The organism is Streptomonospora wellingtoniae (assembly GCF_031845375.1).
GTDB lineage: Bacteria > Actinomycetota > Actinomycetes > Streptosporangiales > Streptosporangiaceae > Streptomonospora > Streptomonospora wellingtoniae.
In genome coordinates, this window is record NZ_JAVREK010000018.1 from 1 (window position 1) to 113,281 (window position 113,281).

Genomic DNA, 113,281 nt, shown 5'->3' on the forward strand with positions numbered 1-113,281 from the left:
CCCCGCCCGGCCGCCGCGGGCGTGCCCGCGGCGGCCGGGCTCAGCGACATCCACGTCGACATCCGCCCCGCCTTCGCCCGCGCCGGCCGGGTGCCTTCCCCGGGCATCCGGCCGGCGCGGGCGAAGGCGGGGCCCGCCCACCGGGGCGGGCCCTCGCCCAGGCCGCCGGCTACGCCTGGGCCAGCGCCTCCTGAACGGCGCGTTCCACCGGGGTAGGCACCGACGCGTCCAGGTCCAGGGGAGCGGTGGGCTCCAGCGGCGGCTGGGCGATGAAGCGCGGCGCCGTGCCGCGGTGGGGCTGGGCCGTGTGCACGAGGAAGGGGTGGCACAGGAACACGTCACCGGCCCGCCCCACGGCGTCCACGACCGGGCGGTGGGCGCTGGCCTCCACAGCCGCGCCGCACAGGTCGAACCACTCCCGCCCCGGCAGCTCCGAGAAGCCGTCCAGCAGCGGTGCGACGTCGCGGTGGGAGCCCGCGCGGATGCGCGTGGGCGCGTCGGCGGCGGCCACGTCGGTGAACAGGAACAGCATCAGCAGCGCCCGCCCGTGCGAGCGCAGCGTCACCCGGTAGCCGCCGCCCGCGTCGGAGCAGCCGGCGTCCAGGTGCCATCCGGCGTCGCCGGGGTCCTCGCTGCTGGGAAACCGCAGCGGGAAGGTGCCCAGCCCTTGCGGCGCCTGCCAGCGGCCCTCACCGGCGAGGCGGTCGTAGGCGGCGCGCAGCACGCCGGTGTTGGCGGCCTCGCGAAACGGCGCGCCGGACAGCCCCCCAACGCGCACCACCGGCCGGGTCCAGGTCGAGGGGTCCTCGGGGGCGCAGCCGCTGGCCTGCCACAGCTGTGCACGGCAGGCTTCAGTCACCGCCTCGGGCACGGCCCCGGGCAGCTGCAGAAAACCCTCGGCCACGAAGCGTTCGACGTCGGCGTCGCTGAACATTTCCCCCCTGTCGGCAGGTCGGCGCTGCGAGCGGAACAGCCCAAGCCCACCAGCGCCGCGCTCGCGCCCGCAACCGGTTTTCCCGCCACACGCGCCGGCGGTGCCCGGCCGGGCCGGTGTGGCCGGTGCGGCGCGCGGGCACAAGCCCTGCAGGCACCGCGGACCCGCCCGCCACGAGGAGGCGCCCATGTTGGTTCCCCGCCTGCTGGGGGCGGTGACGATCGCCTTCAGCGCCGCGATCATCGCCCGCCCGCGTCTGATGGCCCGCCCCAGCGGCCACGCCGGCCCCGACGGGCAGGTGCCGCACGACATCCGCCTGCTGATGTATGCCATCGGTGTGCGCGACATGGCGCTGGGCGCGCTGATGCTGTGCGCGCCCGGGCCCGCGGCCATGCGGGCGGCGGTGGCCGCGCGCATCGCCAGCGACCTCGGCGACGCCGTCGTCTTCGGCACCGGCCTGCCGCGCGCCGAGCAGCGGCTGAAGGTCGGCGCGGCCGCCGCCGGGTGGGCGGCGGTGTGCGCCTACGGCCTGGGCCACATCCCGTCCTCGGCGCCCGTGCGGCGCCGGCGCCCCTGACGGCGCCCCGGCCCCCCGGCGCTCGCCGGAGGGCCGGGGCTCAGCCGGCGTCGAACCGCTGCCGCAGCCGCACCGGTGCCTTGATCCGCCACGCCTCGGTCACCAGCTCGGCCAGTTCGCCGCGCTCGATCCGCTCCAGGTCCACCAGGATCGCGCCGTAGCCGTCGTAGTGCGCGGTGGTGAAGAACGCCGGATCGCCCGAGGCCAGCAGCGCCGCCTTCTCATCCAGCCCGCACATCACCACCAGGGCACCCTCGGCCTCGGTGCGCAGCCGCACGAACGACGCGCCGCGCACCTTCAGCGCCGGGGTGTTGTAGGAGGTCGACTCCTGCACCTGCGGAAGCGCGCTCCCCATCGCCACCACGTCGTCCCAGTCCGCCATCGCCCGTCCCTCCCGTTCCGCCCGCACTCGCCGCGGCCGCCCGCTGCACCCGGCCATGCCGGGCCCGTGCGGCCGTCCGCCCGCCGCCGCCCCGCCCCCGTTCGCTGCCAACCCCCTGGAATAGGCTGCTGCGGTGACCAACGACTTGTCCTCCTCTACCCCGGTGCGCTGGGGCATCCTCGGCACCGGCGGCATCGCCCACCGCTTCATGACCGGCCTGCGCGCCGTCGACGACGCCGAGGTCGTGGCGGTGGGATCACGCAGCGCCGCCACCGCCGACCGCTTCGCCCGCACCTGGGACATCCCCCGCTCCCACGCCACCTACGCCGAGCTGGCCGCCGACGAGGGCGTCGACGTCGTCTACGTCGCCACCCCGCACAACTTCCACCACGAGCCCACCGTCACGTGCCTGCGGGCCGGACGACACGTGCTGTGCGAGAAGCCGCTGGCCGTCAACGCCGGCCAGGCCGCCGCGATGACCGGCGCCGCCGCGAGCGCCGACCGGTTCCTCATGGAGGCCATGTGGACCCGGTTCGCCCCCGCCACCCGCAAGGTCCGCGACCTGCTGGCCGAGGGCGCCATCGGCGAGGTCCGCATGGTCCAGGCCGGAATCGGCGGCCGCATGGACTACGACCCGCAGGGTCGGCTGTTCTCCCCGGACCTGGCCGGCGGCGCGCTGCTGGACGTGGGCGTCTACCCCGTCGCCTTCGCCTCGATGGTGCTGGGCGATCTCACCTCGGTCCAGGCCCAGGCCCACAAGGCCCCCACCGGCGTCGACTCCCAGGTCGCGATGACGGTGACCGGAAGCGGCGGCACCCTGGGCGTGCTCAGCTGCTCGATCGAGGCGCCCATCCCGCGCCGCGCCGACATCGTCGGCACCCGCGGCAGCATCGCCCTGACCGACTGGTTCTGCCCGAGCGGGCTGGTACTGCACCGCGAGGGCGCCGACCCCGAGCGCTTCGACTACCCCCACACCGCCAACGGGTTCGAGTACGAGGTCATGGAGGTCCACCGGCGGCTGCGCGCGGGCGAGCGGCAGAGCCCGCTGATGAGCTGGCGCGAGAGCGTGCGCATCGCCGAGGCCCTCGACGCCGCGCGCGAGCGCATCGGCGTGGTCTACCCCGGCGAGCACGCCTGAGGCGCCTGCACCCGCCCGGCCGCGGCCGCGGCCGGGGCTCAGGGCCCGGCCGACGCCGCGCCGACGCGGTGCTGGGCCGGGCTGATGCCGTGCACCCGCTTGAACGCCGCGCTCAGCGCGAACGGGGTCGCATAGCCCACCCGCCTGGCCACCGCGGTGACGGTGGCCTCGGGGTCGCGCAGCAGCTGCGCCGCCAGCTCCAGGCGCCACCCCGTCAGATAGGCCATCGGCGGCTCGCCCACCGCCTCGGTGAAGCGGCGCGCCAGCGTCGCCCGCGACACCCCCGCGGCCGCGGCCAGATCAGCCACCGTCCAGGCCCGCTCGGGCGACTCGTGCAGCAGCCGCAGCGCCGGCCCGGCCACCGCATCGCTCTGGGCCCGGTACCAGCCCGGCACCGCGCGCTGCGGGTCGGCGAACCAGGACCGCAGCGCCGAGATCACCAGCAGGTCCAGCAGGCGGTCCAGGACGACGTCCTGGCCGGGCTCGTCGCGGTCCAGTTCGGCGTCGATGTCGCCCAGCAGCGGTGCGCTCCAGGCCCGCTCGTCCAGCACGGCCACCGGGGGCAGTGCGCTCAGCAGCCGGTGGCCGATCTGGGCGCCCATCCGGTAGGTGCCCACCAGCAGCCGCGCGTGGGCGTCGGCGCGGCTGCCCCACAGCCGCACCCCCAGCCCCAGCACATCCGAGAGCGGTTCGCCCCGGGGCGTGGTGCAGTGCTCTCCGGGCTCGATGAACACCTGCGGCGCGGTGCCCGGGGCGTCGGCGAAGGTGTAGGGGGCGGGCCCGCGCATCAGGGCCGCCCCGCCCACCGGGACCCGGCGCGGCTCGCCCTCGTCGGGCACCACCCAGGCCGCGCCGCGGCGCGGGGCCACCAGCGACAAGGGCGCACGGTCCCGCACGCGCACCGCCCAGGGCGGGTCCATGGCCACGCGGCACAGGAACGCCCCCCGCGCGCGGGGCCCGTCGAGCAGGCCGGCCAAAGCGTCCACACCGGAAGCCTAGACGGCGCGCGCCCGCTCAGCGACCGCCGGCTAACCGGACGGTCACCACCCGCGGGCACGTCCGAACCCCGCCGCTCGTGTCGCCATCGCAAACGGAGAACCGTTCTCCTTCACGAGGGCGACACGATCGGCTGCAGCGCCGGTCCATCCGCGCGGCTGCCCGGTCGCCCGGCACGCTCAGGGTGCCCGCAGCGGCAGCTCCAGCGCCGAGGGGTGCGCGCCCTCGTGCAGGATCCGCAGGTCGTTGGCGCGCATCGCGGTGCCCGACTGGTCGCCGGTGCCCAGGTTGCGCTCGTAGCGCGGGTGGGCGCCGCCGGTCACGAGCACACCCACGCGGTGGCCGCGGGCGAAGAGGTGGGCCGCGGGCCACAGCCGCACCCGCGCCCGGTACACCCGCCACGCGCCGCCCGCGCTGCCGGTGTCCGACTCCTCCTCCGCGCCGTCCCGGCCGGGGCCGCCGGGCTCCAGCCGCACGATGCCGTCGCACACGTGGTGCCACCGGCCCCGCGGGTCCACGTCGCACAGCCGCACGAACACGTCGCAGTGCTCCAGCGCCGAGGCGACGTAGACCTGCGCCGCAACCGGGCCCGCAGCCTCGACGGCCTCCTGCAGTTCGGGGCCGGTGAAGGCGGCGACGTCGGCGCGGCCCAGCAGCGGGCGGCTGTCCTTGGCGCCGCCGCCGAAGAGCACCGGACCGCCCACCGACGGCGTGGGATCGGCCGGATCGTAGCGCAGCGGGGTGGGCGCGCCCGCCTCGGGGCGCTGCCGGCCCAGCCGGCCGCCGGGGTGCAGGTACAGCGGCGTCGGCGCGCGGTCGGGCGGGGGCCAGGCGTCGAGGTCGCGCCAGTGCTCGGCGCCGCCCACCCAAACCCCCACGCCGCCGGCGGGCTCGCCGCCCCCGCGCAGGGCGTGCTCCAGCACGGCGAAGGCCTCGCTCATGTACGCCCGGGTGAACAGGCTCCACCCGTGCGTCCAGGGGCCGATGAGCAGCCGCACGCTGCGCCGCGCGCCGCTCTCGCCCGAGCGCAGCGCCGCGTAGCCGTCCAGCACCCCGGGCAGGAACGGGTCGTACCAGCCTCCGGCCAGGTGCACGACGGGCGGCAGGCGCTCGGCGTTGGCGGTGTGGTCCATGGCCTGCCACAGCTCATCGGGGCACCGGTGGGCGAGCCACTCCTGGAAGAAGTCGATCCTGCGCCCGGCCAGGACGCGGTCGGCATCGCTCACGGGCAGGCGGGCGTAGGCGCGCCGGCCCCGCAGCAGCGCCGGGATCAGGGCCGCGACCCCGCGCAGCAGGGAGGGGTCGCCGTCGGCGCGGCCCAGGGTGCTCATCTGCTGGGCCCACCGCAGCCAGTCGCCCAGCGCCAGGACGCCGCCGCGGTAGAGGAAGGTCGTATACACCTCCGGCGGTGCGTCCTGGATGAGGGCGGCGCGCCACTCGTCGACGGATTCGGTGCCCATCTGCCACTGGGTGTAGCCCAGGAAGCTGGCGCCCCAGGTGGCCATCGCACCGGGGAACCAGGACCGGGTGCGCAGCCAGTCCATGATGGCGCCCGGTTCGCCCGGGTCCAGCAGCCAGCCGCGGAAGCGGCCGCTGGAGCCTCCGGTGCCCGCGGTGCTGACGATCAGCACCTGGTAGCCGCGCTTGGCGATGAGCCGGGCCGTCCAGGCGCCGGAGCGGCGGCCGTAGGGGGTGCGCATCAGCACCAGGGGAGCGCGCTCGTCGTCGGCGGGGTGGTAGCGGTCGGCCAGCAGGCGGCCGCCGCCGGGAAGGGGGACCGCCAGTCCCCGGTGGGCGAGCACGCGCGAGCAGCGCACGGGCGGCAGGCCGGCCTTCCAGCCGGCGTCGCGGTCGGACCGGGGCACAGCGCCTCCTTCAAGCGGGGGGCGCCGTGCGGGGCGGCCCGGTGCGCGGTGCGCCCCGCACGGCGGCGATGACCGATGAAGTCTATCCGATTTTCAGGAATTTCTGAAGATTCAGAACTACGTGTGCGAAAGGTTGCGGACACCCCCGAACCGCGCCCGCCACGCCCGGGGCGAGCGCGCCCGGCCGCAGGCGCCGCCCGCCGATCCGCTGCGCTGAGGGCTCCGTGCGCCTGCACCGCAAGGTCCTGCCGCTCGGCCCGGGGCGCGACCCGGGCGGCGCAGGCCTGCCGGGGCATCCGGGCACAAACCCTCGCCGATCGGCACCCGCAGGGACGCGCCCGCGGCCCCTCGACCGGGTGCGGGCACCCGCGCCCGAGCAGAGGACCGGCGGTGCCCCGGCCCAAGCGGCCGACGCCGCCGCCCGCACCCCGCTCGGCTTTGGGACACCCTCGGTATCCGAAACGTCACCGGATCGGCGGCGCAATCGGCAATCACCCGCCCGGGCGCACCCGCCCCCGGTAGCTTCCTGCCATGCCCACCTCCGAGCACGAGATGCCGCTGGGGTTCCTGCGCAACCGCCCCGAACTGGCGGCACTGCTGCTGGAGCGCTCCTTCGGGATCTGCGTCCCCGACCACGACGAGACGCATCTGGCCTCAGGCGACTGCACCGACAACCAGCCCAAGGAGTACCGTCCCGACGGCGTGGTCGTGCTCAGAAACGCGGGAGTCGACCGGCTGGCGGTGGTGGCCGAGGTTCAGCGCCGACCCGATGAGCGCAAGCGCTACTCCTGGCCGGTCTACCTCGCCACGCTGCGCTCCCGCCTGGAGTGCCCCGCAGTACTGCTGGTGATGTGCCCCGAGCCCGCCACGGCCAAGTGGGCCGGCGAGCCCATCGACATGGGCCACCCGCACTGGCACCTCGTTCCGCTGGTCCTGGGCCAGGACCGGATGCCGGTGGTGACCTCCGTGGAGGAGGCCGTGGCCGTGCCCGAACTGGCCATCCTCTCGGCGCTGGCGCACGGCGGCGAGGACATGGGAACCATCGTGGCCTGCGCCGAAGCTCTGGATTCCGTGCCTGCGGAACTGTTCAAGCTCTACTATGACTTCGTGGCCACGGCGCTGTCCGGCGCGGCTCGACGGAATTGGGACGAACTCATGCGAACCACTGAGAGCTACCAGAGCGAATTCGCCCGCAAGTACGTGAGTATCGGCGAGGCCAGGGGCGAAGCGAAAGGCGAGGCCAAAGGCGAGGCCAAGGCCGTGCTGCGGGTGCTGGCCGCGCGCGGGGTCCCGATGCCGCAGGAGGCGCGCGAGCGCATCGCCTCCTGCACCGACCTCGACCGGCTCGACACCTGGCTGGACCGGGCCGTCCTCGTCGACTCCGTCGACGAGCTGTTTGGCTGAGGCTCTCCGAAAAGGCCGCCGCCGGGACCGACGCTCCCCCGGCCTGCGGCGGCCGCCTGCGGTCGGCGGCGCGCGCGGATCAGGCGCCGCCGACCGCCGGTGTGCGTGTGCCCTCACGCGCCCGGGGGCGGCGCCGCATCGTCGGCCGGACCCGGTGACGCGGCGCCGGCCCGCTCGCGGGGCGCGGCGCCCGCGGCCCGGCCGGAGCCGGCGGCCTCCTCGGGCTCGTGCATCATCCCGCGCTCGGTGCGGGCGATGATGCGGGTCCCCGTCAGGTCCCCGGTGACGTTGCACATGGTGCGGACCATGTCCAGGATCGCGTCGATGCCGGCCACCAGCGCCACCGGCGCGAACGGCAGCCCCGCCTGGGTCACCGCCAGCGAGAGCATGATCAGCCCCGCCCCCGGTACGCCGGCCGTGCCGATCGAGGCCAGAACGCCCACCAGCACCACCATCAGCAGCTGGCCCACGGTCAGCTCGGCTCCGGAGACGTTGGCGACGAAGACGGTGGCCGCGCCCACGTAGATCGCCGTACCGTCCATGTTGACGGTGGCGCCCAGCGGCAGCGTGAACCCGTAGACGCCTTCGTCGACGCCCATGCGCCGGGCGGCACGGGTGGAGACCGGAAGGGTGCCGCTGCTGGAGCGGGTCGCGAACGCCGTCACCATGGGCTCGCGCGCCGCACCGAAGAAACGCCGCAGACCGATCCCGAACAGCGCCATCAGCCCGACGTAGACGGCGATCTGCACCGCCACCCCGCCGTAGACCACGCCGGTGAGCTTGGCCAGCGGCAGCAGCGCATCGGTCCCGGTCTCGGCCATCACCACCGCGATCAGCGCGAACACGCCCACCGGGGCGTACTGCAGCACGCCGCGCACGATGAGGAACACCAGCTCCACGCCCGCGTCCACGCCGCGGCGCAGCAGCTCGCCCAGGCCGCGCACGCGCTCGTCGGTACTGGCGCGCATGAACGCCAGCGCGATCCCGGCGGCGATCGCGGCGAACATCACCGCCAGCACGTTGCCTTCGGCCAGGGCGGCGAAAGGGTTCTCGGGGATGACGCCGAGCAGGGTCTCGGTCACCGGCGGCGCCTTCTGCGGGCTCTGCTCGGCCTGGCCGGGCGCGGCCAGGCCCGCGCCGGGCGAGACCGCCAGCGCCAGCAGGATGCCGACGGTGATCGCCACGGTGGAGGTGGCCAGGTAGAACACCAGGGCTTTGAGGCCGATGCCGCCCAGCCGGGCCGGACTGATGGAGGAGACGCCGGCGATCAGGGTGAGCAGGACCAGCGGCATGACCAGCATCTGCAGCAGCCGCAGGAACACCTCGCCCAGCGGCGCCAGCGCGGCGGCGGGTTCGCCCACCGCCAGCCCGGTCACCGCGCCGGCGGCCAGGGCGATCGCCAGCTTGTAGATGAGCGGGAAGTCGAGGTAGCGCCGCCACAGGGATCGCCCCGGCGCTCTCGAAGTGTGCTCGGCCATGGAAACGTCGTCCTTTGCGCTCGTATACGCGGCGGCGGGGGTGTGCCGCCTCGCCGGGGTGACTTCCCGCGGGCGGGGTCCGGGCACCGCCGGCGCGCGTATCGCAACCGATGCTTTACATCCGGTAGCGGCCGGGCACGGGCGGGCTCAGCCGCGGCGGGTGCGGTAGGAGCGCATCTTGTGGCGGGCGCCGCAGATCTCCATGCTGCACCAGCTTCCGGAGTTGGCGGGGGAGCGGTCGTAGAAGACCCACCGGCACTCGGGTGCGGCGCAGACCTTCAGCCGGTCGCGCCGCCCGCCGATCTCGGCGGCGGCCACGGCGGCCAGTACCGCGGCGAGCAGCCCTTCCGCGCCGCCGGCGTCCTCGGCGGCGGCGCCGATCAGGCGCGGCGCCGGCTCCTGGGCCCGCCAGCGCGGCGGGCCCAGCAGGGTGTGCGACTCCGCGCTCAGGCGCCGGCGGGCCGGGCCCGCCTCGCGGCCCTGGAGGTGGTCGCGCACCGCTTCGCGCACCGTGCGCAGGCGCTGGGCCTCGCCCGGTTCCACGCCGCCGGCCGCGAAGCCCTGCCCGCCCAGCCAGGCGCGGGCGCCCTCCGGCTCGGCCAGCGCGTCGGTTCCGCGCAGGAACGCGGCGGTGTTGCAGAACGACTCGACCAGGGCGAGATCGCCCGGTGCGGGGGGACGCGTGTAGACCATCCCACGATGTTACCCCCTCGCATTGCGTACCGGTAACTGCTACCGTTACTCCCATAACCGACAAGCAAGTAACGAAAGGGGAGGGGTCATGACCGACACCCCCGCTACCGCACTCACCGAGACCTTCCAGGCACCCAACGGCCGCATCGCCTGGACCCGCATCGGAGAAGGCCCCGCCGTCGTCCTCATGCACGGCACCCCCTTCTCCTCCGCCGTCTGGCGCGACATCGCCACCGCCCTGGCTCCCCACCACACCGTCTACCTGTGGGACATGCCCGGCTACGGCCGCTCCCAGATGCACCCCGACCAGGACGTCAGCCTCGCCGCCCAACAGCAGGCCTTCACCCGGCTACTGCAGCACTGGGACCTCGACGCCCCCGCCGTGGTCGCCCACGACTTCGGCGGAGCCGTCGCCCTGCGCAGCGCCCTGCTCGACGGCGCCTCCTACAGCCGCCTGGCCCTGGTCGACGCCGTGAGCCTGCGCCCCTGGGGAAGCGACCTCTTCCGCCTCGTCGCCGACAACCCCGGCGTCTTCTCCGCCCTGCCCGCACCCATGCACCGCGCCCTGGTCGAGGCCTACATCGCCTCCGCCGCCCACCGCCCCCTGCGCGCCGCCGACGCCGCCGAACTCGCCGACCCCTGGCTCGGCGCGACGGGCCAGTCCGCCTTCTACCGCCAGATCGCCCAGGCCGACGAGCGCCACACCGCCCAAATCGAAGGCGACCTGCACCGCCTGCCCATGCCCGTCACCGTCCTATGGGGCCAGAACGACACCTGGCTGGCGCCCGCCACCGGCCACCGCCTTGCCCGCGCCATCGGCCACGCCCGCCTGCACACCGTGCCCGGCGCCGGCCACCTCATCCAGCACGACGCCCCCGCCCAGCTCACCGCCCTCATCACCGAATTCCTCCACCGCTGACCCGCCGCCGGTAGCGGGCGGAGAAAACCCGGTGCGCCGCGGCGCGGCGGCGACGAAGATGGCGCCCATGCACGCCCACACCGCCACCCGCCCGGTCGCGCTGGTCACCGGGGCCGGGCGCACCTCCAACATCGCCGCCGCCACCGCGCGCACCCTCGCCGCCCACGGCTGGGACGTCGCCTTCACCTACTACCGCCCCTACGACGCCCGCATGCCCTGGGGCGCCGAGGAGGGCGCCGCCCGCGCACTGCACGCCGCCATCACCGAATACGGCGCCCGCGCGCTGGGAGTGGAGGCCGACCTGGCCGACCCCCAGGCCCCCGCCCGCCTCATGGACACCGTCGCCGACCGCCTCGGCCCCGCCACCGCACTGGTCCTGGCCCACTGCGAATCGGTCGACTCCGGCCTGCTCGACACCACACCCGAGAGCTTCGACCGCCACTTCGCCGTCAACACCCGCGCCGCCTGGCTCCTCATCCGCGAATACGCCCTGCGCCTGAAAGCGCCCCACGGCGCCGGCCGCATCATCGCCCTCACCAGCGACCACACCGCACACAACCTGCCCTACGGCGCCAGCAAGGGCGCCCTGGACCGCATCACCCTGGCCGCGGCGACAGAACTGGCGCACCTGGGCGTCTCGGCCAACGCCCTCAACCCCGGCCCCGTCGACACCGGCTGGATGAGCGCCGAACACGCCCGACAGCTGCGCAGCGCCACCCCGCTCGGCCGGCTCGGCACCCCTCAGGACTGCGCCCATCTCATCGAGTTCCTCTGCTCAGCCCGCGGCGGCTGGGTCAACGGCCAGCTCATCACCAGCAACGGTGGACTCGCCTGAACCCCGCCCGCACTCGGCACCGGGTGCGCGCAGCAGCGGCTACCCCCGGCTCGTGGGCGCCGCCCCGCCCCGCCGCAGCCGGGCCCGCAGCGCCCGCTGCGCCAGCGGCCCCATCTCCTCCACCACGGCCGCCGCCAGCGCCAACTGCTCCAGCGACGCCAGCGCCCGCTCGGCGCCGGCGGAGTCGGCGCCCTCATACAGCTCCAGCCCCACGAACCCGGCCGCCATCGCCCGCGCCAGCCCGCCGACGTCCACCAGGCCGGCCATCGGCCCGCCCGAAAGGACCCGAGCCAGCACCTGCTCCAGCTCGGCGATCCACAGCTCCAGCCCCGCCGCGGTGGCCTCGGCCAGGCGCGGGTGGCTCTGGGCGCCCGCCAGCAGCTGGCCCAGCGTGGCCACGTGCCCGGCCGCCCGCTCCTCGGCGTGGACCACGCGCCCCAGCTCCACCAGCTCGTCCAGGCTCGCCACGGCCGCGAACCGGTCGCGGTAGCGCGCCACCCGCTGCCCGGACCCGTAGCGGCACGCCTCGGCCAGCAGGTTGTCCACACTGCCGAAGTGGTAGAAGACCAGGCCCTGGTTGACCCCGGCCGCCCCCGCGATGGTGCGCGCCGACGCGCCGGCGATGCCGTGCTCCACCAGGGTCTGCAGAGCCCCGGCGAGCAGCCGGGTGCGGGTCTCCTGGCTCATGGGCCGAACTATACGCGCTGCTCCTCGCGCACCGCCCGCAGAGCGGCGCACCGGCCCAGCGCGGCCGCGTCGGGGTAGTCGGCCTCGAACCACCCCTCATAGCCGAACAGCGGCCCCACGACCGGGTTGTCCACCGCCACCGCGACGCGAAAGCAGCCGGCCCCCTCGTCATAGGACTCGCGCACCCGCGCCCGCCCCGCCAGCGCCGCGGGCAGGCCCGCGTCGAGGGGGCCCTCGCGCAGCCGGTGGCGCCCCGACTCGATCAACAGCTCCCCGCCGGGGCCCGCCGCGACGTGCAGGTCGGTGGCCAGATGCTGGTGGGTGCCCAGGTAGTCGACGATGCAGCCGCGCTCGGGGCAGTAGACCATGTGGGCGTCGAAGCGCCGCCGGCGCCGGGCGAAGGCGAAGCTGCGCACGAACGTGAGGGCCTCGCGGCCGAAGGAGTCGCGGTAGGGCGCGTTGACGATGGTGAAGGGAACGTTCTCCTCGGCCTCGGGCACCAGGACGTGGCGCAGCGCGCCCAGCGCCAGCAGCGGCCGCACCGGCCACCGCCCGTGCCAGACGCGGTGCATCATGCCGCGGCCCACACAGGCACGTCCCGTGGACAGCCCCGCCGAGAAGCGGTACTGCAACCGGGGGTGCAGCCGGTGGAAGTCGGCGCCCAGCGCGCGCACGAACAGCGGGGGAGTAGCGGGGGCGCTCATCGCAGCACCCCTGCCTGCCGCGCGCGCGGGCGCGGCAGGGGAGCGGCGGCAGCGCCGCGCCGCGGGGACGCCGCGCGGCACCGGCAGCAGGATTGCCGCTGCAGCCAAGGCGGCCGCCGCCCAACCGGGCAGCGCCGGCGCCGCGGCCGCAGCCGCTCGGGGCCGGTGCCGTCCTCGCACCACAGCCGCAGGCGGTCGAAGGACCAGGCGGTGGCCCAGCCCATCAGCGGCCCCGCGACCCAGGCGTCGGCCGCCCGGCCGACCCGGCCCCACCGGGGGCGGTAGCGGTAGCCGGTGGCGAAGCCCACCCCGCCGGGGCGCGGCGTGTAGCGCCAGTGGCCGCCGCCGGCGGCGACCGGGCTCAGCGGGTGGTCGGAGGAGAACCGCAGCGCCGAGGTGCGGGTGCCGTCGGCGCGGGTGCGCTCGGCGGCGGTGCACCCGGTCCCGGTGATCACCACCCCGCCCGGCAGGCGCGTGGTGCAGGCGAAGCGCTGTGCGTGCTCGGCTTCTCCGTCCAGCCCGGCGATGGAGGAGAACCGCAGGTCCCAGCGCGGGCTGGGCGCGCTCGCGGGTACGGCGCCACACCGTCTCCATCGGGGCGGCGATGGTGGTCTCCACATACAGCAGCACGTCCGACCTCCCGGCACAGGCGTTTTGAGCGGTCGCTCAAACGGCAGCTTAAACCGATTTGAGCGACCGCTCAAGAGCAGGCGCCGGGCGCGACCGCCGCCGGGTCCCACTCAGAACCCGTGGGCGGCCAGCCACTGCGGATCGGCCTCCACCATCTGCAGCACCTCCACCACCACCCCCTCGGGCGCCCGGACCTGGAAGCGGCGCTGCCCCCACGGCTCGGTGACCGTCTCCAACGCGAAGTCCGCACCCGCGCCCCGCAGACGCCGGGCCTCGGCGTCCACGTCCTCGACCAGGAACGCCACCATCGCCCCCGCCACCGCCCGCCCACGCAGCCCCTCGGGCAGGGACTCGTGGTCGCACTGCACGAAGTCCAGGCTCACCGACGGCAGATCGGGCGAGGCCGTATTGACATACCAGCCGATGTCGATGTTCACGCCGAAACCGAAGTGCTCGGCGAACCACTGCGCACACCCGGCCGGATCCTGCACCGACAACGCGAATCCGACCAGATTCTTGGTCTGCATACGACTCCCTCCATCGACTACTGCACGCATAGTACTATGAGAAGAGTACTCCACATGAAGTGGTTTTCTGGCACGAGAACAAGGGAGCACCCGACATGGCCAGAACCAACCAGACCCGCCGCCGCGCACTCCTGGACGCCGCCATCGACGTCCTCGCCGCCCAGGGCGCCCGCGGCCTCACCTTCCGCGCCGTCGACACCGCCGCCGCCGTACCCCCCGGCACCGCCTCCAACTACTTCCCCGACCGCGACACCCTCCTCGCCCAAACCGGCGCCCACGTCCACATCCGCCTGGCCCCCACCCCCCACCGCATGGCCGAACTCACCGCACCCGCACCCACCCGCGAAACCGTCCGCACCGCCATGCACGACCTCTTCGACCGCATCACCCGCGACCCCGCCGGCTACATCGCCCTCCTCGAACTACGCCTGGAAGGCATCCGCCGACCCCACGTCCGCCACGCCCTCACCGCCGCCATCAGCACCAACATCACCGACAGCATCGCCTTCCACGTCGACGGCGGCTACCCCGGCGGCCGCCGCACCGCCGTCGCCCTCTACCTCGCCATGAGCGGCCTGATCGTCGAACGCCTCACCCTGCCCGACGCCTGGCAGGAGACCGGCTTCACCCGCATCATCGACGACCTCGTCGACACCGTCACCCCCACCCCCGACCCCTGACCCCAGCCCAGCGCCACCCGGGACGAAACACCCGCCCCGCCCACCCCCACAAGCACCACACCCCGGCCGAACACACCCGCCCCGGATGCTTCACTGGTCGCCATGGACACCACGCCCTACACCACCAGCACCGCCTTCCTCGAAGCCCTCACCGAAACCGGCGTCGACTACGTCTTCGCCAACCTCGGCAGCGACCACCCCGGCATCGTCGAGGCCTACGCCCACGCCCGCGCCGACGGCGACGACCACCGCTTCCCCCGCATGATCATCTGCCCCCACGAAAGCGTCGCCTTCTCCGCCGCCCAGGGCTACGCCCAAACCACCGGGCGCCCCCAAGCCGTCATCGTCCACGTCGAATGCGGCACCCAGAACATCGGCGGCATGCTCCACAACGCCGCCAAAGGCCGCACCCCCGTCCTCGTCTTCGCCGGCGCCTCACCCTTCACCCAGTACGGCGAACACACCGGCAGCCGCAACGAGTTCATCCAGTGGATCCAAGACGTCCACGACCAGCGCGGCATCGTCCGCGGCTACACCAAATACGACAACGAGATCCGCACCGGCGCCAACGTCAAACAACTCGTCCACCGCGCCATGCAGATCGCCACCAGCGAACCCGCCGGACCCGTCTACCTCGTCGGCGCCCGCGAGGTCATGGAGCAAAACCTCGACCCCGCCCACGCCGACGACCCCCGCTACCACCTCCAGCGCACACCCCCCGTCGCCCCCGCCGCACTCGACCCCCACACCACCGACACCGTCGCCCGCGCCCTCGCCCACGCCGACAACCCCCTCATCGTCACCTCCTACCTCGGCCGCGACCCCCGCGCCGTGCCCCAGCTCGTCCACCTGGCCGAACAACTGGCCATCCCCGTGCTGGAGTCGGTGCCCATGCGCCTCAACTTCCCCGCCGACCACCCCCTCCACGCCGGCTACCAGTGGAACACCCAGGAGCCCACCCCCGCCCTCGCCGAAGCCGACACCGTCCTGGCCCTGGACACCGACGTCCCGTGGATCCCCCTGAGCAACCCGCCCCGCCCCGACGCGCGCATCTTCGTCATCGACACCGACCCCCTCAAAGAGCAGATGCCCCTGTGGCACGTGCCCGCCGAGACCTTCTCCCGCGCCCAGGCCCGCACCGCACTGGACCAGCTCTCCACCCACATCGACCACACCGGTCTCGCCGACGGCGACGCCGTCGCCCACCGCCGCACCCGACTGCACCGCCGGCACGCCCGGCGCCGCGCCGACGCGGCCGAACGCGAGCAGCCCCGCCCCGACACCATCACCCCCCAGTCCCTGGTCGCCCACCTGCGCGACCTGCTCGCCGCCACCGAGCAGGACGCCATCGTGCTCACCGAGGCCATCTCCAACTACCAGACCGTCAACGAGCACCTGGGCGCCACCCGACCCGGCAGCCTCATCGGCTCCGGCGGAGGCTCCCTGGGCTGGCACGCCGGCGCCGCCATCGGCGCCAAACTCGCCCACCCCCGCAGCCTGGTGGTCAGCCTCGTCGGCGACGGCTCCTTCCTGTTCGGCGTGCCCTCCTCCACCTACTGGGTCGCCCGCCGCTACAACACCCCCACCCTCACCGTCGTCTTCGACAACCGCGGCTGGAAGTCGCCCAAGCTCTCCACCCTGGGCGTGCACCCCGACGGCGCCGCCGCGGCCAACGACGACTTCAACACCGGTTTCGACCCCGAAGCCGACCTGCCCGGCATCGCCGCGGCCGCCGGCGGCGCCTGGGGCCGCACCGTCGACCGCCCCGACCAGCTCGCCGGCGCCCTCGACGAGGCCGTCGCGGCAGTGCAGGGCGGCAGGTCGGCCGTGCTCAGCGTGCACGTGCCCAAGGTCTGACCGCCGCGCACCGCGGGGCGAGGGAGCCCGGGGGCCCGCAGCACCCGGCCGGCGCGGCCGCCGACGACGCCCGGCACTCTTCCGACCTGCGCGCCGCCGAACTGCGCGAAAGCGGCGTCGAGAGCCGCACCGCATGGTCGCCGACCCGACGCGCCGGCCCTGCCCACGCCCGAGCGGCCCGGGGGAGTGCGGCCGCTTTCGCCGGGCGAGCCCCACCGCCGCCGGCGCGACCGCGGCGCGCACCGCGGGGTGGGGGAGCGGCACCCCTCCGCACCTGCGCCGAGAGGGCAGAGTCAGGGCCGGCGGCCCAGGTAGGCGGCCAGCCTCGTGTAGACGTCGGCGTTGCGGGGAACCGATACGACCGGTCCGAACGGACCGTGTCCGCTGCGCGCCTCGGGCGGTGCGAACTTCGGGAACGCTTCGAGCGCCCGCACGGCCAGGTCCGGATCGAGCGCAGCGCGCCGTCCGGTGGCGTGGGCCAGATCCCAGGAGTGGACGGTGAACTCGTGGGTGTAGGCGTCCAGGGCGGCGTGGCCGGGCAGTGTCGCCCACGGCAGCGTGACCGGGTGATCCAGCGGCGCATCGCCCCAAACCCGCTCGGTCTCGGCGCGAGCCCCGGCGAACGCGCCGACCCAGCCGTCGTCGGCGACGCCCTCGACCACGTCGGGGAGGTCGCCGGCGTCGCCTCCGGTTCCGATGCGGGCGAGCTTGTGCAGCACCGCGACCATGTGCCCGAGCAGGGCGCGGACGTCGTAGTCGGCGCAGGGGGTGGGGGCGTCCAGCTCGCCGCCGGACAGGGCCGCGATCTGCTGCTGGGCTTGGTCCAGGGCTCGGGAGAAGACCGCACGCGGATCGTGGGGCGGCTGTGGTGTCATGCCGGCGAGCCTACGAGGAGGCACCGACAGGCAGCGTGCCGTCGTCGGGGCCCAAGGGATGTGCTGCGGCGCAGCGGCCCGACGCGGACCGGGGGTCCAGTGGGGCGCGCCCGACAACGGCCATACTTTACATAATGTACATTATCGGCGTATTGGGGATGAGCGTGAGAAGCGGTGCACATACGGCGTTTCGCGACCATGCGGACCCGTGTGGCCGGGCCTTCGGCGGCCGCGCACCGGCCACACGGGTCTGCGCCGCCGCCCGGCCTTCACCCGGATGCCGCCGAAACCCGCCGACCAGGACGGCCGTCCGCCTGCCGCCGGCCCGGGCGCCGCGGTTCGAACGCCCCGCAGTCGTCGCCGCGGTCCCGCCGGACGGCACCCGCGCGAGCCCTCGGGACGCTGATGCGGGCCGAACCCGCCTGCACAAGCCTGCTTCGCCCCCGTCCCACCCCCATTTTCGACCGATATGGCCAAGTTTCATGCATAAAATGTGTTATGCATCACTTGTGCATGTCTTCCGGTGCCGCAGGGCCCGCCTGCCGTTGCTGCGGGCCCTGCGGCACCGGAGCCGCCGCACCTTCGGTTGCGGCTACTCTCGGTGCTTCCCGCCGCCCGGTTCTCCGCCGGCTCAGGCAGGGCCCGGCGCGCCCCGCCTCCCCCGCGCACCGCGCCGGCCCCGCGGTCGCGCCCCAGACGCCCACTCCCCCGCACGCGTTGTCCCCGCGACCCCGATGGGCTCCCGATCGGCCACAACCGGTCACCGCGGATCGGAATCCCTGCAATCGGCCTCCGAACAGGCGATCCTCGTAGGGTGTCCAACAGCACCAGTACCTCTCCCCGCGGCGGGTCCGGCGACGGCGCCGACCCGTCTGCGGCGCCCCCTGCCACCGCGCCCGACGCCCGCGCGCCCGCGACACCCCCCGCTGCCGCCGCACCCCGGCCGCGCCTGGTGGGCGTGGACGTGGCCCGCGGCCTGGCGGTTCTGGGCATGTTCGTCATCCACGTCGGGCTGGGCTGGAGCCTGGGCGCCGACGGCGCCAACCACTTCACCGACCTGGTCTCCGGTCGTTCGGCCGCGTTGTTCGCGGTGCTGGCCGGCGTGTCCATCGCACTGCTGTCGGGCGGTTCGACGCCGGTGCAGGGGCGCGCCATGGGCGTGGCGCTGTGGCGGGTGGTGGTGCGCGGCCTGCTCGTCCTGCCCGTGGGAGTGGGCCTGACCATGCTGGGCACGCCCGTCGCGGTGATCCTGGCCTACTACGCCGCGTTCTTCGTGCTGGCCGTCCCGCTGATCGACGAGCGCTGGAAGGTCGTCGCCGGAACCGCGGCGATCCTGGCCGTGGCCGGGCCCGTGGCCTCCTTCTGGCTGCGCTCCCTGATCGCCGACGGCCCGCTCGCCCGCCCCGCCGCTCTGGTCGACGCCTACGACCCGCTGGTGGCGCTCTCCGGCAGCGGCCTGCTCGACCTGCTCGTCACCGGCTCCTACCCGGCGATGACCTGGCTGCCCTATGTGCTGGCCGGCCTGGCCGTAGGCCGGCTCGACCTCACCTCGCTGCGGGTGCGCGCCGGTCTGCTAGCCACCGGATCCGCCCTGGCCGCGCTGGGCTACGGGCTGTCGTGGGTGGCCATGAACCCCATGGGCGGGCGCGCCCGCCTGGAGGCCGGCTACAGCGCCGCCGCCATGGCCGACCACGGCGGCTACACCAGCACCGCTCAGGCCATGGCCGAGGGGTTCGCCGGCACGGTCCCGGTCAACGACTGGGTGTGGCTGCTGACCGCGCTGCCGCACAGCGGCACCCCGCTGGAACTGGCCGGAGCCGGCGGGATCGCGATCGCGGTGCTGGGGCTGTGCCTGCTGGCCGAGCCCGCGCTGCGGTGGGTGGGATACCCGCTGGCGGCGGTGGGCTCGCTCGCGCTGACCGTCTACGTCGGCCACGTGCTGCTGATCTGGGTGGCCGAGTACGGCCTGTGGCAGGGAACGCCGCTGGAGTGGGTCACCGACGACCTGGGGCTCACGCTGCTGGTGGCCGCGCTGGGCGGCGCGACCCTCTGGCGGCTGGCGGTGGGGCGCGGTCCGCTGGAGTGGCCGCTGCACGTGCTGTCGTCCGGGGCCGCCAAGCGCATCCCCTGACCCCGGGTCCCCGCAGCCGACCCCGGCTCCCGATCACCGGTGCCCACGGGCCGAACCCCCCGTTGATCGTGTCGCCATCGCGGATGGAAACCGTTCTCCTTCACGATGGCGAGACGATCGGCGGCGCTGTGCCGGACTGCCGCCGAAGACCTAGGGCTTCTCGGGCTCGCCCAGGCTCACGCCGGCGCCCGCGTCGAGGGCCTCGGCCGACTCCAGCAGCGGCGCCAGCATGCCGGGGAACCGGGTGTCGAGGTCCGCGCGGCGCAGCGCGACGTAGCAGCGGGTCCCCTCCTGGCGGGTGCGGGTGATGCCGGCGTCGCGGAGTACGCGCAGGTGGTGGCTGAGGGTGGACTTGGCCACCGGCGCGCGGAGCTGGCCCCAGCCGCGCTCGCGCCCGTCGGCCAGGAGCCGCACCAGCCCCAGGCGCACCGGGTCGCCCAGTGCCGAGAGGACCTCCACCAGCGAGAGGTCGCGGGTTTCGGGGTGGTGGGCGTCGCGCATGGCTCCATGCTAGCTTGTTCGATGTTCGTCAAACATCGAATAGATAGGTTGCGCCATGACCACCCCCACACCCCTCACCGACCGCGTCGCCCTCGTCACCGGCGCCTCCTCCGGCATCGGACGCGCCGCCGCCACCGCCCTCGCCGGCGCCGGAGCCCACGTCATCGCCCTCGCCCGCACACCCGGCGCACTCGCCGACACCGCCCGAACCCACCCCCGCATCACCCCCCACCCCGCCGACCTGCGCGACGCCGACACCCCCGCCCGCGCCGTCGACGCCGCCCTCACCACCCACGGACGCCTCGACATCCTCGTCAACAACGCCGGCGCCACCGCCCTGATGCCCCTCGCCGACACCCGCACCGACACACTCGACGACCTCTTCACCCTCAACGTCACCGCCCCCACCCGCCTCACCGCCGCCGCACTCGACCCCCTCACCCGCACCAGCGGCGCCATCGTCAACATCTCCTCCACCTACGGCCACCGCCCCATGCCAGGCGCCGCCCCCTACGCCGCCTCCAAAGCCGCCCTCGAATCCCTCACCCGCAGCTGGGCCCTCGAACTCGCACCCCACCGCATCCGCGCCAACGCCATCGCACCCGGCCCCACCCGCAGCAACGCCCTCACCGCCGCCGGACTCGACCCCGACACCGTCACCCGCATCCACCACGACGAAACCCAGCGCATCCCCCTCGGCCGCCGCGGCGAACCCCACGAGATCGCCACCTGGATCACCCACCTCGCCGACCCCGCCGCCACCTGGATCACCGGCCAGATCATCACCGTCGACGGCGGCCTCGAACTCACCTGACACCCCCGCGACACCCCGCCACCCCACGTGTGCACGCCCACGCCATAGGCAATCCTTCAACCATGGACAGCACCCGCCCCACCACCCCCCACACCCACACCATGACCGTCGACGACGCCATCACCGAATACCTCACCGCCCGCCAACCCCAGAAGCCCTCACCCCACACCCTCGCCGCCTACCGCCGCGACCTGCACACCCTCCTCCACCACCTCGCCGACGCCGAACGCCGCCGACCCGACCAACTCCGCCTCGCCGACCTCACCCCGCCCCTCCTCCGCCACGCCTTCGCCCGATTCGCCGCCGACCGCGCCCCCACCAGCGTCACCCGCGCCTGGTCCACCTGGAACGGCTTCTTCAGCTTCCTCGTCGCCCACAACCTCACCGACGGCAACCCCATGCCCGCCGTCTCCCGCCCCCGCGCCAAACCCCACCAGCCCAAACCCCTCATCGGCGAAGACACCCCCGAAAAACTCCTCACCGCCCTCGCCGCCGGATGCCGCCGCGCCCGCGACCCCTGGCCCCAACGCGACTTCGCCGTCCTCGCCCTCGCCCTACTCACCGGACTGCGCTCCGCCGAAATGCTCGACCTCACCCTCGACTCCCTCGGCGGCCGACCCGGCGAACGCCGCATCCGCGTCCACGGCAAAGGCAACACCACCCGCTCGCTGCCCATCGAACCCCCGCTCGAAGCCCTCATCGACGACTACCTCCACAGCCGCGCCGCCCGCTTCAACCGCACCCCCACCGGCAACGACGCCCTCCTCGTCGACACCCGCAACCAACCCCTGCGCCGCGGCGGCCTCCAATACCTCGTCCGCCAGTGCTACAAACACGCCGGCATCCACGACCGCGTCGCCCGCGGCACCCTCGTCCACGCCCTCCGCCACACCTTCGCCACCCGACTCGCCGAAGACGGCGCCTCCGTCACCGAGATCATGCACCTCCTCGGCCACGCCGCCATCACCTCCTCACAGACCTACATCGACACCACCGCCGCAGCCCAACGCGACGCCGCCCGCTCCAACCGCACCTACACCGCCCTCCGCGACCTCACCCCGCCCCCCACCACCGGATGAACCCCGCACCCGCCCCACCCGCCGATTGACTACGCTTGCCGACGTGCCCACGACGATCACCACCGTCAACGTCAACGGCCTGCGCGCCGCCGCACGCAAAGGCCTCCTGGACTGGCTCGACACCACCGACGCCGACATCGTCTGCCTCCAGGAGACCCGCGCACGCCCCGAGCAGCTCACCACCGCCCTCACCCGCCACCCCCGCTACCACCTGCTGCTCGCCCCCGCAGACGAACCCGGACGATCCGGCGTGGCCATCTACACCCGCACCCCGCCCCACACCCACCGGACCGGCTTCGACACCCCCGAGTTCGACAAAGCCGGCCGCTACCTCGAAGCCGACATCGGCGAGCTCACCGTCGCCAGCCTCTACCTCCCCTCAGGCGACGCCGGCACCCCCCGCCAACACGCCAAACACCGCTTCATGGACGCCTTCCTGCCCTACCTCACCCACCGCGCCCACGACATCACCGCCCGCGGCCGCCACCTCCTCCTCTGCGGCGACCTCAACATCGCCCACCACCCCGCCGACCTCAAAACCTGGCGCAACAACCGCAACCACTCCGGCTTCCTCGACCACGAACGCGCCTGGCTCACCCGCCTCCTCCACACCACCGGCTGCCGCGACGTCGTCCGCACCCTCCACCCCGACACCGCCGGCCCCTACACCTGGTGGTCCTACCGCGGCCGCGCCTTCGACAACGACGCCGGCTGGCGCATCGACTACCACCTCGCAACCCCCGCCCTCGCCCGCACCGCCCACCACGCCCGCGTCGAACGCGCCCCCACCCACGACCGCCGCTGGTCCGACCACGCACCCGTCACCGTCACCTACACCCCATGACACCGCCAACACCCACCGACCGCCCGGCGCCCACCCCCACGCGCCCCAGCCAGCAGAAGGACCGCCCATGAGCCTGCCGATCGTCCTGGTCCACGGCCTCCGCTTCTCCAGCAGCATGTGGCGGCCCCAACTCGACCAACTCACCGCCGCCGGCCGCACCGCCGTCGCCTGCGACCTCCCCGGACACGGCAACCGCCGCGGCGAACACTTCACCCTCACCGGCGCCGTCCAGACCGTCGCCGACACCATCGACACCCTCGGCGGCCGCGCCCTCGTCGTCGGCCTCAGCCTCGGCGGCTTCGTCTCCATCGCCACCGCCGCCGCCTACCCCCACAAGACCGCCGGCCTCGTCGCCGCCGGATGCACCGCCCGCCCCGCCCAAACCCTCGCGCAGGTCTACCGCATCCCCGCCGCCCTCCTCGACCGCCTCCCCGACAAGGGCCAAGCCGTCAACGAACGCTTCCACCGCCTCACCCTCGGCGACGGAGCCCAAGCCGCCCTCGACGGCGGACTCGCCATGGAAGTCGCCCGCGCCGTCATCGACGAAGTCGCCGACATGGACGTCCTCGGCGCCCTCACCGCCTACACCGGCCCCGTCTGGCTCATCAACGGGGCCCGCGACCACTTCCGCATCCACGAAAAGCGCTTCCTCGACGCCTGCTCCGACGGACGCCTCCTCAACGTCCCCCGCGCTGGCCACCTCGTCAGCCTCGACCAACCCGACAACTTCACCCGCATCGTCTCCGACGCCGCCGACGCCGCCTCCCTGCGCCCCGCCCCCGCCCGCCCCGCCAACCCCGGAACCACCCCCATGCTCGACGACCCCACCCGCCAAGACCCCGCCACCTGACCCCGCCCGGCCACCCCGCGCCGTGGCAGGTCCCACACCCGCCCCCGCGCCGCCCCCGCGCCGCGCTCCCTAGACTCGCCACCGTGATGATCACCGCACAGGCGCTCCTGTTCGACATGGACGGCACGCTCGTCGACTCCGGCCCCGCCATCGAAGCGTCCTGGGCCCAATGGGTCGAGGAGTACCGCATCGACCGCGACCGCTTCACCCGGATCGCCGGGCACGGCATCCCCGCCCGCCAGATCGCCGCCCGGCTCCTGCCCGCCGACCGCGTCGCCGAGGCCACCCGCCGCCTCGAACAACTGGAGATCGACCGCGCCCCCGAACTGCGCGTCCTCCCCGGCACCCGCGAACTCCTGGCCAGCCTGCCCGACGACGCCTGGGCGATCGTCACCTCCTGCACCCGCCCTCTCGCAATAGCGCGCGTCAAAGCCGTGGGCATCGACCCTCCGCTGATGATCACCGCCGACGACGTCACCGCGGGCAAACCCGACCCCGAGCCCTACCTGCTCGCCGCGCGCAGACTCGACGCCGACCCCGCCCGCTGCGTCGTATTCGAGGACGCACCCGCCGGACTCGCCTCGGCCCGTGCCGCCGGCGCCCGCACCGTGGCCGTGACCACCACCACCCCGGCCGACGAACTGCGCCCCTGCGCCGACACCGTCGTCGCCGACCTCGGCCGCGTCGACTGCGCCCCCGCCGTCCACCCGCCCGTCGAGATCGAGATCCACCCCTAGATCGCAGACCCCCGTCGATCTTGTAGCCATCGTGGAGGAAATCGATTTCCATTTGCGATAGCTACAAGATCATCGGGTGTCGGCCCCCGGCGGAATCTGAGAGTGCCGGACAATGGCGGGTCGACCGCCGCCCAGAGGAAACCCGCCTTTCAACGGGCGGCACCGATACGGCGATGTGCAGAGGAGGAATGCTCGCCCCTCGAATTCACGTCGCCGCTCCCCCAAATCAACCGCCGCTTCACCCGCCGCCAGCGGTTTCCCGACTACGCAAAAGCGAATCCGAACGTTCACTATCAGGTGGTTGGGGTTTCATACCCCTCATGTCGTCATAGAGCACGGTCCACCGCACCTCCTCCCCCTGGAGTGCGGCCGGCGAATCGACTGAGGAGACCGTGCATGCCCGACGCCCCCCGATTCCCCGCCCCCGAGAACACCCCCGACGACAGACCCCTGCCCTCCCCCGCCACCACGTCCCCCACGCGCCGCCGCGCGCTGACCGCCGGCGGAGCCGCCATCGGCGCACTCGCACTCGGCAACACCCCCGCCTGGGCGCAACCGGGCCACAGCGGCGCGGGCGGACGCGGCAGGATCACCCAGCCCTTCACCCTGGGAGTCGCCTCCGGCGACCCGCTGCCCGACGGGTTCGTGCTGTGGACCCGGCTGGCACCCGACCCCCTCGCCGAGGACGGCCACGGCGGCATGCCCGACCGCCGGGTGCGGGTGCGCTGGCAGGTCGCCACCGACGAGCGCTTCCGCCGCGTCGTCGCCTCGGGCGCGGAGTTCGCCCGGCCCGAGGAGGGCCACTCGGTACACGTCGAGGTGAACGGGCTGCGACCGGGCGCGGAGTACTACTACCGGTTCCGCGCGGGCCGAGAACTCAGCCCGGTGGGCCGCAGCAAGACCGCGCCCCGGCCCGGAGCACACCTGGACGGCTTCGCCTTCGCGTTCGCCAGCTGCCAGAACTACCCCGCCGGCTACTACACGGCCCACGCACACATGGCCCAGGAGGACCTCGATCTGGTCTGCTTCCTGGGCGACTACATCTACGAGGGCGACGCCCAAGGCGAGATCGGCCGCGGCCACCTGCCCGCCCGCGAAGTGTTCTCCGTCGCCGACTACCGCCTCCGCCACGCCCAGCACAAGACCGACCCCGACCTGCAGGCCGCCCACGCCGCCTTCCCCTGGGCGGTGGTCTTCGACGACCACGAGGTCGAGAACAACTGGGCCGGCGAGGTCTCCGAGCCCGACGACGAGCCCGACCAGGACCCGGAGGTCTTCCTCCGCCGACGCGCCCGCGCCTTCCAGGCCTACTACGAGCACATGCCGCTGCGCCGGGCGCAGCGGCCCGACGGCCCGGCGATGCAGCTCTACCGCCGGCTGACCTTCGGCGACCTGGTCGACGTCCACCTGCTCGACACCCGCCAGTACCGAAGTGACCAGGTCGGCGACGGCGGCCACGCCGACCCCGGCCGGACGCTGCTGGGCGCACAGCAGCGCGAGTGGCTGGAGGAAGGACTGAGCGGGCCGACCGCACGCTGGAACGTCCTGGCCCAGCAGGTGTTCTTCTCCCAGCGCGACTTCGACGAGGGCGAGAGCACCGACTTCTCCAACGACGCCTGGGACGGCTACCGCCACGAGCGCGACCGGCTGCGCGACCTCCTCGCCTCGGGCCCCTCCAACCCCGTGGTGATCACCGGCGACGTGCACGCCAACTACCTGTGCGACGTCAAGGCCGACTTCGACGACCCCGACTCGGCGACCGTGGCCACCGAGGTGGTGGGCACTTCGATCGCCAGCGGCGGGGACGGCGAGGACCAGCGCGACACCGACCTCGTGCAGCTGGCCGAGAACCCGCACATCAAACTGATCAACCGGCGGCGGGGCTACGTCCGCAACGAGATCTCCCACGGGCGGTGGCGCACCGACTACCGGGTCGTGGACTACGTGAGCCGGCGTGGTGCGCCGGTGCGCAATCTTGCGACGTTTGTGATTGAGGACGGCAGTCGCGGTGCTGAGCAGGTGTGAGGGCGAGTTTTTCGGTGTAGGAAACAGCTACCTTTACAACGTAGATTTATAATTGCGCACCCCGGCCCGGCGCCGCTCAGCGCGGCGCCGGGTTCTCTCCCGGGCGGATCAACCCCGAGTCGTAGGCCGCAACCACCGCCTGGGTCCGGTCGCGCACCGACAGCTTCGCCAGGATGCCGGAGACGTGCGTCTTGACCGTCTCCACCCCCACGAACAGCTCGGCGGCGGCCTCCGCGTTGGACATCCCCCGCGCCAGCAGGCGCAGCGTGGTCGCCTCCCGCTCGGTCAGCGACGCCACGGCCCGCGCCGCCGGAGTGTCGGCCGCACCCGCCGAGGCGGCCAGGCGGCGCACGGCCGCCGGGAACAGCAGCGAGTCGCCCCGCACCACCGTCCGCAGGGCGTCGAGGATCTGGTCCGGTCGGCTGCGCTTGAGCAGGAAGCCGCGGGCGCCGGCACGGAGCGCGCCGTAGACGTAGTCGTCGTTCTCGAACGTGGTCAGCACGACGACGGCGGGGGCCGCGTCCAGCGACCGCTCCAGCGCACGGGTCGCCTCGATACCGTCCAGGCGCGGCATGCGCACGTCCATCAGCACGACATCGGGGCGATGGCGGCGGGCCATGTCCACCACCCCGGTGCCGTCGCCCTCCTCGGCGACCACCGACAGGTCCGGCTCGGATTCGATGAGGGCCCGCAGGCCCGCGCGGATGAGGTTCTCGTCGTCGACGAGCGCCACCGTGATCACTGTGCGTCCCTCCAAGAGACGGCGGCGCGCAGCCGCCACTGGCCGTCTGCGGCCCCCGCCTGCAGGGTCCCGCCGAGCAGGCGCAGCCGCTCGTCCATCCCCCGCAGGCCGCGGCCGCCGCCGCGGTTGCCGTTGCGGCCGGCGCCGGCGGGCGCGGGGTGGGCGGTGGGGTTGGTGATCTCGACCTCCAACTCGTGGGCACCGACCCGCAGGCGCAGGGCGACGGGCACCGGCCCCGCGTGGCGCAGGACGTTGGTGAGCCCTTCCTGGCAGATCCGGTAGGTCTCGCGGGAGACGACGCCGGGGACGGCCGCCGGGTCGCCCTCGACGTCGGCGGTGACCTCGGCGCCGACGGCCCGGGTGGCCTCCACGAGCTGGTCCAGGTGCGCGAGGTCGCGCTGGGGTGCGGTGGAGGGGCGCTCGTCGCGCAGCAGCCCCAGGACGTGGTCGAGCTCGGCGGTGGCGGTGCGGGCCTGTTCCGCGATGGCCTCCAGCGCCGAGCGTGTGAAAGCGGGGTCGGTGTCGATGACGCGCGCGGCGGTGCCGGCTTGCAGGGTGACGGCGGACAGGGCGTGGCCGATGGAGTCGTGCAACTCGCGGGCGAGGCGGTTGCGCTCGGCGAGGGTCTCCACGCGCTGCTGGGCCGCCGCCAGGCGCTCGGCCGCCGAGGGCCCCAGCAGTACCGGCGCCAGCCGGGCCATGAGCGCGCCGGCGCCGGCCACGGTGTAGATCACCGCCAGCAGCAGGGCGGCTCCGGCGAAGGGCGCGGCGATGCGCTCGGCCGGGGCGGGCGGCTCCCCGCCCGCGGGGTAGAGGGAGCCCTCCATCAGGCCCGCCGGATCGGGGGCCACGGCGGTGGCCGCCAGCACGGCCGACTGGGTCAGCCCCAGCATGGTCGCCAGGCACACCGCGAAGCCCGCGCTCAGGTGGACGACCAGCCACAGGCCGGTGCGCATGCGACTGCGCCGGGTGCTGGCCTCGGCGACCTCCTCGGCGGCGAGCGCGCCCGTGACCAGTGCGCGCACTAGGTGGGCCGACATGGTGCGCACACCGGGCAGCCACGCGGTGGCCGCGACCAGCCCCAGCGCCGGCGCCAGTCCGACCACCAGCGCCGCGCCGGGCGAACCGGAGCCGGGTCCGCCGCCGCTGGCGAGGATCAGCGATGCGAGCACGGCGACGGCGATGAGGTAGGGCATGAACACCACGCCGCCCAGGATCAGGTGGACCCAGCGGGTGTAGGTCGCGATCTGCGTGAGCGGGCTCAGCAGGCGGCGGATGTGCGGCACAGGGTGATGATCGCACGCGGGATGCGCGGGCGCTTCCCTCGCCGGAGGGAGTGCCGCAACGGCGGCGCGGGGCGAGCGGAGGACGCCGGGCATTCGCGCACAACCGATACCCTCGGTGCCCGTGACCAGGCACAGCACTCCAACCACGCCCGCTTCCGGCACGTCGGGGCTGGCGCACTCGCTGCGGCGGCGGCACATGGCGATGATCGCCATCGGCGGGTCGGTGGGCGCCGGGCTGTTCATCGGCTCCGGCGCCGTGATCAGCACCGCCGGCCCGGCCGCCGTGCTCTCCTATGCGCTGGCGGGCGCGCTGGTGCTGCTGACGCTGCGGGCGCTCGGCGAGATGGTGGTGGCCCGCCCTTCGGCCGGGTCGTTCTCCGACTACGCGCGCATGGCGCTGGGCCCGCGTGCGGGGTTCTGCATCGGATGGCTGTACTGGTGGATGTACTGCGTGCTGGTGGCGGCGGAGTCGGTGGCGGGCGCGGCCACGCTCGAGGCGTGGGTGCCGCTGCCGGGGTGGCTGCTGTCGCTGGGGCTGCTGCTGGTGATGACCGGGGCGAATCTGGTCTCGGTGCGTATGTTCGGCGAGACCGAGACTCTGTTCTCGCTGGTCAAGGTCGCCACGATCGTGGCGTTCCTGGTTTTGGGCGGACTGTTCGCGGTTGGGTTGTGGCCGGGCGGCGGGGGCGCGACGGTCGACAACCTGTGGGCCCACGGCGGGTTCGCGCCCAACGGGTGGGGCGCTGTGCTGGCGGCGACGGTGGTCGTGCTGTTCTCGTTCGGCGGGGTGGAGATCGTCACCATCGCGGCGGGCGAGAGCGACGAGCCCGTGCGCGGGGTGGCGCGCGCGACCACCAACGTGCTCTGGCGCATCGGGCTGTTCTACGTCGCCTCGATCCTGGTGGTGGTGGCGGTGCTGCCGTGGGACACCGCCGAGCTGCTGCGCAGCCCGTTCGTCGCGGTGATGGAGCGGGTCGGGGTGCCCGCCGCGCCGCTGGTCATGGAGGTGGTGGTGTTCGTCGCCGTGCTGAGTGTGCTCAACGCGGCGCTGTACACCTCCTCGCGGATGCTGCACGTGCTGACCCGCCAGGGCGACGCGCCGCGGGCGCTGTCGGCCGTGGGGCGGCGCGGGGTGCCCACTCGGGCGATCCTGCTGGGCACCGCCGTGGGCTACGCGTCGGTGGTGGGCAACTACCTGTGGCCGGAGACGGTCTTCGCGTTCCTGGTGGCCTCGATCGGCGCGATCCTGCTCGTGCTGTTCCTCACGATCGTGGCCTCCCAGCTGGTGCTGGGGCGGCGGCTGCGCGGCGAAGACCCGGGCGCAATCCGCTTCAGGATGTGGGGTTTTCCGTACCTGAGCTGGGCGACGCTTGCGGGACTGCTGGCCGTCCTGGGTGCGATGGCCCTGCTGCCCGACCAGAGGCTGCCGCTGTGGGCGACGCTGGCCGCGGTGGCGGTGGTGCTGGCGGCCTACGAGCTGCGGCGGCGCTTCGGCCGTCGACCGGTGAGCCGGGCGCCGCTGGGGTCGGCGGCCGCGCCCGAACGGGGCGACGGGCCCGCGGGCGGTGCCGCCGCGCCGCGGTGAGTCGCCGGGGCGCGCCGCCCCCGGCTGCCGGGGTCCGGTAGGGCCGGTCCGTAGTCTGGCGGCGTGGTCGACGACTCCGAATACGCGTTCTTCGAGGGCCTGCCCCGCAGCCGGGGGGCGGCCGCCGCGCTGCTGAGCACCGCTGACGGGCGGCTGCTGCTGGTCAAGCCCACGTATAAGCCGGGGTGGTCGCTGCCCGGCGGGGTCATCGAGGAGGGTGAGTCGCCGCTGGCCGCCTGCCGGCGCGAGTGCGGCGAGGAACTGGGGTTCGTGCCGGTGCTCGACAGGCTCGTGTGCGTGGACTGGCAACCGCCGGAGCTGCAGCCCGACCGGCGGCCGGCGACGGTCTTCGTCTTCTCGGGGGCGCTGGAGGAGGCCGACTTCGCGCGGGTGCGGCTGCCCGCAGACGAGCTGAGCGACGCGGTGCTGGCCGCGCCCGGCGAGGAGTGGGAGCGACTCCTGGGAGAGGGAGCCCGCCGGCGGCGCGTCGCCGCCGCGGCCGGGGCCGCGGCGCGTGGGGGGACGGTGTATACGGAGCACGGCTGGGCGGTGCTGGAGGAGGGGTGAGGGCTGCCTGTCCGGTGTACGGAGTTCGGGGGTGAACCCTACGCTCGCCTTTACAACGTAGATTCATTGTGTCGGTTGAGGCGGCGGACGGCGATGCCGCCGCGCCCCTTCGGGCCCATCGGGCCGCCGCCTCCCGCCCGCGGTAGACCCGCGCGGCGGGACGCGCGAGCGCAGACGGCCCCGCGCTCCCCCGTGCCCGCGGTCAGGTCTGGTCGCCGGCGAACCGCTGCAGGTAGTGGTCCTTCTCGAACAGGCGGGCCGCGTCACGGGCCGAGGGGGTGCCGGCATCGGGGTCGGCACCGTGGTCGACCAGCACGTCGACCACCTCGTCCGCGCCCTTGAAGACCGCGCCGGCCAGCGGCGACTGGCCGCGGTCGTTGAGCCGGTCGGGGTCGGCGCCGTGCTCGCAGAGCAGGGCGGCGGTGCGGGCGTGGCCGTGGTAGGCGGCGAGCATGACGAGGGTGTCGCCCTTGTCGTTGGTGAGGTTCACCGGCAGCCCGGCGTCGAGGTAGGCCGCGAGGAGGTCGGTCTCGCCGCGGCGGGCGAGGTCGAAGACGCGGGTGGCCAGTTCGACGACCTCGGGGTCCGGCTCGGACTCGGAGGCGCCTGCGGGTTCTGAGTTGCTCACGGCCCCAGCCTAGGCGCGCGGGGCACGGCCGGGCGAGGTGACGCAGAGTGAGTTTGCCCGGTTTTCACAAGCCGATTCAGGGAAGGGTCGGCCGCCCTCAGCTGCACTGTGCCACCCTGCGGCGTACTGCGGTGACCGATCGCAGCGCAACGGTGTGTACCGACTATGCCCATTTGGCAACAAATGTCGCTATGGTGCATGCCCAACTCCCCGTAGTCCCCGTGGAGTCGCGTCGGGCGGCGCCGGGACGCGCGGTCCCCCGCGCGCGAACGCGCCGGCCGCGCACCGGAGGCCGGTGGTACGGCGCCGCCGCCCGCCGCCCCTACACAGCTGAGGAGAAGACTCGTGCGACATTTCGTGGGATTCATCGTGGGCCTGGCACTTGCACCGGTGCTCATGCTCGGGACCGGATGGGCGCTGCCGCGCTTCGTCGGCCTGGAGGAGCGGGGCCAGTCGATCGCCACCGTCGACGGCGCGGTCGCGCTGGGGGCCGCCGGGATCGTGGGGCTGCTGGTGGCGCTGGTCCTGGTGCCGCCGCGGCTGACCCCGCTGCTGCCCGGGATCGCGGGGCTGACGCTGATCGGGCTCACGGCCGTGCAGGTCCTGCGCCCCGCACTGGTGGAGCGGCTGCCCGCCCTTCCCGGCGTGGAGGGTGCGGTGACGCTGCTGTCGATCGGGGCCTACCTGCCGCTGGGCCTGGCGCTGTTCGTCCCGATGCTCGCCCCCTCCCGGTGGGCGGGCAGGGAGCGCGCCCGTGACGTGACCGAGGAAGAGTACTTCGACGGCCTCTACGACGAGGACTACGAGGACGGGCAGGCGGGCGGCGCGCACCGGCCCGCGGCCCGGGCGTGAGCGCGGCGCGTGCTGCCGGCTCCCCGTTCCCGGCAGACCGGACCGCTGCCGCCTGCACATCGGCCTTTACGTTGTAGATTCCTTCCAGGGGTCGCCGCGGCGCGACGCCGATCCCGGTCTCGCGGTGGACGCTCCGCCCGGCCGCCCGGGTCAGAGCCAGCGGGGGCCCCAGCCGGAGCTGTCGGAGACGCCCGGGGGCAGCGGGGGCAGCGGGGGCGCTGAGGGGGCGCGCCGGGAGCCCGGGGCGGAGACCGCGGGCGCGCCGCCGGGGTCCGCCGCGTCGTCGTCCGCCTCCCCACCGCAGGAGTCGTCGGAGTGGTCGCCGGACACCGCGGCACCCGCGGGCGCCTGCTCGGTCCCGTCCTGCTCGGTCCCGTTCCCCTCGGCGCCGGCCGCGGGCGGCGCGGGCGCACGTCCCCTCGCCGACTCCCCCGGAGCAGGCGCGGCGTCCTCGTCGCCGGTGTCCGCGGCGTCCTCGGCGGGACGGGATTCGCGCAGCCCGCGGCCGGCGTGCTCGTCGGGCTCGGCAGAGACCGCTGTCGCGGCGGACCGGCCGTCGGGGGTCGGCAGCGCGACAGGATCGGGCGCGGGCGGGTGCGAACCGTTCGCGGACCCGCCGCGCATCGCTGCCAAGCCGTCGGCGACGCCCTCCCCGAGCCGCGCGCCGCCACCGGCGAGCGGAGCGGGGGCCGAGGGGGCCTGGACCGCGGAGACGCGGCAGGCCTCGGCGGATTCGCCCGACGGCGGGGCGCCACTGGCGCCGGGATCCGCCCCCGGTCGGGGGGCCTCCTCCCCCACCGCCGGAGTCGCGAGGGCGCTGGAGGCGCCGACGGTCCCGGCATCCGCTCCCCCGCCCTCCGGTGCCGGCGGAGTCCCGGGGTCCGGGTCCGCCGCGGACCCGCCGCCGACGCCGGAATGCGGGACGCCGGGCTCCTGAGAGCGGGCCGGTGCGGGCGCCTCGGCGGGGGCGCCGCCTCCGGCCGCGGATCCGAGGGCTTCGGGCTCCAGCTCCGGCTCCGGATCCGGCTCGGCGTGGGGGCGTGTGGAGGCCGGCGCCGGGGCCGCGCGGCACCACCACTCCTCGGCCTCCTCGGCGGAGACCTCCTCCTCGACCTCCAGCCACCCGTTCACCACGGGGTGGCGGCGTCCAGCGTTCCACGAGCGCGGGTAGGGCTGGTCCTCGAGCACCAGCACGTGCTCACCGTCGAAACTGGGGATGTCGGCGGGCACGCCCTCGTTCCACACCCACGTGCCGTCCAGCGCCACGAGGTTCCACCAGCCCTCGACCACGCGGGCCCGGGCGTCGGGCCGGCCGTCGCGGAAGGCGGCGGTCCAGCGGGGGTCGGGCCGGCGGCCGGGCAGGCCGCGGCCCTCGGGGCCGATGAGCGCGTCGGCGAGCAGGGTGTGCAGCTGGAAGTTGTCGCCGATGCCGTCGAAGAGCACGCGGAAGGCGCGACCCGAGGCCCGGTCGAGCACGACGGCGGAGGTGGCCTCGGCCATCCGCAGCAGGGCGCGGATCTCGCCGAACTCGGGCAGCACGACGCTGAGCTGGTTGGAGATGGCGACGAGCTCGGCGCGCAGCTCGGGATCGGCGCGCACGGCGCTGCGGACGCCGGGCGCGGTGAGCATCGTCCTGGCCGCCAGGCCGTAGCGGCGGATGGTCCACCAGCAGACGGTGGCGGTGGCAGCGCTTTCGCCGAGGCGCTCGGCGACGCGCTCCTCGGCGGCGGCGGTGATCTCGTCGGGCTCGGGTGCCGGTCCGCCCCCGGTCTGCTCCCAGGCGTGCAGGAAGACGGCCGCGCCCTGGCCGATGCTGCGCAGCAGCCGCACGACCTCGGCGCCGGCGGGACCGGGGTCGGCACCCATCTCGACAAGGGCGCCGGCGATCAGGGAGAGGTCGGCCGCGATGCCGGGGGCGGTGTGGCCTCCTCCGAGGAAGGGGCCCAGTGCCTCCAGCGCCAGCTCGCGCTCGCTTGGCGGCACTTGGGAGGCCAGCTGGTGCACCGTGTGCACGGCCGGAGGAAAGCGCCCTGGGTCGGTTGAGACCGAGGCGTCGATCAGCTCCTGGAAGGCCGCACGAAACTCATCGATCACGCACGCATCTTGACATATTTCGGACTCGGGTTGATCACAGGCCCAACCGGGTCACGGCATTGTCCTCGAGCGGACTCGCGGTGCGGATGTAGCCGTGGACGGTGCGCGGGTTGCTCCAGCGCCCCTGGCGCATGATCTCGCGGTCGCTGGCGCCGCCCATCGCCGCCTGAGTGGCGAAGCCGGCGCGCAGCGAGTGGCCGGAGAACGCGTCGGCGTCCAAGCCGGCGCGGCGGGTGTAGCGCTTGACGAGGTCGGCCACCGCGCGGCCGGAGACGGCCCTGTCGCCGATGCGGCCGTGGCGGTCCACGGGGGGGAACAGGGGGCGGCCGGTGCCGTCGGCCAGGTCGGTGCCGGTGTAGGTGTGGCAGCGGTGGGCGCCCGGCCGGGTTTCGGGCGGGCGGGCCAGGTGCTCGGCCACAGCCGCGGCGCCGCCGTCGCGGCGGGCCTCGAGCAGGTCGGCCCAGTCGGCGAAGGCGCACACGGGGCAGGTTCGGGGGCGGCGGCCGCGGGGCAGGGCGATCTGCTGCTCGGTGCGGGCGGACTGGTCGGTCTTGGTGGCGCCGAGGCGGACGATGATCATGGGGTCGCCGCTGCGGTGGTCGGCGTCGAGGGCGACGTCGTCGAAGGACAGGGCGGCGAGTTCGCTCCGGCGCAGGGCTCCGGCGAAGCCGGCCAGCAGCAGCAGTGCGTCGCGGCGCCGGGCGATGCCGCCGATGGCGTCGTCGGCCTCGGGAAGCTCGGCCAGCAGCGTTTCGAGCGTGGGCAGCAGCAGCGGGCGCTTGCGGCGCGGCGCCGCGCGGCGGCGCCGCCGGATGCCGCGCAGGGTCATGCGCACGACCTCGGTGCGGGTGGGCGCGGCCAGGCCCTGGGCGCCGTGGACGGCGGCGATCGCGGCGGCCTTGCGCTCCAGGGTGGACGGGGCCAGTGCCCAGCGGTCCGGGTCGTCGGGGCGGACGGTATCGGCGGCCGCGGCGAGGTAGACGGCCACGTCGACGGGGTCGGCGGGCAGGGACCGGCGCCCCTCGTCCAGGCACCAGGCGGTGAAGGCGATCCAGTCGGAGCGGTAGGCGCGCAGGGTGTTGGCCGACTGGGCGGAGGCGAGGTAGCGGCCCAGGGCACCGGCCTGCTCGTCGTCGAAGCGTCGGCGGACCGCGTCCAGGGCGCCTTCGTCGACCAGCACGCTGCGGGTGCCGCGCACCAGGTGCTCGCGCACCTCGGCCGGGACGATCTCGGCGACGCCGTCGGCGCCGGTGTCGGGTGCGGTCCCGGAATCGGGGTCGCCGTGCGCGCTGTCGCGGATGCGGGGGGTGTCGTCGTTGGCCACGCAGGACATCATGGCCCATGGCGCCGGGCGCGTGCGCCCGGGGGCGCGGCGCGCCGCGGGTTGGGCCGGTGGGCGGGGCCTCAGCCCGAGGTGATTCCGTTGCCGATCGCCTCGGCGATGCCCGCCGGGGTGTCCAGGGAGAACAGTGCTCCCCCGGACAGCAGCAGGGCGGCGGCGAACAGGATCGCGGCGATCCTGCGGCGCAGCAGCGCGGCCCACACGGCTCCGGCCAGGGGTGCGGCGAGGGCGCACAGGACCAGTCCCAGCAGGTACCAGGCGGCGGTGCGCATGCCCGCGGAGGCGGCGCCGCCGTCCGTCTCGCCGAGCATGGCGAACCCCTCGGCCAGGAACAGCACGAAGAACGCCAGCGAGCCCAGGGTCCACACCGCCGTGAGGGCGGTCCACACCGCCACCGGCCAGCGGCGGCGGTCGTCGAGCACGACCGGGGTGCGGCTGACGCCGGATGCAGAGGCGGCGGCGCCCCTGCCCGGCTCCGTGGCGGTGCCGGTGGCCGCGCCTGCGGAGCCGGTGCGGGGCCCTCCGCCGCCAGCGGGGCGGCCGGGCTTCTTGGATCTCTTCTTCGGCGACACGGGTGCCTCTCGTCGCGTCGGTCGCGGGCTGGGCCGGGCGGGGCCCCGGCCCCAACGTAGCGTCCGCGGACACTGCGGTGTCCGGTTCAGGTCGCGAGCAGGACGTGGACAGCCGTCACATAGACCAGCGGCCAGCCCAGCAGGGCCAGCGACCACAGTGCGGCGCGGCGGTCGCCGGCGACCGTGGCGATCGCGGCGGCCAGCAGCGGCAGCCCCACCGACGCGCTGAAGCTCAGGGTGTACCACTCGGCCGCGGACCCCTCGCCCGCCGCGATGGCGCGCAGGTAGCCGATCGGGCCCAGTACCAGGCAGGCCGCGCCCAGCACGCCCGCGGTGATCCGGACTCCCAAGGGGTGGCGGGTGTTGCGGATCTGCCGGTCTCCGTTCTCTGCAGGCGTCAACGGGGGAACCTTCTCCCAACGATGCGGCCGCCGGGGGCGGCGTGGAGTGTGCGGGGGTCGGGGCACGCCGGCGCGGTGCCGGTCGGGCCCGGGGCCGCGGAGCGGCCGCGGCGGGGCGCAGCGGGCGCGAGGGGCGGTCGCGGCGTCCTGGAGACGATTCTCCGGTACCGCCGGAACGCTTCGGGCCGGGTCTCTGCCATAGGGGACATCCAACTCGGCCTGCGGCTGTTGATCAAGCCGGGAGCGCCCGCGGGCCCGGGTCAGCCTCTGCCGGCGGCGGAGGGAGCAGGAGAGCGCCGGGGTGCGGCGGCCTCGCGCAGGCCGGCGAAGCCGGCCAGGACGCGCAGCTCGGCGACCGAGCGCGGGGCCGAGGCGATCAGCTGCGGCGAGTAGACCAGCGCGGCCACGGTCTGGGCGCGTGAGAGGGCGACGTTGAGGCGGTTGCGGGAGAGCACGAAGTCGAGTCCGCGGGCGGCGTCGGCGGCGCTGGAGACGGTCATGGAGCAGATGACCGCGGGAGCCTCCTGGCCCTGGAAGCGGTCGACGGTACCCGCGCGCACGCCCGGCAGCCCGGCGGCGTCCAGGGCTTGGCGCAGGGCGCGGACCTGGAGGTTGAAGGGCGCGACGACGAGGACGTCCTCGCCGGTGACCTCGCGGTCGGCCACCGCGCCGGGTTCGCGGAAGGTCCGCCCGACCAGGTCGGCGGCGATGGCCACCACGGCCTCGACCTCCTCGGGGCTGTGGGTGGCGCGGCCGGTGTGGTCGATCTCGTAGCGGTAGAGGCCGGCGGGTAGGCCGCCCATCACGCGTTCGGCGGCGCTGGGGTGGGCGCGCAGCACACCCCGGTAGGACAGCTGGGAGACGGGGGCGCACACGTTCGGGTGCATGCGGCGGGTCTGGTCCAGGAAGTAGCCGAGGTCGGGGTCGATGATCTCGGCGCCGCCGACCAGGTGCTCCAGGGCCGAGGCTGCGGCTCCCTCGCCGTGGGCGCCCTGGACGACCTGGGGCAGCTGCTGGGGGTCGCCGAGCAGCACGAGGTCGCGCGCTGCGCTGGAGACGGCGAGGGTGTCGGCGAGGGCGAACTGCCCGGCCTCGTCGATGATGAGGACGTCGAGCGGATCGGCGCGCATCGCCTCGTTGGCGAGGTTCCAGGCGGTGCCGCCGACGAGGTGGCCGCCGGTGTGTTCGGCGCGCCAGGCGGCCAGGTCCTTGGGGCTCTTGGGCTGGTCCCAGGGCGCCCGGGGGTCGGCCTTGCCGGCGGGCGGCCGCTTGGCGACGGCAAGCGCGTGAGGCGCGGCGTCTCCGCTCGGGGCTGCGGGCCCGGTTCGGGCGGCGTGCGCGGCGGCGGAGAGGACGTTCTCCACGGCCTTGTGGCTGGTGGAGCACACCCCGACGGTGCGCCCGGAGGCCACGAGGTGGGTGATCAGGCGGGCGGCCAGGTAGGTCTTGCCGGCGCCGGGCGGGCCCTGCACGGCGAGGTAGGAGGAGTCGAGCCGGTCGACGGCGGCGATGACCGCGGACACCAGGTCGCCGCCGTGCTCGGCCGGGTCGGGCAGTCCTGCGCCGCCGCGGGTGCGCGGCGGGCGGCGGCAGAGGACGTCCAGGCCGGCGTGCGGGGGCAGCTCGGGAAGCGCCTCGACGGCTTCGGCGGCCAGGGACCACAGGGCGTCGTCCTTGGGCGCCGACCGCACGGGGGCTCCGGGCAGCACGGCCGCGGGGGCGCGGGCGTAGGTTTCGCCGGGCGAGGAGGTCTCGACGAGGGTGAGGCGCTCGGGCGAGGAGGTCTCGACGGCGGCGTTGACGGTGTCGGCCTCCTGGCCGGGCGCTCCGGCGTAGAGCAGCCGGACGGAGTCGCCCGCGGCGAAGGGGTGGGGGCGGGCGGGGTCGGCGCGCAGCTCGACCTCGCGGCGGGCCAGCTTCCGGCGTCCGGTGGGCTCCTGCCACTCCCCCATGCGGGCGCGCAGCGGCACCAGGCACTCGTTGTCGGCTTCCAGTTCCTCCATGGGCGCCGAGACGCGGCGGAAGTAGTCCCACCACGACGGGTTCTCCTCGCGGCGGTAGTAGCCGGCCAAGGAGGCCAGCAGCGCGCGGGCGTGCTGGTCGGGGGTGCGGGCGGCGGGGTCGTCGGGGACGCCGTCCAGCAGGGGGCCGGTCAGGGCGTGCAGGCGGGCTTCCTGCTCGTCGCGGCGCCGGCGCCGCTCGGCGGCCCGCTCGTCGGCGTCCTCGGCGACGAGCTCGCTCTGGCCGGCGGGGCGGGCGGTGATGCCGTTGCGGGTGCGCAGGTCCTCCAGCCAGTCGCGCAGGCGCGCCGTGGAGACGCAGTCGTCGCGGTTGTAGTCGGCGATGGAGCGGACGATCTTGCCGGCGCGCTCGGTCTCGCCGGCCTCGGCGGCGGCGAGGTAGTCGGCGTAGGCGTCGATGCTGGAGGCGGCGGTGGTGACCTCGCCGCCGCGGCTCTGCGGCAGGTAGAGGGGTTCGAGGTACTTGATGGAGTAGGAGCGCTGGGAGACGCGCAGGCTCTTCTTGACGGCGGTGTAGAGGTCGACGAGGCGGCGGTGGCGCAGCAGTTCGTCGACCTCGGCCTCGCGCGTGCCGAAGGCGGCGGCCAGGAGCTTGAGCCGGTCGGCCTCGTAGGAGGCGTAGTGGTAGACGTGGGCGCCGGGGTCGGCGTCGATGCGCTCGCACACGAAGTCGACGAAGTCCTCGAAGGCGCGTTTCTCCTGGGCGCGGTCGTGGGCCCAGAAGGCGTGGAACTCCTCGTCACCCTCGCCGCGGGCGGGGGTGACGGCGCCGAAGAGGTACTCCAGGCCGCGGCCGTCGGCGCCGTCGTAGTAGGGGTAGCCCTCCATGTCGAAGAAGACGTCTCCGGGGCCGGGTTCGGGCAGGGAGGCGAGGCCCTCGGACGAGTGGACCTCGGCGATGACGGTGCCCTGGGGGTCCTCGGCGGTGCGCGTGGCGTCCTGGCGCACCTGCAGGGCCGCCTGCTCGCGCAGCCGGGCGAAGGAGTGGCGGGGCATGGCGGGCGGGCGGGCGTCCTCGCTCGCGCCGGCGAGGGCGTCGATGGTGGAGATGCCGCAGTCGTCGAGGCGGCGGGCCTGGTCGGCGCGGAGCCCGGCGACCAGGGAGAGGTGGCGGGCGGCGGCGCGGCCTTCGGCGCACAGTGCGCTGTAGCCGCAGCCGTCGCAGGCGGGCCGGGGCGGCGCCCACAAGGGGTGGGGCAGGGCGGGCGGCTCGCCGAGGGCCTGCAGGAGGCGGCGGCGGACGCCCTCGAGGATGGGCAGGAACTCGGCGACGCGGTGGGTGTGCACGCCGCGGTCGCCGGTGATCAGGTGCATGTGCTCGCCGCGGCCGGTCTCGGTGCGTTCCAGGGCCGCGGCGTAGGCGGTGAGCTGGAGGATGGCCGAGGGGCCGGGGCGGCGGGCGAGCTTGGTGTCCCAGGGTTCGTAGCGCACCGGGGCGCCGGGGCGTGCGGCGCCGGTGGCGGGGTCCACGGCGGTGGAGATGAGGAAGTCGGCGCGGCCGTGGAAGGCGACCCCGGTCGTGACGGGGTCGTAGAAGCAGGCCTGGTAGACGACGGGGGCGCCGGCGCGCATCGCTTCGGCGGTGGCCTCTGCTGCGGCGCGCATGGCGGCGTCGGTGGGGGCGGGGTCGGCGATGGCGACCACGCCGTCGCCGAAGAGGCCGCGCAGCCTGTCGAGCTCGGCCTGTTCGTGGGCGGCTCCCTGCTGGGCGACGAGGGGGTCGAGGTCGGTGGGGGCGGGCGCGCCGGGGAGGTCCTCGGCCGCGGCGATGCGCAGCGCGCTGCGGTGTTCGCACTCCATGGTGTCGACCAGGTCGGTGGGCGAGATGACCTGGCGCGATTCGGTGCGGAACACCCGCCTCTCCCTTCCCTGCCGCCACACCTGTGCCGGTGTCTCGCCGCATTCTGCCACGTGGGGCGGGCGGGCGCGGGCTGTAGGCACGGTGGGGCGCGCTGGGGGCCGGAGCTCATATCACCGTTGATCTTGTAGCTATCGTCACTGGAAAACGCTTTCCTTCACGATAGCTACAAGATCACCGGGGTTTGGGCGCGCCCCGCGGACCCGGTGATCCCCCGCATACCCGAAAGCCTGTCAGGCGGCGGGGGTCAGCTCAGGGCCTGCCATTCGACGTCGACGACGCCGGCGTCGGCCGAGGCGATCTGCTCGAACGAGGCGGTGGACAGGTCCAGGCAGCGTCCGGCGACGTAGGGGCCGCGGTCGTTGATGCGCACGGTGACCGATGCGCCGGTGCCGGGGTTGGTGACCCGGACCATGGTGTCCATCGGCAGGGACTTGTGGGCGGCGGTCATGGCGCTGGGGTCGAACTGCTCGCCGCTGGCGGTGGGCTGGGGCTCGCTGTACATCGAGGCCTCGCACGCGCCGCCTTCGCCGGTGGGGCTCATGTCGGCGGCCTCGTCCGAGCCGCCGGATCCGCCGGAGTCCTGTTCAGGCTCGGGCTTCTGCTCCTGAGTGGCGGTGCCGGTGAAGGACTGGGTCGCGGCCTCCAGTGCCTGCTGGCGTTGCTCCTGGGCCTCTGCGTGGTCCTGGCCGGGGGAGTTGCGGGGGGCGGGGCGGCCGTCGGCGGTCGCGGCCTCCGGGAGTGCGGCCTTACCGGTGGCGGACTCGGGCGCGGCGGCCAGGCGGTCGACGGTGGCGGCGCCGGCGGTTCCGGCTGCGATGAGCGCGGCGCCGGTTGCGGTCACGACGACGATCGAGCGCTTCTCTTTGAGGAGGTCCCGCAGGGAGGAGCGGGAGGGCGCATGATTGCCCACGGCGGAATGCCCTTCGGACGGGGACTGCGGACGGCCGCGCCGGCGACCGCCGGGGGGCGGTCGCGGGGGTGCGCGGCGGAAGCCACCCAGGTCAGGGGGTGGGGGCGGCGGCCTCGTACGGCGACCCGCGGACGGGCTCGACGTGCGCCGCTTCGAGATTATTCATCACGGGACGGTAACGCGTCCAGGGGGCGACGATCTGCGGGATTGCTCGCTGAATCGGGGGTTTCTGGACTGGTGGCCGATTCTGTGAGATATGCGACGCTAGGTTCGCGTTCATTCACTTCATTGCGGTACGTGACGATTCCCCGGTCCGGCTACTGCCTGTGTCCACCCCCGGCGCGGTCAGCCGTCCCCGCCGGGCCGGCGGCCCCCGGCCCGGGGATGCGCCGGCGCCGGCGCCCGCGCCCGCTCAGGCCGCCGCGCGGACGGCGGCCCGCCGGTAGCGGGCGGCCACGGCCGCAGCGACCCCGGCGTCGGGGCACAGGGGTTCGGCGACGGTGTCGGCCCCGGCCGCGGCGAGGCGCTGATGGAACAGGCCCGGCGCCAGCAGCCACGAGGCAAGCGCCACCCGCCGGTGGCCGCGGGCGCGCAGCCGGCGCACCGCCTCGGCCGCGGACGGCGGGGCGGTGGCCACGTAGCCCACCTCCACCGGCGCGTCCAGCCGGCGCGAGAGCCGCCGCGCGGCGTGGGCCACCTGGGCGCGCGCGGCGGGGTCGGAGGAGCCGGCCGCGGCCAGCACCACGGCGTCGCCGCGCCGCCGCCCGGCCCCGCGCAGCCGGCGCACGGCCGCGTCCAGCAGCCTTTCGTCGGCCCCCAGAGCGCCGGTGAGCACCGCGTCGCCGCGGCCGGCGCGCTCCAGCTGGGCGGGGATGTCCACCCGGACGTGGTAGCCGGCGGCGAGGAACGCGGGCACCACCACGACGGGCCCCTCGACCGCGGCGGCGGCCTCGCCCACGTCGGGCGCGAGCACGTCGGCGAAGCCGAGCCGCACCGGCGCCCCGGTCAGCTCGGCGACGCGGCGGGCCAGGCGGCGGGCCTCGGCGACGCCTCGCGGGTCGCGGGTGCCGTGCACGGCCAGCAGCAGGGTGGCGGGCTCCATCAGTCTCCTCGGGACGCGCACTCTCCCGTGTCCAGCGCGAGCCGGTAGCCGCGCTTGACCACGGTCTGGATGATCCTGGCGTCGCCCAGCGCGCTGCGCAGCCGGGCTACCGCGGTCTCGACCGCATGGGCGTCGCCGTCGCCGCCCAGCGAGGCCAGCAGGTCGGCGCGGTCGCGGACCTGGCCGGGGCGGCGGGCGAGCTCGCGCAGCACCCGCATCAGCGCGGGCGAGACCGGGCAGACCGCGCCGTCGACCAGCGCGGCGTGCCCGCGCAGCCGCAGCCGGTGCCCGGCCACGGGCAGGGCCGGGAAGCGTTCGGGCAGCTCCTCGGCCAGCCGCTTGACCATGGCGCCGATGCGGGCGCGGGCGGGCCACACGGTGGGCACGTCCTCTGCCATGAGCGGGCGGGCGGTGACCGGACCCACGCACATGGCCATGACGTCGCCGCGCAGCCGCTCGACGAGGGGGCGGTGCAGGCCTTGGCGGCGGGCTCGGTCCAGCAGGGCGGCGGCCGCGGGCGCGCTGGTGAAGGTGACGGCGTCGACCCCGCCCGAGGCCGCGTCCTCGATCAGCCGGTCCAGGGGCGCGGTGTCCTCGGGCTCCATCCACCGGTAGACGGGCACCTCCACCACCTCGGCGCCGGCCATGCGCAGCGCGGCGCAGAAGTCGGGCAGCGGCTCGCCGTGCAGCTGCACGGCCACGCGCAGCCCTTCCACACCGGACTCCAGCAGGTAGTCCAGCACCTCGGCCGAGGACTCCGAGGGCGGGGACCACTCCTCGCGCAGCCCGGCGGCGCGGATGGCGCCCTTGGCCTTGGGCCCGCGCGCGAGCACCCGTGCGCAGCCCATGGACCGCACCAGCCGCTCGGCGCTGCCCCAGGTGTCGCAGGCCTCCACCCAGCCGCGGAAGCCGATCCCGGTGGTGGCCACGATCACGTCGGCGGGACGGCGGATCAGCTCTCGCGACGCCGTGGCCAGGCGCTGGTCGTCGCTGAGCGGCACGATGCGCAGCGCCGGGGCGCTGACCACCTCGGCGCCCTTGCGGCGCAGCAGCGCGGCCAGCTCGTCGGCGCGGCGGGCGGCGGTGACGGCGACGGTGAACCCGGCCAGCGGCGCCACGGTGGCGGCGCCGGATGGGGACCGGTCGTCGGCGGGGTCGTCGGGCGCCTCGCGTGCGGCGGGCGCGGTCGGCGGCGTCGATGTCATGTGGATGCCTCGTCCGGTCGGGTGCAGACGTGGACCACGCCCTCGCGCGGCTCCACGGCGTAGATGGGCAGGCCCACGCCGGGATCGTCGAGGCAGCGACCTGTGCGCAGGGAGAACACCTGCTTGAGCATGGGCGAGGCGACGGTGGGCTCGCCCGCCCGGTCGCCGACGATCCCGCGGGCCATCACCGCGGCGCCGCTGAACGGGTCGATGTTGCCCACGGCGTAGAGCACGTCGTCGTACGTGCGGAAGACGGCGACCTGTCCTCCGTCGGGCAGCAGGACGGCGGCGCCGCGTTCGGGAATGAGCCTATCGGAGCCGCAGGCGGCGACCCACGACCGGTCGGGGATCGCGGGAAGGGTGGGCGTGCTCATCGTCGATCCTTTCAGGTGGGCTCGGTCGCCCGGACGCTGACGTGCCGGGGCGGATCGGATCGGCGCGGCGCTCAGCCGAGCGCTCCGGCGGGTTCTGCGGCGCCGGCGGGCACGGCCGGCATCCCCAGCGGGACGGGCCCGGCGGGGACGGGCTGGTCGCGCTCGACGTCGAAGGCGATGGTGGGGTCGGGGGCCTCCGGAGCGTTGGCAAAGGAGACGAAGCGGGCCAGCTTCTCGGGATCCTCCAGCACTCCCCGCCACTCGTCGGCGTAGCCCGCGGTGTGGCGCGCCATGGCCTGTTCGAGGTCGGCGGCGATGCCGAGGCCGTCCTCGACCACGACCGCGTGCAGGTGGTCCAGGCCGCCGTCGAGCTGCTCGATCCAGGCGGCGGTTCGCTGCAGCCGGTCGGCGGTGCGGATGTAGAACATCAGGAACCGGTCGATGTAGCGGACGAGCGTCTCGTCGTCGAGGTCGCCGGCCAGCAGTTCGGCGTGGCGGGGGGTGAACCCGCCGTTGCCGCCGACGTAGAGGTTCCAGCCGCGCTCGGTGGCGATGACGCCGAAGTCCTTGCCGCGGGCCTCGGCGCACTCGCGCGCGCAGCCCGAGACCGCGGACTTGAGCTTGTGCGGTGAGCGCAGGCCCCGGTAGCGCAGCTCCAGCCGGATCGCCATTGCCACCGAGTCCTGCACCCCGTAGCGGCACCAGGTGCTGCCCACGCACGACTTCACCGTGCGCAGCGCCTTGCCGTAGGCGTGGCCCGACTCGAAGCCGGCGTCGACGAGCCGGGCCCACACGGCCGGGAGCTGCTCGACGCGGGCGCCGAGCAGGTCGATGCGCTGAGCGCCGGTGATCTTGGTGTAGAGGCCGAACTCGCGGGCGACCTCGCCAATGGCGATGAGCCGGTCCGGGGTGATCTCGCCGCCGGGCACGCGCGGCACGACCGAGTAGGTGCCGTTGCGCTGGATGTTGGCCAGGAAGTGGTCGTTGGTGTCCTGCAGGGCGGCCTGCTCGCCCTCCAGGATGTGGCCGCCGCCCAGCGAGGCGAGGATGGAGGCCACGGCGGGCTTGCAGACGTCGCAGCCGCGGCCCCGACCGTGGCGGGCGATGAGCTCGGAGAAGGTGGCGACGCCGGTGGCGGTGACGATCTCGACGAGTGCGGCGCGGGAGTGGTCGAAGTGCTCGCACAGGGCGCTGGACTGCTCGATGCCGGAGTCGGCGAGCAGGCTCTTCAGCATCGGCACGCAGGAGCCGCAGCTGGTGCCGGCCCGGGTGCAGGCCTTGACGGCGGGGATGTCGGTGCTGCCCTCGGCGATGGCCGTGCGGATCGCGCTCTTGGTGACGGCGTTGCAGGAGCAGACCTGGGCGTCGTCGGGCAGGGCTGCCACGCCGGCGCCGCCTCCGGAGCCGCCGCGGTCGGGGGCGATGAGGCCGAGGGGGTCGCCGGGCAGATCGCGGCCGACCAGGGGGCGCAGTCCGGCGTAGGCCGAGGCGTCGCCGACGAGGACGCCGCCGAGCAGGGTTGTGGCGTCGTCGGAGACCACGAGCTTGGCGTAGCGGCCGCCGGGCGCGTCGTTGAGCACGACTTCCAGGGCACCGTCGGTGTCGCCCTGGGCGTCGCCGAAGCTGGCCACGTCCACGCCCAGCAGCTTGAGCTTGGTGGAGGTGTCGCCGCCGGAGAACACGGCCGTGCCTCCGGCGATGTTCTCGGCGGCGACCTCGGCCATGGCGTTGCCGGGGGCGATGAGGCCGTAGACGGTGCCTTGGGCGCTGGCGCACTCGCCCACGGCGTAGATGTGCGGGTCGCCGGTGCGGCAGGCGGAGTCGACGGCGACGCCGCCGCGGGGACCGGTCTCCAGGCCGGCGGCGCGGGCGAGCTCGTCGCGGGGGCGCACGCCTACGGAGAAGACGACGATGCCGGCGTCGACGCTGCGCCGGTCGGGCCCCGGCTCGCCCAGCAGTACGCGCAGGCCGCCGCCGTGCGGGGCGGGTTCGATGCCGGTGAGAGCGGCGGCGGTGTGGCAGGCGACGCCGGTGTCGGCGACGAGGCGGCCCAGGACCGCTCCCCCGCCCTCGTCGACTTGGCGGGGCATCAGCCACGGCGCCATCTCGACCACGTGGGGCTGCATGCCCAGCAGCTTGAGCGCGTTGGCGGCCTCCAGGCCGAGCAGACCGCCGCCGATGACGACGCCCGCCGCGTCCGCGCGTCCGGTGGCGGCCTGCGCGGTGGCGGTGATGTGCTCCAGGTCCTCGATGGTGCGGTAGACGTGGCAGCCGGGCAGGTCGCGGCCGGGTACCGGCGGCACGAACGCCGACGAGCCGGTGGCTAGCACCAGCGCGTCGTAGCCCAGCACCCGGCCGGCCGCGGTGGTCACGGTTCGCCCGGCGCGGTCGATCGCGGTGGCGGGCTCGCCCAGCAGCAGCTCGACGCCGGGGTGGCGCCGGAGGTCGGCAAGGCGCAGCTCCTCCTCGCCGGCTCCGTCGAAGTAGGAGGACAGGGCGACGCGGTCGTAGGCGGGCCGGGGCTCCTCGCCCAGGACCGTGATGTGCCAGGGGGTGCCGGCGTCGCGGCTGAGGACGGCCTCGACGAGGCGGTGTCCGACCATGCCGTTTCCGATGACCACGAGCTGTCTCATGCCGGGTTCTTCTCCTCGCTGGTGGGCGGGGCGCCGAGCGCGGAAGGTCGCTGCTCTGTGCCTTTCAGGCAACCCGGGGCGTGTTTCGCGACCGTCAGCCGTCCGTGAAGGAGGTGTTTCGTTTCCCTGTCATCGCAGGTGGCGCGCTGGTGAACGCCGTGACCGTTCGCGGCCGCGTGGGAGCGCGGGCGCGGCGCGGCGCGCCGGGCCGGGCCGCGGCCGGGGAGCCGCGGTCAGGGGGCGGGGACGGGGCGGGCGTCGTTCCAGCCGGCGAGCAGGGCGTCGACGTCGCGGGTGCAGCCGCCGCAGCCGGTGGTGGCGCGGGTGGCGGCGGCGATGTCGGGGCGGGTGCGGGCGCCGTCGAGCCAGGCGGCCTCCACGCCGGCGCGGGTGACGGCGTTGCACCGGCATACGAGGGGGTCGGCGGCGCCGGCGCCGGTCTCCTCGGTTTCGGGTGCGGGGCGGCCGGTGAGCAGGGCGAGGCGGTCGGCGGGCACCGGGGCGCCGTCGTCGTACATCCGGGCGATCTCGGCGGCGGGGTCGGCGAAGCCGAGCAGCACGGCGCCGACGATCCGCTCCCCCCGCACCGAGAGCTTGGCGTAGCGGCCGCCGTGGGCGTCGGCGATGGTGACGGTCTCGGCGGTGTCGTCGGCCTCGGCCTCGCCCATGCTGGTGAGCTCGATGCCTTCGGCCTTGAGGCGGGTGACGGGGCGCGCGCCGGTGTAGCGGGCCTCGGGGCGGGTGCCGGTGAGGCGGTCGGCGAGTACGGCGGCCTGCTCCCAGCCGGGCTGGACGAGTCCGGCGCCGCCGCCGGGGTGCTGGGCGCAGTCGCCGATGGCGTGCACCCGGGGGTCGTCGGTGGCCAGGGTGTCGTCGACGAGGACGCCGTGCTCGGCCTCGATCCCGGCGCGAGCGGCGAGCCCGGTGTTGGCCTTGACCCCGGCGGTGACCACGAGGGCGTCGCCGGCCAGGACACGGCCGTCGTCGAGCTCCAGCCCGGTGCCGGGCAGCCAGCGGGCGGCCACGCGCCAGGAGTGCACGGCCACGCCGAGGACGCCGTACTGCTCGGCGAGGATCCGGGCGGCGGGCCGGTCGATCTGGCGGCGCATGATCCAGGGCGAGGACTCCACGAGCGAGACGCGCATGCCGCGCTCGGCCAGCGCTCGGGCGGCCTCCAGGCCGAGCACGCCGCCGCCGAGTACGACGACGGGCCCGCCCGGACGGGCCAGAGCGGACAGGCGGCGGCAGTCGGCGAGGTCGCGCAGGGCGGTGACACCCTGTTCGGGGGCGCCGTCGGCGGCGGCCAAACCGGGGATGGGAGGGAACGCGGCCCGGGCTCCGGTGGCCAGTACGAGGTCGTCGTAGTCCAGGCCGGTGCCGTCGTCCAGGGCCACCCGGCGCCGGGCGGGCTCCAGCGCGACGGCGGCGGTTCCGGTGCGCACCGCCATCGAGGGGGCTTCTGGCACGGGCAGGCGGATGTCCTCGGGCGCGTAGCGACCGGCGAGGACTCCGGGCAGAAGGACGCGGTTGTAGGCGGCCTCGTCCTCGGCGCCCACGACGGTGACGCCGACGCGCTCGCCGACGGGATCGCGCCGGGCGACCTCCTCGGCGAAGCGGGCGCCGACCATGCCGTTGCCGATCACCACGATGCGGCGCGCGGTGTGTTGGACCATGGCGTGTCGGTGCCGGCCGCGGCGAGCGGTGCGCCGCGCGGGCACCGGCCTCCTTTCCTATGGGACCTTTGCTTCGGGGTGCCGGGCTCGCGGGCACCGGCTCCCGGTCTCTCCTCGGCTCAGGGGCGGCAGGGTCTCAGCCGCCGGCGGGGCGGGCCGGGCCGCGTCGCCCGGCTCCGGCGCCCGCGGCCGGGGCGGCGGCGCCTGCGTTCTGGGAGGAGGCGGCGCGTGCGTCCTGCGGAGGGTCGGAGCGCTCCAGCCGAACGGCGCTGACCTTGAACTCCGGCATCCGGCTCACCGGATCCAGCACCGGGTTGGTCAGATTGTTGGCCGCCTGCTCCCCGCCGTAATGGAACGGCAGGAACACCGTGTCGGTCCGCGCGCCGGCCCGGTAGCGCACCCGCGCCAGCGTCGCCCCGCGCCGCGACACCACCCGCGCCCAGCCCCCGTCGTCCAGCCCCGCACGGGCACCGGTGTCAGGATGGACCTCCACACAGGCCTCCGGCTCGGCCTCAGCCAACTCGCCGATACGCCGCGTCTGGGCCCCCGACTGGTAATGGCCCATCAACCGGCCCGTCGTCGCGATCAGCGGGAACTGCGCGTCGGCCTCCTCAGCGGCGCCCCGGTGGCCCACCGCCGCGAACCGCGCCCGCCCGTCCGCATGGGCGAAACCCTCCAAAAACATCCGCGGTGTGCCGGCCCCCGGCCCGGGCACCGGCCAGAACAGCTCCTCGCCCGCCTCCAGCCGCTGCGGGCTCACCCCCGCGTAGTCCGCCCCGCCCCCGGCCGAGGCCCGGCCCAGCTCGGCCAGAACCGCGTCCGCCCCGGCCGGAAAGCGCTGATCGGGCTGGCCCAACCGCCGCGCCAGGCCGCTGATGACCTCCAGGTCGGTGCGCACCCCGGGCGGCGGGTCGAGCACGGCACGGCGCCGCAGGAGGCGCCCCTCCAGGTTGGTCATCGTTCCGGTCTCCTCGGCCCACTGGGCCACCGGCAGCACCACATCGGCCATCGCCGCGGTTTCCGACATCACGAAGTCGCAGGTCACCAACAGATCCAAGGCGGACAACCGGTCTCGGACACGCCCTGCCTCCGGCGCCGAAACCGCGGGATTGGACCCCATCAGCAGCAGGGCCTTGGGCCCGGCCGCGGTGCCCAGCGAATCCAGCAGCTCGAACGCGCTGGGACCCGGACCGGGCAGCTCGCCGGCATCGACCCCCCACACGCCCGCCACGTGCGCGCGGGCGGCCGGGTCGTCGATCCTGCGGTAGCCCGGCAGCTGGTCGGCCTTCTGCCCGTGCTCGCGCCCGCCCTGCCCGTTGCCCTGGCCCGTGATGCAGCCGTAGCCCGACCCCGCACGCCCGCACAAACCCAGCGCCAGCGCCAGGTTGATCCAGGCCGAGACGGTGTCGGTGCCCGTGGCGTGCTGCTCGGCGCCGCGCCCGGTCAGCACATAGGCCCCCCGGGCGGTGCCCAGCGCTCGGGCGGCCGCGCGCACCAGATGCGCCGGAACCCCGGTGACCTGCTCGGTCCGCTCGGGCCAGAACGCGGCCGCGTACTTCCACGCCTCGTCGAAGCCGCTGGTGCGCGCACCGATGTAGTCGCCGTCCAGCAGGTCCTGGGCGCGGGCCGAATGCAGCAGCCCCAGTGCCAGCGCCAGGTCCGTGCCCGGGCGCGGCGCCAGGTGCAGCCCTCCGCGTTCCCGAGCGAATTCGGCCGTGGCCGAGCGCCGCGGGTCGACCACGATCAGCCGCGGCCCCGAGAGGTGGCCCATCATCGGCGGCATGGTCTCGGCCGGGTTCGCCCCGGCCAGGAGCACCACCTCGGCGGAGGCCACATCGGGCAGCGGGAACCCCAGCCCCCGGTCCAGGCCGAAGGCCCGGATGCCCGCCGCGGCGGCCGAGGACATGCAGAACCGGCCGTTGTAGTCGATCCGGGAGGTGCCCAGCGCCAGGCGCGCGAACTTGCCCAGCAGGTAGGACTTCTCGTTGGTCAGTCCGCCGCTGCCGAAGACCGCCACCGCGTCCGGGCCGTGCTGCTCGCGCACCCCCGCCATGCGGCCGGCCACGAAGTCCAGCGCCTCGTCCCAGCCGGTCTCGGCGAACTCCCCCGTGCCGCCGGTGCGCACCAGCGGCCGCACCAGGCGCTGGGGCGAGTGCAGCAGCTGGGCCGCACTCCAGCCCTTGCGGCACAGCCCGCCCCGGTTGGTGGGGAAGTCCGCGGGCCGCACCGCCGGTTGCCCGTCCGGGCCCGCCTCCACATGCATCGCACACTGCAGCGCGCAGTAGGGGCAGTGGGTGGCCGTGCTCATCGCCCCGCACCGCCGGTCTCGGCCCGAGGGGGTTCGGCCGGGGCCGGAGCGGGCGGGGCGCCGGCGCCGCCCCGGGGGCGGCGCACATAGACCCGGTAGACCACACCCAGGCAGACCAGGTAGAAGACGAGGAAGGCCCCGTAGGCGGGGATCGCGTCGCCGAAGCTCAGGAACGACTGGCGGAAGGCCAGGTTGATGGCCACGCCGCCCAGGGCGCCGGACGCCCCGACCAGGCCCAGCACCGCGCCGGAGATGCGCTTGTTCTCGGCGTGGGCCTGCTGCGCGGGCACCCCGGCGGCGATCTCGTTCTCGGCCCGGGCGGCGTAGACGGCCGGGATCATCTTGTAGGTCGAGCCGTTGCCGATGCCGGTGAGCAGGAACAGGACGATGAACCCGGCGGTGAACAGTGCCAGCGACTCCTGCAGCGAGGCACTCACGATCACAGCGGTGCCCGCCGCCATCGCGCCGAAGTTCACAAGACTCACCCGCGCCCCGCCGAACCGGTCGGCGAGCCGCCCGCCGAGTGGGCGGATCAGCGAGCCCAGCAGCGGGCCGAGGAAGGTCACGGTGGCGGCCTCCAGCGGGGTGCGGCCGAACTGGTTCTGCAGCAGCAGCCCGAAGGCGAAGGAGAACCCGATGAACGAGCCGAAGGTGCCGACGTAGAGGAAGGACATGATCCAGAAGTGGCGGTCCTTGGCGGCGGCGATCTGGGCGCCCGCGTCGGCACGGGCGCCGGTGAGGTTGTCCATGCGCGTCCAGGCCACGGCCGCGGCCACCAGCAGCAGGGGGATGTAGAGCGCGGCCAGCAGGTGGCCCTGGGCGGCGCCGAAGGCGGCGATGACGCCCAGCCCGGCGAGCTGGACGGTGGCCACGCCGACGTTGCCGCCGCCGGCGTTGAGCCCCAGCGCCCAGCCCTTGCTGCGCTCGGGGAAGAAGGAGTTGATGTTGGCCATCGACGAGGAGAAGTTCCCCCCGCCCAGCCCGGCGGTGGCCGCCAGCACCAGAAACAGCCAGAAGGGGGTGTCGGGCCGCTGGATGAGCACCACCGCCAGCGCGGTGGGCACCAGCAGCGCACCCGCCGAGACCAGCGTCCAGTTGCGCCCGCCGAACCTGGGAACGGCCAGGGTGTAGGGCACCCGCAGGATCGCGCCGACCAGGGAGACGACCGAGACCAGCAGGAACTTCTGCGCCGGGGTGTAGTCGAACCCGGTCTCGGGGGTCATGAACAGGGTCAGCACCGACCACAGGCTCCACACCGAGAACCCGATGTGCTCAGCGAGGATCGAGGCCCACAGGTTGCGGTTGGCCACCCGCCGCCCCGTCGTGTTCCAGAACGCGGTGTCCTCGGGCGCCCAGTGGTCGATCCAGCGCCCGCCGGCGCTGTTCCGGGTCGTCGTGCTCTGTGCGGTCACGGCCTGGCCTTCCTCGGTCGACACCTGGCTTCGCCTGATGCGACCGAAGGTATGCAGCCGGGGTTGCCGGGGCGTGTCCTGCCGTAACACTCGCGAAACGGAGCGCTCACCGTCGCCGGCGGGCCGCGGTGAGATCGACTGGGAGCCGCGGCGGGCGCGCGCCGCCGCGGCTCCCCTGGTCAGCCCGTGCGGACCGGAGTGCGGCGCAGCCGGCGGGCGAGGACGCCGTGTCGGGGCGCGAACAGGTAGGCCAGCACGAACCCGCACGCCTGGGCCACCACGATGGCGCCGCCGGTGGCGATGTCGGCGTGGAAGCTGGCGTAGGTGCCCAGGACCGAGGCGGTCGCCGAGACCGCCGCGGCGATGGCGAGCATGCGCTCGAACCGGTCGGTGAGCAGGTAGGCGGTCGCGCCGGGGATCACGACCATCGCCACGACCAGGATGATGCCGACCGCCTGCAGCGCGACGACCACGGTCACCGAGAGCAGCGCCAGCAGGAGCGCCTCCAGGCGGCGCGGGCTCAGGCCGATGGCGTGGGCGTGGACCGGGTCGAAGGCGTAGAGGGTGAGGTCGCGGTGCTTGGCCAGTACCACGGCGAGCGTCAGCGCCGCCATGGCCAGGATCTGCACGATCTCGGAGTCGGATACGCCCAGGACGTTGCCGAAGAGGATGTGCATCAGGTCGGTCTGGGAGGGGATGCGGGAGATCAGCACCACGCCGATGCCGAACATGGCGGTGAACACGATGCCGATCGCCGCGTCCTCCTTGATGCGGGAGGTGCGGTTGACCGCGCCGATCAGGGCGACCGAGCCCGCGCCGAAGACGAGCGCGCCCACGGCGAAGGGCAGTCCGAGCAGGTAGGAGAGCACGACTCCGGGCAGCACGGCGTGGGAGACCGCGTCGCCCAGCAGCGACCACCCGGTCAGCGTCATCCAGCAGGACAGCAGGGCGCAGACGACTCCGGCCACGACACTGACCAGCAGCGCCCGCTGCATGAAGTCGAACTGCAGCGGAACGGCGAAGAACTCGGCGAGCAGGTTCACGCGGCACTGCCTTCGGCGTGCGCCGCGATGCCGAAGGCCTCCAGCAGCCGCTGGGGCGTGAGCACGTCGGTGGGCGGCCCGTGGGCGAGGAGGCGGTGCTGCAGCAGCACGGCCTCGTCGCACAGGTCGGGCACCCCGGCCAGGTCGTGGGTGGAGACGAGCAGGGTGTGGCCCTCGTCGCGCATGCCCGACAGCACCTCGGTGATGGTGGCCTCGGAGCGCTTGTCGACGCCGGCGAAGGGTTCGTCGAGCAGGAACACGCGGGCGCCCTGGGCGATGCCGCGGGCCACGAACGCGCGCTTGCGCTGCCCGCCGGAGAGGGCGCCGATCTGACGGTGGGCCAGGTCGGACAGCCCGGTGCGCTCCAGGGCCTGCGCGACGGCGGCGCGGTCGGCGCGGCGCGGCCGCCGGGCCGGGCCCATGCGGCCGTAGCGGCCCATCATCACCACGTCGGACACGCGAACCGGGAAGGCCCAGTCGACCTGCTCGGACTGGGGCACGTAGCCGACCAGCCCGCGCTTGCGGGCGGCGGCGGGGTCGGCGCCCAGGATGCGCACGCTGCCGGACTCGGCCGCGGTCAGACCCATGATCGCGGTGAACAGGGTGGACTTGCCCGAGCCGTTCGCGCCGAGCAGGCCGCAGATGCGGCCCCGGCCCACGCTCAGTGTGACGTCCTCCAGGGCGAGGACCTCGCCGTAGCGCACGGTCACGCCGTCGGTGCGGACGGCGGGCGGTGCGGAGGGCCCGGGCGCCTGCCGGGCCGCCCCGGCCGCCTCGGGCTCGGTTGCGTTCACGCGTCCTCCTGGCGGGTGAGTCCGGAGGCGATGGCCTCGGTGTCGTAGCGCAGCAGGTCCAGGTAGGTGGGAACGGGGCCGCCGGGCTTGGACAGGGAGTCGACGTAGAGGGCGGGCCCGAGCTCGGCGCCGCTCTCATCGGCCACCTGGCGCTGGGAGCCGGCGTTGACGGTGGTCTCGCAGAAGACGGTGGGCACGTCGTTGTCGCGGACGAACTCCACGACGGAGGCGACCTGGCGCGGGGTGGCCTGGGTGTCGGCGTTGACGGCCCACAGGTAGCGCTCGCTCAAGCCGGCGTCGCGCGCCAGGTAGGAGAAGGCGCCCTCGCAGGTGACCAGGGCGCGCTGGGACGGGGGGACGCGGGACAGGTCGCCGGCGAGCTCCTCGCCGATCCGCCCGATGCTGCGCTTGTAGTCCTCGGCATCGGCGGTGTAGTCCTCGGCGCGGGCGGGGTCGAGTTCGCTGAGCGCGTCGGCGATGTTGTCGACGTAGACCCCGGCGTTGTCCGGGGACATCCAGGCGTGCGGGTTGGGTTCGCCTTGGTAGCCCCCGGCGGTGATGGGGATCGTCTCGACGCCTTCGGAGGCGGTTGCGGTGGGGGCGTCGATGCGTTCGGTGAACTGGGCGAACCAGCCTTCCAGCCCGAGGCCGTTGTGCACGACGAGGTCGGCGCCGGCGCCGCGCACGAGGTCGTCGGGGGTGGGCTCGTAGGCGTGGATCTCGGACCCGGGGCGGGTGATCGAGACGACCTCGACCCGGTCGCCGGCGACGTTGCGGACCATGTCGGCCAGCACGGTGAAGGTGGTCACCACGGTGAGTCCGCCGTCCTCGGCGGCCGGCTCCGACAGGGCGCAGGCGGTGGTCGCCGCCAGCACCGCCGCCGCGGCGGCCGCGGCCGCTGCGGCGGAGCGGATTGAGCCGTGGCGATCTTCGATGTTCGGCACGCCTAACTAATACCATAGGCGGGCCTGTTCGGGCAGGCGAACGGCCCCCGCGAGAAGCGGGCGCCCCCGCCGCGGGCCGCATCGGCGGATGCGGTCGCAGAGGGGGCGCCCTTCTGCGGTGCCGGGGGCATGCCCCAACGGGCCGTTCGCGTCAGGCGGAGGCGTCGGCCCCGCCCTCGGCGGCCTTGCCGAGGTCCTCGACGAAACCGTCCATCACCCAGGGGATGGTCAGCGGGTTGGGAGTGGAGATCGCCATCGACTTGGCCGGGTCCACGTAGCCGACGTAGGCGTCGTCCTGGACCGCGTCGATCTTCTGGAAGACGGGGTTGTCCTCCATCTTCTTGCGCTCCTGGTCGCTGTTGAACCACATGACGAGCACGTCGGCGTCGACCTTGTCGGAGTTCTCCTGGCTGAGCGTCCCGTAGAACTGGCCGTCGGCCACGGACAGGTCGTCGGTGAAGCCGGCCGGCTGGAGACCGAGCTGGTTCATGATGACGACGCGGGCGTCCTTCTCGACGTAGAAGCCGAACTCGCCGGTGGAGGGGATGAGCGTGCCCACGGCGTAGCTCGTGCCCTCGAACTCGGGGTGCTTCTCGGACAGCCCGTCGATGTAGGAGGCGGTCTCGTCCGCGATCTCGCGGGCCTCCTCCTCCTTGCCGACGGCCTTGCCGATGGTGACCGTCTGCTCCTGCCAGCCGGTCATCCAGGGCTCCTCGAGGTAGGGGATGGTGGGGGCGACCTCGGAGAGCTGCTTGTACTCCTTCTGCGTCATCCCCGACTGCACGCCCAGCACCAGGTCGGGGGCGAGGTTGGCGACCTGCTCGGCGGAGATGCCGTCGTCGGTGTTGACCAGCTCGGGCTTTTCCGCGCCCATCTCCTCGATCTTCGCGAGGTCCCAGGGCAGGTAGCCCTCCTCGTCGCCGGCGTAGGTGGAGGCGTTCATACCCACCGGGACGATGCCCAGCTCCAGCAGGGTGGCCTCGTCGGACCAGCCCACGGTGACGATGCGCTCGGGCTTCTGCTCGATCGTGGTGGAGCCGTGGGCGTGCTCGATGGTCACCGGCGACCAGTCGCCCCCGGAGCCGCCGGAGTCGTTGTCGGATCCGGAGGGGGCTCCGCAGCCGGCGGCGGCCAGGGCCGCGGCCGCGACCAGGGCGATTCGGGCAAGGGGGGCCGGAGCCCTCGTCAGCGAAGGCATGGGTGGGGCCTTTCTCAGGTCAGGGACACAACTATCGCCTCAACAGCAAGGTGAGGCTACCCTAAACCACGATTCACCCGGTTTGTCACCCGGGGGCGCCGCACACATGCCGAAGGCGCCGGCCACGGCCGCCCCAGCACCCCGGCACACCGGACCCGCCGGTCCTACCGGCCCCACAAGGAGCCCGTACACCCCACCGCACTCCGACCTCGCGGCACCGCGGCGGACACCCGCGGACCGGTGGCCGCATACGGACACCGGGCACCCCCCGACACCGTTCCAGCACGCCACTACGGTTGCTTTCCTCTTCCCTTATTAACCCCAAATCGGGATGAACTTCCCCCTCAGGACGTCCCTCATGATCGAACACTTCACCTACGGGTGGACGACGCCCGCCATCGCCTACGCCGTCTCCTTCATCGGCTCCTTCATCGGCCTGCAGACGGCGGCGCGCGCACGGAGCAGCACCGGCGGCGTCCGCGCAGGGTGGCTCGTCTTGGCCTCGGTCTCCCTGGGCGCCGCCGGGATCTGGGCGATGCACTTCATCGCGATGATGGGCTCCTCGGTGCAGTCGCTCACGCTGCGCTACGACGTGGTGCTGACCGTGCTCAGCGGGCTGCTCGCCGTCGCCGCCGTGTCCGCCGCCCTGTTCTGGACCACCGTCCGCCCCGGCCGGCTCGCGATACCGGGCGGCGGGGCGGTCATGGGTCTGGGCGTGGTGGCGATGCACTACACCGGCATGGCCTCCATCCGGATGCAGGCCGACGCGGTCCACGACCCGTTCTACACGGCCGCCGCCGCGGTCGTCGCCTTGGCCGCCTCCGCCCTGGTCCTGCTGTTCTCTCTGCGGCTACAGGGGCCGGCGGCGACGCTGCTGGGCTCGCTGGTCATGGCGGCAGCCGTCTCGGCCGTGCACTACACCGCGATGTTCGGCATGAGCGTCACCGCGCTCCCCCAGACCCCGTTCGACGCCGAGCCCTCGGGCGCCGCCATGATGGACTTCTTCCTGCCGGTGTTCGTGGGCCTGGGCTTGCTGCTGATGGTCATCTCCCTGATACTGCTGCTCTCACCCGCCGAGGACGACGACGCTCGGCGGCCGAGCCGCTCTCCGGTGCCGCCGGTCCGCGACTCGGTGTTCGACCGGAGGCACTGACCATCGACCCCGCCCTGCGCGCGGCGCTGGCCGACGCCGGCGCCGTCAACGCCTTCTTCGCCGTCGAGACCGGTCCGGCGGCAGCGGGCGCGCGGCACCCGCTGCCCGCGCTGTGGGAGCGCGGCCGGCTGCTGGAGGGCGAGGTGGCGGCCGTGCGCGCCGGGCTGGCCGCGGCGATCGGGCGCCCGATCGCCGCGGTCGAGCAGCGCACCGCGGCTTCCCTTGCCTACCAGGGGCTGGCCTCACGGCTGCTCTCGCCCCAAGTGGCCGCCGTGCTGTGTCACGGCGTCCTCGCACCGGCCGCGGCACTGCGCTGGTATGCGGCCGACGGACGGCTGCGCCTCGCGCTCGGCGAGGGCGCCGGCGCCGCCGCGGCCGGGGACCGCCCGCGCGCCGAGGAGGCCGCCGACCTGGTGGCCGAACACGTCGTCGGCGCCGTGCTGACGCCCCTCGCCGACGCGGTGCGCGCACACGCGCGGCTGGCGCCGCGCCTGCTCTACGGCAATGCGGCCTCGGCGCTGGCGGGAGCGGCAGCGACGCTTGCGGAGGCCCGGCCCGAACACGCCGCCGACGCCTACGCGCTGGCCCGCCTCCTGCTGGGGCGGCCGCCGTTGCGCGGGCTGGGCGGCTTCGCCCACGCTGCGCCGGGCCCCGGGGCGTTCACCCGCACCACCTGCTGCCTGTACTACCGGGCCGCCGCCGGCGCGGTCTGCGGCGACTGCCCCATCGCCGCGCGCGGCGCACGGCGCGCGGCACACGGCGTCAGGAGCCGCGGTTCTCGCCCAACTCCTCCTCGATGGGGTTGACCGGCCCGGTCTCCTTGGCGCGCTCGGAAACGCCGGGCTTGGTGTGGTGCCTGCGCTGCTGAGCGCGGTCGGACTCGTCGCGCTTCTGCCCGCCGAGCTCGTCCTGGGGCACGGCGCGCAGCACCTCGTTCGGCTCGTTGAAGTCCGCCCTCGGCATGGCCTGCAGGGCGCTGAGGAGGAACCGGTCGGCGCCCTGCTCCTGGGCGTACTCCACGATCCGGTCCTTGCCCACGGGAAAGTCCAGACCGGACAGGATGCGCTTCAGCCCTTCGATGTCGTGCAGAACCGCCATCGGGGTCTCCTTTCGCTCGGTCGCCGCCCCGGTGGCCGCACACTCCGGCGCTGCACGCAGGACCGGATCAGGGCACCGGGCGTTCACCCGCCGACTACCCGCCGCCCCCGCCGGCATTCGCGGCGCACCGGCGCCGCCCGGTGATCCGGGTGATCCGGCATGCGATCGGTGCAACCATGCCCTTGATATCGATGATAACGTATCACCGTTAGCCAATATCGGATATCGACGTTAGGACCGTCATGGCGACCATGGAGACGCGCCGACTGGGCAGCACCGGACCGCAGGTCTCGGCCCTGGGCCTGGGGATGATGGGCATGTCCGACCTCTACGGCCCGGCCGACCGCGACGAGGCGGTGGCCACCGTGCACGACGCGCTGGACGCCGGTGTCACCCTGCTCGACACCGGCGACTTCTACGGCATGGGCGACAACGAGATGCTGCTGAGGGACGCGCTGCGGGAGCGCGACCGCGGCAACGCCGTCATCAGCGTGAAGTTCGGTGCCCTGCGCGGCCCTGACGGCGCCTGGTCGGGCAGCGACGCCCGGCCCGAGGCGGTGCGCAACTTCCTCGCCTACTCACTGCGCCGCCTGGGCACCGACCACATCGACGTCTACCGCCCCGCCCGCCTCGACCCCGCGGTACCGGTGGAGGAGACGGTGGGGGCCATCGCCGAGATGGTCGAGGCAGGCTACGTGCGCCACATCGGGCTGTCGGAGGTCGGCGCGCAGACGCTGCGGCGCGCCGCAGCCGTCCACCCCATCTCCGACCTGCAAATCGAGTACTCGCTCCTGTCGCGCGGCGTCGAGGACGAGATCCTGCCCACCGCCCGCGAGCTGGGCGTCAGCGTGACCGCCTACGGCGTCCTCTCCCGCGGACTGCTCTCGGGCCACTGGAGCAGCGGGCGCGACCTGGGGCCCGGCGACTTCCGCGCCGCCAGCCCGCGGTTCCGCGACGGGAACGTGCAGCACAACCTGGAGCTGGTCGAGGCGCTGCGCTCCGCCGCCGAGGCCAAGGGCCTCACCCCCGCCCAGGCGGCCATCGCCTGGGTCGCCGCGCGCGGCGACGACATCGTGCCGCTGGTGGGCGCGCGCCGGCGCGAGCGCCTCGCCGAGTCCCTGAGCGCGGCGGCGTCCGGGCTGACCGCCGAGGAGGCCGCGGAGATCGAGAAGGCGGTGCCGCGCGGCGCCGCGGCGGGCGAGCGCTACCCTGAGGCGCAGATGCCGCACGTGCCCGCGTGAGGCCGGCGGCCGGGGGATGCGCGGGGCGGCCGTCAGGACCGCGGGCGCGACGGGCCCCGCTCTCCCTCGCCGGAGCCGCCGCCGGTGTGGCCGTGCTCGTGCGCGGGCGCGACCCACACCGCTTCGGCGGCGACCAGTCCCAGTGCCTGCTCGCGCTGCTCGCCGGGGGCGCCGGTGCGCACGATCAGCGGCCCGCCGAAGGGCCGGCGCTCCACCAGCTCGACGCGCATGCCGATGCCGATGTCCTGCTCGGCGAGATGGCGCAGCAGGTCGGGATCGGAGTCGTTGACCCGCACGATGACGCCGGTGGTGCCCTCGTCCGCGGCCGAGAGCAACTGGGTCTCGCGCTCGGGCACGCTTCCCTCGCGGGTGGGGATGGGGTCGCCGTGCGGGTCGACGGCCGGGTCGCCCAGGTAGGCGGCGATGCGGTCGACGAACCGGTCGGAGACGACGTGCTCGAGGATCTCGGCCTCGTCGTGGACCTCGTCCCAGGAGTAGCCCAGCGCCTCGACCAGGTAGGTCTCCAGCAGCCGGTGGCGGCGCAGGACGGCCAGGGCCGCCTTGTCGCCGGTCTCGGTGAGGCGCACGTCGCCGTAGCGGCGGTGGGACACCAGCCCCAGCTCGCCGAGTTTGCGCAGCATGCCCGAAACCGAGGAGTTGGACACCGAGAGCCGCTCGGCCATCGCCGATATCGTCACCGGGCCGGAACCGCGCTCCTGCAGGTCGTAGATGACCTTCACGTAGTCCTCGACCGAGGTGGACGGCCGCTCGGATGCGTTCTCCATGGTCGCCACGGTATCGCGCCCGGCCCCGCCGGCGCGTCCGCGGCCGGACCGCCGGGCGCGGCCGCTCACTGCCGCGGGGGCCCCTGCTCCAGCAGCTCCTCGATCCGCCGCAGCCGCTCGTGCAGGGCGGCGACGTCGGCGCTCGTGGCCGGGCGCCGGTCGGGGCGCATCTCCACCAGCACGGCGCCGCCGGGTTCGAGGACGACGCTCGTGGTGTCGGCGACGCTGCGCGCCCCCTGCCGCTTGATCAGCACGTCGACGTCGGAGCGGCGCACGGCCAAGCGCCGCAGGGCCGAGCCGACGTAGCGCCCGTCGCGCGCCAGCACCGTGGGGGTCCCGTTGAGCACACTCCAGGTCCACGAGCGGGCCGTGGCTGCGCGCACCACCAGGGCGTCCACCACGAGCAGGACGACCGCGCCGAGCACGCCGCCAACCAGGGAGTAGTCCTGGCCGATGATGGCATTCTGCACCACGTTGGCCAGCAGGAGCATCACGGCCAGGTCCATGGTGTTGATCTGGGCGGTGTCGCGCTTGCCCAGGACGCGCAGCAGCACCGCCAGCGCCGCGTAGATCGCGACCGTGCGGATCACCTTCTCCACCGGCGGCACGCCGATGACCACCAGGTCGCTCCAGATTCCGCTCCACATGGCCGGCCGTCTCCGTCTCGGGTAAGGGTGGGCTGGCTCTCCCGGGTTCGGGGCGCGGCGCCGGTTCCGCCGCGCGGACGGCGGGTGTGGCGCGCGCCACCATCGTGGCGCCGCGGGAGACCCGAACCCCCGCCGCCACGCCGCATCCGGGGCGCCCGCAGCACGGACCGCGGCCGTGATTTGCCTGCTCATGGTTTTATCCATGATCATCTGTGCGCTATTGTTCGTACACGAGTTCGATTTCGGCCTGTCTTCCCCGGGCGCGGCGCCGACTGCCCCGCTCCGGCCGAGCCGACAGGGGGAGCCATGGCCGCAGTACTCGCCACCACCGCGGCGCGCCCGGAGGGCCGCCGCTGATGGCCGACGCCTTCGCGCACCTGCACACCGCCTCCTCGGCCTCGATGCGCCACGGCACCGCGCCGCCGCACGAGCTGGCCGAGCGCGCGGCCGAACTGGGCATGGACATGCTCGCACTGACCGACCGCGACGGCCTCTACGGCGCGGTCAAGCACGTGCGCGCCTGCGAGCGGGTCGGGATCAGCCCCGTTCTGGGGGCCGACCTGGCCGTGGCCGCGCCCGAGGGCGGACGGGTGGTCGTGCTGGCCCGCGGCCGGCGCGGCTGGGCCTCCCTGTGCCGGCTGGTCACCGCCGCACACGCCGCCGGAACACGCGGTGTGCCCGCCGTATCCCACGCGATGGTGGCCGAGCACTCCGACGGGCTGGTCGTGCTCGCCGGCCCGGAGTCCGACGTGGGCCTGGCGGCGGCCGAGCACCGCATGGAGCGCGCCCGCCGGTGCCTGCAGGCCTGGCGCGAGGCCGCCGAGACCGCCGTCGAGCTGGTCGACCACTACGGGCCCGCTCAGCGCCGCCGAGCGACCGCGATGCTGCGGCTGGCCGAGGAGACCCGCACCCTGGCGGTGCTGGGCAACGCCGTGCGCTACCCCCGCCGCTCCGGCGCCGAGGTCGCCCGCGTCCTGGACGAGGCGCGGCGCTGGCTGCCCGGCGGCGGGGCGCCGTCCGAGTCCGGCGGGTCCCAGGCCTACCTGAAGAGCACCGCCGAGATGACCGCGGTCGCCGAGCGGATCTGCGGGCCCGACCGCACCGCCGTGCGCCGGCTGCTGGCCCACACCCGCGCCCTGGCCGCCTCCTGCCGCCTGGACCCCGGCGCCGACCTGGGCATGGACCGCCACCACCTGCCCGACATCCCCGCCGCCCGCGACCGGTTGTGGCTGACCTGCCGGGAGGGGATGGCCCGGCTGGGGCTGGAGGGCGACCGGCGCGCACGCTCGCGACTCGCCCACGAACTGGCGATCATCGAACGCAAGGGGTTCTCCGCCTACTTCCTGACCGTCGCCGACATCGCCCACCGCATCCGCGAGGAGGGCATCCGCTGCTCCATCCGCGGCTCGGGCGCCGGAAGCCTGGTCAACCGCCTCATCGGCATCTCGGCCGTGGACCCCCTGGCACACGGGCTGCTGATGGAGCGCTTCCTCACCGACAGCCGCACCGGCCTGCCCGACATCGACCTGGACGTGGAGTCGGCCCGCCGGCTGGACGCCTACCAGGTGATCCTGGACGCCTACCCCGACGCCGCCTGCGTGTCGATGATGGAGACCTACCGCGCGCGCAGCGCCATCCGCGACGTGGGCTCGGTGATGGGCATCCCGCCGCACGAGATCGACGTGCTGGCCAAGGCGTTCCCCCACATCCGCGCCCGCCAGATCCGGGCGGCCTGCGCCGACCTGCCCGAGCTGCGCTCCGGCGGCCTGGCCGACTACCCGGTGGAGACGCTGTTCAGGCTGGCCGAGCGCCTGGACGGGCTGCCCCGCCACATCGCCCTGCACCCCTGCGGGATCGTCGTCTCCGACGCCTCCCTGGGCGACCGGGCGCCGCTGGAGCCCAGCCGGATCGGCTACGACATGGTCCAGTACGACAAGGACGACGTCGAGGAGATGGGTCTGATCAAACTCGACGTCATCGGGGTGCGCATGCAGTCGGCCATGACGCACGCGCTCTCGGAGGTCGAGCGCACCGGGGGCCGGCGCATCGACCTCGACGCGCTGCCCGACGACGACCCCGCGACCTATGCGATGATCCGCTCCTCGGCCACCCTGGGCTGCTTCCAGATCGAGTCGCCCGGCCAGCGCGAGCTGGTCAGCCGGCTGCGCCCGGGCAGCATGGACGACCTCGTCGCCGACATCTCGCTGTTCCGCCCGGGCCCGGTCAACAGCGACATGATCACCCCCTTCATCGCCGCGCGCGACGGCGAGCGCGAACCCGAGGCCCCCAGCCCGGTGCTGTCGCGGGTGCTGGCCTCGACCGGCGGGGTGGTCGTCTTCCACGAGCAGGTCGTGGGCGTGCTGCACGCCATGACCGGCTGCGGGCTGGACCAGGCCGAGGCGATGCGCCGACAGCTGGGCACCGACGAGGGCAAGGAGAAGGTGCGCCTGCGCTTCGCGGCCATGGCCCGCGACTGCGGCCACAGCGAGCCGGTGGTCGAGGAGGTCTGGCGGATCCTCTCCTCCTTCGGCGCCTTCGGGTTCTGCAAGGCCCACGCCGCGGCGTTCGCGCTGCCCACCTACCAGTCGGCGTGGCTGAAGCGGCACCACCCGGCGGCCTTCTACGCCGGGGTCCTCACCCACGACCCGGGCATGTACCCGCGCCGCGCCATCGTCGACGACGCCCGCCGCTTCGGCGTCGCGGTGCTGGGCGTGGACGTCAACCGCTCCGGGCGCGAGTGGCGCGTGGAGGCCACGCCGCAGGGCAGGCCGGGCATCCGCGCCGCGCTGGCCGACGTCAAGGGCATCACCGACGCCGAGATCGACGCGCTGGCGGCCGGGCGCCCCTACGCCTCGCTGAACGACACCGCCAACCGCGCCCGCCTCTCCCGCGGCGTGCTGGAAGGGCTGGTGCGAGTGGGCGCCTTCGACTCCCTCTACGGCATCGGCGAGGGCTCCCCGCGCCCGGGGGGGCCGAGCCGGCGCGACCTGCTGCTGCGGGTGAGCGCGCTGGACCGCGCCGCCCGCCGGTCGCTGGGCGGCGGTCAGCTGCCCATCGCCCTGGAGGCCGCCGCCGAGGAGCCCTGCGACCGAGGGCTGCCCCCGATGACGCCGGTGGACGCGGTCCAGGCCGAGCTGGAGGTGCTGGGCTACGACGCCTCCCGGCACCTGCTGGACTGCTACGCGGAGCTGACCGCCGCGCTGGGCGCACTGTGCGGCGCGGTGCGCGCCCGCGACCTGGCCGCGGTCCCGGCCGGCTCGGAGGTGCTGGTGCTGGGGGTGAAGGTGGCCACCCAGACCCCGGCGGTGCGCTCGGGCCAGCGCATCATCTTCACCACGCTGGACGACGCCACCGGCCTGGTGGACCTGACGTTCTTCGAGTCGGTGCAGGAGCGCTGCGCCGCCACCGTCTTCGGATCCTGGCTGCTGGCGGTGCGCGGCAGGGTGCGCCGGGTCGGATCGGGGATGGCGACGGTCAACGCCACCCACGCCTACGACCTGGAGGAGCTGGCGCGGGTCTGGCACGAGGGCGGCGAGGACGCGGCGGCGGCGCTGCGCGAGCGGCTGGGCCGGGAGGCCGGGAGCGTGCCGGTCAGCGGCGTCGGAGGGCGGCGGATCCGCTACGCCAACGGCTACGAGCTGTCGACCTACGCCGACATCGCGCCGGCGGGCGCCGATACGGCGCCGCGCAAGCTCTGGCACGCCAGCCCGGGAAGCGCGGGCCGGTGAGCGCGGGCAGCGGCACCGGTGCCGACGGCACCGCTTCGCGCGGGAAACGGCCGCGCCCCGCGGCTAGAGTTCGGTCCCGGGCCGCACGGCGCCGGCCCGTCCCACGGCCGATACACGCGAAGGACGCACCTTGATCACCCTGGCCCACATCAGCGACCTGCACATCGACGGCGGCGCCCGCTCCCGTGAACGGGTCGAGCAGGTGATGGCCTACCTCGACGGGATAGCCGACTCGCTGGACGCCCTGGTGGTCACCGGCGACCTGACTGAGCACGGCGCGGTCGGCGAACTGGAGGAGGCCCGCGCGCTGATGTCGGGGCGGCTCCCGGTGGTGAGCTGCCCCGGCAACCACGACGTCGTCGAGGGCCGGGCGCCCTTCCGCCGGGTGGTGCTGGGCGAGGAGGCCGCCGGCGAGGCGCCGGTCAACGCGGTCTGCCGCACCGGCGGCGGCGCCGTCGTACTGTGCGACTCCACAGTGCCCGGCGAGGCCGGCGGCCTGCTCTCCGAGGAGACGCTGGAGTGGCTGGAGGAGACCCTCACCGGGCTGCGCAGCACCCCGGTGGTGCTGGGGTTCCACCACCCCCCGGTCCCCCTGCACGTGCCCTGCGTCGACGGGATCGCCATGCAGGGGCCCGACCGGCTGGCGGTGCTGCTGTCGCGCCACCCGCAGGTGGCAGGCCTGCTGTGCGGCCACGCCCACACGCCGGCGGCCACCGCGTTCGCCCAGCGTCCGCTACTGGTCGCGCCCGGCACGGTCGGGACGTCGCCGCTGCCGTGGGAGGACGCCCACACCGCTTACGAGACCCACCCGCCGGCGGTGGCCTTCCACGTCCTCGACGACGCGGGCCGGATGACCACCCATTACCGCACGGCGCCGGGCAAGGGGGTCTGAGATCGCAGATGGGGGGTCTTGACGCGTCGCCTGTGCGGCGTCGGGCCCGCGGGGAGGAGCCTCCGGCGGCGAGCGGGCGAACCCCGCCGATCTTGTAGCCATCGTGCAGGAAAACGTTTCTCGGGTTTCGTGGTTTGGGGTGGGATGTCTGCTTCGGTGGGGTGCTGCTCACGCGGCGATGGCGAGCCAGTCGTGGACGATCTCGCGGATTAATCGCACGACCCGCAGGTCATCGACCCTGGCTGATATTCGATGATCGATGATCTCGCGTCGCAGGGCCGCGAGCATGTCCGCGAAGGCCGGGGCGGTCTTGGAGCCGTACCAGGGGTGGGCGCAGCGGCGCGCGTCGACATCGGCGGCCGCGTTGCCGTGGTGGTGGTACCAGAGCACGACGAGGCTGTAAGTCAGCAGCTGCAGGGGCACGGTGCGCTCGACCGCGGCGCGGGTGCGGTTGCGGGCCTGCTCCAGTCCCAGGTGCGCGCGGGCGTCTTGGAAGCAGGTCTCGATGGGCCACCGGTCGGCGTAGCGCTCCACGACCTGTTCGGCGGGGCTGGTGGTGTCGGTGGTCAGCAGCGCCAGGTCGTAGGGCCGGGTGCCGGCGTCCTGGCGCACCAGCACCAGCCGCACCGGGGTGCGGCCCAGCGAGCGCGCCCACCGGCACTCGATCGCGGCGATGCTGCGCCCGGGCACCCGGGTGGGGGTGAAGGCGGCCCGGCGGGCGATCCGGTCGGGGGTTCCCAGCCGGGCCCCGCTGATGGCCGGCCGCCCCGGGCGTGTGGGGGTTCCCGGCCGGGCCGGCGGGGCGGGGGCGCTGAGGACCGCGGAGGACATCAGCCGGAAGGTCCAGGTCATGTTGGGTGGCAGGGCGCGCAGGGCGGGGCTGTGGTAGGCGGCGTCGGCCACCACGTGGATCATGCGGTCGCCGAACAGGCGGGCCTGGCGGGCCCCCAGCGCGATCGCGGTCTCGGTCTTGGTGGGGTGCGGGGTTCCGGCCCCGGCGGGTTCCAGCACCTGCTCCAGCGCGGTGTCGTGGTCGGCGCGGGCGCGGGCGAGTGCGTGTTGGCTCTCGGTCAGGCGCCGGTGCAGGGCGGGTTTGGGGTCGGTGCCCGGCAGGCGGTGGCCCCGGGGCAGGGCGGCTTCGGCCTCCAGGCGCATGCGCAGGCCGCGGTGGGCCTGGTCGTGGCGGTGCCGGGCGTGTTCGAGGGCGCAGGCGGTGCGGGCGCAGGCCGAGAGTCGCGGGGCCGGGGCGGGTGCGGGCCGCCAGCAGCGGGCCAGGGTGGGCAGTGCCAGGGCGCGGTCCCGGCCCCTCACGCGCACGGCCAGGGCGGTGACCACGAAGCACACTCCCCAGCCCAGCTTGGCGGGGCCGGGTGCGGCTCCGTCGTGCTGGCGGGAGCGTGCAAAGACCGTGCTCCCGCTGCGTTTGACGAGGGTGTCGTCGACCGCGAGGGTCAGCGCCTCGCCGGGGGCGGTGCAGGTCTGGACCACGAGCCGGGCCGCTGTCTGGCCCAGGCGGTCCGGGTTCCACCGGCGCTGGGCGAAGAAGGCGTGGGCGCGGTCGTGGGGCCAGGCCCGGGCCAGGCCGGCGCCGGTGAGCATGCCGCAGACCGTGCGGGTGCCGGTGTGGGCGATGAGGCCGGTGACCAGTGCGGCGAACACGGTGAACGTGGGGCGGGTGAAGCAGGGCCAGAAGTGGTTGAGCAGCCGCAGCAGCGTTGGGGGTACTGTCGGGTTCGGGAGCATCAGCGAGCCTTTAGTCGGGACTGGTTGATGCTCCCCTTTTCTATGCCCCCCGGGGGGCGTCGGCGTCCGGGATTCGCTCACTCGGGGACACAGCGGGACAGATCCCCGAAAACCACGAAACCCGAGAACGTTTTCCAGTGACGATGGCTACAAGATCGGCGGTGCTGTGGCGGGCGCGGGCGCCCGGACGGACGCCGGGCGCTCACCGCTGAGCGGCGATGCGGGCGTTGACGGCCTCGGGCGCCAGGACGCGCTCCAGGACGGCGGCCGCGGCGCCCCGCAGGCCCGCCTGCTCGCCGCTGCGGTTGCCGACGACGCGCAACTGGCGGGTGGCCAGCGGGATGGAGCGCTGGAAGACGACTTCGCGCACCCCGGCCACCAGGTGGTCGTGGGCCCGGGCCAGCAGCCCGCCCAGCACGATCACCTCGGGGTTGAGCAGGTTGACCGCCCCGGCGAGCACCTCGCCCAGCCGGCGTCCGGCCTGACGCACCAGCCGCACGGCGTCGGGGTCGCCCTCTTGGGCCAGGTCGGCGAGCTCGGCCACGCCCGCGACCGGGCGCCCCTCCTCGGCCATGCGCTCCAGCAGCGCCGGGCCGGCCGCCACCGCTTCCAGGCAGTCGGTGTTGCCGCAGCGGCAGGGCGTGCCGCCGCCGTCGCGCACGGGGATGTGCCCGATCTCCCCGGCCGCGCCAAGCGAGCCGCGCAGCAGGGCGCCGCCGGCGACGACTCCCGCGCCGATGCCGGTGGAGACCTTGACGAACAGCAGGTCGCCCACGCCGGGGTGCACGGCGCGGTGCTCGCCCAGTGCCATGGCGTTGACGTCGTTGTCGACCACCACGGGGGCCGCGAACCGCTCGGCCACCAGGGGCGCGATGTCCACACCGCCCCAGCTGGCCAGCACGGGCGGGGTCTCGGACCGCCCGGTGGCGAACTCGACGGTGCCGGGCACGCCGATGCCGCTCCCGCGCACGTCCGCGGCGCTTCGCCCGCACTCCTCCAGCAGCCGCAGCCAGGTGTCCAGCAACCAGGGGAGGGCGGCGTGCGGGCCGTGCTCGACCTCGGGCGAGCCGTCGGCACCGGCCAGCAGGCCGCCGCCCAGGTCGTAGACCGCGGCCTGGCTTCGGGAGACTCCCAGTACAGCGGAGAGGACGACGCCGCCGGCCGCATTGAACTCCAGGCGAGCGGGCGGGCGGCCCCCGCTGGAGGGCGCGGCCGCGCCCTCGGTGACCAGCCCGTGGTGCAGCAGCTCGGTGACGCGCAGCGCCACGGCGGGCCGCGACAGTCCGGTCAGGAGGCCGATCTCGGTGCGGGTGGCGGCCTCGCCGGTGCGGACGAGCTCCAGCACGTGTCCGCTGGAGGCGGGGGCGGCGGATGCGGCCTTGCTGCGAGACATGCCCCATTGAATCACGCTTCCGCACGGAAACAACGTGAACATGTGCACTTTTGTAAACAGATGTTCAAAAGTGAGCTTGTCCCGTAACGGAAGCGGCGGCTATGTTCAGGGAGCCCGATACCGCCATTGGGCGTCGCCCGCCCTGGGGCCCCGCCTCCCCCGCCGCCTGCCCTTGGAGTGCCGACATGCCCCCTGCCCCGGCACAGGGCACGCACCGGCCTGCGGACGGCCGCGCCCTCGCCGCGCTCCCCGGCGCCCGCGCCCGGGTGCCCGGCGCAGCCGCGCCCGGCCGAGCACGCCCACCCAGCCACGGAACGGAGTCCGCACGATGACGCCCCACCCCCGGATAACCGAGGTCACCCAGCGCATCGCCGAACGCAGCTTCGACACCAGGAGCGCCTACCTGGAGCGGATGCGCGCGGCGGCCGCCGAGGGCCCGGCCCGATCCGGCTTGGGCTGCACCAACCTCGCCCACGGGTTCGCCGCCTGCTCGCCGGGCGACAAGCTTGCGCTGGGCCACTCGGCCAAGCCCAACATCGCGATCGTCTCGGCCTACAACGACATGCTCTCGGCCCACCAGCCGCTCGCCGACTACCCGGCGCAGCTGAAGGAGGCCGTCGGCGAGGCCGGCGGCGTCGCCCAGTTCGCCGGGGGCGTGCCCGCCATGTGCGACGGCATCACCCAGGGCCGCGCGGGCATGGAGCTGTCCCTGTTCAGCCGCGACGTGATCGCGATGGCGACCGCCGTCGCGCTCTCCCACGACATGTTCGACGGCGCGCTGATGCTGGGCGTGTGCGACAAGATCGTGCCCGGACTGCTCATCGGCTCCTTGTCCTTCGGCCACCTGCCGGTCGCGTTCGTGCCCGCCGGCCCCATGCCCTCGGGCCTGCCCAACAACGAGAAGGCCCAGATCCGCCAGCGCTTCGCCGAGGGCAAGGCCGACCGCGCCGAGCTGCTGCAGGCCGAGTCCGCCGCCTACCACGCGCCGGGCACCTGTACCTTCTACGGCACCGCCAACTCCAACCAGATGCTGATGGAGGTCATGGGCCTGCACCTGCCCGGCGCCAGCTTCGAGCAGCCCGGCAGCGGGCTGCGCACCGCGCTGACAGCCGAGGCCGGGAGGGCGGTGACGGGGCTGACGGCGCTGGGCGGGAGCTACACCCCCGTCAGCCGGGTCGTCGACGAGCGGGCCGTCGTCAACGCGGTCGTGGCGCTGCTGGCCACGGGCGGCTCGACCAACCACACACTGCACCTGGTGGCGATCGCCCAGGCCGCCGGAATCGAGCTGACCTGGGACGACTTCGCAGCGCTGTCGGAGGTCGTGCCGCTGCTGGCCCGGATGTACCCCAACGGCGCCGCCGACGTGAACCGCTTCCACGAGGCCGGCGGCATGGCGTACCTGATCGGCCGGCTGCTGGACAGCGGGCTGCTGCACGAGGACGTCGCCACCGTCGCCGGCGCCGGGCTGGACCGCTACCGCCGGCGCCCCGCCCTCGGCGCCGAGGGCCTGGTCTGGGCCGACGAGCCCGACCAGAGCGGCGACACCGCGGTGCTGCGCGGAACCGACGACCCCTTCAGCGCCGACGGCGGCCTGCGCATGGTCCGCGGCAACCTCGGCCGGGCGGTCGTCAAGGTCTCGGCGGTGGAGCCGGAGCGCCACGTCGTCGAGGCGCCCGCGCGCGTCTTCGACACCCAGGCCCAGCTGCAGGAGGCCTTCTCGGCCGGCGAGCTGGACGGCGACGTGGTGGCCGTCGTGCGCTTCCAGGGCCCGCGCGCCAACGGCATGCCCGAGCTGCACAAGCTGACGCCGCCGCTGGGGGTTCTGCAGGACCGCGGCCACAAGGTCGCGCTCGTCACCGACGGCCGCATGTCCGGCGCCTCGGGCAAGGTGCCCGCCGCCATCCACGTCTCTCCCGAAGCCGCGGCGGGCGGACCGCTGGCGCGGGTGCGCGACGGCGACCTCGTCCGCCTGGACGCCTCCGCCGGCGTGCTGGAGGTGCGGGGCGCCGACGACCTGGACGAGCGGCCGGCCGCCGAACCGACCGCGGACTCGGCCGCCGGCACCGGCCGCGAGCTGTTCGCCGCCTTCCGCCGCGCTGTGGGCCCGGCCGAGCGCGGTGCCGCCGTCTTCGGGGCGCTGCGGTGAGCCGGCCCCAGCCGCCGTCCGGACACCGTCCCTGGCTGGTCGCCGACATCGGCGGCACCAACGCCCGGTTCGGGCTGGTGGAGGCGCCGGGCACCCGCCCGGTGCGGGTGCGCCGTCTGGAGGGCGCCGAGCACGCCGACCTGGGCGCGGCGGCCGCGGCCTATCTGGAGCAGGTGGGCGCCTCCGCGCGGCCCGGTGCGGCGTGCGTGGCGGTGGCCGGGCCCGTGGGCGGCGACCGCATCCGGCTGACCAACTCCCACTGGGACTTCTCCGCCTCCGCCACCCGCGACCGGCTGGGCCTGGACCACCTGGAGGTCGTCAACGACTTCGCCGCCCTGGCGCTGTCGCTGCCGCGGCTGGGCGACGGCGACGCGCTGCCGCTGGGCGGGCCCCCGGTGCTGCCCCGGCGGCCCATGGCGGTCCTGGGTCCGGGCACCGGGCTGGGTGTCGCCGGCCTGGTACCCGTGCCCGGCGGCTGGGCTCCGGTGCCGGGCGAGGGCGGGCACGTCGACGTGCCCGCGGTCGAGGACCGCGAACTGGAAGTGGTGCGCTTCCTGCGCGCCCGCCAGGGAGGCGCGGTCACCGCCGAGTGCCTGCTGTGCGGTCCCGGGCTCGTCAAGCTGCACGACGCGCTCGCCGAGGTGCGCGGGGTCCGTGCTCCGCGGAGCACGGCCGCCGACATCTGCGCCGCGGCGCCGCGGGACCCGCTCTGCGCCGAGGCGCTGGACGTGTTCTGCTGCCTGCTGGGCGGTTTCGCGGGCAACGTGGCGCTGACGCTGGGCGCGACCGGAGGCGTCTTCCTGGGCGGCGGGATCCTGCCGCGTATCATCCCGGTCGTGCAGTCCAGCGGCTTCCGGCGCCGCTTCGAGGACAAGCACCGCATGGCCGGCTATCTGCAGAGCGTCGCCACGATGTTGATCGTGGCGCAGGAACCGGCGCTACTGGGCGCGGCCGCCCGGCTCGACCAGTGCCTCGACCCCGTTCAAGGAGGTGCGGATGAACCCGCGCAGCAGTGAGGACCTGTTCCGGCTGGCGCCGGTGGTGCCGGTGGTGGTGCTCTCCGACGCCGCGGACGCGGTGCCGCTGGCCCGCGCGCTCGTGGCGGGCGGCCTGCCGGCCGTGGAGGTGACCCTGCGCACCGGGGCGGCGCTGGAGGCCGTCGAGCGGATCGCCGCGGAGGTGCCCCAGGCCGTGGTGGGCGCCGGCACGGTGACCACGCCCGAGCAGGCCGAGCAGGCGGCCGCGGCCGGGGCCGCCTTCCTCGTCTCGCCCGGATGCACCCCAGCTCTGTACGAGGCGATGGCCGGCACCGGTCTGCCCGCGCTGCCGGGTGTCGCAACGGCTTCGGAAGCCCTGGCGCTGCTGGAGCGCGGCGCTACGGCGATGAAGTTCTTCCCGGCCGAGGCGGCGGGCGGGCGCCCGTACCTGAAGTCGCTGTCGGGCCCGCTGCCGCAGGTGCGGTTCTGTCCCACCGGGGGCATCACGGCCGCCTCGGCGCCCGAGTACCTGGCGCTGCCCAACGTGGGCTGTGTCGGCGGCACCTGGCTCACGCCGGAGGACGCCGTGGCGGCCGGCGACTGGGAGCGTGTGGCGGCGCTGGCCCGCGAGGCCGCCGACCTGCGCGCGGCGTAGCCGCTCAGAGACCGTTGATCTTGTAGCTATCGCAAATGGAAATCGATTGCCATCACGATAGCTACAAGATCAACGGGGATCGAGCCTCGCGGACCGGTGACCACCCGCATACCCAGCAGTCTGTCAGGCGGCCACGACGCGGGTCCGCGCGGCGCGGTCGGGAAGCGACCTGCCGGCCGCCTCGTCGGCGGCGACCAGGATTCCGCTGACGAGGTGGCCGAGCAGGCACGGCAGTACGAGCAGCCCGGTCACCGCGGCGCGCCCCGCGGCCTGCCCGCGCGACGGCGGCAGACCGGTGGCGGCCGCGACCACGCGGATGCCGGCGATCCGCTTGCCCGGGGTCTGGCCGCGGCGCGCGACGGGCAGCCAGTGGTAGCACAGCGTCGCAGCCAGGGCGACGGCGCAGGCGAGCACCATGCCCACGGTCAGCGAGACCTGGTTGTCGGGCAGTTGCAGCAGGGTGACCGCCGCCAGGTTGGCGAGCATCACCAGGATGAAGCCGGCATAGAGGATCAGCACGGAAAGCACCAGGTCGACACAGGCCGCGGCCAGGCGCCGCGTCTGATCGGCCGCTGCCGACGGCGGCGCTCCGGCACCGGGCCGCGATTCGGGCGGCACCCCCGTCGGGCCGGGCCCCGGGGCTGCAGGGGCGAAACCGGGGCGGGGCGGTTCCTGCGGGGGGCGACCGCCGGAGCCGTCGAAGGGGCCCGGGTCGAAGGGCTGGGTCATGCGCCGTCCTCGCGTGTGCTCGTGTGCGGACGACGCGTATTGTCGCACCGCCCGCGCGCGTCCGGGAGCGGCGCGGGCCGCCCGCCGCTCAGCGGAACGGCGGCCTTGAGCAGCATTTCCGCGTACTCCTCGGCGGGCACCGAGTCCAGCACGATCGCCCCGCCCGCCCCGATGGCCAGATCCGGCCCCCGGCGCACCGCCGTGCGGATGACGATGCTGAGGTCTGCGGTGCCCTGGTGGGAGAGGTAGCCCAGCGCCCCGGAGTAGACGCCGCGCGCCGAGCCCTCCAGCCGGTCGACGATCTCCATCGTGCGCAGCTTGGGCGCACCGGTCATCGAGCCGCCGGGAAAGCACGCGCGCACCGCGTCGACGGGGTGCACGTCCTCGCGCAGCCGCCCCCGCACGGTGGAGACCAGCTGGTGGACGGTGCTGTAGGACTCGGTGAACATGAACCGCGGCACCTGCACGCTGCCCACCTCGCAGACCCGCCCCAGGTCGTTGCGCAGCAGGTCCACGATCATCAGGTTCTCGGCGCGGGTCTTGGCGCCGGTGCGCAGCTCCTCGGCGATGCGCGCGTCGGCCGCCGGGTCGCCGCCGCGCGGTGCGGTGCCCTTGACGGGGCGGCTCTCGGCCGCCCCCGAGGGGTCGACTCGCAGAAACCGCTCGGGCGAGGCGCTGTGCACGGTGGTGCCGCCCAACCGCAGCAGAGCGGCGTAGGGGGCGGGGGCGGCGCGGCGCAGCCGGCGGTAGAAGTCCAGGTCGTCGGCTGGAGCGGCGGTGTGCAGCCGATTGGTCAGGCAGATCTCGTAGCTCTCGCCCTCCTCCAGCCGGCGCAGGCACTCCTTGATGTCAGTGAGGTAGCCCTCCCTGCTGCGCTCCAGCAGCGGCTCCAGGTCGCCGCCGGGCGGAACCGGCGCCGGCGCGGGCGGCGGGGCGGGGCCGAGCCCGGCCAGGACGGCGGCGGTCTCCTCGGCCCAGGCGGCGGCCCCCGGGCCGCGAGCGACGAGGTAGGTGCGCTCCCCCTCGTGGTCGACGGCGACCAGGCGGTCGCAGCGCAGCCAGACGGCGTCGGGTGCCTGCGAGCGGTGGGCGGCCGCGCCGCCGCAGTCGGCCTTGAGCTCGTAGCCGAAGTAGCCCACGTAGCCGCCGGTGAAGTCGAAGGGCAGTCCGTCGGTCGGCGCGGGCCGGGCGGGGGTGCGCCGGCGCAGGGCGTCGAATATCGTGCCGGCCTCGCGGTGCGGCGGCCCGTCAGCGGGGGCGACCGAGACCGCGCCCTCGCCGGCGCGGTAGGTCAGCACCTCGCCGCCGGGCGCGCCGGCGTCGCCGAGGAAGGAGAAGCGGGCGGCGCCGCCGGTGCGGCTGCTGTCCAGCCAGAAGGCGTGGCTGCGTGCGGCGTAGAGGCGGGCGAAGGCCGCCTCCGCGTCCACGGCGTGCTCGAGGGTGCGCACGTGCGGCGCCGCCGGGGGCGCGGGGGCGGCGGCCCGGGAGTCCGGCTCGCCGGATGCGCCTCGGCGGCCGGCGGCTTCCGGGCGGACCGGGCGGACCGCGGTCCGGGTGTGCTCGGCGGCCAGGCGCAGGAAGTTGGCGACGAGGTCGGCACCGTGGTCGGCGGATACGGACTCGGGGTGGAACTGCACGCCCCACCGCGGCAGGGAGCGGTGCCGCACGGCCATGACGACGCCGTCCTCGGCGAAGGCCGTGGCCTCTAGTTTCTCCGGTAGCGGCGGGCGGGCGGCCAGCGAGTGGTAGCGCACGGCGGTGAACTCCTGCGGAATCCCGGCGAAGAGGTCGCGCCCGGCGTGGCGGATGCGGCTGAGGTGGCCGTGGCGCGGGGCGGGGGCGGCGGCGACCTCTCCCCCGGCCAAGTGGACCAGTGCCTGGTGCCCCAGGCACACGCCGAGCACGGGGACATCGGGCGCGCGGGTCAGCGCGGCGCCGAGCAGTCCCAGGTCGCGAGCGCGCTCGGGACGGCCGGGGCCGGGCGAGACCACCGCCGCGTCGTAGCCGGCGGGGCCGCCGGGGCCTGCGTCGCGCAGGCGCGCGTCGTCGTTGGCCCACACGTCGGGCTCGGTTCCCGCGATCCGGGCCATCAGCTGGAACAGGTTGAAGGTGTAGGAGTCGTGGTTGTCCACGAGCAGTAGGCGCATGCGGCTCCCGTGGCTCGGCGGCGGTGCCCCCAGCTTACGGTTCGCGGTCCCGCGCCCCTCGGCCGGGCGCTGCGGCTCCCTGCCGGGCGCGGCTTCGCGTCGCGCGCCCGTCATCGCGGCCGCCTTCGGGCGTCGCCCGGGTGGAGGCTGTTTGCCCGCGGGACCATCGGCGACCCCGTGTCCTGCAGTTCCATATTCCGGACGATAGACAATTCGACTTGCGTGCTTTCCGATACCCGCATTTCGCCGGTGGACTGAGACACTGGCCGCGACGCCCCGTGACCCCGGAAGGACCAATGCACGCTCCCTCCACGCTCTTCGGCCACCTCGTGGCCCTGATGCACGCCACGGCCGACGCGGTCATCGCCGTGTCGGCCGAGGGCACCGCGCGCGTCTGCCCGCGCTCCGAGGTCGGCGCCGCCGAGCGCGAGGCCTACTCCCGCGACCTTCTGCTCGCCGAGGGGGTCGTGCCCACGCCCGCCGCCCTGCAGGGTGTGATGGCGCGCATCGCCGCCGAACTGCGCGGCGAGGGCTGGGACCTGGTCGCCTGAGCGCCGCCCGCCCGAGCCGCTGGCGCGCGGACGCCCGATTGCCGCCCCGGTTCGCCGGGTAGAGACCTCGATCGCCCATGCCACAGTCCGAGAGGGAAGCACGATGACCGACCTGCTGGAGTTGCACGGCCGCGCCATGGCGGAGTTCGACCGCAGGGTCCGCGCCATCCGGGTGACGCAGTGGGCCGACCCCACTCCCTGCACCGACTGGGACGTGCACGATCTGCTCAACCACCTCACCGGCGAGCAGCTGTGGGTGCCGTTCCTGCTCGCCGGGGGCGGCATCGAGGAGGCCGGCGACCGCTACGAGGGCGACGTGCTCGGCGAGGAGCCCGTGGCCACATGGGAGGTCGCCTCCCGCGAGGCGCGGTCGGCCTGGCTGCAGCCGGGCGCTCTAGAGCGGACCGTGCACCTGTCCTTCGGCGACGCCGAGGGCGAGGCCTACCTCTGGCAGATGACCTTCGACCTCGGCGTGCACGCCTGGGACCTCGCCCGCGCCATCGGCGACGACGAGAAGCTCGACCCCGGCCTGGTCGAGGCGCTGCTGGACTGGCTGGGCGGGCGCAGCCCGGGCGCGGGCGCCCTGTTCGCCCCACAGGTGCCGGTCGGCGACGACGCCGACCCCCAGACCCGCCTCCTGGCCCTGACCGGGCGCCGCGCCTGACGCCGGGCCTGCCGTTCGGCCGCCCCTCGTGCACGGATGCCCGGACCGGCCATCCGTACGGGGGGACCCGCACAAATCCGGGCGCCCGAACTTTGGCCGGTTCGACCGATGGCCCGCCGCACCCCGGCGGACCAGGATCGAGGCCATGGCCCGACCCGAACACCGGCCCACCGCGGCCGGACTCGCCCAGGCGGCCCTGCGCCGCGAACGCCCGTCCCCCGCAGACCTGCTCGGCGTCCTGTCCTGGCCCGACGACGGGCTGCTGGAGCTGGTCGCAGCCGTCGGCCGGGTGCGCCGCCGGTTCTTCGGCGACCGCGTCAAACTCAACTACCTGGTCAACCTCAAGAGCGGGCTCTGCCCTGAGGACTGCACCTACTGCTCCCAGCGGCTGGGCTCCACCGCCGACATCGTCACCTACACCTGGCTGAGCCCCGAGCAGACCCGCGCGGCGGCCGCCTGCGGCGTCGAGGGCGGCGCGGCGCGGGTCTGCCTGGTGGCCAGCGGACGCGGCCCCACCGACCGCGACGTCGCCCGCCTGGCCCCCGCCGTCGCCCGCATCAAGGAGGAGAGCCCCGGCGTGGAGGTGTGCGCCTGCCTCGGGCTGCTCTCCCCCGGCCAGGCAGATCGGCTGCGCGAGGCCGGCGTCGACGCCTACAACCACAACCTCAACACCTCGGGTGAGCGCTACGCCGAGATCTGCTCCACACACGGCTTCGCCGACCGCGTCGACACGGTGCGGCAGGCCCGGCGGGCCGGCCTCTCCTCCTGCTCCGGGCTGATCGCGGGCATGGGCGAGAGCGACGAGGACCTCGTCGACGCCCTCGGGGACCTGCGCGGCCTCGACCCCGACTCCGTCCCGGTCAACTTCCTCATCCCCTTCGACGGCACACCCCTGGCCGGACGCTGGGAGCTGACCCCCCAGCGGTGCCTGCGCATCCTCGCAGCCGCCCGGCTGGTCTTCCCCGACTCCGAGGTGCGCCTGGCCGGCGGGCGCGAGATACACCTGCGCGGCCTCCAGCCGCTCGCGCTGCACCTGGCCAACTCGATCTTCCTGGGCGACTACCTGACCAGCGAGGGCGTGCCGGGCGCCGAGGACCTGCAGATGGTGCGCGACGCGGGCTTTCGGGTGCAGGGCGCCGACGAGGCGGGCGCGCCCCCGCACCGGCCGGACCCGGTGCGCCCCCGCCGCCGGGGCGCGGGCACCGACCTGCCGCCCAACGCCTGAGTCCGCGGACCGCCCGGCCGGCGCGCGGAGGCGCCGCGGGCCGACCGGGCGGGCGCCGATAGTCTGCCGCAATGGACGACGACGTGCGGCTGCGCACTGCCCGTCTGCTGCTGCGCGGCTGGCGGGCCGCCGACCGGGAGCCCTTCGCCCGGCTCAACGCCGACCCCGCGGTGATGGAGCACTTTCCGCAGGTGCTGACCCGCCGCGAGTCCGACGCCGCAGCCGACCGCATCGCGGCGCACCTGGCCGAGCACGGCTTCGGCCTGTGGGCGGTGGAGGTCGCCGCCACAGGCGGGTTCGTCGGCTTCACCGGGCTGCAGCGGGCCGTCTTCCCCGCGCACTTCACCCCGGCCGTGGAAGTGGGATGGCGGCTGGCCCGCCACGCCTGGGGCCGCGGCTATGCCACCGAGGCCGCCAGGGCCGCAGCCGCGTTCGGGTTCGACGACTGCGGGCTGGCCGAGATCGTCTCATTCACCGTCCCCGCCAACGTCCGCTCGCGTGCGGTGATGCGGCGGCTGGGCATGCGCCACTCCTCCACCGACGACTTCGACCACCCGTCCCTGCCGGAGGGCCACCCGCTGAAGCGGCACGTCCTCTACCGGCTCGGCGCCGACGACCGGTGAGGCCGAACGCACCCGGCGCGGCTATCCTGGTCCACCGTGCGTATCGAGATCATCGAGATGGCCTGGGACGACCCCGCCGGCGTCCGGTTGCGCCGCGACCAGGAGGCCGAGACGGTCGAACGCTACGGAGGGGACCTCGAACAGGGTGAGAAGCCCTCGGCCGCAAACACCGAGGTGTTCCTGGCCGCCGCCGAGTCCGTGGGCGGCGAGGTGGTGGGCTGCGGCGGGCTGCGCCGCCTCGACGAGCACACCTTCGAGCTGAAGCGGATGTATGTGGTGCCCGCCTGGCGGGGCCGCCGGATCGGCGCGGCGCTGCTGCACGCGCTGGAGGACGCCGCCCGCGAGCGCGGCGCGGTCCGGATACGCCTGGAGACCGGGGGGCGGCAGCCGGAGGCGATGCGGCTCTACGAGCGCTGCGGCTACCGCAGGATCCCGCGGTACGGCCCGTATGCGGCCTGCCCGGAGAGCGTGTGCTACGAGCGCGCCCTGGAGACCGCGCCCCGACCCGCGTCGGCGCCCGCCGAGATCTGAAACCGTCGCGGGCGGACCGGCGATCCGGCCCCGGAGCGCGTGCCCGAGGCCGCCGTCCCAGGAGCGCTGTCGCGGGCCGGCGGCTCAGTGGACGTCGGTCCTGAACGGGTCGTGCTCCGCGAGCAGCTTGTCCAGGCGGGCCTGGTCGACCCTTCCGGAGACGGTGGTCTCCTCTTGGCGGTCGCGCACGCACTTGGCGAGGGCGAACGCCGAGGTGATGACGTAGAGCAGGCCGAGCGCGAGGAACGCACGCATCCACGGGTCGACGGGGAGGAAGGCGATCCCCGTGCACACGGCGGCGGCCGAGACTCCGAAGGACAGTGCGGACTGCAGGTAGAACGCCGAGGTCGTATTGGGTCGTACCGGTGTAGTGCTCATACCGACGATGGTGGCGGCGGCCGGGCGGCGGCGCCCGAGTACCGCTACTCAGATCCGGGCGGCGCAGGCTGCGGCGCCGGGCGCCGACGCCGCGGACCGGGCGCCTTCAGCGGTCGCCGACCGCCTCCTGCACCGCGGCCTGCAGGTCCGGGGCCAGCAACCGGGAGTAGGTGGCGGTGATGTGGTGGCTGTCGCGGTAGACCAGCACGTTGCCGATCACCGGAGGGCAGCTGCCGCCGGTGCAGAACTCGTCGCTGAGGTCGACGACGGCGACGTCGGCGTCGGTTTCGCGAGCCGCGATCAGCTGGGGGTCCTCCGCCGCGAAGGCCTCGTCCCGGGTGCGTCCGCACCGCTCCGGCTCCTCCGGGTACCGGGAGACGCACTCGGAGGGGCGGATCCGGGTCGTGGGCGTGTCGCGGATGGCCACAACGTCGCTACCGGCCGCGTCGAGCGGCTCCCACAGCCGGATCATGCCCGCGGCGATCCCGGCGCGGTCCCCGGCCTCGGAGGAGGCGCCGTCCTTGGTCGCCAGCGCGCTGGAGCTGGTGAAGACGAGGGCGGGGCGCAGGTCGCCGGTGAGCTCGTCGAGGACGGCCCGGTTGTAGCGCTCGCACTCGTCGTAGGGGCGTCCGGCACCGGGCAGCTCCAGTCTCGCCGAGGTGAACCCGCAGGAGGCCTTGGTGTAGACGTGCACCCGCCAGTCGCGCTCCTGAGCGACCCTGCGCAGGGCCGGCACCCAGTGGGTGGCGTGGGAGTCGCCGACGACGGCGACCGCGGTGTCGGCGTCGTCGGAGCCGTAGACGCAGGGGGCGAGCCCGGTCTCGTCCTTGGCCGCCTGGCATTCGTCGCGGTAGACCTCGGGCAGGTCGTCATCGGCCGCCACCGGCGAGGGATAGACGGGCGCGCCGGAGGAGGCGGTGGGCTCTGGGGTGCCCAGAGCCCGCGGGCCGACGTGGACCGCGGGGTCGAACCGCACGCTGCGCAGCCACTCGTAGCGCGCGTACAACCCACCGCCCACCGACGCCACCACCAGCGCCGCCACCACGGCGAACACCCCCGCCCGCCGCCCCGACCGCAGCCACCCCCGCCGCTGCACCGGATCCTCCACCACCGCCTTCGTCAACCACGCCAGCACCACCGAGGCCGCCCCCGCCAGCACCGCCCACATTGGCGACAGCGCCTCGCCGCCCGTCAGCGCCAGCGTGAAGACCACCACCGGCCAGTGCCAGAGATACAGCGCATAGGAGACGTCGCCGCCCCACCGCGCCGCCGCATTGGACAGCAGCCCGAACGACGACCACCGGCCCCCGTTCTCCCCCGCCGCGATCACCGCGACCGCGCCCGCCACCGGCACCACCGCCGCCACCCCCGGAAACGGCGTTTCATCGCTGTAGGACAGCGCCGCCCACCCGATCGCGCCCAGACCCGCCCAGCCCAGACACCACCGCGCCGCCGGCGGCCCCACCCACCGGCCCGACGCCGACGCCAGCACACCGCCGGCCGCCAGCTCCCACACCCGCGTCTGCGGCAGGAAATAGGCCGGGGCCGGATCCGTGAACGTCGCCGCCACGGAGCAGGTCAGCGACACCGCCAGCACCCCCGCCATCGCCGCGCCGAGAACCCGCAGCCGCACCCACCGCGCCCCCAGGGCCGCACACGCCGCGAACAGCAGCGGCCACACCAGGTAGAACTGCTCCTCCACCGCCAGCGACCAGAAGTGCTGCACCGGGCTCGGCGCACTTTCGGCCGCCAGGTAGTCCACCGACCGGTCCGCCAGCGCCAGGTTCTCCACATACAGGCCCGCGGCCGCCAGCTCCCGCGCGGTCTCGGCCAGCCGGGGCTCCGGCAGCAGCCACAGCGCCCCCGCCCCCGTCGCCACGAGCACCGCCGAGGCCGCCGGAAGGATCCGCCGGATCCGTCGCACGTAGAAGCCCGCCAGCGACACCCGCCCGTAGCGGCGCGCCTCGCGCAGCAGCAGCGAGGTGATCAGGAACCCCGAGATCACGAAGAACACGTCCACGCCCACATAACCGCCGGGCAGCAGGTCGTGGTCGAGGTGGTAGACGAGCACCAGCCCCACCGCCACGGCGCGCAGCCCCTGCACCTCCGGCAGGAACCGGCGTTGCGACGGGGTGCCCGCCGGGTTGAGGGTGCGGTCGGGTGCGTCGTTTCGCGTCTGTGTGGCCAAGGGGGGTGCGATTTTCGTGACGGGGGCTCTGGTCCGGGGGCCGGCGGTGCCCGAAACCTCCGCAGGAGACCGAAACGGCATCGTCGCGTCGTTATTGTTTCGTTGCCATCGAGATGCCGGAACGATAATCCTGTGAAAACTCTCAGCCGGACACCCTATGCTTATCACGTCGGCACGCATCGAATCCAGCCGGGCACAGCGGGCCACGGCGCCACCTTCTCCCTCGCATTCCGGCGGCGGCGACCGCGTAACACCGCAGCGCACCGCCCCCTGCCACCCCGGCGCGCCGGGGTGGGCGCTGTCGCCGTCCACGGCCATCCGCCCGCCGCCGGAAGTCGGGCGCGGGCGCACACCTGGCGTCCGAATCATGAGAACTGAATTTCGTACAATGAGACGACGCGATAGGTTTCCGCCATGGCAGTACAGCGATGGGACCCCCTCCTCTACGACGACCGCCATTCCTTCGTCGCCCGCCACGGGGGCGACCTCATCGGAGAACTGGCCCCCCGCCCCGGCGAGCGGATTCTCGACGCCGGATGCGGCACGGGCGACCTCGCGGCGGCCCTGGCCGACGCCGGGGCCGATGTCGTCGGTGTCGACTCCAGCCCGGAGATGATCGACCGCGCCCGCGAGCGCTTCCCCCACCTCGACCTGCGCGTTGCCGACCTGCGCAGCCTGGACCTGGAGCCCGGGTTCGACGCCGTGCTCAGCAACGCCGTGCTGCACTGGATCCCCGACGCCGGCGCCGCGGCCGCCGGGATCGCCCGCGCGCTGCGCCCCGGCGGCCGCCTGGTCGCCGAACTGGGGGGCGCCGGCAACGTCGGCGCGATCCGGGGCGCCGCCCGCGCGCTGCGCGCCGAACAGGGCCTGCCCGAGGCCGACGGCGGCTGGTACTTCCCCGGTATCGACGAGTACTCGGCCGTGCTGGACGAGGCGGGGCTGAAGGTCACCGGCGCCTGGCTGTTCGACCGCCCCACCCGCCTGGAGGGCGAGGACGGCCTGGCCGGCTGGCTGCGCATGTTCGGCGGCCCGCTGCTGTCCGGCGCACCCGACCCCGACTCCTTCATCGACCGCCTCACCGATCGGCTGAGCCCGGTGCTGCGCCACAGCGGCGGCTGGTGGGCCGACTACGTGCGCCTGCGCGTCACCGCGGCCAAACCGGCCGGCTGAGGCAGGCACGGGCTGCGCGGGGCAGGCCCGGCGGGCTCCCCCGCGGGGCGGCTTGGGCCCTCCCCCGCACGCCCGGAACGGTTTACGCGCGGGCGTGGCCGCTGCCGGTCACGTTCCGTAGCCGGGTTCCCCTGCGGCCGCCGCCCCGCGCCCCTAGGGTGAACCCATGGTGTGGCAACGCGAAGTCGATCTGGTCGTCCCCCTCTGGCAGGGCGGCGACGACGTGCGTGTGGCCGCCGGGGCCGGCGCCCTGGCCCGCCTGGTGCCCACCCACGCCGGGCGGCTGCACATCGCCGTCTCCGAAGGCCCCCGCACCGCCCGCGACGGCGTCCGCAACCTCGACACCCTCGCCCAGACCACCCAGCGCATGCGCGAGCGCCTCGCCCGCCGCGATCCAGCGCGCATCCTCACCCTGGGCGGCGACTGCGCCTGCGACACCGCCGCCGCCCAGCACCTCGCCCGCCGCCACCCCGGCATGACCGTCTACTGGGTCGACGCCCACGCCGACCTCAACTCGCCTGCCCAGTCCCCCAGCGGCCTGGCCCACGGCATGGCGCTGCGAACCCTGCTGGGCGAGGGCCACCCCGACCTGATGGGCCGGGAGGCCCCCGCGCTCTCCCCCGAGCAGATCGTGCTCGCCGGCGTCCGCGACCTCGACCCGCCCGAGCGCGCCTACATCGCCCACAACGCCGTCACCGCGCTGGGCCCGACCGAACTCGCCGCCGACCCCCGCGGCCTCACCGCCGGCCGCCGCGCCGGTTCCCCCGCCTACGTGCACCTGGACATGGACGTATGCGACCCCCTGGAGATGCCCGCCGTCTCCGTGCCGGCGCCCGGCGGTCCCGGTGTCGCCGCCGTCGCCCGCGCGCTCGCCGCCGTGGCCGCCCACCACAGCGTCGTCGGCGTCGCCGTCACCGAATACGCCCCGGTGGTCGAGCACGACGAGGAGCGCCTCGCCGCCCTGCTGTCCGGCCTAGACCTGGTGGAGGGCGCCGCCGGCTGACCGCAGGGGCGACACGGGCCTATGCTGCGGGGATGGACCTCATGATCGTCTGCCAGGCCTGCCAGGGCAGCGGGCTGCGCGTCTCCGTCGTCGGCTACTCCGGCAGCGACATCACCGGGGAGATGGTGGTCCCCCGCCGCTGCCGGGAGTGCTCCGGCGCCGGCCGGGTCGGCACCGCCGGATGGAGCTCCGGAGCCGACCCGGACGACGGCCCGGGCGCCGCAGACTAGCGGCGCGCCGGGGCGGCCGCTCCACCGGGGGAGCCTAGAGGCGCAGCCAACCCGTACGCACCCTCCAGTGGCGGCCCGCCCGCAGGTGCTCGACCGCGGCCCTCTCCAGCCGGCTCCGCCGCGGGGCGCGGTCCACGTCGACGGCGGGCATGCCGAAGACGAACCGGAACACGTCCTCGTCCCCGGGCGCGTCCTCCTCCACCAGCGTGAACCGCCGCTGGAAGGCGAGGATGTTGGACGCCTCCGGCAGGTACGCCGCCAGCTGCGGATCCAGCAGCCACGACGAGCACGAGGCGATCGGGTAGTCGGCACCGAAGCAGTCGGCGAAGAAGCCCCGCGCCCGCGCCAGCGACGCGTCCACCCGTTCCGGGGCCAGCGGCCCGTCGGCGGGGATGTGCAGCCGCAGGACCGGCGCACCGCGGGCCAGCTCCGGCTCCAGCGTCTCCTGCGGCGCGTACCAGCGCACCGCGGCGTCGGTGCGCACCCGGTTGGGCTCGTACTGCAGCCGCCCCAGCTCGTACAGGCCGCACCGGAAGTGCAGTGCCGCCCATGCCGCCGTCTCCAGGCCCACCCGCCCGAACATGGCGCGGGTCTGGGCCAGGTGGCGCCCGACGTCGGCCAGGGTCGCCGCGCTCACCGAGGCCGGCACGCCCCAGCGGGCGTGCTCTGCGAGCACCAGCGGAACCGCGGCCGTCAGCGCGACCGGCATCGCGCAGCGCACCCGCGCGTCGGCGGAGTGCACCAGCACCGGCCAGTCGCGCCACTGGGGCCGGTCCTCAGCCAGGTCGCCGGCAAGACGCGCGTACATGCGCCCGACCACCCACATCAGTTCCTCGGGCCAGGAGCCGTCGGGCCACAGCGCCGCGATCGCGTCCTCGTCGGCCCGCGCGGGCCCCAGCGGTGCCAGCGCCTCCCGGGCTCGGGAAGGCGGCGCCACCTCCGGCCCGCCGCCGGGCGCCTCCACGGCGGCGGCCTCGTCGAGCCAGGCCTGCGCCCGCTCGTCCAGGCCCAGCCTCCGGCCGGCTTCCTCCGCGTCTGCGTTCATCTCCGACACCCTCGTTTCACCGAACGGCGGGCACCACCGGCGTTCCGGCCGCCCGTCCCTGGGATGCACATCACAGGAAGGGACATAGTCTGATACGGGATAGGCCCGAAACCCAACCCACCACCGGACAAGGGGACGACCACCGATGCCCGACCCGGCGCAGCAGGTACGCGACTGGCTCGCCACCTACGACACCCCCACCGCATCGGTGGCCGACCTCCTCTGCGACCGCCACCCCCGCGACCGCGTCGCCCTCACCGAGATCGGGGCCGACCTCGACGCGCGCGACGTCACCTACGGCGAGCTGGCCGACCGCTCCGCGGCGCTGGCCGCGGGCATGGCCGCAGAAGGCGTGCGCTCCGGCGACGACGTGGCCACCATGGTGGCCCGGGGCTCCGACCTCGCCGTGGCGGCGCTCGCGATATGGCGGCTCGGCGCGGTCCACGTGCCCCTGCTGACCACCTTCGCCCCCTCGGCGATCGCGCACCGCCTCACGCCCGGCACCGCGCTGGTCGTCGCCGACGACGACCAGCGCGCCAAGCTCGACCCCGGGCCCGACCTGCCCGAGGGGTCGGTCGCCCGGGTCGCCACCACGGGCGCCGCCCCGCTGCGCGAGGGCGACCGCACCCTCGCCGGGCTCGCGGCGGCGGGCGCGGGCGCGGCGGCCCCCGCCGCGGCGGTGGGCGGCGGCTCCCCCTTCGTGCTGATGCACACCGTGGGCAGCGCCGGGCCGGCCAAGGGGATACCGGTCCCCGTGCGCGCCCTGGCCGCCTTCCACGCCTACCACCGCTTCGGGCTGGATGTCACCGGGGACGACGTCTACTGGAACACCGCCGACCCCAGCGGTGCCTACGGCCTCTACCACGGTCTGATCTCACCGCTGCTGGCCGGGCACCGCACCCTGCACCTGAACGCCGGCTTCGACCCCGAGCTGGTGCTGGACGTCCTGGCCGTCCACGGGGTCACCAACCTGGCCGCAGCGCCCACGGTGTACCGCTCGCTGCGGGCGATCCTGAAGACGCTGCCGCCCGAGATCGCCGTGCGCCGCCTCTCCAGCGCCGGCGAACCGCTGGGCGCCGACGTGCTGGAGTGGGCCCGCGACGTGTTCGGAGTGCCCGTGCGCGACCACTACGGCCAGACCGAGCTGGGCATGTGCGCGGGCCGCGCCAACGATCCGACCGCGGCCGCCGATGGCGCCGAGCCCGGCCCCGACTCGCTGGGCACCGCGCTGCCGGGGTGGCGCGCCGGCGTACTCGAAGCCGTCGCCGACGAGGAGGCTCCGCCCGGCGCGCTCGGCCGCATCGGCGTGGACGCCGAGGCCAGCCCGCTCATGTGGTTCACCGGCTACCGCGACGCGCCCGCGGCCACCGCGGCCCGCTTCACGCCCGAGGGCCGGTGGTACCTGACCGGCGACGCAGGCACGCGCGACCGCGCGGGCAACCTGTACTTCGCCTCGCGCGACGACGACGCCATCCTCACGTCGGGCTACCGGATCGGCCCCTTCGACGTGGAGTCGGCGCTGCTGGAGCACCCCGCGGTCGAGGAGGCGGCGGTCTACGGCGAGCCCGACGAGGTGCACGGCCAGCTGGTGGCGGCGACGGTGGTGCTGTACGGCGGGGCCGCAGGCGACGACGACCTGGCCGAGGACCTGCGCGAGATCGTGCGCACCCGGTTCGCCTCGCACGCCTACCCGCGCCACATCACGTTCGCCGACGAGCTGCCGCGCAGCCCTTCGGGCAAGATCCGCCGTTCGCGGCTGGGGGCGCGGCGGGGTTGACCCGCCGGTCCGTCGGTGCGGCAGGTCCCGGGCCTGCCGCGGCCGCCCGCGACCGCCCGCGGTCGGCTCAGGCGTGCGACAGGGCGGCGGAGACGAGCTCGTCGATACGCGCGGCCAGCTGCATGTCGGCAGCGGTCAGACCGCCGGCGGCGTGCGTGGTCTGGTGGAAGGTGATCCGGTTGTAGCGGATGTCCACGTCGGGATGGTGCCCGGCCTCCTCGGCGGCGTGGGCGACCGAGGTGACCAGGTGGATTCCGCTCATGAAGTCGGGCATGCGCACGGTGCGCCGGATCGCGTCGGCGCCGTCGTCGCGCTCCCAGCCGTCGAGCCGCCGCAGGCCGTCGCTGATCTGGTCTTCGGTGAGCAGTTCCATGGATGGAGTTCCTCCGGGCCGATGGTCGGTGGCGTGCGGTGGTGTCCTACCTCGTTCGCGGGCAGGGCAATCCTGGTGGCCGGTCACACACAGCCACCTTTACGATGTAGATTCCAATTGTCCCGCTAATCTATTCCCAAAACAGCGGAGCTAGCACCTCTGACCTGGGCAAACGCACTCCATTGCGAGACGCCCACGAAATCCCGTTATCGTTCCGTGACATTCTCTGAAGTGGGTCTGGAGCGGGCCGGTTCACCCTCGTTTTGTTCCTCCGGTACGGCCGACCAGAGGGAGGCCCCACACAGCTTGTAGCTATCGCAAATGGAAATCGTTTTCCTTCACGATGGCTACAAGATCGACGGCGGACCACCGGCTAGGCCTGGTCCTCGGGCTCGGCGGGGACCTCGCCCGCCGGGTAGTCGTCCTCGTCCACGTCCACGCTGGGAACGTCGCCACTGGGCGAGGAGGCCGGGGTCGGCTCCTGCGGCGGGGGCTGCGGCGGCCCGTCGGAGCCGCCGCTGGGCCCCGCCGACGGCGACCCCTGCCCCGAGGACGGCTGCGGCGGCGGCTGGCTGGCCTGGACCGACATATTCTGCAGCAGCAGGAAGACCGCCACGACCACCACGGCGATCAGCAGCAGCGCCACCAGCAGCGCGACGACCACGGGCCACCCGGGACGCGCCGGTGAGCCCGCCCCGCGCCGGTGCCCCACCGAGGCCCACGACCACGCGGCCGCGGCCGGGCCGGGGTTCCCGCCCGCAGACCAGTACGGCGCGTAGGAGGGCGCCGCCTCGGCGCCGGCCGAGGCGCCCGCCGCCACCGCCACGGGCTCAAGGAAGGCCTCGGCACCGCGCGGTCCCCCGCCGCGCACGGCCACCCATGACGCGGCGGGACTCGCGAGGCTGGAGGCGAGCACCTTCGGAGGGTCGGCGACGCCCTTGCCACCGCGCACCGCCGCGGCGAAGCGGTCGCGCGCAGCCGGGTCGGCGGCCGCGCCGGAGCTGAGCATCGCCACGCTCACCCGCCGCCCGCGGGAGTCGCGGCCGCTGTAGACGACGCCTTCGGCGCTGGCGCCGACCCGGTCGCTGAGCCGGAACGGTCCCAGCTGGCGCGGGTCCGCCTCGTGCAGGGGCACCGGGGCCTCCTCTCGCCTGCCACGGCCCAGATCGCGTCGGCACCGGGCTGCCGGTTCCCCGCCTGCGTTGCGGGTAGCATCGCCGGTGCGTGACCATCAACGTACCCGGCGGCGGGCAGCGGTGACCGCGCCGCACTGGAAAGGCTGGTGACATGGCCGAATCCGATCTCCCGGGCGGGCACGGCGAGGACTCCGGACCGCGTCCGCGGGGCGGCTCCACCGGCGAGCCCACGCGCCTGCTGCGCGCGGCCCTGCAGGAGGTCTCGACCGTCATCGTCGGCCAGGACCAGATGGTCGAGCGCGGCATGGTCGCGCTCATCGCGCGCGGGCACTGCCTGCTGGAAGGCGTGCCCGGCATCGCCAAGACCCTGGCGGTCTCCACCCTGGCCAAGGTCACCGGGGGCTCGTTCGCGCGCGTGCAGTTCACGCCCGACCTGGTGCCCTCCGACATCGTGGGCACGCGCATCTACCACCCCTCGACCGAGCAGTTCGACGTGGAGCTGGGCCCGGTATTCGCCAACTTCGTGCTCGCCGACGAGATCAACCGCGCGCCCGCCAAGGTGCAGTCGTCGCTGCTGGAGGTCATGGCCGAGAAGCAGGTCTCGCTGGGCGGCGCCACCCATCCGCTGCCCGACCCCTTCATCGTCATCGCCACGCAGAACCCGGTGGAGTCCGAGGGTGTCTACCCGCTGCCCGAGGCCCAGCGCGACCGGTTCCTGATGAAGGTCGTCGTGGACCACCCGCGCGCCCACGAGGAGATGGAGATCCTGCGGCGGATGAGCGCCCGCCCGCCCGAGCCCCACCAGATCCTCGACCCGGTCACGCTGAAGGAGCTGCAGGAGGACGCCGAGCGGGTGCACGTCCACCAACTCATCGCCGACTACGTCGTGCGCCTGGTGATGGCCACCCGCGAGCCCGAGAGCTACGGCGTGCCCGAACTGCGCCGGGTGCTGGAGGTCGGCGCCAGCCCGCGCGCCAGCCTGGGCCTGGTCGCCGCCGCACGCGCGCTGGCGCTCATCCGCGGCCGCGACTACGTCCTGCCCGAGGACGTGCGCGTTCTGGCCCGCGACGTCATGGCGCACCGGCTCGTACTGACCTTCGACGCGCTGGCCGACGGCGTCTCCACCACCCAGGTCGTCGACCGGGTGCTGGCCGCGGTGCCGCCGCCCCGCGTCATCTGGGACGACCCGCCCAGCGGCGAGCAGGCCGCCGCGGCGGTGCGCTAGGCGGCCGCGATGTCCCAGCGCCCCATCGCCCCCGGGCTCGACCCGCGGATGCACGAGGCCCTGCACCGGCTGGACCTGCGCATCGTCCGCCGGCTGGAGGGCCTGCTGCACGGCGAGCACCTGGGACTGCGGTCCGGCCCCGGCAGCGAGCCCGCCGAGGCCAGGATGTACCAGCCCGGCGAGGACGACGTGCGGCTGATGGACTGGTCGGTGACCGCGCGCACCACCGTGCCCCACGTCCGCGACCTGGTCGCCGACCGCGAGCTGGAGAGCTGGACGCTGCTGGACCTCTCGGCCAGCATGGACTTCGGCACTGTGGACTCCCAGAAGCGCGAGGTCGCGGTCGGCGCCATGGCCGCGGTCACCGTGCTCACCCAGCGGGTGGGCGACCGCTTCGGCGCGCACTTCCTGCACCGCGGCCGCATCCGCCGCTGGCCGGCACGCTCGGGCAAGGCCGCGCTGATGTCGCTGCTGTCGACCGTGGCGGCCGCACCCGAGGGCGACACCTCCGACGCCGAGGGCGCCGGCCTCGCCGACGCGCTGGAGGACCTGGCGCGCACCCGGTCGCGCCGCGGCCTGCGGGTGGTCGTCTCCGACTTCCTGGACACCCCGCCCGAGGCGGTCTCGGCGCAGGCGCCCGCCGACTGGGAGCGGCCGCTGCGCAGCCTGGCCGCCCGGCACCAGGTGCTGGCGGTGGAGGTGGTCGATCCCCGCGAGCTGGACCTGCCCGACATAGGATTGGTCGCTATGCAGGATCCCGAGTCCGGGCGCACGCGCGAGGTCCGCCTCAGCCCCCGCGTCCGGCGCGACTACCGCCAGGCCGCCCAGGACCAGCGCGCCGCCGTCCGTGCGGCACTGCGGCGCTGCGGGGTCCCGCAGCTGACCCTGCGCACCGATCGCGACTGGATCGCGGACATGGCGCGGTTCGTGATCGAGCAGCGCCGCACCGCCCACCGGTTGTCCCGGCACACGCCGGCCATCCCCCGCTGAGCCCCAGGCGGCCGCCGAACGTGCGCAAGGCAGCGCCCGCGCCGGCCGAGCAAGAGCGCCTCCGGGCGCGCCCAGGCAGGCACGCAGAAAGGACGACCGGGTGACATTCCTATCGCCAGCGTGGCTCTGGCTGCTGCTCGCCCTCGCCACGCTCGTCGCCGCCTACGTCCTGCTGCAGTACCGCCGCCGCGAGAACACGCTCAGGTTCACCAACCTCGCGCTGCTGGACCGCGTGGCGCCCCGGCGCTCCGGTTGGCAGCGCCACGTCGGCGCCGCCCTGTACTTCCTGGCCGTGGCCGTGCTGATCGCCTCGGTGGCCCGGCCCGCGATGCCCGTCGAGGTGCCCCGCGAGCGCGCCACGATCATGGTCGCGATCGACGTGTCGCCCTCCATGGCGGCCAACGACGTCGACCCCAACCGGCTGATCGCCGCCAAGGAGTCCGCGCGCGGGTTCGTCGACTCGCTGCCCGACCGCTTCAACGTCGGGCTGGTCGCCTTCTCCTCGACCGCCAGCGTCATCTCCTCGCCCACCCACGACCACCAGGCCGTGACCGACTCCATCGAGACGCTGCAGATGTCGCCGGGTACGGCCATCGGCGAAGGGGTCTTCACCTCACTGGAGTCCATCCGCTCCTTCGACGAGGAGGCGGGGCGGAACCCGCCGCCGTCGGCCGTCGTGCTGCTCTCCGACGGCGAGAACACCAGTGGGCGCCCCATCACCGCCGCCAGCAGGGAGGCGGCCGACATCGGCGTCCCGGTCTCCACGATCGCCTTCGGCACCGGCGCCGCCATCATCGAGATCAACGGGGAACCGGTCGAGGCCGACATCGACAAGGGCGCCCTGGAGCGGCTGGCCGCCGACACCGACGGCCACTTCTACGAGGCCGAGTCCGAGGCCGAACTGAGCGACGTCTACGACGACATCGGCTCGTCCCTGGGCAGCGAGACCGTCGACCGCGAGATCGTCACCCGGTTCGTGCTCGTGGGCCTGCTCCTAGCCGCGGCGGCGGCCGTCGCGTCGATGGCGTGGAATCAGCGCGTGCCCTGAGCGCGGTGACCGAATCCGGCCAGAGGGGATCCGGCAGGGGGCGCGGCCGGTCCCATCGGCGCCGGTCCGACGCGGCCGCAGGGCCGCCCGGACCCGGCCCACCGCCGCGTTTGCGCAGTTCGCCCGGTACCGTGGCAGTGTTTGAGGTTGCCCTCAACCAGGGACGACGGAAAAGGAACGATGCCCCCAACAGCCCCCGCACCCGAGGCGATCTTCTTCGACCTCGACGACACCCTGCTCGACGACCGGGCCGCCAGCTCGGCGGGACTGCGCACGATCATGGAGCGCCTCGGGCACCCGGAGTTCTCCGCCGCCCGCCGGTTGTGGGACGTCCAGACCGACATCTCGTTCGGCGCCTACATCGCCGGCCGCCTCAGCCTGCAGGAGCAGCGCCGCGAGCGCGTGCGCGCCCTGGCGATCCAGGCGGGCCACGCCCGCATCGCCGACGAGCACTGCGACGAGCTCTACCAGATCTACCTTTCGGAGCACCGCTCGGCGTGGGCGCCCTTCCGCGACGTGGTCCCCGTGCTCGGCGAGCTCGCCCGCGGCGGCCTGCGGCTGGCCGTGGTCACCAACGGCATCGAGCAGCTGCAGCGCGAGAAGCTGGCCGCGCTCGACCTCGGGGGATACTTCCCGACGGTGGCCTGCGCCGACACCGTGGGAGCGGGCAAGCCCGACCCGCGCATCTTCCACGCCGCCTGCCGGAGCGTCCAGGTGCCGCCCGAGCGCGCCTGGCACGTCGGCGACCAACTGCACGCCGACGCGCTCGGCGCCGTGGCCGCGGGCCTGCACCCCGTGCTGGTCGACCGGCACGAGCGCAACGAGGGCGCCGACCACGACGTCCAGACCGTGCCCGGACTCGACGACCTGCTGCGGATGGTGCACGCCTCGCGCGCCCCCGCACCGCCCCACCCCGAGGTCGGCCGCACCGCCGACGCGGGGCTGTGAGCGCTCCGGACGCCGCGGGCTCCCCGCGGCGCGCGCGCCGGGCCACGGCCCACCTCGCTCTTGTCGGAGCCGACGGCCGGGCGGTGCTGGACGCGGGCGGGGCGCCCGGCGGGGAGCGCCTGGCAGGGGCACGGGTCCGCTTCGGCGACGACCCCGCCGAGGTAGCCCGCGGCGCCGCCGGGCTCCCGGCCGGCGTCCCGTTGGCGCCCTGCGACGTGCGCACCGAGCTCGCCGAAGCGCGCCGCGCCGACGGCGGCACGGTGGAGCTGCACGTTGACCGGATCTACTACACCGCCCCCGTCGACCGGGCCCCGGACGCCCCCGGCGGGCGCAGCGTCCCCCTGCGCGCGGCGGTCGCGCTGCCGCCGCAGCCGGCCGCCGACGCGCTTGCAGAGGAGGAGGCCGAGCGCGCCGGACCCGTGCTGCGCCGGTTCTCCTGCTACGGGGTGGTCACCGACCCGGCGGGGCGCATCCTGCTCTCGCGGATCGCCCCGGGGTTTCCGGGGGCGGGCACCTGGCACCTGCCCGGCGGCGGTGTCGACCACGGCGAGTCGCCCCGCGCGGCGCTGCGCCGCGAGGTGGTCGAGGAGACCGACCAGCGCTGCGGCGTGGGCGCGCTCATCGAGATCAGCCACTACCGCCGCACTCGCGAACTCGGTCCGGGCGACCCGGAGACCGACGTCTACGCGGTGTGGGTGTTCTTCCACGCCCACGTCGCCGAACCGCGGACGCCGCGGGTGGTGGAGCTGGACGGCTCCACCGAGGACTGCGCCTGGTTCGACGCCGGCGAGCTCGCCCGCCTCCCGCTCTCGGCCACGGCCCGCCGCGCGTTCGGGCAGCTGTCGCGGACCGGTTCCGACACGCGCTACTAGGCGCCGCGCCGCTCATTGCGAAGGGAAGCGCTGCCCGGCTCGGCCGGGGACAGCCGGCGGGGCCCCGGCCGCGTCGGCTCGCTGATCGTGCAGTGGCCCGTGTCCCGGCGCAGCCTCCGATCCCGGCCGCGGTGCGTCGGGGGCGGCGTTCAGGCCCGGCGGTCCAGGACCAGTCGGCGCAGGGCCCACACGGCGGCTCCGGCGGCGATGACCGCGGCACCGCTCACCACCGAGCTCAGGGGCAGGGTGAAGGCCAGCACCAGGCAGCCGGCCAGGCCCACCACGGGCACCAGCAGCGGCGGGCGGTTCTCGCGCGGGCCCAGGCGCAGCGCCGAGGCGTTGGTGATCGCGTAGTAGACCAGCACACCGAAGGCGGAGAACCCGATGGCACCGCGCAGGTCCGCGACCAGGACGATCAGGCACACGGCCGCGCCGACGGCGGTCTCGGCCCGGTGCGGTCCGCCGAAGCGCTCGTGCGTGGCCGCCAGCGAACGCGGCACGTGGCCGTCGGAGGCCATCGCCGCCACCGTCCGCGAGACGCCGAGGATGAGCGCCAGGAGCGCGCCGAGGCTCGCAAGCGCCGCGCCCACCGCAACCACCGGGACCAGCTCGGGCCAGCCGGCCGCCGCGACCGTGTCGGCCAGCGGGGCGCTGCTGGCGGCGAGCCCGTCGCGGCCCAGCACCGCCAGCGCAGCGGCGGCCACCACCAGGTACACGACGAAGACGCCGGCCAGCGCGATGCCGATCGCCCGCGGGATCGTCGTGGCGGGGTCGCGGACCTCGCCGCCGAGCGTGGCGATCCGTGCGTAGCCGGCGAATGCGAAGAACACCATGCCCGCGGCTCCCAGCAGGCCGAAGAAGCCGGGCCAGTGGCCCGACACCGCGAGCTGGGCGGGGTTGGCCTCGCTGCCGAGAAGCCCCACGGCGGCCACGGCGGCCAGCACCGCGAGGACGGCCGCGAGCAGCACCCGCGCCAGACGCGCCGACGTGCGCAGCCCCCGGTAGTTGACCGCGGTCAGCGCGACCACGGCAGCCACCGCGAGTGGCCGGGCCCACTCGGGCGCGACGTAGGCGCCGAAGGTCAGCGCCATCGCCGCGCAGGCGGCCGCCTTGCCTACGGTGAAGGCCCACCCGGCGATGTAGCCCCACAGTTCGCCGAGGCGCTCGCGCCCGTAGACGTAGGTGCCGCCCGACTCCGGATGCCGCGCGGCCAGCCGTGCCGAGGAGGTGGCGTTGCAGTAGGCGACCACGGCGGCGATCAGCAGCGCCACCCATAACCACGCGCCCGCTTCCTCCGCCGCCGGCGCGAACACCGCGAACACGCCGGCGCCGATCATGGCCGCCGCGCCGACGGTGACCGCGTCGGCGGTGCCCAGCACCCGGGAGGGCGTGGACTGCGATCCAGAAGAGGTGGTCATGTCGCCAGAGTCTGCCCCACCATGATCACGCATCAGTGAACAACCCGAACACCCAGCGCGACCACAACCGGCCGCAGAGGGTGTCCGACCGGGCACCCGGGAACCCTGCCCCCGGCGGCCGCATCCGGCCGGGCGGGCGTGTCGGCCTCGCCCGCACCCCGCGCCCGTGGCGCAGGCCCGGGCCGCGGACCGGCCCCGCCCCCGCGGCGGCCGGGAGCCGCGGTCCGGGTCCGGCAGTCCCGCGCCGGACCCGGTTCACGGGCGCCAGGGCGTTCCGGTGTGGTCGCTGATGTCCTCGGCCGCGACCTGCCGGAGCTGGCGGGAGAGGTCGGCCAGTGCACGCGACACCGCGAGCTCGTCGCCGATCTCGGGGACGTCGTCGTCGGTGGGGTGCTTGCGGGCCATGCCGTGGCCGCGCAGCCCCACCCCGTCCTGGGAGTCGAGGCCGGCCTCGGCCATAGTGCGGGCGGAGTCGCCCTCGGACTCCTCTGACAGCAGGATGTCGATGTTCCACCTCTTCGTGGTGTGCATCCTCCCCCACCTCCAGCGCATACACCGGGCGGGTCAGCGTCCGGCGGGTTTCTCCTCGATGTGGGCGTCGGGGCCGGGATAGACCAGGGTCTCGGTATCGGCGTCCTCGTCCAGCCATCGGACCCGGTAGGGCGGCGCGCCCTCGTTGCCGCGAACCTGGGTGACCTCTGCGATGCGGCGGTGCATGTCGTCTCGGGGCCCCTCGACGACGAGGTGGTCTCCGACTCGGGCTCTCATCGCTGCTCCCCTCGGCACGTGCTCGCCTGGGTGTCCTCATCTGCGGGACTACCCACCATCCTCCGCCTGCCCACCTGCGAATGCAATGGCGCCCGGACGCGGGGGCGCAAGGGCGGTTCGCAGGTGAGAGGGGATGCGGCGGGCGGCGCCCGGCCGGGTTCGCGGCGGCTCGGCGGCGCGCTACTCGACGCCGGCGCCGAGCGTGCGTCCGCCGTCGAGGGTGTGGGTCTGGCCGGTCACCCAGGAGGCGTCGTCGGATGCGAGGTAGGCGATGGCGGCGGCGACGTCCTCGGGCACGCCCAGGCGGCCCAGCGGGTAGCCCGCCGCGGTCTTCTCCTCGTCCTCGAAGAGCGCCTCGGCGAACTTCGTCTTCACCACGGCCGGCGCGACGGCGTTGACGCGGATGCCCGTCCCCGCCAGCTCGTAGGCCAGCTGCTCGGTGAGGTTGATCAGGGCGGCCTTGCTGGCGCCGTAGATCCCGATGCCGGGCGAGGGGTGCTGGCCCGCCAGCGAGGCGACGTTGACGACCGCGCCGCCGTGCTCGGCCATCCACGCGCGGTGGACGGCGCTGACCCAGGATGCGGCGGCGATGACGTTGATCTCGAAGATCTTGGCCATCGCGGCGGGTTCCACGTTGACGATCGCGTCGAACACGGGGTTGGTGCCGGTGTTGTTGACGAGGGCGTCGATGCGGCCGAACTCGGCGAGCGTCCGCCGGACGACCTCGTCGCGGTGCTCGGCGTCGTGCGCCTTGCCCGCGACGCCCACGGCGGTGCCCGCACCGCCGAGGTCGGAGACCGCCTTCTCCAGCGGCTCGGGGTTGCGCCCGGTGACGACGACCTTGCCGCCCTCGTCCGCGATGCGCCGGGCGGTGGCCAGCCCGATCCCGCGGCTGGCTCCGGTGATGATGGCGACCTTGCCGTCAAAACGTCCCACGACCTGATTCCTTTCGTCCGTGCTCTCCGACGGCCCAACACTACCGACCGGTCGGATTGTGACGCAGATTGCCTCGGGCCGCCGCACCCCGAGCCACGGCGGCCCGCGCGGTGCTCTCCGCGCGCGGCATCGGGCCGGTCCGCCGCTTCGGCCCAGCGCACGCCCGCGCCGGCCGGCGGCTGCTGGTAGCGTGCGCCCGTGGTGCGCGAGCGGACTTTCGGCGCGCCGGGCGATCCCGCCGCAGGCCGGCGCACCCGAGGCGCGCCCCGGCGGGGCACGAGGTGATTGGAGGCGCCGTGGACCGGCGCGAGCACGGCGGCGGCTCCCCCGGCGAGGGGCGGGCGCGCCCGCCGCACTACTTCGACGCCGACCCCGCCGCGGCCAGCCGGCCCGCCTCGGTCGACCTGGTCCTGCCCGATCTGCACCTGCGCCTGGCGACCGACCGCGGGGTGTTCTCCGCCGACCGCGTGGACCTGGGCACCCGGGTGCTGCTGGAGTCGGTGCCCGCGCCGCCCGAGCGCGGACGCCTGCTCGACGTCGGCTGCGGCTACGGCCCGATCGCGCTGTCGATGGCGGCTCGGGCGCCGGAGGCCGCGGTGCTGGGCGTGGACGTGAACGGGCGCGCGCTCGACCTGGCACGGCGCAACGCCGCCGAGAATGGGCTTTACAACGTAGATTTCCAACTGGTCGATACGGACGGCTCGCCCGCCGGCGGCCCGGCGCGGGCGCGCCCGGAGCCGCCGCTGACCGGGCCGTTCGACGCCGTCTGGGCCAACCCGCCGATCCGCGTGGGCAAGGGGGTGCTGCACCGGCTGCTGCGCACCTGGCTGGGCCGCCTGGCCCCCGGTGGGACGGCCCACCTGGTCGTCCAGCGCAACCTGGGCTCCGACTCGCTGCAGCGCTGGCTGGAGCAGGAGGCGGGGATGGCGGCCGAGCGCGCCGCCTCGCGCGCCGGATTCCGGGTCCTGCGCGTCCGCGCGCCCTGACCCGGGAGCCTCCGCGCGGCAGGGCGGAGGCAGACGGCGGCAGCCCCCCTGCCCCGATCTCCCCGATGCCGCTATCGTGGGAGGACGAACCGCACCGGCAACGACCAGTACACGAGGAACGCACCGCAGGTGAGCACGCAGCTGCGCCCCACTGACGTCAAGCGACTCAACCGCCATTGGCGCAGGCGCACCGAGGGCCGAATAGCCCTCATCGCCGAGTCCGTCACCCAGCCGTTCAACCTGGGCTCCATCCTGCGCACCTGCGCGACGTTCGGGATCGAGACGGTCTGGCTCGCGGGCAACTCCGCGGACCCGGCCCACCCCCAGGTGGGCAAGACCGCGCTGGGTACCGAGCAGAAGCTCCGTCTGGAGAAGGCGTCCACCGGCGCGCAGGCCGCGGCCGCCGCCCGCGGGGCGGGCTACCGCGTCGCCGCCGTCGAACTCGCCCGCGGCGCCGTGCCGCTGCACGAGGCCCCGCTGGAAGGCGACGTCTGCCTGGCCGTGGGCGCCGAGGACCACGGCTGCTCGCCGGGGCTGCTGTCGGCCGCCGACACGGCCGTCTACATCCCGCAGATCGGCCGCGTCGGCTCGCTGAACGTCGCTGTGGCCGCCGCCGTCGCCATCGCCGAGACCCGGCGCCGCGAATGGCGGGAGCTGCCCGCCGAAGCCGACGCCGACGAGGCCTCCGAGGCCCCCGGCCCGCGCTGACGGACCGCCGCAGCGGGCGGTCGGCGAACAAGCGCCCCGATCAGGGTTCGGAGCGGAGAATCGGGGGAATTTTTCCAGCTCCGCGATCGTATCCACACTGAAATCGAGTCGAGAGAGGATCACGTGGCCCCGTCCCGAAGTACCGGCAGCGTCCTCACCGGACGCTGCTCCCCCGAATCCGACGAGCCTCCTTCACCAGGTAGCGCGCGCACCGGAGTCCGCCGCTCCGAGGCGGTGCGTGCGAAATGAGCGTCATCCTCAGCATCCTCCTCGGAGCGCTGGTGATCCTGGTGATCACCGGGGCGACGGGCTTCTTCGTCGCCCAGGAGTTCGGCTACATGGCGGTGGACCGCTCCCGCCTGAAGGCCCGCGCCGCCCGGGGCGACACCGGCGCCCGGCGGGCCCTGGCCATCACCGGCCGCACCTCGTTCATGCTCTCGGGCGCCCAACTGGGGATCACCGTCACCGGTCTGCTGGTCGGCTACGTCGCCGAGCCGATGGTGGGCGAGGGCATCGGCGAGCTGCTGGGATCGGCCGGAGTGCCGCTCGGCACCGGCATCGCGATCGGGACCGTCCTCGCGCTGCTGTTCTCCACGGTCGTGCAGATGGTCTTCGGCGAGCTGTTCCCCAAGAACCTGGCCATCGCCCGGCCTGAGCCGGTCGCCCGCTGGCTGGCGCTGTCCACGGGCGTCTACCTGCGCGTGTTCGGCTGGCTCATCCGGCTGTTCGACCAGGCCTCGGTCCTGCTGCTGCGGCTGGCGCGCATCGAGCCGGTCGAGGACGTCCAGCACGCCGCCACGCCACGCGATCTGGAGTACATCGTCGAGGAGTCGCGCGAGAGCGGCGACCTGCCCGCGGAGCTGTCCACGCTGCTGGACCGCACGCTGGACTTCCACGACCGCACCACCGAGCACGCCATGATCCCGCGCCCGCAGGTCTCCACGGTCGAGGCGGGCGAGCCGGTCAGCCGCGTCGTGGAGCTGATGGCCTCGGGACACTCTCGCTTCCCCGTGCTGGGCGACGGCGTCGACGATATCGTCGGAGTGGTCTGCCTGCGCGACGTGCTCGCACTGGGCGACCGTGCGCTGGCCGACGTCCAGGTCTCCGACGTCGCGCGCGCTCCCGTGCTGGTGCCGGGGTCGCTGCCGCTGCCGGCCCTGCTCCGCCGGCTGCGCGACTCCGACGAGGAGTTCGCCTGCGTGGTCGACGAGTACGGCGGCCTGGCCGGCGTCGTCACCACCGAGGACATCGCCGAGGAGCTGGTGGGCGAGATCGCCGACGAGCACGATCCCGAGGACGCCGGCGAGGCGCGCGTCGGCGAGGACGGCAGCTGGCTCGTCCCCGGTGCGCTGCACGTCGACGAGGTCGAGCGGCTCATCGGCCACGACCTTCCCGAGGGGGACTTCGAGACCATCGGCGGCCTGGTCATCGCCGAGCTGCGGCGGCTCCCCGCCCCGGGCGACAGCGTCAGCGTGGTGCTCCCCCGCCACGCCGGCGCCACCGACGACGAGCCGCTGCGCACCGTGGACCTGGGGGTGCGCACCGTCGACCGGCACGTGCCCGAGACGGTGCGCCTGGAGCTGCGCGAGGGGCAGGCCGGCGAGCACGCCGGGCACGACAGCGGGGTGAACGCATGAGCGACATGAGTCCGATGGCCGCCATGGCGGCCACGGTCGCCATCATCGGCCTGAGCGCGTTCTTCGTGGCCATCGAGTTCGCTCTGGTGGCGGCCCGCCGGTACCGCCTGGAGGAGGCCGCCGAGACCAGCGCCTCGGCCCGGGCGGCCCTGAAGAGCTCCCGCGACCTCTCGCTGCTGCTGGCCGGCTCCCAGCTGGGGATCACGCTGTGCACCCTGGCGCTGGGCGCCATCACCAAGCCCGCTGTCGAGCACATGCTGCACCCGCTGTTCACGGGCTGGCTGCCCGAGGCGGCGGCCACGGCGGTGGCGTTCGTGGCGGCGCTGGTCGCGGTGACGTTCGTGCACCTGGTGGTGGGCGAAATGGCGCCCAAGTCCTGGGCCATCTCCCACCCGGAGCGGTCGGCGACGCTGCTGGCGCTGCCGATGCGCGCGTTCATGTGGGTGACCCGCCCGGCGCTGGTGCTGCTCAACGGCCTGGCCAACTGGTCGCTGCACCGGGTGGGCGTGCAGGCGGTCGACGAGGTCGCCGCCGGCCACGGCCCCGACGACCTGCGCGAGCTCGTCGACCACTCGGCCAAGACCGGCGCGCTGGACGAGGAGCGGCGCGACCAGCTGGCCACCGCGCTGGAGGTGAACTCGCGCCCGCTGCGGGAGATCACCACGCCCAGCGAGGAGCTGGCGGCGGTGGCCCCCACGGCCACCCTGGAGGAGGTCCAGCGGGTCTCCCGCGAATCCGGCCACCTGCGGCTGGTGGTCCGCGAAGGCGCCGATCCGGTGGGGGTGCTGCACGTGCGCGACGCGCTGACGAGCCCGCCGCAGACCACCGCCGCCGACCTGATGCGGCCGGTGCTCACGCTGGAGGGCGATACCCCCATCTACGCCGCGCTGGGGATCATGCGCGAGAGCCGGACCCACCTGGCGCTCGTCGAGGAGCAGGGCCGCCTCGCCGGCCTGGTCACCCTGCAGGACATGCTGGACCGGCTGCTGCTGCCCGACTCCGCTGCCTGAGGCCCGCCCCGGCACCCGGCCCGCCCGCCCGCCGAACCCCGTCGATCTTGTAGCCATCGTGAAGTAGAACGATTTCCGTTTGCGATAGCTACAAGATCGGCGCCGATATGCCGGGCGGGTGGCACAGGTCTCCCCCCGTCCCGCGGATCGGCCGCTGCGCCCGGGAATCAGCGCCGTGGCACGGCTGTTCTGCTCAGTCGCGTGCTCTGTCGCATCGAGCGGCGGAGGCATCGCGGAGGCGGCCCCATGCGCCTCCGGCGGGACCGCTACGGTGGGCCCGGACCAGGCAGGAGACGGCGACGAGCAGGAATCGGGGCGGCGACGTGGTGCTGGCACGCCGAGCGGACCGGATGTGGGCGGTGGCGCTGGCCGCCGGGCTGTGGGGGACGTCGGCGCTGCTGCGCGACCCGCTGGCCCAGGTGCTGCCCGCCTCGACCATCGTGTTCTACGAGCACGCCGTCATCGTGGTGCTGCTGCTGCCGTGGCTGGTACCGGCGCTGCGCGCCCTGGCCAAGGCCGGTCCGGCCGTGATCGCGGCGGTCGCCGTGATCGGCGGCGGGTCCTCCGCGCTGGCGACCACGCTGTTCACCATGGCATTCACCCTGGGCGACCCGATCACGCCGCAGGTCCTGCAGAAGCTGCAGCCGGTCTTCGCCATCGTGCTGGCCGTGGTGCTGCTCGGCGAGCGGCTGGCGCCGCGCTTCGCGCTCTACGCGCTGCCCGCGCTGGCCGGCGCATGGCTGCTGGCCTTCCCCGAGCCGCTGGCGGTGAACGTGCACGACGCCCGAAGCGCCGCCCTGGCAGTGGGCGCGGCGCTGCTGTGGGCCGCGGGCACGGTCCTCGGGCGGCTGGTCGGCGTGCGCTTAGAGTCCATGCACGTGACCACACTGCGGTTCGCGTTTGGGCTGCCGGTGGCGCTGGCGATCGCCCTGGCGTCGGGTGCCTCGCTGGCCGTGGGCGGGGCGCAGGTGCCGCGGCTGGTCCTGCTGGCGCTCATCCCCGGCCTGCTGGCGCTGACGCTGTACTACTGGGGGCTGGGCAGGACGGCGGCCAGCCGCGCCACGCTGGCCGAGCTGGCCTTCCCGCTGGTGTCGGCAGCCGTGGGGGCCGGACTGCTGGGCGCCGAGCTGGCCTGGAGCCAGTGGGCCGGCGGCGCCGTGGTGCTGGCCGCCGTCACCGCGATGGCACTGAGCGGGTCGGGGCCGCGCCCCTCGGGCGTGCGCGTGCCCGAGGAGAGCCCGGCGGCCCCCGCGGCGGCACGCTGAGGTCTCGGGGCGGTCGCCGCCGCGGAGCGTGCGGCGCCGTCCGGGAGTGCGTGCGCCCCACCACGCCCGCGGCGCCCCTCAGACGCAGGCCAGGGACGCGGACAGCGCAGTGATCCCGAGGTGCGCCCCACCACGCCCGCGGCGGCACGCTGAGGTCTCGGGGCGGTCGCCGCCGCGGAGCGTGCGGCGCCGTCCGGGAGTGCGTGCGCCCCACCACGCCCGCGGCGCCCCTCAGACGCAGGCCAGGGACGCGGACAGCGCGGTGATCCCGAGGTGCGCCCCACCACGCCCGCGGCGCCCCTCAGACGGAGGCCAGGGACGCGGACAGCGCGGTGATGAGGTGCTCGCGCGATCCGGGGTCGCAGTGGGCCGCTTCGAGGACGCGCAGCTCGCGGTCGGCGTCGGGTCCGGCCTCGTGGTCGGGGCCTTCACCGGCCGCCACCGGCATCGGCGCGGCGCCGTCCCAGCCCGGTGTCGAGGGGTAGGTGACGTCGATGGAGACGCGTTGGCCGCCGAGCTCGACGATCAGGTAGCGGTGCACGTCCCGAACACCGGCCTCGGGCACCGCCGCTGCGGCCGCCTCGCCGAGGCGCACGCGGGCGTCCTCGGGGGTGCACACGTGGACCCGGTGCACCAGCCGCGGCTTGGTCTCGGGCCAGCCCTTCTCCAGGGCCGCGGCGAGCAGTTCGTGCTTGGTGGTGCTGATGCCCCGCCACTCGTCCAGGGTTCCCTGGGCGCTGCGGTCGGCCGGGGCCCCGAAAGGGATGCGGTGGACGGCGTCGACCACCTGGGCCATGGAGGCGTCGGCGGGCAGGCCGGCCCGCGTGATGAGTGGATCCAACATGGCGGCCAGCGTAACGAAGCGGTGCGCCGCCCCGGTAGACGACAGGCCGGGCGACCGGAGGCGGCTGCTGCGGGCGCCGGCCCGCGCCCGCCCTGACGCGGGAGGAGGCGGGCCGGCGCTGCGGCAGGGTGTCAGCCGTTCCTGGTGGTGAGGGTCACCTCGACGTTGCCGCGGGTGGCGCGGGAGTAGGGGCACACCTGGTGGGCGGCCTCGACGAGCGTCTTCGCCTCGTCCTGGGTCTTGCCCGGGATGGCGACCTCCAGCTCGACCGCCAGGGTCAGCCCGTCGTCGGCGCTGCCCAGGCTGACCTTGGAGTCGATCGAGGAGCCGTCGACGGACTCGCCGGACTCGCGGGCGACCTTCTTGAGGGCGCCGTGGAAGCAGGCGGCGTAGCCCACGGCGAACAGCTGCTCGGGATTGGTGCCGGGCCCGTCGTCGCCGCCCAGGCCCGAGGGGACCGAGAGCTCCACGTTCAGGCGGTCGTCGGCGGTGCGGCCGCGACCCTTGCGGCCCTCGCCCTCGATGTGGGCCTCGGCGGTGTACATGACCTTCATTCCGCTGTGTTCCTTTCGGATGGCGTTTCGCCCGCGGCTGTGGTGGCCGCGGCCGCTTTCCCCGCCGTTCCCCGCCGGCTCACCGTCGGCCGCGGAGGTCGTCGGCGGCGGAGGTGGCGGAGTCGGTGACCCGCTCCAGGGTCCGGCGCAGCTCCGCGGCCTGGGCCGCGGTGACGCCGGCGGCGTCCAGAACCTGAGCGGGGATGCCGGCGGCCTGCTCGCGCAGGCGGGTGCCCTTGCCGGTGAGAGTGATGTGCACGACGCGCTCGTCGCCGTCCTGGCGGCTGCGCCGGACCAGGCCGCCCGCCTCCAGGCGGCGCAGCAGGGGCGAGAGGGTGCCCGAGTCCAGCCGCAGCCGGGCGCCCAGCTCCTTGACGGTGAGGTCGCCGCGCTCCCACAGCACCAGCATGGCGAGGTACTGGGGATAGGTGAGGCCGAGGCCGTCGAGCAACTCGCGGTAGAGGCCGGTCATCGCGCGCGAGGCGGCGTAGACCGCGAAGCACAGCTGGTGCTCCAGCGCGAGCGGCTCGGACGTGTCTGCCATGGTTCGGGCACTCCCTCCTCGACGGTAATCAATTTAGCACAATCGAATTGGGCACAACCAGTCCGCCGAGTCGCGGCCGCGGTCTACTCCGGCGCCTGCGCGCTGCGCAGTTTGCCGGCGAGGTCTCGCAGGCTGCGCAGCTCCTCACCAGTCAGTGCGCCGCCCACGTACCGCTCGATCGCCGCCGCGTGGCGGCGGCCGGTCCGGTTCAGCACCTGGCGGCCGTGCTCGGTGAGCCCCACCACGGTGCCGCGCCGGTCATCGGGGGCGCAGCCGCGGGTGACCAGGCCGTCGTCGGCCATGCGCTCGACCAGGCGGCTGATGCTGGGCTGGGTCAGAAGCACGTGCTCGCTGAGGTCGCGCATGCGCGACCCCTCGGGGCAGCGGGAGAGGGTGAAGAGCACGTCGTACTCGCGCATCGTGATCTCGCTCTCGCGGAAGTCGTCCTGAAACCTGCGCATCAGCGCGATCTGAGCGCGGGCGAGCTCCTCCCACGCCTCTTCCGCGAGCTTGTTCCTGGCCATTCCTCGGGCTCCTCCGCCTCGTCGCGCTCGCTCCCGCGGGCCCTGCGCCCGGGTGCCCCGCAGCGCCGCGCTGCCGGAGCGGGGTGCGTCCGGCGCCCGGTGCGGCGGCGAAGACCGTCCGCTCCCGCCGCGGGGCTGCGTCGCCGACCCATGATTCCACCGTCCGGGGGCGCGCGGCGGCGCCGAACCGCCGGTGCGCGGTCGGATGCGGCGCAGGCGGCTCAGATCGCCTTCCAGCGCTGCAGCAGATGGAAGGCGCCCCACCCCGGCAGCACCGGCAGCCAGAAGGTCAGCAGCCGGTACAGCAGCACCGCGGGCAGCCCGACAGCGGCCGGCACCCCCGCAACGGTCGTCAGCCCGCCCAGCAGCGCGGCCTCGACGGCGCCGAGCCCGCCCGGGGTGGGCGCGGCCGAGCCGATGGCGTTCCCGGCGAGGAACACCACGACCAGTGCCGCGATGCCGACGCTGCCTCCGAACGCGGCCACCGAGAAGCCCAGGCACATCACGAAGCCCGCGGTCAGCAGCAGCGTGCCGCCCACGCCCATCACCAGCCGGCGCGGGTGCTGCATCAGGTCCAGCAGCTGCGGCAGCGTGTGCTGGAAGTAGGGGCGGGCGCGCTCCAGCACCGAGCGGCGCAGGCCGGGCACCAGCAGGACCAGCGCAACCGCCAGTGCCAGGCCGGCGGTGACCGCCATGACCGTCGCCGACGGTGAGAAGTCGGCGAGGTAGGAGGTCCCGGTCAGGTAGGCGGCCACCAGCAGCAGTGGGACGTGCAGGATCAGACCCACGGCCTGGGAGAGGCCGACGGCCGAGAGCGCCAGCCCCGCGGAGGCGCCCATGCGGGAGACGTAGCGGGTGTTGATCGCCAGCGACCCCAGCCCTGCGGGCGCGGCGATGCGGACGAACGACCCGGCGAACTGCACCAGCACCGTCGTCCACAGGTTCAGCCTGATCGGCACGAACCCCATCAGCGCCATGGCGGCGGCCACCATGCACAGCGTCGAGGCGCCGAACGCGGCGGCCGCCCAGCCCAGGTCCGCCCCGGCGATGGTGCCGAAGTCGACTCCGGCGAGCTGATAGGCGAGGACGATGCCGACCGCGGTGGCGACCGCCACGCTGACCACGGTGCGCGGGTGCATCCGCTCCAGGCGGGCCGGACGCGCCTTCGCCTCGGGAACCGCCCCGGTGATCTGCGCCCGGATGGCGCCCAGGGTCCCGCGGTGGGCGCGCAGCCGGCCGCGCAGCGCGAACGGCATCCCGGCGGTCTGCAGGAAGGGCAGGGCGGCGGCCGCGGTCTCGCGGCCGAGCACGCGCATGGCCGAGTCGACCGCGCGCCGCTCGCCCACACGCAGCGCCAGCAGGGTCATCAGCGCCGCCGCGTCCAGCGACGCCTTGATCGGCGAGCCGGCGACCGTGCCGTTGGCCAGGCCGGTGAAGACGACCCGCCCGTCGAGCCGCCGGCCCACCGTGGAGCCGTTCAGGTTGCCGTGGGTGATGCGGTTGCGGTGCAGCAGGGCGAGCTCGGCGTAGACCTCGTCGAGCACCTCGTCGGTGAGTTCGTCGGCGTCGAGCTCGTCGAGGGGGCGGAGCGGCACGTGCTCGGTTACCAGCGCCACGGAGCCCAGCCCCAGCTCGCCCACGCCGAGCACCCGCGGGCCGGCGGCTCCGGCGGCGCGGGCGGCGAAGTCCATCAGCGCGGCGTGCTCCACCCGGCGCTGCACGCCCAGCAGCACCGAGGGCGCCGCGGGCCCGCGCAGCATCACCGCACCCAGCAGCCGCTTCCACAGCCCGCGGGTGTCCTCGGCGCGGAACAGCACCACGTCCAGGCGGCGGTCGACGGTGTCGACGGCGTAGCGCTGGTTCCCCTCGGCGTCGCCGCCCAGCGGGGTCAGGCCCAGCGGTTCCCACCCGAACCGGCGCAGCTCGCGCAGCAGCCGCCCGGTGGCCGGGACCGGCTTCGACAGGCCCACGGCGTAGGCCGCCACCGACGCGCAGGTCCAGCCGGCCAGCACGGTCAGCAGCAGCGACAGCGCCGTGGTCACGCCCGCCAGCAGCACCGAGACCGAGGTCAGGGCGATACCTCCCCACATCGCCGCCCGCACGCGCGGCAGGTGGCCCAGCGGCAGCGCGCACACGTAGGCGACGGCGGCGGCGATGTAGGCGTGCAGCGGTGAGGTGAACAGGCCATGGGCCTCCGGCGTCTGGAGCACCTCCGGCAGCCCCGATGCGGGAGTGAGGGCGTGCACGGCGGCGTTGGCGGCTCCGACGAGCCCGTAGCAGAAGCAGGCCGCCGACAGCGCGCGCACGATCTGGCGGAACTCGGTGCGCAGCAGGCGCTCCAGGGCGGTGACGGCGGCGAGCACGATGACCGTCAGGTTGGCGAGGCCGGCTGCCAGCGCGAGCACCGAGGGCGGCAGCAGCGTGCGCAGCTCGGCCGGGTAGGCCGCCTCCTGGCCGTCGGTGGCGATACGCACGACGGCCAGTACGGCCGCGATGACCAGCATGCCGACGGCGGCGGCGAGCAGGTCCACCGGCCTTCGCGCGATCGGCCCCAGCGACGGCAGGCGCTCGTCCCCGCCTTGTTCCGGATCGACTCCTGCGGATTTCACACTTCCAGACTGCCCGAATCCGCGCACGACCCCGCGCCAGCCCCCGTAGTGGCGTGTCCGCTGGCGGAGCGGAACGGGTGCGGATCACCGCCGGTCACCCTCCGTGACCGAAGTCACGCCGGTCCGTTACCCCGCTGTCACCGCCGGTCGATCCCGCGAAACGCGCGGCGGGCATGGTCGGGGCCATGAGTGACGACGTGCGAACCGACGTGAACGTGCGAGGGGAGCGGCGGAGTGCGCGCCGCGAGCCGGTCCCGCGGGGGTTCCTCGGCCAGGAGCTGGTGGACGTGGGCGGGCTGCTGCTGGCGGCGGGGGCCGCACACCTGCTGGTGCTTTCCCTGGGCCACAGCGACTACGGAGGCCGGATGCTGGCGGCGGCCGGGGCCGCCCTGCTGGCGGTCTCGACGCTGCACCGCTGGCGCAGGCACCGCGCCGGCGGGCGCGCCCCCGGCGGTCGACCGGCGGCACCGCAGGGGGGTGCGGCGGGACACGGGGGCGCGGCGCTACCGGAGGCGGCGCGGGCGGAACGGGAGCGGCTGTGGCGGGTACGGGTGGCCGTCGACGACGTCCCCGGCGGGCTGGCCGCGCTGACCGCGCAGATGGCGCGGCACGGCGTGGACATCCGGCTGCTCCAGGTCCACCCCGCCGCGGGCGAGGCCGTCGACGACCTCTATGTGACAGCACCGGCGGGGGCCGGCGCCGAGGTGCTGCGCGAGGCCGCCGTGCGTGCGGGCGGGCGCCGCCCCGTCGTCGAGCCGGCCGACGTCCGCGACCTGGCCGACACGGCGGCCCGCGCCCTGTCCCTGCTGGCCGGCCTGGTGGGCGGGCAGGCGAGCCTGCCCGAGGTGCTCGCCTCGGTGTCGGGTGCGCGCGACGTCGCGCGGCGCCCCGCACCCCCGCCCGGGCTGGAGGCCGAGGACCTGCGGCGCACGGAGATGACGCTGCCCGATCCCGAGGGCGGCGTGTTGCTGCTGCGGCGCGAGATCCCGTTCACGCCGGTGGAGTTCGCGCGGTGCCGGGCGCTGGTGCGCGCCGCCGCGTGCCTGCACGAGCGCCTGCGCGCGCACGGCGCGCCGGAGCTCTGAGAGCACCGGATACCGCTGATCCGGTTCGACTCCCGGGAGGGCTGCCGCCGCCCTGGCGATCCGTCGGCGCGGAACCGCGCGCACGCCCCGGATGCGGGCCGGCCTGCGCCGGCGCCGCATCCGCCGGTGTTGGTTGCGCCCGTCTCGGGGTAGTCGGCCCGGGGCCCCGCCAGTCGGGGCGCGGGCCCGGCGCCGCGGCCTGCGGCGGTGGAGGCCGCCCACCGCCGCGTCCGGCGCACCCGGACGCGAGACCCGGTCGGCGCGGCACCCGGACCTCCTGCCGCGCCGGCCGCCTCCCGCCGGTTCAGGCCGCTCTCACAGGAAGCTCACCCCTTGGGCCAGGGGCAGTTCCGCGGAGTGGTTGACGGTGTTGGTGGCGCGGCGCATGTAGGCGCGCCAGGCGTCGGAGCCGGACTCGCGGCCGCCGCCGGTGGCCTTCTCGCCGCCGAACGCGCCGCCGATCTCGGCGCCGGAGGTGCCGATGTTGACGTTGGCGATGCCGCAGTCGCATCCGGCCGAGGACAGGAACCGCTCGGCCTCGCGCTGGTCGCGGGTGAACACCGAGCCGGACAGGCCCTGCGGTACACCGTTGTGCAGCTCCAGCGCCTCCTCGAAGGTGCGGTAGGTGAGCACGTAGAGGATCGGGGCGAAGGTCTCGCGGCGCACGATGTCGTCCTGGCGGGGCATGCGCACCACCGCCGGGTCGACGTAGTAGGCGCCGGGCGCCTCCGACGCCAGGCGGCGGGTGCCGCCGGTGAGCAGCCGTCCCCCGCTGTCGGCGGCCGCCCGCAGCGCCTCGTCCATCGAGCGGTGCGCCCCCTCGCCGATCAGCGGGCCGACCAGGGTCTCTGCGGCGAAGGGGTCGCCGATGCGCTCGCCCAACTTGCCGTAGGCCTCGGCGAGGCGCTCGGTGAAGCCGTCGGCGACGTCCTCGTGGACGATGAGGCGCCGCTGGGTGGTGCAGCGCTGCCCGGCGGTCCCGGCGGCGCCGAACGCGACGCCCTGCAGTGCCTGGTCCATGTCGGCCGAGGGCGCGACGATCGCGGCGTTGTTGCCTCCCAGCTCCAGCAGGCAGCGCCCCAGCCGGGCCGCCACGCGCGGGCCGACCTCGCGGCCCATGCGCACCGAGCCGGTCGCGCTCAGCAGCGCCACGCGCTCGTCGTCGACCAGCCGCTCGCCGGCGTCGCGGCCGCCGAGCACGAGCCGGTGCACCTCCTGCGGTGCGCCGACGTCGTCGGCGGCGCGCATCAGCAGCCCGTGGCAGGCCAGCGCCGTGAGCGGAGTCAGCTCGGAGGGCTTCCACACGACGGTGTCGCCGCACACCAGGGCGACGGCGGTATTCCACGACCACACCGCGACGGGGAAGTTGAAGGCGGTGACCACGCCGACGACGCCCAGCGGGTGCCAGGTCTCCATCAGGCGGTGGCCGGGCCGCTCGGAGGCCATGGTGCGGCCGTAGAGCTGGCGGGAGAGCCCCACGGCGAAGTCGCAGATGTCGATCATCTCCTGGACCTCGCCGGCGGCCTCGGAGCCGATCTTGCCCGCCTCGACGGTGACGAGGTCGGCGAGGTCGCTCTTGTGCTCGCGCAGCAGCTCGCCCAGCCGCCGCACGAGGCGGCCGCGTTCGGGGGCGGGGGTGTCGCGCCAGGCGCCGCTGAAGGCCGACTGGGCGGTGGCGACGGCGCGGTCGACGTCGGCCGCACTGGAGGGGGTGAGCTGGAACAGCGTTCCGCCGGTGATGGGGGTGCGCGCGTCGTGGCCGGCGCCGTCGGCCTCGTCGAGGTGCTCGACCCCGCAGCGGCCCAGGGCCGCTCGGGCGCGCTCGCGCAGGTGGTCGGTCGCGGGAAGGGCTGCCATGTCCTTCTCTCTCCGTTGAGAGGCGGTTGCGGGCATCCGACTTTTTCCCCGCGCCGCCCGCTGCTAACCGGTCCGCCGCCCACCGCTCGGCCCGCACCGCCGGGCCCGGGGCACTGCGGCCCGTGCGTCCGATCGTCCTTGGCCTGTGGGAAGCTGTGCGCCGAACCCCGCGCCCGGCCGCGGATCCGGCGGGCCCTGCGCGCCGACGCCGCGGCGGGGCCGGTGGCGACCGCTTCGGCACGAGACCGGCGACCGCGCTATACCTGGAAGGAGGCGCGGCGTTTCCCCGCGGAGCCGGGGACAGCACGCCGCAATGCACATGAGGGCCACCGCCATGACCGCCGAGGAGTCCCGAACCTCCTTCGCCGCACCGCAGGCGATACTGCGCCGCTCCGGGTTCGCGGCCGCGGCCCCGCTGTTCGCGGCCGACCTCGCCGGGACCCGGAACCTTCCCGAGGCCGAGGGCGTCGTCGCTTCGCACGGGCGCCGGCTGTGGACCGAGGCGGTGCGCCAGAGCGAGCGCGTCGCCGACGACCGCTTCCTGTACTGGGCACGGCTGACGCTCACCGCCCGGCTGCGCGAGTGGAGCCCCGCCTTCCCGCTGGAGGCCGGGCAGCGCGCCGCGCTCTCCGACCGGCTGGAGCTGGCCTCGCGCGGCCACGACGACCTGGTGTTCCCTCCCGACGACAAGCTGCTGCGCGTCATCGTCACCGGATTCGACCCCTTCGGCCTGGACGACGACGTGCGCCGCTCCAACCCCTCGGGCGCTGCGGCGCTGAGCCTGCACGGGACGGTGCTGGAGGCGCGGGGTCGCCGTGCCGCCGTGCGCACCGCGATCTTCCCCACGCGCTGGCGGGACCTGGGCGCGGGCATGGTCGAGCGCGCGCTGGGGCCGCACTACTCCCCCGGCGCGGGCGCGGTGGCCGCCGACGCGGTGATCACGGCGAGCCAGGGCCGGGCGGGCCGCTTCGACCTGCAGGTGTACAACGCGGGGATGCGCGGCGCGGCCCCCGACAACGAGCGTGTGAGCGCGCCGGGACCGGTGCCGCCCGCGCCCGGGGCGACCGGCCCTATGCCGGAGTGGACGGTCTCCTCACTGCCGCGCCGCGCCGTCCTGGAGATGGCGGCAGGGCGCTTTCCGGTGTACGGCAACACCGAGGTCACCGAGGTCGCGCCGGGTACGGGCGAGCCCGCCGTGCGCGCAGGCGGGCCCACCCCCGGCGCGCACGTACTCGCGGGCGCGGGCGGCGACGACGTCTCCAACGAGGTCGCCTACCGCAACACCCTGCTGCGCGACGCCACGGGACGCGACATCCCTGCAGGACACGTCCTCACGCCGGTCCTGGAGATCGGTTCCCCCGATCCCGAGGTGCTGACCTCGCCGGACTTCGAGCGCGACCGCGCCGACATCGTCGAGCAGCTGCGCGCGATCGTCCAGACGGCGCTGGAGGAGTAGCGGGCGGCGCGCCGGGGCCTGCGTACGCCCCCGCGCATGCGTACGCCCCGGCCCGGGCGCGATCCCGGGCCGGGGCGCTGAGCCGGAGTCGCGTCGGCCGCGTTCGGCGGCCGGCGCCTCCGGGAGCACCGCAGGCTGACGGCTAGTACGCAGTCGTCGCCCCGTACGACGCCCATGCGACGAAGTACCAGATCCACGCGATGATGCCGAACACCAAGGCCACGCCGAAGAGGATCCACGAGATCAGCGTGCACGTCCGCGCCGCCTTGGGGTTGCTCTCGGCCATGACGATGCCGATGATGCCCAGCACCAGGCCGATCGTGGTGCCGCCGCAGGTGAGGCACATGCCGATGCCGTTGGCGATGGTCGCGCCGATGGCGCTGCCCTTGTTGGCCGGAGGCTCCATGCCGCCGCCGCCGGGGGATCCGGGCGGGGGAGGCGGAGGAGCGCCGTAGGCGCCGCCACCGGGCGGGCCGGAGGGGGGCGGCGGGGGCGGGGGACCGTAGCCTCCGCTTCCGCTGCCGTAAGGCGGCTGGCCCCCTGACGGACCGTAACTCATGCTGTTTCCTCCCCGGAATGCCCTGGGCGGCGCGCGCTGACCGGCGCCGCCGGGATGTCTCGATGATGTTTCCGTTGCTGAAGCGCACATCTCTGATGCGCACGCGGCCGCCGAGGTTCCATGGATTCGCAGGAGCCTGCCCGAGCTGGGGGTGCGGCCGACCGCCTCCGGGACGCGCCGAAACCGGTTCAGGGGCGTTCGAGGCCTCGGTGTCCGCTAGGGCAGCATACGACGCCGCACCGCTGGTCCCGTCCGCAAGGGCAGGCCGGGCGCACGCGCTCGGCCCCGCGCACGGCCCGGCAGTCGCCGGAACGCGACGCTGCCGAGCAGGGCAGCCGGTCGCGGCGGGTGTAGGCGATCACCGCGGTGGATTACAGAGACCGCGGATCGTGATACAACCGCAACCGGCGCCGACCTGCGTCGAGGCGGTCCTGCAGGGTGCGGCGGCGCGGCCTCCGGCCGGCTCCGGCGAAGGGCTCAGCCCTCATCCTCCAGAATCCCGTCGACGATGTCGCCGAGCACCCGCGACCGGTCGTCGTCGGTGAGGTTTCCCGTCTCGACCAGCGCGCCGGCGGTGTCGACGCGGTCGCCGGCGCGCCCTTCGACCACACACAGCCGCACCACCTCGCGGGTGGGGATGTGCAGGAAGCGCAGCTCGTCGGGCGGGGCCAGGTCGTAGAGGTTGACCGGATAGCGCGAGTGGCGGTTGCGCCACTGCTCGGCGCGCTTGAGTACGAAGCCGTGCAGCAGCGATTCCAGGATCTCGGGGGCGGCCAGCGCCTCGGCGTCGCCGTGGGCGCGGCAGTCGGCGCAGTTGGCCAGTTCGGCCTTGAGCAGGCGCCGGGCCCCGGGGTGGACCACGTGCTCGGCGTTGAGCTTGCTGGGGTGTCGGTGCGCCATGGGCCCAGCCTAGAGCTCGCGGACCCCCGACCGCCGTGTGGCGGCCTGCGAGCGCCGCCGTGTCGGGTTCCCCGGCGCTCGGATCGCGGCGAGGCCAGGATCCCCGGGACGGCCGCATCGCATCGGCGCCCCGTTCGGGTAGGCGCATCAATCCGAGGGCAAAGGAGGGGGTGCCAGAGATGAGTGAGAGCGCAAACGTCTTCGTGCTCGGTCTGGACGAGCACAATCGCGAGACCCTTCGCGCCATCCCCCATGTCCGGTTCCACCCGCTGCTGAGTATCGAGCGCCTGCACGACCCCGACCTGGACCCGGGCGAAGTCCTGGAGGAAGCCCGCGCCGCGCTCGACGCCTTCGACGGGCCCATCCACGCGATCATGGGCTACTGGGACTTCCCGGTCAGCACGTTGGTGCCGATCCTGTGCGCCGAGCGGGGACTGCCCGCGCCGTCGCTGCAGTCGGTCGTCAAGTGCGAGCACAAGTACTGGAGCCGCCTGGAGCAGGCCGAGGTCATCGACGAGCTGCCCGGCTTCGCCGAGATCCCCTTCGATGCCGAGCGCCCGCCCGGGCACTTGAACTACCCCATGTGGTTGAAGCCGGTCAA

Annotated in this window: 103 protein-coding genes (1 of these 103 cut by a window edge); 47 read left to right on the forward strand and 56 right to left on the reverse strand. The window is 74.6% G+C overall.

All coding sequences use genetic code 11. From position 1 onward, the window contains the following. Window positions 1–169 precede the first annotated feature (169 nt). The gene (locus tag RM446_RS16510) at window positions 170–934 is read right to left on the reverse strand and encodes a phytanoyl-CoA dioxygenase family protein (RefSeq protein WP_311546211.1); all 765 of its coding nucleotides are present in this window, start codon (window positions 932–934) and stop codon (window positions 170–172) included. A 187-nt stretch (window positions 935–1,121) separates the two neighbouring features. Here RM446_RS16510 and RM446_RS16515 point away from each other — a divergent pair, with 187 nt between their 5' ends. Continuing rightward, the gene (locus RM446_RS16515) at window positions 1,122–1,511 is read left to right on the forward strand and encodes a hypothetical protein (protein ID WP_311546212.1); all 390 of its coding nucleotides are present in this window, start codon (window positions 1,122–1,124) and stop codon (window positions 1,509–1,511) included. Window positions 1,512–1,551: 40 nt separating this feature from the next. On the opposite strand, the gene RM446_RS16520 is transcribed toward RM446_RS16515, so the two are convergent. Continuing rightward, complete coding sequence (locus RM446_RS16520; protein ID WP_311546213.1) at window positions 1,552–1,893, reverse strand: MmcQ/YjbR family DNA-binding protein; 342 nt, start codon at window positions 1,891–1,893, stop codon at window positions 1,552–1,554. A gap of 133 nt (window positions 1,894–2,026) precedes the next feature. On the opposite strand from RM446_RS16520, the gene RM446_RS16525 reads away from it, so the two are divergent. After that, complete coding sequence (locus RM446_RS16525; RefSeq protein ID WP_311546214.1) at window positions 2,027–3,031, forward strand: Gfo/Idh/MocA family protein; 1,005 nt, start codon at window positions 2,027–2,029, stop codon at window positions 3,029–3,031. Window positions 3,032–3,069: 38 nt separating this feature from the next. Here the strand turns inward: RM446_RS16525 and RM446_RS16530 are convergent, their stop codons facing one another. Together RM446_RS16530 and RM446_RS16535 are read right to left on the reverse strand one after the other, a co-directional pair. Further along, window positions 3,070–4,017: an AraC family transcriptional regulator gene (locus RM446_RS16530; protein ID WP_311546215.1), complete on the reverse strand. Its 948-nt coding sequence runs from the start codon at window positions 4,015–4,017 to the stop codon at window positions 3,070–3,072. A 189-nt stretch (window positions 4,018–4,206) separates the two neighbouring features. Beyond that, complete coding sequence (locus RM446_RS16535) at window positions 4,207–5,892, reverse strand: CocE/NonD family hydrolase (protein WP_311546216.1); 1,686 nt, start codon at window positions 5,890–5,892, stop codon at window positions 4,207–4,209. A gap of 531 nt (window positions 5,893–6,423) precedes the next feature. On the opposite strand from RM446_RS16535, the gene RM446_RS16540 reads away from it, so the two are divergent. After that, window positions 6,424–7,296, forward strand: a complete 873-nt coding sequence (locus tag RM446_RS16540) for a hypothetical protein (protein ID WP_311546217.1) — start codon at window positions 6,424–6,426, stop codon at window positions 7,294–7,296. Between the two features lie 113 nt (window positions 7,297–7,409). Here the strand turns inward: RM446_RS16540 and RM446_RS16545 are convergent, their stop codons facing one another. Both RM446_RS16545 and RM446_RS16550 read right to left on the reverse strand, forming a co-directional pair. Next, window positions 7,410–8,774, reverse strand: a complete 1,365-nt coding sequence (locus RM446_RS16545; RefSeq protein ID WP_311546218.1) for a dicarboxylate/amino acid:cation symporter — start codon at window positions 8,772–8,774, stop codon at window positions 7,410–7,412. A 147-nt stretch (window positions 8,775–8,921) separates the two neighbouring features. Beyond that, window positions 8,922–9,467, reverse strand: coding sequence for a CGNR zinc finger domain-containing protein (locus RM446_RS16550; protein WP_311546219.1), 546 nt, complete (start codon window positions 9,465–9,467; stop codon window positions 8,922–8,924). Window positions 9,468–9,555: 88 nt separating this feature from the next. Between RM446_RS16550 and RM446_RS16555 the strand changes: the two genes are divergently transcribed. Next, a complete protein-coding gene (locus RM446_RS16555; protein WP_311546220.1) occupies window positions 9,556–10,386 on the forward strand; it encodes an alpha/beta fold hydrolase in 831 nt (276 codons plus the stop codon). A 67-nt stretch (window positions 10,387–10,453) separates the two neighbouring features. Next, a complete protein-coding gene (locus tag RM446_RS16560; RefSeq protein ID WP_311546221.1) occupies window positions 10,454–11,221 on the forward strand; it encodes an SDR family oxidoreductase in 768 nt (255 codons plus the stop codon). Window positions 11,222–11,260: 39 nt separating this feature from the next. Here the strand turns inward: RM446_RS16560 and RM446_RS16565 are convergent, their stop codons facing one another. The 4 genes from RM446_RS16565 to RM446_RS16580 all read right to left on the reverse strand — a co-directional run bounded on the left by RM446_RS16565 (window position 11,261) and on the right by RM446_RS16580 (window position 13,769). Next, a complete protein-coding gene (locus RM446_RS16565; protein ID WP_311546222.1) occupies window positions 11,261–11,908 on the reverse strand; it encodes a TetR/AcrR family transcriptional regulator in 648 nt (215 codons plus the stop codon). 8 nt (window positions 11,909–11,916) lie between these two features. Next, window positions 11,917–12,612 (reverse strand): DUF4166 domain-containing protein, encoded by a 696-nt coding sequence (locus tag RM446_RS16570; protein WP_311546223.1) that lies wholly within the window; start codon window positions 12,610–12,612, stop codon window positions 11,917–11,919. Beyond that, a complete protein-coding gene (locus tag RM446_RS16575; protein ID WP_311546224.1) occupies window positions 12,609–13,232 on the reverse strand; it encodes a hypothetical protein in 624 nt (207 codons plus the stop codon). The genes RM446_RS16570 and RM446_RS16575 overlap by 4 nt, the downstream gene beginning before the upstream one ends. 120 nt (window positions 13,233–13,352) lie before the next feature. Continuing rightward, window positions 13,353–13,769 (reverse strand): VOC family protein, encoded by a 417-nt coding sequence (locus RM446_RS16580; protein ID WP_311546225.1) that lies wholly within the window; start codon window positions 13,767–13,769, stop codon window positions 13,353–13,355. A gap of 95 nt (window positions 13,770–13,864) precedes the next feature. On the opposite strand from RM446_RS16580, the gene RM446_RS16585 reads away from it, so the two are divergent. Then, window positions 13,865–14,449 (forward strand): TetR/AcrR family transcriptional regulator, encoded by a 585-nt coding sequence (locus RM446_RS16585; protein WP_311546226.1) that lies wholly within the window; start codon window positions 13,865–13,867, stop codon window positions 14,447–14,449. Between the two features lie 102 nt (window positions 14,450–14,551). Continuing rightward, the gene (locus tag RM446_RS16590) at window positions 14,552–16,306 is read left to right on the forward strand and encodes a thiamine pyrophosphate-requiring protein (RefSeq protein WP_311546227.1); all 1,755 of its coding nucleotides are present in this window, start codon (window positions 14,552–14,554) and stop codon (window positions 16,304–16,306) included. Between the two features lie 293 nt (window positions 16,307–16,599). Here the strand turns inward: RM446_RS16590 and RM446_RS16595 are convergent, their stop codons facing one another. Beyond that, the gene (locus tag RM446_RS16595) at window positions 16,600–17,181 is read right to left on the reverse strand and encodes a TIGR03086 family metal-binding protein (RefSeq protein ID WP_311546228.1); all 582 of its coding nucleotides are present in this window, start codon (window positions 17,179–17,181) and stop codon (window positions 16,600–16,602) included. Window positions 17,182–17,995: 814 nt separating this feature from the next. Between RM446_RS16595 and RM446_RS16600 the strand changes: the two genes are divergently transcribed. Continuing rightward, window positions 17,996–19,312: a DUF418 domain-containing protein gene (locus tag RM446_RS16600; protein ID WP_311546229.1), complete on the forward strand. Its 1,317-nt coding sequence runs from the start codon at window positions 17,996–17,998 to the stop codon at window positions 19,310–19,312. A gap of 150 nt (window positions 19,313–19,462) precedes the next feature. On the opposite strand, the gene RM446_RS16605 is transcribed toward RM446_RS16600, so the two are convergent. Continuing rightward, window positions 19,463–19,813: an ArsR/SmtB family transcription factor gene (locus tag RM446_RS16605; RefSeq protein WP_311546230.1), complete on the reverse strand. Its 351-nt coding sequence runs from the start codon at window positions 19,811–19,813 to the stop codon at window positions 19,463–19,465. Between the two features lie 55 nt (window positions 19,814–19,868). Between RM446_RS16605 and RM446_RS16610 the strand changes: the two genes are divergently transcribed. The 6 genes from RM446_RS16610 (at window position 19,869) to RM446_RS16635 (ending at window position 26,162) form a co-directional block, all read left to right on the forward strand. After that, window positions 19,869–20,627, forward strand: coding sequence for an SDR family NAD(P)-dependent oxidoreductase (locus RM446_RS16610; RefSeq protein ID WP_311546231.1), 759 nt, complete (start codon window positions 19,869–19,871; stop codon window positions 20,625–20,627). A gap of 62 nt (window positions 20,628–20,689) precedes the next feature. Continuing rightward, window positions 20,690–21,706, forward strand: a complete 1,017-nt coding sequence (locus RM446_RS16615; RefSeq protein ID WP_311546232.1) for a tyrosine-type recombinase/integrase — start codon at window positions 20,690–20,692, stop codon at window positions 21,704–21,706. Window positions 21,707–21,749: 43 nt separating this feature from the next. Then, window positions 21,750–22,550: an exodeoxyribonuclease III gene (locus tag RM446_RS16620; protein WP_311546233.1), complete on the forward strand. Its 801-nt coding sequence runs from the start codon at window positions 21,750–21,752 to the stop codon at window positions 22,548–22,550. A gap of 67 nt (window positions 22,551–22,617) precedes the next feature. Then, window positions 22,618–23,400 (forward strand): alpha/beta fold hydrolase, encoded by a 783-nt coding sequence (locus tag RM446_RS16625; protein ID WP_311546234.1) that lies wholly within the window; start codon window positions 22,618–22,620, stop codon window positions 23,398–23,400. Window positions 23,401–23,486: 86 nt separating this feature from the next. Continuing rightward, on the forward strand, window positions 23,487–24,137 hold the full coding sequence (locus RM446_RS16630; RefSeq protein ID WP_311546317.1) for an HAD-IA family hydrolase: 651 nt from the start codon (window positions 23,487–23,489) through the stop codon (window positions 24,135–24,137). Window positions 24,138–24,533: 396 nt separating this feature from the next. Beyond that, window positions 24,534–26,162 carry an alkaline phosphatase D family protein gene (locus RM446_RS16635; protein WP_311546235.1) on the forward strand — a complete coding sequence of 543 codons (1,629 nt, stop codon included), beginning with the start codon at window positions 24,534–24,536 and terminating at the stop codon, window positions 26,160–26,162. A 76-nt stretch (window positions 26,163–26,238) separates the two neighbouring features. On the opposite strand, the gene RM446_RS16640 is transcribed toward RM446_RS16635, so the two are convergent. Next, a complete protein-coding gene (locus RM446_RS16640; RefSeq protein WP_311546236.1) occupies window positions 26,239–26,904 on the reverse strand; it encodes a response regulator transcription factor in 666 nt (221 codons plus the stop codon). Next, a complete protein-coding gene (locus tag RM446_RS16645) occupies window positions 26,901–28,190 on the reverse strand; it encodes a sensor histidine kinase (protein ID WP_311546237.1) in 1,290 nt (429 codons plus the stop codon). The genes RM446_RS16640 and RM446_RS16645 overlap by 4 nt, the downstream gene beginning before the upstream one ends. Window positions 28,191–28,386: 196 nt before the next feature. Here RM446_RS16645 and RM446_RS16650 point away from each other — a divergent pair, with 196 nt between their 5' ends. Both RM446_RS16650 and RM446_RS16655 read left to right on the forward strand, forming a co-directional pair. Beyond that, a complete protein-coding gene (locus RM446_RS16650; RefSeq protein WP_311546318.1) occupies window positions 28,387–29,775 on the forward strand; it encodes an amino acid permease in 1,389 nt (462 codons plus the stop codon). Between the two features lie 63 nt (window positions 29,776–29,838). Then, on the forward strand, window positions 29,839–30,342 hold the full coding sequence (locus RM446_RS16655; protein WP_311546238.1) for an NUDIX hydrolase: 504 nt from the start codon (window positions 29,839–29,841) through the stop codon (window positions 30,340–30,342). Between the two features lie 202 nt (window positions 30,343–30,544). Here the strand turns inward: RM446_RS16655 and RM446_RS16660 are convergent, their stop codons facing one another. Continuing rightward, window positions 30,545–30,970, reverse strand: coding sequence for an ankyrin repeat domain-containing protein (locus RM446_RS16660; protein ID WP_311546239.1), 426 nt, complete (start codon window positions 30,968–30,970; stop codon window positions 30,545–30,547). Window positions 30,971–31,315: 345 nt separating this feature from the next. Between RM446_RS16660 and RM446_RS16665 the strand changes: the two genes are divergently transcribed. After that, the gene (locus RM446_RS16665) at window positions 31,316–31,822 is read left to right on the forward strand and encodes a hypothetical protein (protein ID WP_311546240.1); all 507 of its coding nucleotides are present in this window, start codon (window positions 31,316–31,318) and stop codon (window positions 31,820–31,822) included. Between the two features lie 150 nt (window positions 31,823–31,972). Here the strand turns inward: RM446_RS16665 and RM446_RS16670 are convergent, their stop codons facing one another. The 17 genes from RM446_RS16670 to RM446_RS16750 form a co-directional block, all read right to left on the reverse strand. Continuing rightward, window positions 31,973–33,916, reverse strand: coding sequence for a hypothetical protein (locus RM446_RS16670; RefSeq protein WP_311546241.1), 1,944 nt, complete (start codon window positions 33,914–33,916; stop codon window positions 31,973–31,975). Window positions 33,917–33,950: 34 nt separating this feature from the next. Next, complete coding sequence (locus tag RM446_RS16675; protein WP_398695336.1) at window positions 33,951–35,240, reverse strand: site-specific integrase; 1,290 nt, start codon at window positions 35,238–35,240, stop codon at window positions 33,951–33,953. Window positions 35,241–35,320: 80 nt separating this feature from the next. After that, the gene (locus tag RM446_RS16680; protein ID WP_311546242.1) at window positions 35,321–35,830 is read right to left on the reverse strand and encodes a hypothetical protein; all 510 of its coding nucleotides are present in this window, start codon (window positions 35,828–35,830) and stop codon (window positions 35,321–35,323) included. A gap of 86 nt (window positions 35,831–35,916) precedes the next feature. Continuing rightward, entirely contained in the window at window positions 35,917–36,231 is a 315-nt protein-coding gene (locus RM446_RS16685) for a hypothetical protein (protein ID WP_311546243.1), read from the reverse strand. A 260-nt stretch (window positions 36,232–36,491) separates the two neighbouring features. Beyond that, entirely contained in the window at window positions 36,492–40,106 is a 3,615-nt protein-coding gene (locus tag RM446_RS16690) for a TM0106 family RecB-like putative nuclease (RefSeq protein ID WP_311546244.1), read from the reverse strand. 251 nt (window positions 40,107–40,357) lie between these two features. Next, window positions 40,358–41,023 (reverse strand): septal ring lytic transglycosylase RlpA family protein, encoded by a 666-nt coding sequence (locus tag RM446_RS16695; protein ID WP_311546245.1) that lies wholly within the window; start codon window positions 41,021–41,023, stop codon window positions 40,358–40,360. 412 nt (window positions 41,024–41,435) lie between these two features. Next, complete coding sequence (locus tag RM446_RS16700) at window positions 41,436–42,125, reverse strand: sirohydrochlorin chelatase (protein WP_311546246.1); 690 nt, start codon at window positions 42,123–42,125, stop codon at window positions 41,436–41,438. Further along, the gene (locus tag RM446_RS16705; protein ID WP_311546247.1) at window positions 42,125–43,330 is read right to left on the reverse strand and encodes a uroporphyrinogen-III synthase; all 1,206 of its coding nucleotides are present in this window, start codon (window positions 43,328–43,330) and stop codon (window positions 42,125–42,127) included. The genes RM446_RS16700 and RM446_RS16705 overlap by 1 nt, the downstream gene beginning before the upstream one ends. Beyond that, window positions 43,327–43,704, reverse strand: coding sequence for a nitrite reductase small subunit NirD (nirD, locus tag RM446_RS16710; protein ID WP_311546248.1), 378 nt, complete (start codon window positions 43,702–43,704; stop codon window positions 43,327–43,329). The genes RM446_RS16705 and nirD overlap by 4 nt, the downstream gene beginning before the upstream one ends. Window positions 43,705–43,775: 71 nt before the next feature. Beyond that, on the reverse strand, window positions 43,776–46,337 hold the full coding sequence (nirB, locus tag RM446_RS16715; RefSeq protein ID WP_311546249.1) for a nitrite reductase large subunit NirB: 2,562 nt from the start codon (window positions 46,335–46,337) through the stop codon (window positions 43,776–43,778). Window positions 46,338–46,570: 233 nt separating this feature from the next. Then, window positions 46,571–48,010: an FAD-dependent oxidoreductase gene (locus tag RM446_RS16720; RefSeq protein WP_311546250.1), complete on the reverse strand. Its 1,440-nt coding sequence runs from the start codon at window positions 48,008–48,010 to the stop codon at window positions 46,571–46,573. Between the two features lie 136 nt (window positions 48,011–48,146). Next, on the reverse strand, window positions 48,147–50,318 hold the full coding sequence (locus RM446_RS16725) for a molybdopterin oxidoreductase family protein (protein ID WP_311546251.1): 2,172 nt from the start codon (window positions 50,316–50,318) through the stop codon (window positions 48,147–48,149). Next, complete coding sequence (locus tag RM446_RS16730; RefSeq protein WP_311546252.1) at window positions 50,315–51,730, reverse strand: nitrate/nitrite transporter; 1,416 nt, start codon at window positions 51,728–51,730, stop codon at window positions 50,315–50,317. The genes RM446_RS16725 and RM446_RS16730 overlap by 4 nt, the downstream gene beginning before the upstream one ends. Window positions 51,731–51,909: 179 nt before the next feature. Then, window positions 51,910–52,725 carry a metal ABC transporter permease gene (locus tag RM446_RS16735; RefSeq protein WP_311546320.1) on the reverse strand — a complete coding sequence of 272 codons (816 nt, stop codon included), beginning with the start codon at window positions 52,723–52,725 and terminating at the stop codon, window positions 51,910–51,912. A gap of 44 nt (window positions 52,726–52,769) precedes the next feature. Next, the gene (locus tag RM446_RS16740; RefSeq protein WP_311546321.1) at window positions 52,770–53,483 is read right to left on the reverse strand and encodes a metal ABC transporter ATP-binding protein; all 714 of its coding nucleotides are present in this window, start codon (window positions 53,481–53,483) and stop codon (window positions 52,770–52,772) included. An 80-nt stretch (window positions 53,484–53,563) separates the two neighbouring features. Next, window positions 53,564–54,511 carry a metal ABC transporter substrate-binding protein gene (locus RM446_RS16745; RefSeq protein WP_311546253.1) on the reverse strand — a complete coding sequence of 316 codons (948 nt, stop codon included), beginning with the start codon at window positions 54,509–54,511 and terminating at the stop codon, window positions 53,564–53,566. A gap of 151 nt (window positions 54,512–54,662) precedes the next feature. After that, window positions 54,663–55,709 carry an iron-siderophore ABC transporter substrate-binding protein gene (locus tag RM446_RS16750; protein WP_311546254.1) on the reverse strand — a complete coding sequence of 349 codons (1,047 nt, stop codon included), beginning with the start codon at window positions 55,707–55,709 and terminating at the stop codon, window positions 54,663–54,665. Between the two features lie 358 nt (window positions 55,710–56,067). Here RM446_RS16750 and RM446_RS16755 point away from each other — a divergent pair, with 358 nt between their 5' ends. After that, window positions 56,068–56,862: an MHYT domain-containing protein gene (locus RM446_RS16755; RefSeq protein ID WP_311546255.1), complete on the forward strand. Its 795-nt coding sequence runs from the start codon at window positions 56,068–56,070 to the stop codon at window positions 56,860–56,862. Between the two features lie 143 nt (window positions 56,863–57,005). Continuing rightward, on the forward strand, window positions 57,006–57,668 hold the full coding sequence (locus RM446_RS16760) for a (2Fe-2S)-binding protein (RefSeq protein ID WP_311546256.1): 663 nt from the start codon (window positions 57,006–57,008) through the stop codon (window positions 57,666–57,668). Here RM446_RS16760 and RM446_RS16765 read toward each other — a convergent pair. Next, window positions 57,625–57,960, reverse strand: a complete 336-nt coding sequence (locus RM446_RS16765; protein ID WP_311546257.1) for a DUF2795 domain-containing protein — start codon at window positions 57,958–57,960, stop codon at window positions 57,625–57,627. The genes RM446_RS16760 and RM446_RS16765 overlap by 44 nt on opposite strands. A gap of 242 nt (window positions 57,961–58,202) precedes the next feature. Between RM446_RS16765 and RM446_RS16770 the strand changes: the two genes are divergently transcribed. Then, complete coding sequence (locus RM446_RS16770; protein ID WP_311546258.1) at window positions 58,203–59,201, forward strand: aldo/keto reductase; 999 nt, start codon at window positions 58,203–58,205, stop codon at window positions 59,199–59,201. Window positions 59,202–59,233: 32 nt separating this feature from the next. Here the strand turns inward: RM446_RS16770 and RM446_RS16775 are convergent, their stop codons facing one another. After that, window positions 59,234–59,986, reverse strand: a complete 753-nt coding sequence (locus RM446_RS16775; protein ID WP_311546259.1) for a metal-dependent transcriptional regulator — start codon at window positions 59,984–59,986, stop codon at window positions 59,234–59,236. 65 nt (window positions 59,987–60,051) lie between these two features. Next, window positions 60,052–60,633, reverse strand: coding sequence for a DUF421 domain-containing protein (locus RM446_RS16780; protein ID WP_311546260.1), 582 nt, complete (start codon window positions 60,631–60,633; stop codon window positions 60,052–60,054). A 356-nt stretch (window positions 60,634–60,989) separates the two neighbouring features. On the opposite strand from RM446_RS16780, the gene RM446_RS16785 reads away from it, so the two are divergent. Continuing rightward, window positions 60,990–64,361, forward strand: a complete 3,372-nt coding sequence (locus RM446_RS16785) for a DNA polymerase III subunit alpha (protein ID WP_311546261.1) — start codon at window positions 60,990–60,992, stop codon at window positions 64,359–64,361. Window positions 64,362–64,491: 130 nt separating this feature from the next. Continuing rightward, window positions 64,492–65,253, forward strand: coding sequence for a metallophosphoesterase (locus RM446_RS16790; RefSeq protein WP_311546262.1), 762 nt, complete (start codon window positions 64,492–64,494; stop codon window positions 65,251–65,253). A gap of 168 nt (window positions 65,254–65,421) precedes the next feature. Here the strand turns inward: RM446_RS16790 and RM446_RS16795 are convergent, their stop codons facing one another. Together RM446_RS16795 and RM446_RS16800 are read right to left on the reverse strand one after the other, a co-directional pair. Next, on the reverse strand, window positions 65,422–66,996 hold the full coding sequence (locus RM446_RS16795) for an IS701 family transposase (protein WP_311546263.1): 1,575 nt from the start codon (window positions 66,994–66,996) through the stop codon (window positions 65,422–65,424). A gap of 202 nt (window positions 66,997–67,198) precedes the next feature. Continuing rightward, window positions 67,199–68,389 (reverse strand): ROK family protein, encoded by a 1,191-nt coding sequence (locus RM446_RS16800; RefSeq protein ID WP_311546264.1) that lies wholly within the window; start codon window positions 68,387–68,389, stop codon window positions 67,199–67,201. A gap of 328 nt (window positions 68,390–68,717) precedes the next feature. Between RM446_RS16800 and edd the strand changes: the two genes are divergently transcribed. Genes edd through eda form a run of 3 tightly spaced genes read left to right on the forward strand, consistent with a single transcriptional unit; the run spans window position 68,718 to window position 72,167 of the window. Continuing rightward, the gene (edd, locus tag RM446_RS16805) at window positions 68,718–70,535 is read left to right on the forward strand and encodes a phosphogluconate dehydratase (RefSeq protein ID WP_311546265.1); all 1,818 of its coding nucleotides are present in this window, start codon (window positions 68,718–68,720) and stop codon (window positions 70,533–70,535) included. Then, the gene (gene glk, locus RM446_RS16810) at window positions 70,532–71,551 is read left to right on the forward strand and encodes a glucokinase (RefSeq protein WP_311546266.1); all 1,020 of its coding nucleotides are present in this window, start codon (window positions 70,532–70,534) and stop codon (window positions 71,549–71,551) included. The genes edd and glk overlap by 4 nt, the downstream gene beginning before the upstream one ends. Then, on the forward strand, window positions 71,532–72,167 hold the full coding sequence (eda, locus tag RM446_RS16815; protein ID WP_311546267.1) for a bifunctional 4-hydroxy-2-oxoglutarate aldolase/2-dehydro-3-deoxy-phosphogluconate aldolase: 636 nt from the start codon (window positions 71,532–71,534) through the stop codon (window positions 72,165–72,167). The genes glk and eda overlap by 20 nt, the downstream gene beginning before the upstream one ends. 123 nt (window positions 72,168–72,290) lie before the next feature. Here the strand turns inward: eda and RM446_RS16820 are convergent, their stop codons facing one another. Then, window positions 72,291–72,896, reverse strand: coding sequence for an RDD family protein (locus tag RM446_RS16820; protein ID WP_311546268.1), 606 nt, complete (start codon window positions 72,894–72,896; stop codon window positions 72,291–72,293). Continuing rightward, a complete protein-coding gene (gene pabB / locus RM446_RS16825) occupies window positions 72,893–75,043 on the reverse strand; it encodes an aminodeoxychorismate synthase component I (RefSeq protein WP_311546269.1) in 2,151 nt (716 codons plus the stop codon). The genes RM446_RS16820 and pabB overlap by 4 nt, the downstream gene beginning before the upstream one ends. A gap of 296 nt (window positions 75,044–75,339) precedes the next feature. Here pabB and RM446_RS16830 point away from each other — a divergent pair, with 296 nt between their 5' ends. The 5 genes from RM446_RS16830 to RM446_RS16850 all read left to right on the forward strand — a co-directional run bounded on the left by RM446_RS16830 (window position 75,340) and on the right by RM446_RS16850 (window position 78,637). After that, the gene (locus tag RM446_RS16830; protein WP_311546270.1) at window positions 75,340–75,594 is read left to right on the forward strand and encodes a hypothetical protein; all 255 of its coding nucleotides are present in this window, start codon (window positions 75,340–75,342) and stop codon (window positions 75,592–75,594) included. A gap of 103 nt (window positions 75,595–75,697) precedes the next feature. Continuing rightward, window positions 75,698–76,258, forward strand: coding sequence for a TIGR03086 family metal-binding protein (locus RM446_RS16835; RefSeq protein ID WP_311546271.1), 561 nt, complete (start codon window positions 75,698–75,700; stop codon window positions 76,256–76,258). 145 nt (window positions 76,259–76,403) lie between these two features. Then, window positions 76,404–77,483 (forward strand): biotin synthase BioB, encoded by a 1,080-nt coding sequence (gene bioB / locus RM446_RS16840; protein WP_311546272.1) that lies wholly within the window; start codon window positions 76,404–76,406, stop codon window positions 77,481–77,483. Between the two features lie 71 nt (window positions 77,484–77,554). Beyond that, window positions 77,555–78,106: a GNAT family N-acetyltransferase gene (locus RM446_RS16845; RefSeq protein WP_311546273.1), complete on the forward strand. Its 552-nt coding sequence runs from the start codon at window positions 77,555–77,557 to the stop codon at window positions 78,104–78,106. Window positions 78,107–78,142: 36 nt separating this feature from the next. Next, window positions 78,143–78,637: a GNAT family N-acetyltransferase gene (locus RM446_RS16850; protein ID WP_311546274.1), complete on the forward strand. Its 495-nt coding sequence runs from the start codon at window positions 78,143–78,145 to the stop codon at window positions 78,635–78,637. 84 nt (window positions 78,638–78,721) lie between these two features. Here RM446_RS16850 and RM446_RS16855 read toward each other — a convergent pair whose 3' ends face one another. Beyond that, the gene (locus RM446_RS16855) at window positions 78,722–79,015 is read right to left on the reverse strand and encodes a YiaA/YiaB family inner membrane protein (RefSeq protein WP_311546275.1); all 294 of its coding nucleotides are present in this window, start codon (window positions 79,013–79,015) and stop codon (window positions 78,722–78,724) included. Window positions 79,016–79,121: 106 nt separating this feature from the next. Then, window positions 79,122–81,203, reverse strand: coding sequence for an acyltransferase family protein (locus RM446_RS16860; protein WP_311546276.1), 2,082 nt, complete (start codon window positions 81,201–81,203; stop codon window positions 79,122–79,124). 414 nt (window positions 81,204–81,617) lie between these two features. Here RM446_RS16860 and RM446_RS16865 point away from each other — a divergent pair, with 414 nt between their 5' ends. The 3 genes from RM446_RS16865 (at window position 81,618) to RM446_RS16875 (ending at window position 83,606) form a co-directional block, all read left to right on the forward strand. Next, window positions 81,618–82,373: a class I SAM-dependent methyltransferase gene (locus RM446_RS16865; protein ID WP_311546277.1), complete on the forward strand. Its 756-nt coding sequence runs from the start codon at window positions 81,618–81,620 to the stop codon at window positions 82,371–82,373. 166 nt (window positions 82,374–82,539) lie between these two features. Beyond that, window positions 82,540–83,376 (forward strand): arginase family protein, encoded by an 837-nt coding sequence (locus tag RM446_RS16870; protein ID WP_311546278.1) that lies wholly within the window; start codon window positions 82,540–82,542, stop codon window positions 83,374–83,376. 32 nt (window positions 83,377–83,408) lie between these two features. Next, the gene (locus tag RM446_RS16875) at window positions 83,409–83,606 is read left to right on the forward strand and encodes a hypothetical protein (protein WP_311546279.1); all 198 of its coding nucleotides are present in this window, start codon (window positions 83,409–83,411) and stop codon (window positions 83,604–83,606) included. Window positions 83,607–83,640: 34 nt separating this feature from the next. Here the strand turns inward: RM446_RS16875 and RM446_RS16880 are convergent, their stop codons facing one another. Then, the gene (locus RM446_RS16880; RefSeq protein ID WP_311546280.1) at window positions 83,641–84,651 is read right to left on the reverse strand and encodes an acyltransferase domain-containing protein; all 1,011 of its coding nucleotides are present in this window, start codon (window positions 84,649–84,651) and stop codon (window positions 83,641–83,643) included. A 145-nt stretch (window positions 84,652–84,796) separates the two neighbouring features. On the opposite strand from RM446_RS16880, the gene RM446_RS16885 reads away from it, so the two are divergent. Then, window positions 84,797–86,428 carry an AMP-binding protein gene (locus RM446_RS16885; RefSeq protein ID WP_311546281.1) on the forward strand — a complete coding sequence of 544 codons (1,632 nt, stop codon included), beginning with the start codon at window positions 84,797–84,799 and terminating at the stop codon, window positions 86,426–86,428. Between the two features lie 67 nt (window positions 86,429–86,495). Here RM446_RS16885 and RM446_RS16890 read toward each other — a convergent pair whose 3' ends face one another. Both RM446_RS16890 and RM446_RS16895 read right to left on the reverse strand, forming a co-directional pair. Then, entirely contained in the window at window positions 86,496–86,801 is a 306-nt protein-coding gene (locus RM446_RS16890) for a 4a-hydroxytetrahydrobiopterin dehydratase (RefSeq protein ID WP_311546282.1), read from the reverse strand. A gap of 373 nt (window positions 86,802–87,174) precedes the next feature. Beyond that, window positions 87,175–87,936 carry a hypothetical protein gene (locus RM446_RS16895; RefSeq protein ID WP_311546283.1) on the reverse strand — a complete coding sequence of 254 codons (762 nt, stop codon included), beginning with the start codon at window positions 87,934–87,936 and terminating at the stop codon, window positions 87,175–87,177. Between the two features lie 152 nt (window positions 87,937–88,088). Here RM446_RS16895 and RM446_RS16900 point away from each other — a divergent pair, with 152 nt between their 5' ends. The 5 genes from RM446_RS16900 (at window position 88,089) to RM446_RS16920 (ending at window position 93,020) form a co-directional block, all read left to right on the forward strand. Next, window positions 88,089–89,162, forward strand: coding sequence for an AAA family ATPase (locus tag RM446_RS16900; protein WP_311546284.1), 1,074 nt, complete (start codon window positions 88,089–88,091; stop codon window positions 89,160–89,162). A gap of 9 nt (window positions 89,163–89,171) precedes the next feature. After that, complete coding sequence (locus tag RM446_RS16905; protein WP_311546285.1) at window positions 89,172–90,152, forward strand: DUF58 domain-containing protein; 981 nt, start codon at window positions 89,172–89,174, stop codon at window positions 90,150–90,152. 100 nt (window positions 90,153–90,252) lie between these two features. Continuing rightward, window positions 90,253–91,200, forward strand: a complete 948-nt coding sequence (locus RM446_RS16910; RefSeq protein ID WP_311546286.1) for a VWA domain-containing protein — start codon at window positions 90,253–90,255, stop codon at window positions 91,198–91,200. Window positions 91,201–91,380: 180 nt separating this feature from the next. Further along, window positions 91,381–92,148 carry an HAD family hydrolase gene (locus RM446_RS16915; RefSeq protein WP_311546287.1) on the forward strand — a complete coding sequence of 256 codons (768 nt, stop codon included), beginning with the start codon at window positions 91,381–91,383 and terminating at the stop codon, window positions 92,146–92,148. Further along, the gene (locus RM446_RS16920) at window positions 92,145–93,020 is read left to right on the forward strand and encodes an NUDIX hydrolase (protein WP_311546289.1); all 876 of its coding nucleotides are present in this window, start codon (window positions 92,145–92,147) and stop codon (window positions 93,018–93,020) included. The genes RM446_RS16915 and RM446_RS16920 overlap by 4 nt, the downstream gene beginning before the upstream one ends. 149 nt (window positions 93,021–93,169) lie before the next feature. Here the strand turns inward: RM446_RS16920 and RM446_RS16925 are convergent, their stop codons facing one another. From RM446_RS16925 to RM446_RS16940, 4 genes are all read right to left on the reverse strand, one after another. Further along, the gene (locus RM446_RS16925) at window positions 93,170–94,438 is read right to left on the reverse strand and encodes an APC family permease (protein ID WP_311546290.1); all 1,269 of its coding nucleotides are present in this window, start codon (window positions 94,436–94,438) and stop codon (window positions 93,170–93,172) included. 255 nt (window positions 94,439–94,693) lie between these two features. After that, complete coding sequence (locus RM446_RS16930; protein ID WP_311546291.1) at window positions 94,694–94,969, reverse strand: DUF1876 domain-containing protein; 276 nt, start codon at window positions 94,967–94,969, stop codon at window positions 94,694–94,696. A gap of 33 nt (window positions 94,970–95,002) precedes the next feature. Beyond that, entirely contained in the window at window positions 95,003–95,206 is a 204-nt protein-coding gene (locus RM446_RS16935) for a DUF1918 domain-containing protein (protein WP_311546292.1), read from the reverse strand. A 180-nt stretch (window positions 95,207–95,386) separates the two neighbouring features. Next, window positions 95,387–96,142: an SDR family oxidoreductase gene (locus RM446_RS16940; RefSeq protein WP_311546293.1), complete on the reverse strand. Its 756-nt coding sequence runs from the start codon at window positions 96,140–96,142 to the stop codon at window positions 95,387–95,389. Window positions 96,143–96,438: 296 nt separating this feature from the next. Between RM446_RS16940 and RM446_RS16945 the strand changes: the two genes are divergently transcribed. The 5 genes from RM446_RS16945 (at window position 96,439) to RM446_RS16965 (ending at window position 101,748) form a co-directional block, all read left to right on the forward strand. Further along, a complete protein-coding gene (locus RM446_RS16945; RefSeq protein WP_311546294.1) occupies window positions 96,439–97,128 on the forward strand; it encodes a class I SAM-dependent methyltransferase in 690 nt (229 codons plus the stop codon). A 129-nt stretch (window positions 97,129–97,257) separates the two neighbouring features. Next, window positions 97,258–97,836: a TrmH family RNA methyltransferase gene (locus RM446_RS16950; protein ID WP_311546295.1), complete on the forward strand. Its 579-nt coding sequence runs from the start codon at window positions 97,258–97,260 to the stop codon at window positions 97,834–97,836. 245 nt (window positions 97,837–98,081) lie between these two features. Continuing rightward, entirely contained in the window at window positions 98,082–99,473 is a 1,392-nt protein-coding gene (locus tag RM446_RS16955; RefSeq protein WP_311546296.1) for a hemolysin family protein, read from the forward strand. Further along, a complete protein-coding gene (locus RM446_RS16960; protein ID WP_311546297.1) occupies window positions 99,470–100,483 on the forward strand; it encodes a hemolysin family protein in 1,014 nt (337 codons plus the stop codon). Before RM446_RS16955 ends, RM446_RS16960 begins: the two co-directional genes overlap by 4 nt. Before the next feature lie 323 nt (window positions 100,484–100,806). Beyond that, the gene (locus RM446_RS16965) at window positions 100,807–101,748 is read left to right on the forward strand and encodes a DMT family transporter (protein WP_311546298.1); all 942 of its coding nucleotides are present in this window, start codon (window positions 100,807–100,809) and stop codon (window positions 101,746–101,748) included. A 301-nt stretch (window positions 101,749–102,049) separates the two neighbouring features. On the opposite strand, the gene RM446_RS16970 is transcribed toward RM446_RS16965, so the two are convergent. The 5 genes from RM446_RS16970 to RM446_RS16990 form a co-directional block, all read right to left on the reverse strand. After that, complete coding sequence (locus RM446_RS16970; RefSeq protein WP_311546299.1) at window positions 102,050–102,592, reverse strand: hypothetical protein; 543 nt, start codon at window positions 102,590–102,592, stop codon at window positions 102,050–102,052. A 131-nt stretch (window positions 102,593–102,723) separates the two neighbouring features. Next, complete coding sequence (locus tag RM446_RS16975; RefSeq protein ID WP_311546300.1) at window positions 102,724–103,146, reverse strand: organic hydroperoxide resistance protein; 423 nt, start codon at window positions 103,144–103,146, stop codon at window positions 102,724–102,726. 79 nt (window positions 103,147–103,225) lie between these two features. After that, window positions 103,226–103,690, reverse strand: a complete 465-nt coding sequence (locus RM446_RS16980) for a MarR family winged helix-turn-helix transcriptional regulator (protein ID WP_311546301.1) — start codon at window positions 103,688–103,690, stop codon at window positions 103,226–103,228. A gap of 83 nt (window positions 103,691–103,773) precedes the next feature. After that, a complete protein-coding gene (locus RM446_RS16985; protein ID WP_311546302.1) occupies window positions 103,774–104,214 on the reverse strand; it encodes a MarR family winged helix-turn-helix transcriptional regulator in 441 nt (146 codons plus the stop codon). Window positions 104,215–104,435: 221 nt separating this feature from the next. Beyond that, a complete protein-coding gene (locus tag RM446_RS16990; RefSeq protein WP_311546303.1) occupies window positions 104,436–106,823 on the reverse strand; it encodes a lysylphosphatidylglycerol synthase transmembrane domain-containing protein in 2,388 nt (795 codons plus the stop codon). Between the two features lie 185 nt (window positions 106,824–107,008). Between RM446_RS16990 and RM446_RS16995 the strand changes: the two genes are divergently transcribed. Beyond that, on the forward strand, window positions 107,009–107,908 hold the full coding sequence (locus RM446_RS16995; RefSeq protein ID WP_311546304.1) for an ACT domain-containing protein: 900 nt from the start codon (window positions 107,009–107,011) through the stop codon (window positions 107,906–107,908). A gap of 315 nt (window positions 107,909–108,223) precedes the next feature. On the opposite strand, the gene amaB is transcribed toward RM446_RS16995, so the two are convergent. After that, entirely contained in the window at window positions 108,224–109,765 is a 1,542-nt protein-coding gene (amaB, locus tag RM446_RS17000) for an L-piperidine-6-carboxylate dehydrogenase (RefSeq protein WP_311546305.1), read from the reverse strand. A gap of 313 nt (window positions 109,766–110,078) precedes the next feature. Here amaB and RM446_RS17005 point away from each other — a divergent pair, with 313 nt between their 5' ends. Beyond that, window positions 110,079–111,221, forward strand: a complete 1,143-nt coding sequence (locus RM446_RS17005) for a pyroglutamyl peptidase (RefSeq protein WP_311546306.1) — start codon at window positions 110,079–110,081, stop codon at window positions 111,219–111,221. 142 nt (window positions 111,222–111,363) lie between these two features. Here the strand turns inward: RM446_RS17005 and RM446_RS17010 are convergent, their stop codons facing one another. Then, window positions 111,364–111,780: a hypothetical protein gene (locus RM446_RS17010; RefSeq protein ID WP_311546307.1), complete on the reverse strand. Its 417-nt coding sequence runs from the start codon at window positions 111,778–111,780 to the stop codon at window positions 111,364–111,366. A gap of 477 nt (window positions 111,781–112,257) precedes the next feature. After that, window positions 112,258–112,680, reverse strand: a complete 423-nt coding sequence (locus RM446_RS17015) for a hypothetical protein (RefSeq protein WP_311546308.1) — start codon at window positions 112,678–112,680, stop codon at window positions 112,258–112,260. Window positions 112,681–112,859: 179 nt separating this feature from the next. On the opposite strand from RM446_RS17015, the gene RM446_RS17020 reads away from it, so the two are divergent. Then, window positions 112,860–113,281: the 5' portion of an ATP-grasp domain-containing protein gene (locus RM446_RS17020; RefSeq protein WP_311546309.1), read on the forward strand. Its footprint extends 871 nt past the window's final position; the window shows 422 of its 1,293 coding nt (coding positions 1–422); its start codon is at window positions 112,860–112,862; its stop codon lies off the right edge, out of view.

Excerpts from the sequence above, each read along its gene's own strand:
- RM446_RS16595 (WP_311546228.1), bottom strand. The coding sequence starts at position 17,181 with ATGACACCACAGCCGCCCCACGATCCGCGTGCGGTCTTCTCCCGAGCC.
- RM446_RS16875 (WP_311546279.1), top strand. The coding sequence starts at position 83,409 with ATGGACCTCATGATCGTCTGCCAGGCCTGCCAGGGCAGCGGGCTGCGC.
- nirD (WP_311546248.1), bottom strand. The coding sequence starts at position 43,704 with ATGAGCACGCCCACCCTTCCCGCGATCCCCGACCGGTCGTGGGTCGCC.
- RM446_RS16880 (WP_311546280.1), bottom strand. The coding sequence starts at position 84,651 with ATGAACGCAGACGCGGAGGAAGCCGGCCGGAGGCTGGGCCTGGACGAG.
- pabB (WP_311546269.1), bottom strand. The coding sequence starts at position 75,043 with ATGCGCCTACTGCTCGTGGACAACCACGACTCCTACACCTTCAACCTG.
- RM446_RS16995 (WP_311546304.1), top strand. The coding sequence starts at position 107,009 with ATGAGTGACGACGTGCGAACCGACGTGAACGTGCGAGGGGAGCGGCGG.
- RM446_RS16630 (WP_311546317.1), top strand. The coding sequence starts at position 23,487 with ATGATCACCGCACAGGCGCTCCTGTTCGACATGGACGGCACGCTCGTC.
- RM446_RS16885 (WP_311546281.1), top strand. The coding sequence starts at position 84,797 with ATGCCCGACCCGGCGCAGCAGGTACGCGACTGGCTCGCCACCTACGAC.
- bioB (WP_311546272.1), top strand. The coding sequence starts at position 76,404 with ATGGCCCGACCCGAACACCGGCCCACCGCGGCCGGACTCGCCCAGGCG.
- RM446_RS16870 (WP_311546278.1), top strand. The coding sequence starts at position 82,540 with ATGGTGTGGCAACGCGAAGTCGATCTGGTCGTCCCCCTCTGGCAGGGC.
- RM446_RS16755 (WP_311546255.1), top strand. The coding sequence starts at position 56,068 with ATGATCGAACACTTCACCTACGGGTGGACGACGCCCGCCATCGCCTAC.
- RM446_RS16610 (WP_311546231.1), top strand. The coding sequence starts at position 19,869 with ATGACCACCCCCACACCCCTCACCGACCGCGTCGCCCTCGTCACCGGC.
- RM446_RS16975 (WP_311546300.1), bottom strand. The coding sequence starts at position 103,146 with ATGAAGGTCATGTACACCGCCGAGGCCCACATCGAGGGCGAGGGCCGC.
- nirB (WP_311546249.1), bottom strand. The coding sequence starts at position 46,337 with ATGAGACAGCTCGTGGTCATCGGAAACGGCATGGTCGGACACCGCCTC.
- RM446_RS16545 (WP_311546218.1), bottom strand. The coding sequence starts at position 8,774 with ATGGCCGAGCACACTTCGAGAGCGCCGGGGCGATCCCTGTGGCGGCGC.
- RM446_RS16820 (WP_311546268.1), bottom strand. The coding sequence starts at position 72,896 with ATGACCCAGCCCTTCGACCCGGGCCCCTTCGACGGCTCCGGCGGTCGC.
- RM446_RS16570 (WP_311546223.1), bottom strand. The coding sequence starts at position 12,612 with ATGAGCGCCCCCGCTACTCCCCCGCTGTTCGTGCGCGCGCTGGGCGCC.
- RM446_RS17005 (WP_311546306.1), top strand. The coding sequence starts at position 110,079 with ATGCACATGAGGGCCACCGCCATGACCGCCGAGGAGTCCCGAACCTCC.
- RM446_RS16700 (WP_311546246.1), bottom strand. The coding sequence starts at position 42,125 with ATGGAGCCCGCCACCCTGCTGCTGGCCGTGCACGGCACCCGCGACCCG.
- RM446_RS16905 (WP_311546285.1), top strand. The coding sequence starts at position 89,172 with ATGTCCCAGCGCCCCATCGCCCCCGGGCTCGACCCGCGGATGCACGAG.
- RM446_RS16855 (WP_311546275.1), bottom strand. The coding sequence starts at position 79,015 with ATGAGCACTACACCGGTACGACCCAATACGACCTCGGCGTTCTACCTG.
- edd (WP_311546265.1), top strand. The coding sequence starts at position 68,718 with ATGACGCCCCACCCCCGGATAACCGAGGTCACCCAGCGCATCGCCGAA.
- RM446_RS16720 (WP_311546250.1), bottom strand. The coding sequence starts at position 48,010 with ATGGTCCAACACACCGCGCGCCGCATCGTGGTGATCGGCAACGGCATG.
- RM446_RS16890 (WP_311546282.1), bottom strand. The coding sequence starts at position 86,801 with ATGGAACTGCTCACCGAAGACCAGATCAGCGACGGCCTGCGGCGGCTC.
- RM446_RS17010 (WP_311546307.1), bottom strand. The coding sequence starts at position 111,780 with ATGAGTTACGGTCCGTCAGGGGGCCAGCCGCCTTACGGCAGCGGAAGC.
- RM446_RS16615 (WP_311546232.1), top strand. The coding sequence starts at position 20,690 with ATGGACAGCACCCGCCCCACCACCCCCCACACCCACACCATGACCGTC.
- RM446_RS16985 (WP_311546302.1), bottom strand. The coding sequence starts at position 104,214 with ATGGCCAGGAACAAGCTCGCGGAAGAGGCGTGGGAGGAGCTCGCCCGC.
- RM446_RS16830 (WP_311546270.1), top strand. The coding sequence starts at position 75,340 with ATGCACGCTCCCTCCACGCTCTTCGGCCACCTCGTGGCCCTGATGCAC.
- RM446_RS16575 (WP_311546224.1), bottom strand. The coding sequence starts at position 13,232 with ATGTGGAGACCACCATCGCCGCCCCGATGGAGACGGTGTGGCGCCGTA.
- RM446_RS16970 (WP_311546299.1), bottom strand. The coding sequence starts at position 102,592 with ATGTTGGATCCACTCATCACGCGGGCCGGCCTGCCCGCCGACGCCTCC.
- RM446_RS16625 (WP_311546234.1), top strand. The coding sequence starts at position 22,618 with ATGAGCCTGCCGATCGTCCTGGTCCACGGCCTCCGCTTCTCCAGCAGC.
- RM446_RS16540 (WP_311546217.1), top strand. The coding sequence starts at position 6,424 with ATGCCCACCTCCGAGCACGAGATGCCGCTGGGGTTCCTGCGCAACCGC.
- RM446_RS16800 (WP_311546264.1), bottom strand. The coding sequence starts at position 68,389 with ATGTCTCGCAGCAAGGCCGCATCCGCCGCCCCCGCCTCCAGCGGACAC.
- RM446_RS16510 (WP_311546211.1), bottom strand. The coding sequence starts at position 934 with ATGTTCAGCGACGCCGACGTCGAACGCTTCGTGGCCGAGGGTTTTCTG.
- RM446_RS16765 (WP_311546257.1), bottom strand. The coding sequence starts at position 57,960 with ATGGCGGTTCTGCACGACATCGAAGGGCTGAAGCGCATCCTGTCCGGT.
- RM446_RS16515 (WP_311546212.1), top strand. The coding sequence starts at position 1,122 with ATGTTGGTTCCCCGCCTGCTGGGGGCGGTGACGATCGCCTTCAGCGCC.
- RM446_RS16605 (WP_311546230.1), bottom strand. The coding sequence starts at position 19,813 with ATGCGCGACGCCCACCACCCCGAAACCCGCGACCTCTCGCTGGTGGAG.
- amaB (WP_311546305.1), bottom strand. The coding sequence starts at position 109,765 with ATGGCAGCCCTTCCCGCGACCGACCACCTGCGCGAGCGCGCCCGAGCG.
- RM446_RS16930 (WP_311546291.1), bottom strand. The coding sequence starts at position 94,969 with ATGCACACCACGAAGAGGTGGAACATCGACATCCTGCTGTCAGAGGAG.
- eda (WP_311546267.1), top strand. The coding sequence starts at position 71,532 with ATGAACCCGCGCAGCAGTGAGGACCTGTTCCGGCTGGCGCCGGTGGTG.
- RM446_RS16705 (WP_311546247.1), bottom strand. The coding sequence starts at position 43,330 with ATGACATCGACGCCGCCGACCGCGCCCGCCGCACGCGAGGCGCCCGAC.
- RM446_RS16750 (WP_311546254.1), bottom strand. The coding sequence starts at position 55,709 with ATGCCTTCGCTGACGAGGGCTCCGGCCCCCCTTGCCCGAATCGCCCTG.
- RM446_RS16865 (WP_311546277.1), top strand. The coding sequence starts at position 81,618 with ATGGCAGTACAGCGATGGGACCCCCTCCTCTACGACGACCGCCATTCC.
- RM446_RS16550 (WP_311546219.1), bottom strand. The coding sequence starts at position 9,467 with ATGGTCTACACGCGTCCCCCCGCACCGGGCGATCTCGCCCTGGTCGAG.
- RM446_RS16785 (WP_311546261.1), top strand. The coding sequence starts at position 60,990 with ATGGCCGACGCCTTCGCGCACCTGCACACCGCCTCCTCGGCCTCGATG.
- RM446_RS16835 (WP_311546271.1), top strand. The coding sequence starts at position 75,698 with ATGACCGACCTGCTGGAGTTGCACGGCCGCGCCATGGCGGAGTTCGAC.
- RM446_RS16770 (WP_311546258.1), top strand. The coding sequence starts at position 58,203 with ATGGCGACCATGGAGACGCGCCGACTGGGCAGCACCGGACCGCAGGTC.
- RM446_RS16925 (WP_311546290.1), bottom strand. The coding sequence starts at position 94,438 with ATGACCACCTCTTCTGGATCGCAGTCCACGCCCTCCCGGGTGCTGGGC.
- RM446_RS16725 (WP_311546251.1), bottom strand. The coding sequence starts at position 50,318 with ATGAGCACGGCCACCCACTGCCCCTACTGCGCGCTGCAGTGTGCGATG.
- RM446_RS16735 (WP_311546320.1), bottom strand. The coding sequence starts at position 52,725 with ATGCAGCGGGCGCTGCTGGTCAGTGTCGTGGCCGGAGTCGTCTGCGCC.
- RM446_RS16650 (WP_311546318.1), top strand. The coding sequence starts at position 28,387 with ATGGCGATGATCGCCATCGGCGGGTCGGTGGGCGCCGGGCTGTTCATC.
- RM446_RS16565 (WP_311546222.1), bottom strand. The coding sequence starts at position 11,908 with ATGAGCCAGGAGACCCGCACCCGGCTGCTCGCCGGGGCTCTGCAGACC.
- RM446_RS16955 (WP_311546296.1), top strand. The coding sequence starts at position 98,082 with ATGAGCGTCATCCTCAGCATCCTCCTCGGAGCGCTGGTGATCCTGGTG.
- RM446_RS16555 (WP_311546220.1), top strand. The coding sequence starts at position 9,556 with ATGACCGACACCCCCGCTACCGCACTCACCGAGACCTTCCAGGCACCC.
- RM446_RS16635 (WP_311546235.1), top strand. The coding sequence starts at position 24,534 with ATGCCCGACGCCCCCCGATTCCCCGCCCCCGAGAACACCCCCGACGAC.
- RM446_RS16520 (WP_311546213.1), bottom strand. The coding sequence starts at position 1,893 with ATGGCGGACTGGGACGACGTGGTGGCGATGGGGAGCGCGCTTCCGCAG.
- RM446_RS16580 (WP_311546225.1), bottom strand. The coding sequence starts at position 13,769 with ATGCAGACCAAGAATCTGGTCGGATTCGCGTTGTCGGTGCAGGATCCG.
- RM446_RS17015 (WP_311546308.1), bottom strand. The coding sequence starts at position 112,680 with ATGGCGCACCGACACCCCAGCAAGCTCAACGCCGAGCACGTGGTCCAC.
- RM446_RS16585 (WP_311546226.1), top strand. The coding sequence starts at position 13,865 with ATGGCCAGAACCAACCAGACCCGCCGCCGCGCACTCCTGGACGCCGCC.
- RM446_RS16935 (WP_311546292.1), bottom strand. The coding sequence starts at position 95,206 with ATGAGAGCCCGAGTCGGAGACCACCTCGTCGTCGAGGGGCCCCGAGAC.
- RM446_RS16960 (WP_311546297.1), top strand. The coding sequence starts at position 99,470 with ATGAGCGACATGAGTCCGATGGCCGCCATGGCGGCCACGGTCGCCATC.
- RM446_RS16795 (WP_311546263.1), bottom strand. The coding sequence starts at position 66,996 with ATGCTCCCGAACCCGACAGTACCCCCAACGCTGCTGCGGCTGCTCAAC.
- RM446_RS16845 (WP_311546273.1), top strand. The coding sequence starts at position 77,555 with ATGGACGACGACGTGCGGCTGCGCACTGCCCGTCTGCTGCTGCGCGGC.
- RM446_RS16780 (WP_311546260.1), bottom strand. The coding sequence starts at position 60,633 with ATGTGGAGCGGAATCTGGAGCGACCTGGTGGTCATCGGCGTGCCGCCG.
- RM446_RS16590 (WP_311546227.1), top strand. The coding sequence starts at position 14,552 with ATGGACACCACGCCCTACACCACCAGCACCGCCTTCCTCGAAGCCCTC.
- RM446_RS16915 (WP_311546287.1), top strand. The coding sequence starts at position 91,381 with ATGCCCCCAACAGCCCCCGCACCCGAGGCGATCTTCTTCGACCTCGAC.
- RM446_RS16900 (WP_311546284.1), top strand. The coding sequence starts at position 88,089 with ATGGCCGAATCCGATCTCCCGGGCGGGCACGGCGAGGACTCCGGACCG.
- RM446_RS16775 (WP_311546259.1), bottom strand. The coding sequence starts at position 59,986 with ATGGAGAACGCATCCGAGCGGCCGTCCACCTCGGTCGAGGACTACGTG.
- RM446_RS16560 (WP_311546221.1), top strand. The coding sequence starts at position 10,454 with ATGCACGCCCACACCGCCACCCGCCCGGTCGCGCTGGTCACCGGGGCC.
- RM446_RS16980 (WP_311546301.1), bottom strand. The coding sequence starts at position 103,690 with ATGGCAGACACGTCCGAGCCGCTCGCGCTGGAGCACCAGCTGTGCTTC.